Raw genomic sequence first — 114580 nt, forward strand, 5'->3', positions numbered from 1 at the left:
GCGACTTTCTCACGGTTGTCCTCAGCCATGCCCTCGGCGGCCTCGATCAAATCCAGCCCGGCATCGACCCACAATAGGGCACCCTTGGCAAAGAACGGCTCAAGCTCCTTCCAGGAAATTTCCGCGGTTTCACCAAGCAGCTTGGCATAGAGGGTGCTAGGTTCTTGCGTCATGGGAGTTCACCTGAAGAAAAAATCGGCGCAATCATACCGTCGAGCTCCAGGCAGAAAAACCCAGTTGCAAATGAGGCACCGAACGAAAGTGTCAGGAAAGCCAAGGATTGCCCGAAACTCTGGCATCACCCCCGCCGCAATTCTGTCTTTTTCTTTCATTTAAGCGACATACCCGGGTTTTGCCCCCAGCAGCCAGCTTTTCAAGCGATCAACCGGCGCTCTACACTGTACCGGTACAGTTGCCAGGCCGCTGCCGGGGGATATCCGAGATATCTGATCCGGTTCTGCAGCTCACAAGGCCGCTAGAACTATAAAAAATACAACAGTAAGAGTGGAGCACTATGAATAAGGCTACTAAGCAGATTTCCAAACTGTTTGCCGCTATGGTCCTGGCCGGGGTTGCCAGCCATTCGTTCGCAGCTGACACCATCAAGATCGGTATTGCCGGCCCTAAAACCGGCCCTGTGACCCAATACGGCGACATGCAGTTCATGGGTGCCAAGCAGGCCATCGCCGACATCAACGCCAAGGGCGGCGTAGATGGCAAAATGCTCGAAGCCAAAGAATACGACGACGCTTGCGATCCAAAACAAGCCGTGGCCGTAGCCAACAAAGTGGTCAACGACGGCGTCAAGTTCGTGGTTGGTCACCTTTGCTCCAGCTCCACTCAGCCAGCATCCGACATCTACGAAGACGAAGGCGTGATCATGATCACCCCGGCTGCCACCAGCCCGGAAATCACGTCCCGTGGCTACAAGCTGGTCTTCCGCACCATCGGCCTGGACAGCGCCCAGGGCCCAGCCGCCGGCAACTACATCGCCGACCACGTGAAGCCGAAAGTCGTAGCCGTTATCCACGACAAGCAGCAGTACGGTGAAGGCATCGCTACCGCCGTCAAGCAGACCCTCGAGAAGAAAGGCGTGAAAGTTGCCCTCTTCGAAGGCATCAACGCTGGCGACAAAGACTTCGGTTCGCTGATTCAGAAGCTCAAGCAAGCCAACGTCGACTTCGTCTACTACGGCGGCTACCACCCTGAGCTGGGCCTGATCCTGCGCCAGGCCAAGGAAAAAGGCGTGAACGCCAAGTTCATGGGCCCTGAAGGCGTCGGCAACGACTCCATCTCGCAAATCGCCCAGGGCGCTTCCGAAGGCCTGCTGGTCACCCTGCCGAAGTCTTTCGACACCGATCCTGCCAACAAGGCAATCGTTGAAGAGTTCACCAAGAACAAGCAGGACCCAACCGGTCCGTTCGTGTTCCCGGCCTACTCGGCAGTTGAAGTGATCGCCGGCGGTATCACTGCCGCGAAGAGCGAAGACACCGCCAAGGTGGCAGCGGCCATCCACGCCGGTACCTTCAAGACCCCGACCGGCGACCTGAGCTTCGACGCCAAGGGCGACCTGAAGGACTTCAAGTTCGTGGTCTACGAATGGCACTTCGGCAAACCAAAAACCGAAGTTTCCCCTCAGTAAGCCAGGCGTTACTGGTCAACAAGCCCACTGTGCAAGCAGTGGGCTTTGTTTTACGAGGTTTATGGGCCTGTCACCCGCGATCCGGGCGCTGGCTCACCTGAAAATCTTAAAACCGTCACCAGCGGTTCGCTGGCAAACGCTTTGTGCAACCTGATCACAGAACAGGGCACCGAGCCGGAAATTGACTCCACCAGTGAAATGCGTATCGGGTTTTTAGGAGCGCTGTAATGCCTGAGATCTATCATTTTTTCCAAACGCTGGTTAACGGCATGACCGTTGGCAGCACCTATGCCTTGATAGCCATTGGCTACACAATGGTTTACGGCATCATTGGAATGATTAACTTCGCCCATGGCGAGGTGTACATGATTGGTTCCTACGTGGCCTTCATCGCCCTTGCCGGGCTGGCCATGCTGGGTATCCATTCCCTGCCGCTGTTGATGACCGCTGCGTTCCTGGCGTCCATCGTCGTAACCAGTGCCTACGGCTACAGTATCGAACGCGTTGCGTACCGCCCCTTGCGTGGCAGCAACCGCTTGATCCCGCTGATCTCTGCGATCGGCATGTCGATTTTCCTGCAGAACACCGTATTGCTGTCCCAGGATTCCAAGGACAAATCCATTCCCAACCTGATCCCGGGGAGCTTCTCCTTCGGCCCAGGTGGCGCACAAGAAGTGCTGATTTCCTACATGCAGGTCCTGGTCTTCGTCGTCACCCTGGTGGCGATGCTTGGCCTGACCCTGTTCATCTCTCGCTCCCGTCTGGGGCGCGCCTGCCGGGCCTGCGCCGAAGACATCAAGATGGCCAACCTGTTGGGCATCAACACCAACAACATCATCGCCCTGACCTTCGTCATCGGTGCCGCACTGGCGGCTGTCGCTGCCGTGTTGCTGAGCATGCAGTATGGCGTGATCAACCCGAACGCCGGTTTCCTGGTGGGCCTCAAGGCCTTCACTGCGGCGGTATTGGGCGGCATCGGCAGCATTCCGGGCGCGATGCTCGGCGGGCTGGTGCTGGGGGTGGCTGAAGCTTTTGGCGCCGATGTGTTCGGCGACCAGTACAAGGACGTGGTGGCATTCGGTCTATTGGTTCTGGTGCTGTTGTTCCGGCCGACCGGCATTCTGGGCCGTCCGGAGGTTGAGAAAGTATGAGCAGATATCTTAAATCGGCGTTTTTCAGCGCCTTGCTGGTGTGGGCCGTGGCCTTTCCGGTACTCGGGCTCAAGCTGAGCATTGTCGGGATCAACCTCGAAGTGCATGGCACCGGTCCCGTGACATTGACCATCATTGCCCTGTGCTCGGTGCTGATGTTCCTGCGCGTGCTGTTTACCCAGCAGGTCGGGGCACTCCTCAAGTCCAACCGTGGCCCGCTGGTATCGCCCAAGGTCAGCCAGTTCCTGACCCTGCCGCGCACGCAGCGCTACATCATCATCGGCCTGATCGTGGCCGCGTTGATCTGGCCGTTCTTCGGTTCCCGGGGTGCGGTGGATATCGCGACGCTGATCCTGATCTACGTGTTGCTGGGCCTGGGCCTGAACATCGTGGTGGGTCTGGCCGGCTTGCTCGACCTGGGCTATGTGGGATTCTACGCGGTGGGTGCCTACACCTACGCGCTGCTCTCGCATTACCTGGGCTGGGGCTTCTGGATCTGCCTGCCACTGGCCGGCATGGCGGCGGCCACATTTGGCTTCCTGCTGGGCTTCCCGGTACTGCGCTTGCGCGGTGACTATCTGGCGATCGTGACCCTGGGCTTCGGTGAAATCATCCGTCTGTTCCTGCGTAACCTCACCGATATCACCGGCGGCCCCAACGGCATCAGCAGCATCCCCAAGCCGACGTTCTTCGGGCTGTCGTTCGACCGCACCGCGGCCGAAGGCGTGCAGACCTTCCATGAGTACTTCGGGATCGACTACAACCCGGTGAGCAAAGTGGTGTTTCTGTACCTGGTGGCGTTGTTGCTGGCACTGGCGGCACTGTTCGTGATCAACCGTTTGCTGCGCATGCCGATCGGCCGTGCGTGGGAAGCGCTGCGCGAAGATGAAATCGCCTGCCGGGCGTTAGGCATGAACCCGACCGTCATCAAACTTTCGGCATTCACCCTCGGGGCAACCTTCGCCGGTTTCGCTGGCAGCTTCTTCGCCGCTCGCCAGGGCCTGGTGACACCGGAGTCGTTCACCTTCATCGAGTCGGCGATCATCCTCGCCATCGTGGTACTGGGTGGCATGGGCTCGCAGCTGGGCGTGATCCTCGCGGCCATCGTGATGATCCTGCTGCCGGAAATGATGCGTGAGTTCAGCGAATACCGCATGTTGATGTTCGGCGCCATGATGGTGCTGATGATGATCTGGCGCCCTCAAGGTCTGCTGCCCATGCAACGTCCACACATGGAGCTGCGCAAATGAGCCGCGAGATCCTGAAAGTCGAAAACTTGAGCATGCGCTTCGGCGGTTTGCTCGCGGTCAACGGCGTGGCCCTGACCGTCAAGGAAAAACAGGTTGTAGCCCTGATCGGCCCCAACGGCGCCGGCAAGACCACGGTGTTCAACTGCCTGACCGGTTTCTACAAGCCGAGCGGCGGCAGCATCCTGCTGGACGGCCAGGCAATCCAAGGCCTGGCCGGTCATGAGATTGCCCGCAAGGGCGTGGTGCGGACCTTCCAGAACGTGCGGCTGTTCAAGGACATGACGGCGGTCGAGAATCTCTTGATCGCCCAGCACCGTCACCTGAACACCAACTTCTTTGCCGGCCTGTTCAAGACCCCGTCGTTCCGCAAGAGCGAGCGCGAGGCCATGGAATATGCAGCGTACTGGCTGGACAAGGTCAACCTCACCGAGTTTGCCAACCGTCCCGCCGGCACCCTCGCCTACGGTCAGCAACGTCGCCTGGAAATCGCCCGTTGCATGATGACCCGTCCGCGGATCCTCATGCTCGACGAACCGGCCGCCGGCCTGAACCCCAAGGAAACCGAAGACCTCAAGGCGCTGATCAGCGTGCTGCGTGAGGAAAACAACGCCACGGTGCTGTTGATCGAACACGACATGAAACTGGTCATGAGCATCTCCGACCATATCGTGGTGATCAACCAGGGCACGCCACTGGCCGACGGTACGCCGGAGCAGATCCGTGACAACCCGGCCGTGATCAAAGCCTATTTGGGGGAAGCGTAAAATGCTGCAATTCGAAAACGTTTCCACTTTCTACGGCAAGATCCAGGCACTGCACAACGTCAACGTCGAAGTGCGCCAGGGCGAGATCGTCACCCTGATCGGGGCCAACGGTGCCGGTAAATCCACGCTGCTGATGACCTTGTGCGGTTCGCCCCAGGCCCACAGCGGCAGCATCCGCTACATGGGTGAGGAACTGGTGGGCCAGGCTTCCTCGGAGATCATGCGCAAGAGCATTGCTGTGGTTCCGGAAGGCCGCCGGGTATTTGCCCGCCTGACCGTGGAAGAGAACCTCGCCATGGGCGGGTTCTTTACCGACAAGGGCGATTACCAGGAGCAGATGGACAAGGTGCTGCACCTGTTCCCGCGACTCAAGGAACGCTTCAGCCAGCGCGGCGGCACCATGTCCGGCGGCGAACAGCAAATGCTCGCCATCGGCCGCGCGTTGATGAGCAAGCCCAAGTTGTTGCTCCTGGACGAACCGTCCCTGGGCCTGGCACCGATCATCATCCAGCAGATCTTCGACATCATCGAACAACTGCGCAAGGACGGTGTGACGGTGTTCCTGGTGGAGCAGAACGCCAACCAGGCACTGAAGATCGCCGACCGTGCCTATGTGCTGGAAAACGGCCGCGTGGTGATGCAGGGCAGCGGCGAACAACTGCTGACCGATCCGAAAGTGCGTGAGGCTTATTTGGGCGGTTGATGCCCATCTGGTCAATGTATAAGCGGGCTTTTGTGGGAGCGGGCTTGCTCGCGAAGGCGGTGGATCAGCCAACTTATTGGGCGGCTGAACCACTGCCTTCGCGAGCAAGCCCGCTCCCACATTTGTTTGGTGTGAACCACAGACGTTGGCGAAACCTGAAATTATTTTCCACAGGTTTGTAACGAATCCCTTCCCCCTATCTCTAGTGGTGTAAGCAGGCAACTATGCTTGCCAACCCAACCCACTGCTGGAGATACACCATGACTACCAAAACCCGCTCGCTGTCCGCCGCCACCCTCGTCCTGGCCCTGGGTTCGGCCCTGAGCCTGTCCGCCCTGACCACCACCGCCCACGCCGCCGATGACATGCAGAAATGCTTCGGTGTGGCCGAAGCCGGCAAGAACGATTGCGCTGCAGGCGCCGGCACTTCCTGCGCGGGCACCTCGAAGGTCAAGGATCAGGCCAACGCCTGGAAACTGGTCCCGGCCGGCACCTGCCTGAAAACCCCAAGCGCCACCTCGCCAACCGGCTTCGGCCAGGAAGCCGCCTTCACTGCCAAGTCCTGAATCCCTGCGCAGCCTGAGCACTGACGATGACGCTCTCACTCACTCCTACCATCTCCCAGGCTCAGGCACCCGGCCTCCCTTATCGGGCCGGGCTGGGGCTCAAGAACGAGCACTTCAGCGAAGTGCTCGAGACTTCCCCCGACATCGGTTTTTTTGAAGTCCACGCCGAAAACTACATGGTGGCCGGCGGGCCTTTCCATCACTACCTGGGCTTGATCCGCGAACAGTACCCGCTGTCGCTGCACGGTGTGGGCCTGTCCATCGGCGGCGAAGGTCCGCTGAACGACGAGCACCTGGCGCGCTTGGCCACGCTGATCGAACGCTATCAACCCCACTCCTTTTCCGAACACCTGGCCTGGTCCAGCCACGGCCCGGTGTTTCTCAATGATCTGCTGCCGCTGGCGTATGACGATGAAACCCTGAAGCGGGTGTGCGAACACATCGACCAGGTACAAACCCGCCTGCAGCGGCCCATGCTGCTGGAGAACCCGTCGACCTATCTGCAATTCCAGTGCTCCACTCTGGAGGAGACCGACTTCATCAGCGAAGCGATCCGCCGCACCGGCTGCGGGCTGCTGCTGGACGTCAACAATGTGTATGTGTCGTGCATCAACCATCAGCAAGACCCGCTGAAGTACATCGAGTCCTTGCCGTTACACGCCGTGGGCGAGATTCATCTGGCAGGGTTTGCAGAAGACACCGATAGCCTCGGCGACCGTTTGCTGATTGACGATCACGGCGCCCCCATCGACAACGCGGTATGGCAGCTTTACCAGCACGTGCTCACCCGCACCGGGCCGGTCGCCACGCTAATCGAACGCGACAACCAGGTGCCGGCGTTCAGCGTGCTGCACGCTGAAGCGCGCCAAGCCGACCGGTTTCTGCTGGAGGCGCACGCATGAGCCGCCAGGACGTGTTTACCCGCGCCTTGCTGTCCCCCGAGGAAAGCTGCCCCGAAGGTTTGTTCAGCCGCAACGGCGCCGATCCGGCCAGTCGTTTTGCGGTGTACCGCAACAATGTCCACAGCTCACTGATCAACGCCCTGGCCGCCGGCTACCCGGTCACTCTGCAACTGGTGGGCGATGAGTTTTTTCGGGCGATGGCCGGTGTGTATGTCCAGGATTTCCCACCGACCAGTCCACTGATCAATGAGTACGGCGGCGACCTGGCTGACTTTATCCAGGGCTTCGCCCCCGCCGCCAGCGTGCCTTACCTGGCTGACGTGGCGCGCCTGGAGCGATTGCGGGTCAGGGCCTACCACGCGGCAGACGCACAGCCGCTGGATCAACAGGAGGTCATCGCCACCCTGCAACAACACTCGGACCTGGGCGAACTGCGCCTGCAACTGCATCCATCCCTGGCCACCCTGAACTCGGCCTACGCCGTGGTGGCGTTATGGGCTGCGCACCAGACAGGCGAATCCCTCGCCACCCTCGACCCCTTCCACGCCCAAAGCGCGCTGGTGCTGCGCAACGGCCTGCACGTGCAGGTATTTCACATCGACAGCGGCGCAGCGACGTTTATCAACAGCCTGAACAACGGTTGGCCATTGGAAATGGCCGTGGCCTACGCCCTCGATGCGGCCGCCGAATTTGATCTGCACTCATGCCTGGCCCTGCTGATCGGCCACGGCGCCATCACCCACTTGCACACAGAACCCAAGGTATCGCCATGAACACCACCGCTCCCGGGCTGATCCAACGGATCATCCAGCTCTTCGAGAAAATCCCCTACAGCCTGATCGCCTTCGTCGCACGCTTCTCTATCGCCGCGGTGTTCTGGAAATCCGGACAGACCAAGGTCGAAGGCCTCGCCGTGGACCTGATCGGCGGTACGTTCCAACTGGGCTGGCCGCACTTGGCGCCGTCCACCCTGCCGCTGTTTCGCAGCGAATACCATGTGCCGCTGTTGTCAGCGGAAGTGGCGGCGCATATGGCCGCGTTCGCCGAGCATTTTTTCCCGGTGCTGATCCTGGTGGGGTTTGCCACGCGGTTCTCGGCGCTGGCGCTGCTGGGCATGACCCTGACCATCCAGCTGTTCGTCTACCCGGACGCCTACCCGACCCACGGCACCTGGATCGCACTGTTGTTGCTGTTGATGGCCAAGGGGCCGGGCTGCTTCTCCATTGATCACCTGATTGCCCGGCGCTACCGCTAGAGGCGATCCAGGGCCTCGCCGCTGCGCTTGAACCAGCCCACCAGATAATCTGCGAGTACCTGAGTGCGGCGCGGCAGGCCACCCTGGTAGGGATGGACCAGGTACATAGGCATGCTGCGGGTCTGATAATCCCGCAGGAGCCAGCGCAAGCGCCCGTCAGCCAATTCCGTGTGCAACACATAAGAGGGCAGACGCGCGATGCCCGCCCCCACCAGCGCCGCCTTCTTCAACAAGTTGTAATGGTTGGAGGCAAAGGTCCCGGATACGCGAACCCGCAGCAGCTCATGCTGTTGGTGATACAGCCACTCTTCACGGCCGCTGTAGTGGCTGTTCAGCAAGCAGTTGTGGCCCACCAGTTCCGCCGGTGTCAGCGGCTCGCCGTGCTGTTCCAGATAAGCTGGGCTGGCGCAGGTCATCTCGTGCCAGGCCAGCAACGGCTTGGCCACCAATCGCTCGTCGTTGGCGACTTCCGAGCGTACCGCCAGGTCAAAACCGTCCCGCGCCAGGTCTCGATACTGGTTATTGAGTTCCAGTTCGATCTGCACCTGTGGGTACTCCCGGGAAAACTCCAGCAGCAAACCATCGAAGAAGGTTTCACCCAAGGAAACCGGAACCGTCATACGCACCGGGCCGACCAGGTCGTCCTTGAGCCTGGCCAGTGCCTGACGTGCCCGTTCCACCTGAACCACCAACGCCTGGGCCTGCGGCAACAGTGCCGCCCCCGCTGCCGTCAGGCTCAAACGGCGGGTGGTTCGATGCAACAACACCACCGAAAACTGCGCTTCCAGCTGGCTGATGCGCTTGGACAGTTGCCCCTTGCTGCAGCCCAACTGCTGGGCCGCCAAGGTAAAACTGCCCGCTTCGATCAACACCGCAAACGCCGCCAGGTCATCCATTTCGCTCATGGATTGTTTCCATTTGAAAACCAAAGGTTGCCTATTAGTGCACTTATCCGCGCAAAAAATCACTCTAGACTGAAACCTCACCTACACATCTGGAGGAAGGCACGATGAAAATCCTGTTGATTGGCGCAAGCGGCACCGTGGGTTCGGCGGTCAAGGCAGAACTGTCCCAACGGCATGAAGTGATCAGCATCGGTCGCAAGAGTGGCGAGTTCCAGGTCGACATCAGCGACAGCGCCTCGATCCGCAAACTGTTCGAACAAACCGGCAAGTTCGACGCACTGATCTGCGCCGCCGGCAGCGTCAACTTCGTGCCCCTGGGGGACATGAGCGCCAGCGATTTCGACCTGGGCCTGCAAGACAAGCTGATGGGCCAGGTGAACCTGCTGCTGATTGGCCGCGAGTTCGCCAATGACGGCGCGTCGTTCACCTTCACCAGCGGCATTCTCAACCGCGATCCGATTCGCACCGGAGCTTCGGCTGCCCTGGTCAACGGCGCGCTGGATGCATTCGTGAAAGCCGCCGCGATCGAACTGCCCCGCGGCCTGCGCATCAACTCGGTCAGCCCGACCGTGCTGCTGGAAGCCATGGGCAGCTATGCGCCGTACTTCCGTGGCTACAAACCGGCTCCGGGTGCAGATGTGGCGTTGGCCTACGCGAAAAGCGTGGAAGGCTTGCAGACGGGGCAGACGTTTATCGTCGGTTGATTCAACCTGTGTCCCGGGCTTGTGATGCATCGCCAGCCTGCGTAACGTGGCGGCACTTATCAGGAGACCCGATAATGCGTGCTGCCCGTACCCTAGCTCTGTTTGCCCTGTTGCCCCTGTTCACCGCCTGCCAGATGTTCGAGAACGAGCCGGCCAAGCCCTCTCTCGCCGGGTTGACCCGCATGCAGGGCGAGCTGACGGCGCAGGGTGACAAACTGCTGTTCCAGCCCTGCAACGACAAACGCAACTACGTGGTCAACGACACCGGCGGCACCAGCATCCTGCAGGAGGCCGCCTCCCTGGCCGGCCAGCAAGGCGCACTGTTTGCCGACCTGCGTGGCAAGTTCTCCGGCGTCGCCAGCGGCACCCAGGGCACCGTGGACCTGCAACAGGTGTACCGCGTCGAACGCTCGACCTCGGCCTGCGATGATCCGGATTTCAAGCGCATGATCCTGCGGGCCAACGGCCACAAGCCGGCCTGGGCGATGAACGTGACCGCCAAGGGCATGGTGCTGGAGCGTGAAGGCCAGCCGCCATTGGCCGTGCCGTATGTGGAAGAACAATCGGGCGACGGACGATTCAACCTGATGACCGAAGCCAATAACCAGCACATCGAACTCTGGGTGGCCCCGCAACGCTGTGTCGACAGCGTCAGTGGCAGCCTGCAGCACATGGCCGCCGAGCTTCGGGTCAACGGCCAGGTGCAGCGCGGTTGCGCGTCGTTCGGCGGCTCGCGGGACGACTGATTGTCCGCTGCGCTGTTTTAACATGACGGGAAACCGCTGTTGGGGCTTATAATCGCCGGTTTGCAAAACAGCCGGCCTCTTTGCCCGCCGCCTACCGGATTCCTGTCATGTTACGAATCACCGAACTCAAGCTGCCCATCGACCATCCCGAAGAAGACCTGCGGCCTGCCATTGTGCAGCGCCTGGGCATCGCCAGTGATGACCTGCTCGATTTCACCCTGTTCAAACGCAGCTACGACGCCCGCAAGAAATCGTCGGAGCTGTGCTTCATCTACACCATCGACCTGGAAGTCAAAGGCGAGGCGGCCCTGCTGCTCAAGTTCGCCGACGACCGCAACGTCAACCCGGCACCGGACATCAGCTACAAGGTCGTGGGCCATGCGCCGGAAGGCCTGACCGAGCGGCCGATCGTCGTCGGTTTTGGCCCGTGCGGGATCTTCGCCGGGCTGCTGCTGGCGCAGATGGGCTTCAAGCCGATCATCCTCGAACGCGGCCGCGAAGTGCGCCAGCGCACCAAGGACACCTGGGGCCTGTGGCGCAAAAACGTGCTGAACCCCGAATCCAACGTGCAGTTTGGTGAAGGCGGTGCCGGGACCTTCTCCGACGGCAAGCTCTACAGCCAGATCAAGGACCCGAAATTCCACGGCCGCAAGGTCCTGCACGAGTTCGTCAAGGCCGGTGCGCCGGACGAAATCCTCTACGTCAGCAAGCCGCACATCGGTACCTTCCGCCTGACCGGCGTGGTGGAAAACATGCGCCAGCAGATCATCGCCCTGGGTGGTGAAGTGCGCTTCGAGCAACGGGTGACCGACGTGCTGATCGAAGACGGCCAGTTGAATGGCGTGGTGGTGGATGGCGGCGAGCAGATCCTGTCGAAACACGTGATCCTGGCCCTCGGCCACAGCGCCCGTGACACCTTCCGCATGCTGCATGGCCGTGGCGTGTACATGGAAGCCAAGCCGTTCTCGGTGGGTTTCCGGATCGAACACCCGCAATCGCTGATCGACGCCGCGCGCCTGGGCAAGTACGCCGGGCACCCGAAACTCGGCGCTGCTGATTACAAGCTCGTGCACCATGCCAAGAACGGCCGTTCGGTGTACAGCTTCTGCATGTGCCCGGGCGGCACCGTGGTCGCGGCGACATCAGAGCCGAACCGCGTAGTCACCAACGGCATGAGCCAATACTCGCGCAACGAGCGCAACGCCAACTCCGGGATCGTGGTGGGCATCACCCCGGAAGTGGATTACCCGGGCGGCCCGCTGGCCGGGATCGAGTTGCAGGAGCGCCTCGAATCCCACGCGTTCATCCTCGGCGGCAGCAACTACGAAGCACCGGCGCAACTGGTGGGTGATTTCATTGCGGGCAAGCCGTCCACCGCCATCGGCACCGTAGAACCGTCCTACAAACCCGGCGTGGCCTGGGGTGACCTGGCCCTGGCGTTGCCGGACTTTGCCATCGAAGCCATCCGCGAAGCACTGCCGGCGTTCGAGAAGCAGATCAAGGGTTATTCGCTGCACGACGCGGTGCTGACCGGGATCGAGACCCGCACTTCATCGCCGCTGCGCATTACCCGTAACGAGTCGATGCAGAGCCTGAACGTGAAAGGCCTGTTCCCGGCGGGCGAAGGTGCCGGCTATGCCGGTGGGATTTTGTCGGCGGGTGTCGACGGGATTCGGATTGCCGAGGCGTTGGCGCGGGATATGTTGGGTATCGAGGCTTAACCACTGCCCTGAAAACGCAGCAGATCACATGTGGGAGCGGGCTTGCTCGCGAATGCGGTGGATCAGTCAAATGATGTATTGGCTGACACATCGCACTCGCGAGCAAGCCCGCTCCCACATTGGTAATGCGGTGTTTCAGACATTCGCGCGCAGCACGCTCTCAGGCAGCGCCTCTCCCCGCTCAACACTCGCCGCAACGGCCGCAATCAAACCCTCCAACTCATACCCCTGCCCTGCCAGCCAGGCCTGATCGTAATAGGTCGTGGCATAGCGCTCACCACCGTCACACAAGATCGCCACAATCGAGCCCGACTCCCCCGCCGCTTTCATCTGCTGCGCCGCGATCAACGCGCCGATCAGGTTGGTGCCGCTGGAGCCCCCCACTCGCCGTCCCAAGCGCTGCGCCAGGTAATGCATGGCCGCCAGTGACAGTGCATCCGGCACCTTGACCATCGCATCAATCACCTTAGGCAAGAACGACGCCTCAACCCGAGGCCGGCCAATACCTTCAATGCGTGAACCACACTCCAAACGCAGGCTCGCATCGCCGCTCAGGTAGTAATCGAAAAACACCGAACGCTCCGCGTCCGCGCACAACACCCGCGTGCAGTGCTGGCGATAACGCACATAACGCCCCAACGTCGCCGTCGTGCCACCCGTGCCGGGGCTGGAAATCAGCCAACTCGGCTCCGGATAACGCTCGAAGCGCAGTTGCTGGAAGATCGATTCGGCAATGTTGTTGTTCGCCCGCCAGTCGGTAGCGCGTTCGGCGTAGGTGAACTGGTCCATGAAGTGACCGCCGCTTTCCTGGGCCAGTCGCTCGGACTCGGCGTAGATCTGCGTCGGATCCTGTACCAGATGGCTCTTGCCACCATAGAACGCGATCTGCGCAATCTTTTCCTGGGAGGTGGTAGCCGGCATTACCGCAATGAACGGCAAGCCCAGCAGCCGTGCGAAGTACGCTTCGGAAATCGCCGTGGAACCGCTGGAGGCTTCGATCACCGGTGCACCGGGCTTGAGCCAGCCGTTGCACAACGCATAAAGGAACAACGAACGCGCCAACCGATGTTTCAGGCTGCCGGTGGGATGGCTGGACTCATCCTTGAAATACAACTCGATAACCGGCAAACCCGGCAACGGCAAGGGGATCAGGTGGGTGTCGGCACTGCGCTGGAAGTCCGCTTCAATAATACGAATGGCTTCGCGGGCCCATTGGCGGTTGTCGCTCATGATCGGTTTCTCTAAGGATTTCAGACTAGATCTTAGGATGTTTCCTACACTCCACACAGATACAGTCATGACTCAATTGGACACACAATTTCAGGTGTTTGGAACCCGAGTGATGAGACCGATCACTTATAACAAATAAGAATATAACTTTTGTTTTAACAACTAACCGTACGGGTTAGGGTACCCACCTATTGAACTTTGATTGGAGAGCATCCCTTGCCTCTGCGTAGCACTTTCACCCGTTTCTTCCAGCTGGAAGCCGCCAGCGGTCTGCTCCTGATCGCTGCCGCCGCCCTGGCACTAATCATCAACAACTCACCGCTGTCGCACCTTTACGCGAGTTTTCTCGACGTCCCGGTGGTCGCACAAATCGGCGCGCTGAAAATCGCCAAGCCGGCGCTGCTGTGGATCAACGATGGCCTGATGGCCCTGTTCTTCCTGCTGATCGGCCTTGAAGTAAAACGCGAGTTGCTCGACGGCCAACTCTCCAAGCCTTCGCAAGTGGTGCTGCCCGGCGCAGCAGCCATCGGCGGCATGGTCGTGCCGGCGCTGATCTACTGGGCGCTGAACAAGGACAACCCGGCAGCCCTCGGCGGCTGGGCGATTCCCATGGCCACCGACATTGCCTTCGCCCTCGGCGTATTGGCCTTGCTGGGCAAGCGCGTGCCGGTGTCGCTGAAGTTGTTCCTGATGACCCTGGCCATCATCGACGACCTTGGCGCAATCATTGTCATCGCCATCTTCTACTCCACCGACCTGTCCGGGGCCTCATTGGCCGGCGCAGCAGCGTGCCTGATCGCGTTGATTGCGATGAACCGGCTCGGTGTCGTCAAGCTGGGGCCCTACATGATTGTCGGGCTGATCCTGTGGGTCTGCGTGCTCAAGAGTGGCGTGCACGCGACCCTGGCAGGCGTGACATTGGCGTTCTGTATCCCGTTGCGCACCAAAAACGCCGAACCTTCACCACTGCTGACCCTGGAACATGCACTGCATCCCTGGGTGGCCTACGCGATCCTGCCGCTGTTTGCCTTTGCCAACGCAGGGGTTTCACTGACCGGCGTCAACTTGGAAAGCTTCACCCACCACGTGCCGATGGGCATCGCGGCCGGCCTGCTGCTGGGCAAGACCGTTGGCGTACTGGGTTTCACCTGGGTCATGGTAAAAACCGGCCTCGCCGCACTGCCCGCCGGCGCCAATTGGGGCCAGGTGTTGGGCGTGGCGATCCTGTGCGGCATCGGCTTCACCATGAGCCTGTTTGTCGGTTCCCTGGCGTTTGTGCCAGGCAGCAGTGAATACGCAGGAATGGACCGGATGGGCATCCTGACCGGATCGATATTGGCGGCGCTGATCGGGTATGCAGTGACGGCGATGGCCAGTCGCAAGCAGGCGCTCGTTCAATCCTGACCATCACGAACAATCGTTCGCCCAACAAAAAACCCCAACCGGTCACCCGGTTGGGGTTTTTCTTTTCCTGCAGCCTTACCCTTAACGAGTAACGCGGCTGGTGCCGTTCACGGTCATGATGCGAACGCGGTCGCCGATGCGGAAGACTTCGTTCGGGTCAACGGCCTGGACGTAGGCGCGCATGCTGCCGTCGTCTTCACGAACAGTGACTTCGACGCCTTGAGTACGGGTCAGGCCTTCTTCAGCGGCCGAACCGAGCAAGCCACCGGCAACGGCACCGATAACGCCTGTGACGATACTGCCACGGCCGCCGCCGATAGCGCTGCCGCCAACGCCGCCAACCACTGCGCCAGCAACGCCGCCGATTGGGGTCTTGGTGCCTTCGATTTTCACCGGACGCAGGGATTCAATGGTGCCCATGCGAACAGTCTGTACACGACGAGCTTCGTCACGGGAGTACGAGTCGCCGGTCAGACTCGAGGCGCAGCCACCCAGCAGCAGCGACAGGGTGGTAAAGCAGGCAACTAGTAAAACGGACTTACGCATAGCATCAACTCCAAAGGACAGGTATCCATTAAACCGCTGTGGCTTGCTGCCTGTCACGGCATGCCCGGCAGAAAATTGTTTTCATTCAGCCTTAGTACAGAGAGCCTGTGCCGAAAAACTCGACGAACGGTAGCAATCCCACCTCCTCAGGATCTTCATGGACGCTTTCACATTGTAGCCAACGGCTGCATAACGCAGCGCAGCGCTACCCATCCAAGGCCTCTGACTAGAGACTTCGGCGCGCAGCGCTGCATTCAGGCGAGGTGACGAAAGGTGGGACTCAGGGCGCCAGCCGCTCACGGGCCCAGTCGGCACCCTGCAAGCGGTAGTTCAGGCGGTCGTGCAAACGACTCGCGCGGCCTTGCCAGAACTCGATGCGCTCCGGCAGCAGGCGATAACCGCCCCAGTGTTCGGGGCAGTCTGGCTGGGTATCACTGAAGCGTTGTTCGGTGGCCTTGAGCAGGTCCTGCAACTCTTCGCGATCCCTGATTACCCGGCTTTGCGGTGAAGCCCAGGCACCCAGGCGGCTGCCCAGAGGGCGGACCTGGAAGTAAGCGTCCGACTCCTCGGGCGTGACCTTGACCACCCGACCTTCGATGCGCACTTGGCGCTCGAGGGTCGGCCAGAAGAAGGTCATGGCCGCAAACGGCCGCGCCGCGAGCTGTTCACCCTTGGCGCTCTGATAATTGGTGAAGAAGGTAAAGCCCTGGCTGTCCAGGCCCTTGAGCAGCAGGATCCGGCAATGTGGGCGACCCTCCTGGTCGACCGTTGCCAGAGTCATGGCATTAGCCTCAACCGGTGGCTGCTCGGTTTTAACCGCATCCGCAAACCATTGGTGGAACAAGGCAAACGGTTCGTCCGGGGCCTGGGCCTCGCTCAAACCGTCCCGTGTGTAGTCACGGCGCATATCGGCCAGTGCCTGGGTCATGCGGCTTTATCCTTCTTGCTCAAATAATCAGTTTTTTGCCTGGTCGTTGGTAGCGGCTGGCGTGGCGGCCTTGGCCGGTGCTGGCTTTTTAGCAGCTGGCTTGGCTGGGGCCTTTTTGGCCGCTGGCTTGGCAGCCGCTTTCTTGGCGACGGTTTTTTTCGCCGGAGCGGCAGCTTTTTTGACCGGAGCAGCGGCTGGAGCAGGAACGTCCTGCACAGCAACCATTTCAGCCTTCGGCGGGTTGGCCGAGTTGTACTTGCTCAGCAAGGCCAGCATGGTGGTGCGCTGGGTGAACAGGATTTCCATGCGACGGTTCAAGGCACGGCCCTGAGTGCTGTCGTTGGCCGCACGCGGCATCAGGTCGCCCATGCCACGCAGCATCAGGCGGTCCTGCTTCAGGCCGCTGAGGCTGAAGATAGAAGCGATGGACTGCGCGCGCTCTTTGGTCAGGGCCTGGCTTACTGGCTCGGCACCCGAGGCATCGACGTGGCCCAGGACCAGTACGGCGGTCTTCGGATCGCCTTCAACAGCCTTGGCAACACGGGTGAATGGACCCAGGGTCACCGGCAGCAACATCGCCGGGCGTTTCGGGTTGTAGGAGCCGTCAACCGGGGCAATCACGACCAATACGTTGTCGCGACGTTCCAGTTGCAGGTTGCTGTCCTTGATCGCGAGGCGCAGGCGCGGCTCGTAGTCGTCCAGCCAGGCCTGGGTGATTTTTGGATCAGGCATTGGAATGTTGGCAACGTCGACCTTGGCCAATGGCTTTGGCTTGCTTTCGAACGGCCACCACCATTTGGTATCGGTATCTGTCTTGGCAACGGCAGGTGCGGCAGCCGGTGCAGCGGCGGGGGCGCCGGATGCAGGCGTTGCAGCCTTGAGGTCAGCTTTCAGGTCGGCCTTGGCGTCGTCGGCTTTCGACGAGAACGGCCACCAACTGGAGCCGGTATCTGCCTTGGCAACCGGTGCCGGCGCCTGGGCAGGTGCTGCAGCGGCGGGCGCTACCGGCGCAGGCGCCTTGGCAGCGACGGCCGGCTTGGCATCCGGTTTGGTGTCGGCTTGGCTCACTGCATCCTTGGTAGCAGCCTTATCAGAGCCAAATGACCACCAATGCCCACCTTCGGCATCATTTTGTGGGGTTTGTGCACAGCCAGTAATAGTGAGGCATAGCGCCAGTGCCAAGGACTTGTTCGATAACATGAGATATCCACAAAATGAGAAAAAACCAAGGGCCTGAATGACCCGTTAAACAGACGCTTTTGGAACATTAAAGTTACAACATTTTGCCTAGCGTCTTTTTGTATGTGCCTTTGTAACAAAAAAACGCAAGACAGCAAGCTATTTACAGACAACCGGCCAATATTCTTGCCAACTTTTGCGCCCGCGGGTCCATAAGTACATAAGGCCCCAATGTATTGGTCACAAAACCAAAGGCTACATCATGTTCCGGATCGGCAAACCCCACCGAGCCCCCTGCCCCCGGATGCCCAAAGGCCCGTGGGCCAAGGCCGAACGTGGCATTTGGTACTTGCGGTTGATCCAACATGCAACCCAACCCGAACCGGGTTTGTGTCAATAAGGTTTTATCCGGGCCGATACTGTGTTCACGGGTCAACTCTTCAAGCATGTCGGCTTCCAGCAAACTACCGTCGAGCAGCCCACTATAAAAACCCGCCAGACTTCGTGCATTACCGTGACCATTTGCCGCTGGCTGCTGCATGCGCCGCCATTCGGGTTTATTAGTGCTGGTCAGAATAGACGGCGGATTGGTAAATGCACGGGTAGTCATCGCCATCGGCTCGCGCATCGTTACTTGAAGTAAACGCTGTGCCGCCTCATCGCCTAAATTGCCCTTGCCTCGAGCTATATGGGCAACTCGATGGAATTCTTCGTCTGCCAGGCCTACATGAAAGTCCAGGCCCAATGGCCGCGCAACCCGGGCCACGATGGACTCACCCGGCCCACGACCGTCGGCGCGACGCAGCAGCTCGCCCACCAGCCAGCCGTAGGTAATCGCCGCATAGCCATGGCCTTCTCCGAGCTTCCACCAAGGCGCTTCGGCGGCGAGGGCGTCGACCATCATTTGCCAGTCGTACAGCGCTTCGGCAGGCAGCGTTTCACGCAGCGCCGGTAGCCCGGCCTGGTGGCAGAGCAGGTGGCGCAGGGTGATGGCTTCTTTGCCGGCTGCAGCAAATTCCGGCCAGTACTTGGCGACCGGCGCATCAAGCTGCAGCTTGCCTTCGGCCACCAGTTGGAGAGCCGTGACGGCCGTAAAGGTCTTGGTGCAGGAGAACAGGTTGGCGATGGTGTCGCTGTGCCAGGCCTCGGCACCGTCCTTGTCGGCGGTACCGGCCCACAGGTCGACGACGGTTTCGCCGCCAATCTGAATGCACAACGCGGCGCCACGCTCCTGAGGGTCGTCGAACAGCGCGGCGAAGGCTTCACGCACCGCTTCGAATTGAAGCTCGTAATGACCCTGAATCTGCACCTAAGCCCCCTCGGAAAAGTACTACAAAAAGTGGCCGACATTGTTCCAGCCATTGAGTGATTTGTGAACCCGCACTCGTCGATCCGGCACCATCAATGACCCTTGCCGGAATGCCCACCGGAATGCCCTGCGCCCGGCCCGGCAGCGTTGCCGTCACGCCCCGGTTTACCGCCTTCGCCGATGTGGACCGCAGCGGCCGCCTTGGCCTTTTCGGCCTCCTTGCCCAACTGGTCGACCGCTGCCAGGTTACTTTTACGCACGCTGTCGACAAAGCCCTGGAACGGCACATCGGTGATGCCCACCAGGCCGAAGTGGCCGTTTTCGCCATCCAGCAGACGACCGGTGACCGGTTGGTCCAGATACTGGAACCAGTGCACGCCAACAATCGACGGCTCGGCCATGGCCTGCTTGAGGAAGTTGGCGTAGGCAACCCCACGCTCCTCTTCCCGGGCCAACTGCGTCACGCCGCCCCAGAACGGGCCACGGTCCGCCGAACCGAAGTTGAACTCGGTGATCAGCACCGGCTTGTCCAACGCCCGCAGGGCCGCGAAGTCGTAACCATCCTGTGGCTTGAGGGTGTACATGTTGAAACTCAGCACGTCGCAATACTGGGCGCAGGACGCCACCGATTCCGGGGTGCTGACGGCGTAACGGCCACCCAGCAACAGCTGGTTGGGCGCGTGCCATTTCAGCGCATCGGAGATGGTTTTGAAGTAGGCATCGGCAAAGGTTTTCTGGAAGTACTTGAAGTCCGCTTCGATTTCCGGGTGCTCGGGGTTCGGCATAGGCGGCACGAAGCCCGGGTCTTCCATCAACTCCCAAGCCGGCAGTTCGATGCCCCAGGCCTTGGACAGGCCGTCCTGGTTGCGGTACTTGTCACGCAATTGCTTGAGAAACGCGCGCTTGGCCGGCACGTCGGTGGTCATGCGCAAGGTGCCGTAGGCCAAGGCGTAGCGGGATTTAGCATCATCACCGGGACCGGCCCAGGCCAGTTCGTTGTCGGCAAAGAAGCCGATCAGCCACGGGTCGTCACGGTGGTCACGGGCGGCAATCGCCACCGCACGCTCGGTGGCCATGGCGAACCGCGGGTCGAACGGGTCGGGCATGCCGCCCCACCAATCGGTACCGGTGCTGATGCTCGCGTAATCGCCGACGATCGACAGTGGCAAGGTGTAAGGCACACGGTCGGCGGTCGCCAGCTGCGGCGCACTCCAGTTGCCGACGGTGTTGAAACCCCAGGCTTGCAGGCGGTCGAGGGTATGGCTGACCCAGCGTTTCTGGTCGAAACCTTCAGGAGGACAGGGTGCCGGCGGCACGCACGGCTGGCCATAGGTACGTTGCAGGTTGGCGCCATAGAAGTCATACCAGCGGCCAACATTGAAGCTGCGCCCCTGATCCGCACCATTGCCGCTGCGGCTGTCGCCGCTTCCATAGTATTTGTCGAAAGGCTCGCCAGCCTTGGGCAGCGCGGCAAACATCCATTCGCGGCCTGCGACGTAGGTCTGGCTGTTGTCCGGGGCGACGGTGTTGACGCCCAGGGAGTAGAACGGATGGCCTTCCGGTGTCACCAGGTACCAGCGCCCGTCGCGCTTCTCGGTGCGGAAGAAGCCACTGGCGTCAAAGGCCGGGCCCTTGTTCCAGCCGCCGTACTTGTCCAGGGACGCCTTGTCACGCTCGGCCAGCCAGCCCTTGAGCTGTTGCCGCTCCTTGACCGCTGCGGCCCGCAACTGGTCGTCATTGCTGACTTTTTCCGGCCACTTAGCGCGGGTGGACTGCCCATAGGCATCCACCAGGTCGCTGTAGGTGGCCTTGAGTACCGGCTCGATATCCTGCACGCCAAAGCGCTCCAGCAGGATGCTTTGGGCGACGTTCGGTTTGATCATCGACAGTGTCACCGTCACGATCTGGCTACGGTCGATCTCCCCTTCGCTGCTGGCCAGCAACACGCGCTGGCCATCGACGGTGATCGGCATCGGCGGACCGGCCTTCATGCCCTGGCTCAGCGGCGAGTTGGCTTGCAACGGAATCAACAGCGTTTGCGCCGGGCCGGCTGGCAGGTCGATACGGCTGAACAGGGTCCGGCCGTCATTGCTCTGCACCTTGACGTACAGGGTCAGCGCCCAGTCCATCGCGCTTTGGATACGCAGGCTCATCGCACCGGATTGCGACCAATCCCAGGCACCAGTCTGCGGGCTGAGCACAAGGCTTGGTTCGGCCGCCGGGTTGAAGGTAATACGGCGCAGCACTTCGCCTTCAGGGGTTTGTTCGGCGTTGTATTGCGGCAGGCTGGCGTCCTGGGTCGCCACCTTGACCACATCGGCGGGCCGTACAAAGTTGAACAGGGTTTGTTGCCCGGCAGGCGCAGCCAGCAATGGCGCGGCAAACAACAAGGCAAAAACAGCGGGCAGCGTGCGAATCATGTGAACAAGGTTCTCCCAAACGGCCGGTGACTGGCCTGATGACGTGAAGCGATGGTGAGATAGACCACGAAGTGGGCGAATTCGCCCACGGGGTCTTAAGAAATTTCCCGCCGAAACGGCGGCAAAGCATTCAGGATAGCTTTCCCGTAGCGCTGGGTAACCAGACGCCGGTCAAGCAAGGTGATGGTGCCGCGGTCTTCTTCGGTACGCAGCAGGCGCCCGCAGGCCTGGACCAGCTTCAAGGAGGCGTCCGGCACCGAGATTTCCATGAACGGATTTCCGCCTCGGGCCTCGATCCATTCGGCCAACGCGGCCTCCACCGGATCATCCGGCACCGAGAACGGAATCTTCGCGATTACCACGTGCTCGCAGTAGGCGCCGGGCAAATCCACACCCTCAGCGAAACTCGCCAGGCCGAACAGGACGCTGGAATCACCGCCATCTACCCGCGCCTTATGCTTGTTCAGGGTTTCCTGTTTCGACAGATTGCCCTGGATAAACACCTGCTTGCGCCAGTCACGGTCGAGGCCGTCGAACACGTCCTGCATCTGTTTGCGGGACGAGAACAACACCAGTGTGCCCCGGGAACCCTCGACCAACGACGGCAGGTCACGAATGATCGCCGCCGTGTGGGCCGGCGCATCCCGTGGGTCGGCCTTGAGGTCCGGTACCCGCAGCACACCGGCGTCGGCGTGATGGAACGGGCTTGGCACCACGGCGGTGACCGCCTTTTTCGGCAGCCCGGCGCGCATGCGGAAGCGGTCGAAGGTGCCCAGGGCCGTCAACGTGGCCGAGGTGACCAAGGCACCGTAGGCCACGTTCCACAGGTTGCGTCGGAGCATTTCCGCCGCCAGGATCGGGCTGGCGTTGACCTCGATATCAAACAGCGCGCCGCTTTCCGACAAGGTCAGCCAACGGGCCATGGGCGGGTTGTCTTCCGGGTCTTCGACGGTAAAGGCGGTCCACAACTCCCAGTTGCCCTGGGAGCGGGACAGCAGGCTGCCAAACAGCGGGTACCATTCTTCGGCCTGGTTGCTGGCGATGCCGATGTTGACCTCGCCGTCCATGCCTTCCTTGAGCAAATCGGTGAGACGGGTGAACAAGTCGGTCAGGCGTGAAAAGCCCTTCTTCAGCTCGACACCCATTTCCCGCATGTGCTCGGGGATCAGCCCGCCAACGAAACGATGGCGCGGCCGTTCGCGGCCTTCCACGTCTTCGCCGGGCTTGAAGTCTGCCACCTGCTCACAGGCGCTGAACATGAATTGCTGCTGGGTCTTGATCTCCCGCGCCAGCTCTGGAACCTGCTCGATCAACTTGCCCAGGTCGCCTGGCAGCGGGTGCTGGGCGAGCAACTTAGTGAGGTTCTTGGCGGTGGTTTCCAGCCAGTCGGCGGTGGAGCGCAGGCGCGTGTAGTGGGCGAAGTGGCCGATGGCCTTGTCGGGCAGGTGATGGCCTTCGTCGAACACGTAGAGCGTGTCACGCGGATCTGGCAGCACGGCACCGCCGCCCAGGGCCAGGTCCGCAAGGACCATGTCATGGTTGGTGACAATAACGTCGACCTTGCCCATGCCTTCCCTGGCCTTGTAGAAGGCGCACTGGCCGAAGTTGGGGCAATGACGGTTGGTGCACTGGCTGTGATCGGTGGTCAAGCGGGCCCAGTCGGCGTCTTCCAGGGCATTGGGCCAGCTGTCGCGGTCGCCGTCCCATTTATTGCCGGCGAGTTTCTCGATCATGCTGGTAAACAGCTTCTGACTGACCTCATCGACTTCGATCTTGAAGCCTTCTTCTTCGAACAGCGAGGCTGTAGCGGTTTGCGCGTGGCCTTCCTGCAACAGCACGTCGAGCTTGGACAGGCACATATAGCGCCCACGGCCCTTGGCCAGGGCGAAGGTAAAGTTCAGGCCGCTGTTACGCATCAGGTCGGGCAGGTCTTTGTAGACAATCTGCTCCTGCAGGGCGACGGTAGCGGTGGCAATCACCAGGCGCTTGCCGGCGGCCTTGGCGGTGGGGATCGCCGCCAGGCTGTAGGCCACGGTTTTACCGGTACCGGTGCCGGCCTCGACGGCCACCACGGCGGGGTCGCCACTGCGCCGACCTTCGTCGTCGGTGTCGATATCCCCGAGGACCTTGGCGACTTCGGCGATCATCAGGCGCTGGCCGTACCGCGGTTTCAAGCTCTTGGCTTCGAGAAAACGCGAGTAGGCGCCCTGGATCGTGGTTTTGAGTTCAGTGCTGATCATGGATAGTCGGGCGCAAAAAACGCTGGATAAATTTTCAGTGGTTCGGATCGGCCGCTATCATACCCCGCTAATTAATCCCGCGCAGAACGGAGTACCCCAATGACCGTCTTTAGCTTCGCTTACACCCTGCATGTACTGGCCGCCCTGATCTGGGTCGGCGGTATGTTTTTCGCCTGGATGATCCTGCGCCCCGCCGCCATGGCCGCGCTGGACGGGCCTGCACGACTGAAACTCTGGATGAATGTGTTTCAACGTTTTTTTGTGTGGGTGTGGGTCGCGGTGCTGGTCTTGCCGATCAGCGGTGTCGGCCTGCTGCAACTGCGCTTCAACGGGTTTGAGACCGCGCCGCGTTATGTGCAGGTCATGATGGGGTTGTATGTGGTGATGACCGCGCTGTTTATCCGGATTCAGGCGCTGAAGTTACCGGAGCTGCGCACGGCGGTGGCGGCTGAGGATTGGCCGGCCGGGGCTGCGGCGTTGGGGCAGATTCGTAAACTGGTGGGGATTAACTTGATTGTGGGGTTGGTGCTGGTGGCGATTGCTTCGGCACGGCCGATGTTCTGAGGCGCCCCATATCCTGTGGGGAGGGGCTGCTGTGGCGGGGGGCTTGCTGTGGCGAGGGAGCTTGCTCCCGCTGGGCTGCGTAGCGGCCCCAAGAAAAAGCGGGAGCGCTGTGCACTCCAGCGGGAGCAAGCTCCCTCGCCACAAGGTAAAGCGTTAAAGCCTCTGAATGGTCACAGCACCCGCAGGCCCCGCTGGCCCCGGCTGCCCTTCCAACCCGGCCCGGCCTTTCTCGCCGCCATCCGCGCGGTACACCAGGCAACCCTTGGACTGCCCGCCTTTACCTGGCTTGCCCGCCGTGCCCGCCAAACCACCGGCACCGCCGTCCACCCAGACTTTGATCTTCTCGCCCGGGAAGTCCTGCGGCAGCTCCACACGAACCTGCGCGCCCGCCGCGCCCGGCAGCCCGTCGCCGCCGTTATCGCCATTCGAACCGCGCCCGGCCGAGCCCCAGGTGCAGCCCGGGTCTTCGCCGTTGGCACCGTCCAGCCCAGCATAACCCTGGGCGCCCGCACCGCCGCGGGCATCCACCGACAGCTCATCGGCCGTCAGCGAGTTAATCCGCAAGGTCAAGTCACGCCCAGCCTTGGCCGGACGTTCATGGGTACCGGGGGCACCCCGCGAGGTGATCTGGCTGCCATGTTCCAGCTGCGCCTGGCGCACCTGCAGTTGCAGGGGGGTGCTGCCGGGCACGATGGCGATGCGTGCGTCGCGGCCCAGGTGCAGCTCATCCACCGTCACCTGGGTGATATTGGCAGGGATCAGCAAAGTGCCGTAATCCGCCACGTCCAGTCGCTCCAGTTGCAAAACGCCGCTGCTGTTGGGCAGGCGCATCAGCGAGTTGGTCTCGACGCTGACACTCTGGGCCAGGGCAATGGGGCTGACCAACAGGGCCAACAGAAAAACCTTACGCATGATTGGCCTCCTTGTTTACATCATTAGTCGGTATCGGCTTCGAAAAGCTCTGCACATGGAACATACCCACCAGCAGGATCTGCAAGCGGTCACGCCAGGGATGGGCACGGGTTTTCACACTGCCGTTGAACAACAGCAGCTCCAGAATATGGGTCAGCAACAACAGGCTGCCGGCCAGGTTGACCAACAGGTGGAACGGGTTGATCAGCGGTGTGAACAGATTGACCACCACCACGACCCAAAACAGCAACGTCAAACACTTCCCCAGCCCCCAAAACACCTTCATCCCGCACGCTCCCCTTGCACATTATTCTTTGGGCGCACAGTAACGACTTCTACAGGCGTTGTACCAGTGAAGGATTGAAAAATTGATGAAGGGGCCCCCGTGGATTCCACAGGGGCCTTGAGGCGGGGTCAGCGGTTGATCTGGATTTCCACACGGCGGTTTAGCGCACGACCGTCAGCGGTTTTGTTATCCGCCACCGGATGGCTTTCGCCGGCGCCGGTCACGGAGACGAAACTGCTGCGCGGGACGCCGGAACTGACCAGGTAGTCGGTTACCGAATGAGCACGTCGTTCCGAGAGTTTCTGGTTGTAGGCGTCTTTACCGACGCTGTCGGTATGCCCGCTGACGCGCAGTTGCGCACTCGGGGCCTCTTTTTTCAGGCGGGTGGCAATGACGTCGAGTTTGGTTTTGTCGGCCGCCGTCAGCTTCGCGGAGTCGAACTCGAAGTGCACATCACGAATCACGATGGTTTCTTCCTTGACCACCACCACTTCCTCTTGAACCACCGCTACCGGCACCGGAGGGCAGCCATTGGCGTCGACCTGCACGCCTTTTGGCGTGCCAGGGCACTTGTCGCGGCTGTCCGGTACGCCGTCGCCGTCTTCATCACCATCGCCATGCACCCAGCAATAGGCGCCTGCCATGCCGCCGATCAGCAACGCGCCGTAGCCTGCATAGGAAGAGCTTTGGGTTGCGCCAATGGCCGCGCCGGTCACGCCGCCGACCGCGGCGCAGGTGGGCCAGTCGGTTTTTTGCAAGCCTGCGCAACCTGTCAATACTCCGGTTAGCAGAACCAAGGGTAGAGCTGTCCGCATGATGCTCATCTGACTTTCTCCTGAGGGGATCGGCGGGGGCCGACGGGTGGAGTAAAGACGGCTCTTTTCATCTGCGCCAGCGTGTCACACCCCAGTATTCATTGGGTCGAGCGGTTTATTCTCGCCGCCCGCTCTAGGCCCGCACGCTCAGGCAAGCTAGTCTCTACGGTCCTGATGTGAGGATCTTCGATGACTGCCGGTATTTCTTCCCGTACACCCCAGCAAGCGCTCGCTGCGCTGCTTGATCTTCACGCGCCCAAACGCCTGCTGTTATTGGGCGCCAGCCAGTTCCCGGCGCTGGATGCCTTTAAGGAAGCGCACCCGGATACCGTGGTGTCCTTCGCCGAGCCCGGCCCCTTGCCCGCCGACCTCGCGGCCCAGCGTTTTGACCTGGCGCTGGTGGTCGACTGCCTGGAACACCTGTCAAAACCTGCGGGCCTGACCTTGCTGGGGGGCATTCGCAACCTCAATGCCAGCCGCATTGCAGTGCTGGTGGACCTGGCCGCCTGCCACTGGAAAGACACCGACTTCTTCTCCCTGGCCCTGCAAGCCAGCGAACGCTTTCAGCGCGACGCTCAGGTTTTGACGCTGTTTACCTATGATCTGCTTGACTATAAACAGGTGCCGGATTGGCTGAACGCCCGCTTCTGGGCCAACCCGCAAAACTTTGGAAAGTATTGGTGGTAACCCGATGAGTACATCCATTTGCCCCTGCGGCAGTGGCAACCTGCTGGATGCCTGCTGCGGCCATTATCACGCCGGCCACCCGGCACCCTGCGCCGAAGCGTTGATGCGTTCACGCTACAGCGCCTATGTGCTGGGCCTGGTGGACTACCTGGTGGCGACCACCCTGCCCGCGCAACAAGCCGGGTTGGACACAGATGCCATCGGCGCCTGGAGCGCACAAAGCACCTGGCTGGGCCTTTCAGTGGAAAGCTCCGAGGTGTTCGGCGGCCAGCCGGAACACGCCTTCGTGACCTTTACCGCACGCTGGCACGACAGCACTGGCGAACACAGTCACCGGGAACGCTCATCTTTCGTACAGAACAATGAGCACTGGTACTTTATCGACCCGACAGTGGACGTGAAGGCTGGGCGCAATGACGCCTGCGTATGTGGCAGCGGGCAGAAATTCAAGAAGTGCTGTTCCGGCTACCTCTGACATTCATTGATACCCGGCAGGCTCGCGCTTGCTATGCTGACTCTTCAAAGGGGGTAATGGCATGGTTTCTAAGGCGCGGGTATTCAGGACTTACAGCCTTCTACTGGCATTGACGCTAGGCCTCTCTGGCTGTGCATCGTGGTTCGCCGACGACGCGCCCGCCCCCGAGGTGCGGCTGGTCAAGGTCGATCCCGTGCGGGTCAAGTTGCTGGAGCAGAAGTTCAAGCTGTATTTCCGTGTGGATAACCGCGACGACAACGATCTGACCGTACGCGGCCTGGTGTACAAGGTCAGCCTGGGTCCCCTGCTGCTGACCGAAGGTGAGTCCAACGAATGGCTGACCGTACCGCCCCACAGCCACGCCTTCTTCCGGGTATCTGTGCGCACCAACCTGTGGCCACAAATCCGCGATGTGGTCGACATGCTGAAAAATCCGCGCGAGCCCGTGCCCTATCGCCTTGAAGGCGAGTTGAAAACCGGTTTATTTATCGGGAACGACGTGCAGGTGATGCGCAATGGCGAGATAATCCCCGGCGATTCTATTCCGGAGCGACATCGATGACTCAGCAACCCCATGTCCATGGTCCTGACTGCAACCACGATCACGATCACCATGATCACGACCACGACCACGGCCATGTCCACGGCCCGAACTGCGGCCACGCTCACCAGGAGCCGGTGCGCAACACCTTGAAGGACGTGGGTCGTAACGATCCTTGCCCGTGCGGCAGCGAGAAGAAATTCAAGAAGTGCCACGGGGCTTGAGTTAAGAAACCCGATTCTCGAAACACTGCACATCCAACTGTGGGAGCGGGCTTGCTCGCGAAAGCGCATTGTCAGTCAACCTCTCTGTTACTGATACACCGCTTTCGCGAGCAAGCCCGCTCCCACATTTAGCCTGCATTTCAAGGCCAGGATTTGCGTTGAAACTGCAACACCACCTCCAATCCCCCACCTTCCCGATTGCTCAAGCTCAAACGCCCGTCATGGGCACTGGCGATCGTATGCGCGATGCTCAGCCCCAGCCCATACCCGCCGGTTTCCACATTGCGTGAGCCTTCCACCCGGTAAAACGGCTCCATCACCTGTTCCAGTTGTTCCCGGGGAATCCCAGGCCCACGGTCGCGGATCACAATCTTCAAGCTGTCTGCCTTGTCCTCAACCCGCACCACTACTTCGCAGCCATAACGCACCGCATTCTCCAGCAGGTTTTGCACGCAACGCTTAAGGCTTCGGGCATATCCAGGCAGCGGCTGTTTGGCCCGCCCTTCTATCGCGACCGTCTCACCCACATCCTGAAGATCGGCCTGCAAGCTTTGCAGCAAGGCGTTGATGTCGATGTTCTGGCGCTTCTCGTTGATTTCGCCGCTGCTGACAAAATCCAGGGTGCTGGAAACCATGTGCTCCATTTCTTCGAGGTCGCTGCGAAAACGCTCCTTGGTGCGGTTGTCGTCGAGCATTTCCGTACGCAACCGAAGGCGTGTGATGGGTGAACGCAGGTCGTGGGAAATCGCCGCAAGGAACCGCGTGCGTTCGGCGATGTTGGCGATCAGCCGCTGTTGCATGGCGTTAAACGCCTGAGCGGCGCGGCGTACTTCGGTGGGACCGTCGACCGCCAATGGTGGCCGTTGGATATCCCGGCCCAACGCCTCGGCAGCCTTGGCCAGGGCATTGAGCGGGCGAATGGCCAGGCGAACCGCCACCAGGGCAATGATCACCAGCACCAATACCCGCAGCAGGTAAATGCGCATCACGTAGTCAAACAACAGGTCCATGGGCGAGGTGCTGGTCCAGCCCTGCTCCTCGGTGGCCTGTACCTGCAGCCAACGCCCGTCCGGCAAACGCAGGTCAATCAGGAATTGCCCCACCACAGGCTTGGAGCTGAGCAGAGTCGACAGCCCGGCATGCTGGCCCTCGGCATCCAGCAACTTGAGACTCAACAGATGCAGGTTTTGGGTGTAGCCGGTTTTCTCCGAGAGCACTTTATTCAGCAAGCGCTCGGTGGCCTGGTCGCTGTCGCTGATGCGGCTTGTCACCTCACTGGCCTGGTCACTCAGAGTCAGGCGAAAGCCCGGCGTATCGAGCAGTTTGATCAGTCCATCAGCCTGCGCCGGATTGCTGTGCACCAGCCGCACCACGTCCGCCAGCCGCGTGGCGATCAGCCGGCTGGGGATTTCCAGCACCTGGCCGTGGCGCATGTCGTACCAGATGCTGCTGGTCAGGGCCTGGGCCGCGAGCATGCCACTGACCAGGATCAATACCAGCCGGCCAAACAACGAACGCGGCAGCAGTTTCACGATTGCAGCGCCACGTCGTCGGCGGTGAGCATGTAGCCCTCGTTGCGCACGGTCTTGATCAACCCGGCCGGCAGTTGCGAGCGCAGGCGGCTGACGCACACGTCGATCGAGCGGTCGAACGGCGTGCTGTCCTTGTCGAATACATGGTTGAGCAAAAAGTCGCGGCTCAACGGCCGGTTGGGATGCTGCAGCAATAGGCGCAGCACCCGGTAATCGGAGTTGCCGAGGCTGACCACCACCCCCTCCGGTGAAAGCAATTGCCGCGCCCGAGTGTCCAATTGCCAGCCGGCGAAGCTGATGCTCGGCGCTTCATCCAGCCGTGCCCGGTCCGGAAAGCTCTGCACCCGGCGCAGCACCACCTTGATCCGCACCAGCAACTCCCGTGGGTCGAACGGCTTGGGCAGATAATCGTCGGCGCCGATTTCCAGGCCGACAATCCGGTCGATCAACGTGCCCTTGGCGGTGAGCATGATCACCGGCGTGTTGGAGCTGACCCGCAATTCGCGGCACAGGCTCAGGCCGTCTTCGCCCGGCAGCATCACGTCGAGCACGATCAGATCGATGACATTCAGCGCCAGGCGGCGGCGCATTTCCTTGCCATCGCCGGCGGTGGACACCTGGAAACCGGCGTCACTCAGGTAGTCGCACAGCAACTGGCGGATTTGCGGGTCGTCATCAACGATCAACAGGTGGTCTTGCTTGGCCATGGCGCAACTCGTCCGAAACTCAAAAGGCAGGAGATAGCCGAAACGTCAGCCAGGCGTACGCGCAAATGTAATGGAATGTTGTGGAAAGCGGTAATCGCGCATCCCCATTACAAAGCCACGGCGTGGCGGCCGGTATCGGTCTTTAGACTACCGAATCTAAATGAGATTAATTGTAATTTAACTCAAGAACAGCCTTCACCTGGAGTTCTCCCCATGCTGAAACCCCGCAGCTTCCTCAAGCTGGGCGCGCTGTTTGTCGTGCTGATCCTTGGCCACGCCGAAACCGCCGCCGCCCATGAAGTCACCGACGTGCTGGGCCGCAAGGTCGACGTGCCGGACCACGTGCAGCGCGTGGTGCTCGGCGAAGGCCGCTTGATTTCGGCCTTTGCGTTGCTGGACAAAGACGCGCCGTTCCAACGGATTGTCGGCTGGCAGAATGATTTGAAGCTGCTGGACGCCCACACCTATAACGCCTACGTGGCGAAATTTCCGACGGTAAAAGACATTCCGCTGATTGGTCAGGCGTCGGAGCAAAGCGTCAGCGCCGAGGAAATCCTCTCGCTGAAACCGGACCTCGCAGTGTTCAGTATTTCCGGCCACGGCCCGACCGAACACAGCCCGGTGGCGGATGTGTTGGCCAAGGCAGGCATCGCGGTGTTGTTCGTCGACTTCCGTATCAACCCGGTGCAAGGCACCCACGCCAGCATGACCGCCCTGGGCCAGGCCCTTGGCCGGGAAACCCAGGCCAAGGCGTTCCTCGACTTTTATGACCAGCACATCAAGGTGATCACCGACGCCGTCGCCACCTTGCCGGCCGGCCCGCGCCCCAGCGTGTTCCTGGAATTGCTCGCCGGCGCCTGGCAGGCACCGGGGCACACCACCGGCAAGAGCGGCATGGGTGAAGTGATCAAGCTGGTGGGCGGCCGTAACATCGCCGCCGACGTGGTGCCGGGGGCGCTGGGGGACATCAGTGTCGAGTACGCGCTGAAGGCTGACCCGGATGTGTATGTGGCCACCGGCAATCACAAGCCTGGGTTGATTCTGGGTGCTGGCGTGAGCGAAGAAGATGCGCGTGGCGCGTTTGACGCGGTGCTGGCCCGGCCGGAATTTGTGAACCTTCGGGCAATTCGTGAGGGTAATTCCCACGGCTTGTGGCATGACTTCTACAACTCGCCGTACAACCTGCTGGCGATTGAAGCGCTGGCCAAGTGGGTGCATCCGGCGTTGTTCGCGAAGCTGGATCCGAAGGCGACCATGGAAGCGATGAACCAGCAGTTCCTCGGCATGCCATTGCAGGGTGCCTACTGGATTGATGGCAGGGCCAAGTAACTAAGGCTCACAACCCATTCCCTGCCTGGACACGGTTCCTGTGGGAGCTGGCTTGCCTGCGATGGCGATGGTGAATCCAACACCGCTATCGCAGGCAAGCCAGCTCCCACACTGACCGAGTACCTGCAGGGATTTTCGTCGTTTTCAAGGCTGCGAATCCAATGACCACTCAAACCCTCGACCTCGCCACCGCCAGCCAAGGCTACCGCCACCTGCTGGCCCGTCGCTGCTGGCTGCTCGCCCTGCTGGGTGGCGCGCTGATGTGCGCGATCCTCGTGGACCTGGCCAGCGGCCCGTCGGGCATGGGCCTTGGCGCTCTGCTCGATGGCTTGTTGCACCCGGCCCACCTGAGCGCCACCGACCAGGTGATTATCTGGAACGTGCGCCTGCCCTACGCCTTGATGGCGGTATTGGTCGGTTGCGCGCTGTCGCTGGCGGGCGCCGAGATGCAGGCGATCTTGAACAACCCGTTGGCCAGTCCGTTCACCCTGGGCGTTTCCTCGGCAGCGGCGTTGGGCGCGTCCCTGGTGATTGTGTTTCCGGTGACAACGCTGTGGGTGTCGGCCAATACGGCGATTTCCATTTCGGCATTTGTGTTTGCCGCCGCCTCGGTCTTTTTGCTGCAAGCCATGTCACGCCTGCGGGGTGCCGGGGTGGAAAGCCTGGTGCTTTTCGGGATCGCCCTGGTGTTCAGTTGCAACGCGGTCGTCGCCCTGTTGCAACTGGTCGCCACCGAGGACGTGCTGCAACAACTGGTGTTCTGGACCCTGGGCAGCGTGACCCGGGCCAACTGGGACAAGCTCGGCATCCTCGCGTTTGTGGTCGCGGTGGTCATGCCCTTTTCCTTTGCTGCCGCGCCACGCCTGACCTTGTTGCGCATGGGCGAAGACCGCGCGCAAAGCTTCGGTGTCGACGTGAAACGCCTGCGGTTTTTCTCGTTGTTGCGCATCAGCCTGCTGTCGGCCACCGCCGTGGCCTTTGTGGGAACCATCGGATTTATCGGCCTGGTGGGTCCGCATATCGCGCGGATTCTGGTGGGTGAAGACCAGCGCTTCCTGCTGCCGGCCAGCGCGCTTGTCGGCGCTTTGCTGTTGTCGCTGTCCTCCATCGCCAGCAAGTTGATCATGCCCGGGGTGATCGTGCCGGTGGGCATCGTCACCGCACTGGTGGGCGTGCCGATTTTCGTGTTGCTGGTGTTCAAGCGCGGGAGGCAGTTATGAGTAAGGGATTGTCGATTCAGAACGCCCACGTCAGTTATGGACGGCGCCAGATTGTGCATGACCTGAGCTTGCCGACCCTGGCCCACGGCAGCCTGACCGCGTTGATCGGGCCAAACGGTGCGGGCAAGTCAACGTTGCTGCGGGCGGTGGCCGGGCTGGAAAAGATGCAGGGCGTTGTCAGACTGGGTGACCTGGACCTGACGAAAATGTCCGTCGGTGAGCGTGCCCGACGCGTGACCTACATGCCGCAGAACCTGCCACCGGGGTTGAGCCTGAGCGTGATGGAAAGCGTGATCGCGGCGTTGCGGGTGGCGAACGTCGAGGGCATTCCGCTTTCAAGTGACGTGTGCATGCGCGAGGCCTTTGGTGCGTTGCAAAGGATTGGCATCGCTCACCTGGCGGATCAGCTATTGGGCACGTTATCCGGCGGACAGCGGCAACTGGTCAGCCTGGCGCAGCTGATTGCGCGCCGGCCACAGGTGATGCTGCTGGATGAGCCCACCAGTGCGCTGGATTTGAACTACCAGTTGAAAGTCATGGACTGCGTGCGCGGCCTGGTGCGGGAGCACAACCTGATCGCCGTGGTGGTGCTGCACGACATCAACCTCGCGGCACGTTATGCCGATCATATCGCTGTGCTGCGACAAGGTCGGTTGCATGCCTGTGGCACGGCGGATGAAGTGCTGGATACGGCGTTGTTTGCCGAAGTCTATGGCGTGCAGGTCCGTATCGAACGGTGCTCGCAGCAGACGTTGCAGGTGTTGGTGGATGGAGCGGTGGCTTAAGCCAGCACCTGTCTTGAGAAAATCACCGTGGCGTATTCGCCGTGGAGGTTGCCCAACGACATGGCATGCACCCGCTCTGCCGAGTGCATCTGCCCAAAGAAGTCCGCCTTGTCGAAGGTGTAGCAGGCATCTTCGATAACCCAGGTCTCAAACCCCAGGTTGCCGGCACTGCGGGCCGTGGCCTCCACCGAGTTATGGGTGGCCACGCCCACCAGCACCACTTGCCGGATCCCGGCGTCACGCAAACTCGCTTCCAGCCCCGTTCCACAAAACGCGTCCGGCACTCGCTTCTGGATCAGTTGCTCACCCGCCTGGGGCACAAACGCCTCCTGAAACTCCACCCCCGACTGCTCCGGCCAGAACACCGACTCCGGCGAGTGGGACAAATGCTGCACGTGAATCACCGGCCAGCCTTCGCGCCGCCAATGCCCCAGCAATGCCAGCATGCGCGCCTCGGCGTGCGGATTATTGCGCCGCCCCAGCTTGGGATGATGAATGCCTTTTTGCTGGTCAATCACAATCAACGCTGCGCCCGCACGGATTTCCATATCGATAGACCCAAATGTTTCATTGAATTTTCGTCACCCTAACATTACCTATACCTACAGGCATTCGCTCAAGCGTCACCACCCCTGGAGAGCTTCATGATCGACCTGTATTACTGGACCACCCCCAACGGTCACAAAGTGTCGTTGTTCCTGGAAGAAGCCGGTCTGCCTTACGAGGTGCACCCGATCAACATCGGCCAGGGCGAGCAGTTCAAGCCCGACTTCCTGAAAATCGCCCCCAATAATCGCATTCCGGCCATCGTCGATCAGAACCCGACCGACGGTGGCGCGCCGATTTCCCTGTTCGAATCCGGCGCAATCCTGCTGTACCTCGCGGAAAAAACCGGCAAGTTCATTCCCCAGGATCTGCGCGGTCGTCAGGAAGCGCTGCAATGGCTGTTCTGGCAGATGGGCGGCCTGGGCCCGATGGCCGGGCAGAATCACCACTTCAGCCAGTTCGCCCCGGAGAAGATTCCCTACGCAATCAAACGCTATGTGGATGAGACCGCCCGTCTGTATGGCGTGCTGGACCGGCGCCTGGCCGACCGCACGTTCGTGGCCGGCGATGAGTACAGCATTGCCGACATGGCGATCTACCCGTGGATCGTTTCCCACAAGTGGCAGAGCCAAAAGCTGGAAGACTTCCCACATGTAGAACGCTGGTTCAACCACATCAAGCAACGCCCGGCGACGGTGCGTGCTTATGAGCTGGTGCAGAAGGTCAATCCGCCAAAATCCTGAAGGTAAGCCGAATCAAAAATGTGGGAGCGGGCTTGCTCGCTCCCACACTGATTTGTGCCCGACTAGAAACCTTACGCAAATCCTGAAATAAGCATCGCCTCCCGCTTGCGTCGTTTCGCCGCGCTCACTAACGTAGCGCCTTTACTGACGCTACCCCCCGCAGGAGCTTTGCCATGGCCTCGCCAGCCCTCTCACATTTTCTTCCCCGGTTCGGCGTTGCCGCGGCCATTGCCAGTGCCTTGGGCCTGGCCGGTTGCCAGTTACAAAGCACCCAGGACACCCTGCCTCCGGTTTCCGGCGTGCAGCCCATCAAGGGCCTGGCGCAGAATGTTTCCGTGCGCCGCAACAGCCAGGGCATCCCGCTGATTGAAAGCAGCACCTTCCACGATGCGCTGTTCACCCTGGGCTACGTGCACGCCAGCGACCGCATCACCCAGATGGTCACCTTGCGCCTGCTGGCCCAGGGCCGCCTGGCTGAGATGTCGGGGCCTGAAGTGCTGGATGTCGACCGTTTCATGCGCGCGGTCAACCTGCGCAAAAGCGCCGGCGAGCTGTACAACGCCTCGTCGCCGCGCCTCAAGCGCTTCTTTGAAGTGTATGCGCGCGGGGTCAACGCCTACCTGTTCCGCTACCGCGACAAGCTGCCGCCAGACCTGGCCCAGAGCGGCTACAAGCCTGAATACTGGAAGCCGGAAGATTCGGCGCTGCTGTTCTGCCTGCTGAATTTCAGCGAGTCGACCAACCTGCAGGAAGAGTTGTCCTCATTGGTGCTGGCGCAGAAAGTCGGCGCCGACAAACTCGCCTGGCTGACCCCAAGCTACCCGGATGAACCGTTGCCAGTGGCCGAGTCCGACAAGCTCAAGGGCATCAACCTGAGCCAGATCCCGGGCCTCGCCGCGTTGACTAGCCTCAGCGAGCACCTCGGCACCTTGAACACCCTGGGCACTTCCAGCTCCAGCAACTGGGCGATCGGCCCGCAGCGCAGCCGCAGCAACAAGAGCCTGCTGGCCAATGACCTGTCGACCTCGATGCAGGCCCCGTCGCTGTGGAACTACGTGCAGATCCGTTCGCCGAAATACCAGGCCGCCGGCGTTTCGATTGCTGGCCTGCCAACCCTGCTTTCCGGCTTCAACGGCAAGGTGGCGTGGAGCATGAGCCAGGTCTCGGGCGACACCCAGGACGTATTCCTGGAGAAGGTCAAGCGCCAGGGCAACGCGCTGTACTACGAAAACAACGGCAAATGGCTGCCGGCCATCGTGCGTAACGAAACCTACTTCGCCAAGGGCCAGCGGCCGATTCGCGAAGCGGTGTACGAAACCCGCCACGGGCCACTGCTCAACAGTGCCCAATCGCTGAACAGCGGCTACGGCCTGGCCTTGCAGACCGCCGATTTCAAGGACGACAAGAGCCTGGACGCGTTCTTCGACCTGTCCCGTGCGCAAACCGCCGGTAAAGCCTCTGATGCCACCCGGGAAATTCGCGCGATTGCCTTGAACATGGTCTTCGCCGACGCCAGCAGCATCGGTTGGCAAGTGACCGGGCGCTTCCCGAACCGCCGTGAAGGCGAAGGCCTGGTGCCATCGCCGGGCTGGGACGGGCGTTTCGACTGGGATGGCTACGCCGACGCGATGCTGCACCCATACGATCAGGACCCGGCCCAAGGCTGGATCGGCACCGCCAACCAGCGCACCATTCCGCGCGGCTACGGCATGCAGTTGTCCAACTCGTGGGCGGCGCCGGAGCGCGCCGAACGTATCGCGCAGTTGGCCGGCAGCGGCAAGCATGACAGCCGCAGCATGATCGCCATGCAGTACGACCAGACCACCACGTTCGCCGCCAAGCTCAAGAGCATGTTCCAGGCGCCGGGCATGGCCCAGCCGCTGAAACAGGCGATCGACGCATTGCCAGCGGCCGAACAGGCCAAGGCGCGGGAAGCCCTGGGTCGCCTCATGGCCTTCGATGGCAGGCTGGCCTCCACCTCCGCCGACGCGGCGATTTATGAGTTGTTCCTGCAGGAAAGCGCCAAGCAGATTTTCCTCGACGAACTCGGTCCGGAAAACAGCGCCACCTGGAAAGCCTTTATCGGCAACGCCAACCTGTCGTACTCAGCGGTGGCCGACCACCTGCTGGGGCGCGAAGACAGCCCGTTCTGGAATGACACCCGCACTGGGCAGAAAACCGACAAGCCGGCGATCCTCGCCCGCAGCCTGGCCGCCGCGATCACCGCCGGCGATAGCGCACTGGGCGCCGATCACAAGGCCTGGCAGTGGGGCAAATTGCACAGCTACACCTGGAAGAACAGCAGCGGCAAGACCCTTCGCGGGCCACTGGCGGCGGGCGGCGATCACAACACGCTGAACAGCGCACCGTATAGCTGGGGCCAGAGTTTCGACACGACCCAGGTGCCGGCACTGCGGATGATTGTCGACTTCGGCCAGGTGGAACCGATGATGGGCCAGAGCGGCATCGGCCAATCCGGCAACCCGGCCAGCCCGAACTATGCCAATGGCATCGACCCATGGTTGAAAGCGCAATACCTGAGCTTCCCGATGCAGCCGCAGAACTTTGACGGGGTGTATGGGAAGACCCGGTTGACGTTGGTGCCGGGTAAATAACCCGGTTTCCCTGACGCAACCGGATCAAAATGTGGGAGCGGGCTTGCTCGCGAAAGCGGCGGATCAGTCACCAGATCTTTTGACTGACACACCGCATTCGCGAGCAAGCCCGCTCCCACATTTGATTGCATGCATTCCGATAGAACTTCTCCACCCGCCCCCGCCTCATAATTAACAAGCCCACTTCCACGGCACGCCCATGGACCTTGTTATCGCCCGGCCCGAAGGCCTCTACTGCCCCGCCGGGGATTTCTACATCGACCCCTGGCGCCCGGTGGAACGCTCCGTCATTACCCATGCCCACGGCGACCACGCCCGCAACGGCAATCAACACTATCTGGCCGCCGCTCCCGGCGAAGGCATCCTGCGCTCGCGCCTGGGCCAGGACATCAACCTGCAAACCCTGGCCTACGGCGAAACCCTGCGCCACCACGGCGTCAACGTGAGTTTCCATCCCGCCGGCCATGTCCTCGGTTCGGCCCAGGTGCGCCTGGAATACCAGGGTGAAGTCTGGGTCGCCTCCGGTGACTATAAAGTCGAGCCCGACGGCACCTGCGCACCGTTCGAACCCGTGCGTTGCCATACCTTTATTACCGAATCGACCTTCGGCCTGCCGATCTACCGCTGGCAGCCCCAGGCGCAGATTTTTGCCGGGATCAACGACTGGTGGCAGGCGAATATCGCGGCCGGCAAGGCCAGCGTGCTGTTCTGTTATTCCTTCGGCAAGGCTCAGCGGATTCTCCACGGCATTGACGCCAGCATCGGCCCGATCCTCAGCCACGGCGCGGTCGAACCCCTGAACCGGGTGTACCGCGAAGCGGGCATCTATATCCCCGAAACCCTCTACGCCGGCGACTTCAAAAAGACCGACCCTTTGTTGCGCCAGGCCTTGATCATCGCCCCGCCCTCGGCCGGCGGCAGCACCTGGATACGCCGCTTCGGCGACTACAGCGACGCCTTCGCCAGCGGGTGGATGCGCCTGCGCGGCACTCGGCGGCGGCGCGGGGTGGATCGCGGCTTTGTGCTCTCGGACCACGCCGATTGGCCCGGGCTGTTGTGGGCCATCGAGCAAACCGGCGCCGAGCGGGTGATGGTCACCCACGGTTCTGTGGGCGTCTTGGTCCGGCACCTGCGGGAAAAGGGCCTCGACGCGCAAGGATTCACCACCGAATACGGCGATGACGAAGAGGAAGCCGCGTCATGAAAGCCTTCGCCGAGCTGTACGCCAACCTCGACGCAACCACTTCCAGCAATGCCAAGCTCGCCGCCTTGCAGGCCTATTTCCTGCAGGCGCCTGCGGAAGATGCTGCATGGGCGGTGTACTTTCTATCCGGCGGGCGGCCCCGGCAACTGGTGCCCACGCGGTTGCTGCGGGACATGGCCACAGAAGCCGCCGGCATTGAGCCGTGGTTGTTCGAAGAGAGTTATCAGTCGGTAGGCGACCTGGCAGAAACCATTTCCCTGCTGTTACCGGAATCGCCCCACACCTCGGACGACGGCTTGGCGGTGTGGCTGGAAGAAAAACTCCTGCCCCTGCGTGGCCTGCCGCCAGAAGAATTGGCCGAGCGCCTGCCCGCCCTGTGGACCCAACTGGATCAACCGAGCCTGATGCTGTGCATCAAGCTGATCACCGGCAGTTTCCGGGTGGGCGTGTCGAAGTTGCTCGTCACCCGCGCCCTTGCGGCCATGGCCGGTCTCGACAGCAAACGCGTGGCCCAGCGCCTGGTGGGTTATACCGACCTGTCCAACCGTCCGACCGCCGAAGGCTATTCGAAACTGATCGCTGCCGAATCGTCCGACGAGCATGCGCAACGTGGCGGGCAGCCTTATCCGTTTTTTCTCGCCCATGGCCTGGCCCAACCCGTGGAGCAATTCGAGGCCCTGCTCGGCTCTCCCGCGGACTGGCAAGTGGAATGGAAGTGGGACGGCATCCGCGCACAGTTAGTCAAGCGCGAAGGCCGACTGTGGATCTGGTCCCGGGGCGAAGAACTGGTCACCGAGCGCTTTCCGGAACTTCATGAGCTGGAAAACAGCCTGCCGGATGGCACGGTGATCGACGGCGAAATCGTGGTGTGGAAGGGCGCGGTGCAACCCTTCGCCCTGCTGCAACAGCGCATCGGCCGCAAAACCCTGAGCAAGAAGATCCTCGAAGACGCCCCCGTCGCAATGCTGGCCTACGACCTGCTGGAACACCACGGCGACGATTGGCGCAACCACACCCAGGCCGAGCGTCGGGCACAACTGGAACAGGTGATCAGCGACTGCGGCCAACCCACGTTGCGGGCATCGCCGTTGCTGACCGGCGACAGCTGGCAGGCCTTGGCGGAGCAACGTGAAGCTTCCCGCAGCCTGGGTGTGGAAGGGATGATGCTCAAGGCCCGGGATGGCCTCTACGGCGTGGGCCGCACCAAGGACATGGGCGTGTGGTGGAAGTGGAAAGTCGACCCGTTCAGTGTCGATGCCGTGCTGATCTATGCCCAGCGCGGCCATGGCCGGCGCGCCAGCCTGTACAGCGACTACACCTTCGCCGTATGGGACGGACCGCCCGGCAGCGAACGCACGCTGGTGCCGTTCGCCAAGGCGTATTCGGGGCTGACCGATGAAGAAATGCGCAAGGTCGACGCCATCGTGCGCAAGACCACCGTGGAGAAGTTCGGCCCGGTCAGCAGCGTCACGCCGAGCATGGTGTTTGAACTGGGTTTTGAAGGGATTGCCCTGTCCAAGCGGCATAAGAGCGGAATTGCCGTGCGTTTTCCGCGGATGTTGCGCTGGCGCCAGGATAAATCCGTCGAGGAAGCCGACAACCTGGCGACCCTGCAGGATTTACTGGCCTGACACATCTCTCACGAACGCCACCGATCAATGTGGGAGCGGGCTTGCTCGCGAAGGCGGTGGATCAGTCACCAGATGTATTGACTGACCCACCGCCTTCGCGAGCAAGCCCGCTCCCACATTTGAAAACCTCACACGCCCCAAAATAATGCATAGATTTATCAGTGCCCATTTTCGGGCATTTCCTACCCACACAACTCCTTAATCTCACCTTTTAAAACGACCATTCGGAACTATGGTGCAGAAATTGCTACTTGAGTCCGGTCTGATACCGTTCAGTAACAGTCCTAACCGCGCCACAAGCGCTTATCTTGGTTTCCAGGGATTACATAATGAAAAAAGCATTGCTGACCCTTTCTGCACTGGCTCTGTGCATGGCCGCCGGTTCCGCGCTGGCCAAGGAATACAAGGAATTGCGTTTTGGTGTCGATCCGTCCTACGCGCCGTTTGAGTCAAAAGCCGCCGATGGCAGCCTGGTGGGCTTCGATATCGACCTGGGCAATGCCATCTGTGCCGAGCTGAAGGTCAAGTGCAAGTGGGTCGAAAGTGATTTCGACGGCATGATTCCAGGCCTCAACGCCAACAAGTTTGATGGCGTGATTTCCTCGATGACCGTGACCGAAGCCCGTGAAAAGGCGATCGACTTCTCCAACGAGCTGTTCTCCGGCCCGACTTCCCTGGTGTTCAAAAAGGGCGCGAACTACTCCACGCCTGAGTCGCTCAAGGGCAAAAGTGTTGGCTACGAGCAAGGCACCATCCAGGAAGCCTACGCCAAGGCCGTACTGGACAAGGCCGGTGTGACCACCAAGGCCTACGCCAACCAGGACCAGGTGTACGCCGACCTGACATCCGGTCGCCTGGACGCTTCCGTACAAGACATGCTGCAAGCCGAACTGGGCTTTTTGAAGTCGCCAGCCGGTGCTGACTACGAAGTCAGCAAGGCCATCGACGATCCACTGCTGCCGTCCAAAACTGCGGTCGGTATCAAAAAAGGTAACAAAGACCTCAAGGCCTTGTTGGATAAAGGTATCAAAGCGTTACACGATGATGGCACCTACGCCACCATCCAGAAGAAACACTTTGGCGATCTGAACCTGTACAGCGGCAAATAATGCCTGGGGCGCCCTTCCTCTGGAGGGGCGCTTTTTTATCGCCATAGGTCCTGATTTATGTTCGAAGATCTTTTGCAAACCCTGGGGCTCAGTGCCTTTAGCTTGAAGGGTTTCGGCCCGCTGTTGCTGCAAGGCACCTGGATGACCGTCAAGTTGTCAGTGTTTTCCCTGGCCGTCAGCGTGCTGCTGGGCTTGCTCGGCGCCACTGCCAAACTGTCCAGCCTGCCGTTCCTGCGGATTCCCGCACAGATCTACACCACCTTGATTCGCGGCGTGCCCGACCTGGTGCTGATGCTCCTGATTTTCTACAGCCTGCAAATCTGGCTGACCGGCTTTACCGACTTTATGGAATGGGACTACATCGAGATCGACCCATTCAGCGCCGGGGTGATCACCCTGGGCTTTATCTACGGTGCGTATTTCACCGAGACCTTTCGCGGCGCGATCCTCGCCGTGCCCCGTGGCCAATTGGAGGCTGCCACGGCCTACGGGCTCACGCGCGGGCAGCGGTTTCGCTTCGTGACCTTCCCGCAGATGATGCGCTTCGCCCTGCCGGGCATCGGCAATAACTGGATGGTGATGCTCAAGGCCACGGCACTGGTGTCGATCATCGGCCTGGCCGACCTGGTCAAGGCCGCTCAGGATGCGGGCAAGAGCACCTATCAGTTGTTCTATTTCCTGGTGATCGCCGCGTTTATCTACCTGTTGATCACCAGCGCGTCCAACTTCGTCCTGCGCCGCCTCGAACGGCGCTACTCCGCAGGCTCCCGGGAGGCAGTGCGATGATCGAACTGATCCAGCAATACTGGCGCCCCTTCCTTTATAGCGACGGCCAGCACATCACCGGCCTGGCCATGACCATGTGGCTGCTCAGCGCCTCGATCTTCATCGGCTTCCTGGTCTCGATCCCACTGTCCATTGCCCGGGTGTCGCGCAACCGCTGGGTACGCTGGCCGGTGCAGTTCTACACCTACCTGTTTCGCGGCACGCCGCTGTATATCCAGCTGCTGATTTGCTACACCGGGATCTACAGCATCGCGGCGGTTCGCGCGCAGCCGGTACTGGATGCGTTCTTTCGCGATGCGATGAACTGCACCATCCTCGCCTTCGCCCTCAACACCTGCGCCTACACCACGGAGATTTTTGCCGGAGCGATCCGCAGCATGGCCCACGGCGAAGTCGAAGCGGCGAAAGCCTATGGCCTGAGCGGCTGGAAGCTGTATGCCTACGTGATCATGCCGTCGGCCCTGCGCCGCTCGCTGCCGTACTACAGTAATGAAGTGATCCTGATGCTGCACTCGACGACGGTGGCCTTCACCGCGACGATCCCGGATATCCTGAAAGTCGCCCGGGACGCCAACTCGGCCACCTACATGACCTTTCAATCATTCGGTATCGCTGCGCTGATCTACCTGACCGTGACCTTTGCCCTGGTCGGTCTGTTTCGTCTGGCGGAGCGTCGCTGGCTGGCCTTTCTCGGCCCCAGCCACTAAGGAGCCTTCATGCGTCATCAGATTCATCCACTCGTGGCGCCGGTGCCAGGCACGGCGCGGCAGATCCACAGCTTCCACTTCGGACCCGAACACGCGCAAGGCAAGATCTACATCCAGTCGTCGCTGCACGCTGACGAGTTGCCGGGCATGTTGGTGGCCTGGCATCTCAAGGCGCGTCTGGCACAACTGAACGCGGCTGGCCGCCTGCGCAGCGAGATCGTACTGGTGCCCATCGCCAACCCCACCGGCCTGGAACAGGTGTTGATGGACATCCCCCTGGGCCGCTATGAGCTGGAAAGCGGGCAGAATTTCAATCGCCTGTTTGTCGACCTGAGCGACGAAGTCGGCAATCAGGTCGAAGAACTGCTGGGGGATGATCCACAGCACAACGTCGAACTGATTCGCGACGCACTCACCATGGCGCTTGCGGCGCAGACACCCGCCACGCAGCTGGAATCCCAGCGCCTGGTGCTGCAACGCCTGGCGTGCGATGCCGACATGGTGCTGGATCTGCACTGCGACTTCGAAGCCGTGGCGCACCTGTACACCACCCCCGAAGCGTGGCCCCGGGTAGAGCCGTTGGCGCGCTATATCGGTTCGGAGGCCAGCCTGTTGGCTACCGACTCCGGAGGGCAGTCGTTCGATGAATGCTTCACCCTGGTCTGGTGGCAACTGCAGCAACGGTTTGGCGAGCGCTTCCCGATCCCGATGGGCAGCTTTTCCGTGACCGTCGAACTGCGCGGCCAGGGCGACGTCAACCACGGCCTGGCCAGCCTCGACTGCCAGGCGATCATCGATTACCTGATTCACTTCGGCGCGATCAGCGGCGACCCTGCACCTTTGCCGGACTTGCCCTACCCCGCCACACCGCTGGCGGGCGTTGAACCGGTGGCTACACCGGTGGGTGGCTTGCTGGTATTCAGTGTGCTGCCCGGCGAATACCTGGAAGCCGGGCAACTGATCGCCGAAATCATCGACCCCATTTCTGACCGCGTAACGCCGGTGCATTGCCGCCATGCCGGGCTGCTTTACGCTCGTTCGCTGCGACGCATGGCCACTGCCGGGATGGTCATTGCCCATGTCGCCGGCACTGAAGCCTATCGCAGCGGCTATCTACTTTCGCCTTGAGGATGCACGCCCCATGTACAAATTGACCGTTGAAGGCCTGCATAAAAGCTATGGCGACAATGAGGTGCTCAGAGGTGTCTCGCTCAAGGCCAAGACCGGTGATGTGATCAGTTTGATCGGCGCCAGTGGCTCGGGTAAAAGCACCTTTTTGCGCTGCATCAACTTTCTTGAACAGCCCAATGACGGCGCCATGACCCTGGATGGGCAGCAGATTCGGATGGTCAGCGACCGCCATGGGATGCGCGTGGCGGATGATGCGGAGTTGCAGCGCCTGCGTACGCGGTTGGCGATGGTGTTTCAGCATTTCAACCTGTGGAGCCATATGAGTGTGCTGGAGAACATCACCATGGCGCCGCGCCGGGTGCTGGGTTGCAGCAAGAAAGACGCCGAGGACCGGGCTCGCCGGTATCTGGACAAGGTTGGGCTGCCGGCGCGGGTGGCGGATCAATATCCGGCGTTTTTGTCGGGTGGCCAGCAGCAACGGGTGGCGATTGCCCGGGCGTTGGCGATGGAGCCGGAGGTGATGCTGTTTGATGAGCCGACTTCGGCGTTGGATCCGGAGTTGGTGGGTGAGGTGTTGAAGGTGATCCAGGGGTTGGCTGAGGAAGGCCGGACGATGATCATGGTGACCCATGAGATGAGCTTTGCCCGCAAGGTGTCGAGCCAGGTGCTGTTTTTGCACAAGGGGTTGGTAGAGGAACAGGGGGCGCCGGAGGATGTGCTGGGTAATCCGAAGAGCGAGCGGTTGCAGCAGTTTTTGAGTGGGAATTTGAAGTAGCCGGTCGGGGTGGGGTGGGGTGGGGTGTATATCCGTTATTTAGGTAACGGCCACTTATGGTTCCGCTCTTACAGCGGGTCACTTTTGGCAAACGCCCCAAAAGTAACCAAAAGGTCTTTGCCCCACCACTCGGTGCCTCGCCTAGGCTCGGCATGCCCGCACTCCGGCCCGGTTCCGCGGGCCGCCGCGACGGGCCATCCATGGCCCGACGCGGCTAAACCGGCGTCCTGCCGATTTACCCGCTCCACCGTGCCTACTTGCGGCCATCGTGGTTAACGGGCCCGCAGATCAAAATCAAAAGCAAGAGCACAGCGGCCTACCGGCCGGCTTGAGTGTTAAAAGCAGGGGCAAGATCCAGAGCGAAAACCGATCTGCTTTTCTGTGGGAGCGGGCTTGCTCGCGAAAAACCTGAGAGCGCCGCGTTGAATCAGGATGCCCACGTCATCGTTAACGACCTTCGCGAGCAAGCCCGCTCCCACATTTTTTGGACCGTGCCCGCTTTAGCTTTTGATTTTGCTCTTCAACACTCAAGCCGGCCGGGAGGCCGCTGTGCTCTTGCTGTTGATCTTGATCTTGATCTTAGGCGCCCCGTTAAACCACGCTGGCCGAACGCAGGCTTTGGAGCGTGGGTAACCCGGCAGGACGCCGGGTTAGCCGCGCTGGGCCAAGGATGGCCCATCGCGGCGGCCCACGGTCCAAAGCCGGAGTGAGGGCACTCCGAGCCTAGGCGAGGAGCCGAGTGGTGGGGCAAGAGCGTTTTGCTTACTTTTACGCTCTTCAAAAGTGAGCCGCTGTAAGAGCGGAACCATAAGTGGCCGTTACCTAAATAACGGATATACACCCGAAAACCCAGCAATCGCAGTTAAACCTTTCCCCCACCCCACAGGTCTCTGAATTACACCCCCAGAGCCCAAAGCATGGCCAAATCCCGCAATTTCGCCAAAGATTGGTTCACCGCCAAAAACTGGAACCCATTCGCCTTCCAGAAACAGGTATGGAAGGCCGTGAAGGAAGGCCAATCAGGACTGCTCCACGCCAGCACCGGCGCCGGCAAAACCTACGCCCTGTGGTTCGCCGCCCTCAACCGCTTCGCCATCACCAAAGACACTCTCCGCAAACGCAAGGCCCCAGCCGAACCGCTGACAGTCCTGTGGATCACCCCAATGCGCGCCCTGGCCGCCGACACCGCCCGCGCCCTTGAAGCCCCGCTGGAATCCCTGAACATCCCCTGGACCATCGGCCTGCGCACCGGCGACACCAGCAGCAGCGAGCGCGCCCGCCAGAGCCGCCGCCTGCCCACCACCCTGATCACCACCCCGGAAAGCCTCACGCTGATGCTGGCTCGCGCCGACAGCCAGACCAGCCTGTCACACCTGCGCATGGTGGTAGTGGACGAATGGCACGAACTGATCGGCAACAAACGCGGCGTGCAACTGCAACTGGCCCTCGCCCGCCTGCGGCAATGGCATCCAGAGCTGATTGTGTGGGGCATTTCCGCGACCCTGGGTAATCAGGCCCACGCACTGGAGGTGTTGATCCCACAAGGCGGCGGGATCAACGTCCAAGGCCAAACCCCCAAACAGTTGCAAGTGGACACCCTGTTGCCACCGGTTATCGAGCGCTTTCCATGGGCCGGCCATATCGGTCTGAAAATGCTCCCGCAGGTGGTGGCCGAAGTCGATGCCAGCAGCAGTTGCCTGGTGTTTACCAACACGCGAGCGCAATCGGAAATCTGGTACCAGGCCCTGCTCGACGCTCGCCCCGAATGGGCCGGAGTGATTGCCCTGCACCACGGTTCGCTGTCCAGGGAAACCCGGGACTGGGTGGAGCGAGCCCTGAAGGAGGGGCAACTGAAGGCCGTGGTGTGTACGTCGAGCCTGGACCTGGGGGTGGATTTCCTGCCGGTGGAACGGGTGCTGCAGATTGGCTCGGCCAAGGGCGTGGCGCGGCTGATGCAGCGCGCCGGGCGCTCCGGTCATGCGCCGGGCAGGCCGTCGCGGGTCACGCTGGTGCCTACCCACAGCCTGGAGCTGGTGGAGGCCGCCGCCGCGCAGGACGCTATCGCTGAACGACGTATCGAAGCCCGCCAGTCGCCCCACAAGCCTTTGGATGTGCTGGTGCAACATCTGGTGAGCATGGCGCTGGGCGGCGGTTTTGTGCCGGATGAGCTGCTGGCGGAGGTGCGTACCGCATGGGCCTATCGTGACTTGAGCGAAGCAGATTGGACATGGGCCCTGGGTTTCGTGCGCCATGGCGGGCTGTCGCTGACGGCCTACCCGGATTATCGGCGGGTCGAACCGGACGAACACGGCATCTGGCGCGTCCCCGACGCACGACTGGCGCGGCGCCATCGCATGAGCGTGGGCACCATCGTCAGCGACGCCAGCATCCAGCTGAAATTCTGGAGCAAAGGCGGCGGTGGCAAGACCCTGGGCAGTGTCGAGGAAGGCTTTATTGCACGGCTGAAGCCGGGAGATGGTTTCTTGTTCGCCGGGCGCTTGCTGGAGTTGGTGCGAGTAGAAAACATGACCGCATACGTGCGGCGCAGTACCGCGAAAAAGGCTGCCGTGCCGCGCTGGAACGGCGGGCGCATGCCGCTTTCCAACGAGCTGGCCCAGGCAGTGGTCGAGCGCTTTGATGCGGCCGCCCACGGGCAATTCCTCGGCCCGGAGATGCAGGCGGTGCAATCGTTGCTGGACACCCAGTTGCGCTGGTCCGGGCTGCCAACCCGCGAGCATTTGCTGGCCGAGGCCCTCAAGTCCCGGGAAGGCTGGCATCTGTTCCTGTATCCGTTCGCCGGGCGCCAGGTGCATCTGGGGCTGGCGAGCCTGCTGGCCTGGCGCGTCAGTCGGCAGCAGGCGGTGACGTTCTCGATTGCGGTCAATGACTACGGGCTGGAACTGCTGAGCGCGACCGAGGTGGACTGGCCTGAGTTACTGAGCGGGGAGTTGCTGAGTGCGGATGATCTGCTGGATGACGTGGTAGCGAGCCTGAATGCCGGTGAGCTGGCCCTGCGGCGCTTTCGCGAGATTGCGCGGATCGCCGGGCTGGTGTTTGCCGGCTACCCCGGTGCGCCGAAAAGTACGCGCCAGGTTCAGGCGTCCAGCGGTTTGTTCTTTGAAGTGTTCAAGCAATATGACCCGCAGAACCTGTTGCTGACCCAGGCCGGAGAAGAAGTCCTGCGGGAAGAGCTGGATATTCGTCGGCTGGAAGAGACGTTGCGCCACTTGTCGGGGTTGAAATTGGACCTGCATCGGATAAAACGGCCTACGCCGCTGGCGTTCCCTTTACTGGTGGAACGTTTTCGGGAGAGCCTGAGCTCGGAAAAACTATCGGAGCGGATTGCGCGGATGGTCAAGGATCTGGAAAAAGTCGCCGATAACGGGAAACCCTGATGCCCGCTCATTACCCGATACACCTGGCGGAAGAAGCGCTGTGGTTGCTGGCGGACAAGGCTGTGTATTGGCCCGCGAGAAAGTGCCTGCTGATCGCCGACGCGCATTTTGGCAAGGCGTCGGCCTATCGCAGCCTGGGCCAGCCAGTGCCCCGGGGCACGACGACAGACAACCTGCAGCGCCTGGACCGGCTGTTGGCGGCTTTCCCTGGCGCGCAGGTGATCTTTCTCGGCGACTTTCTCCACGGGCCCGGCTCTCACGCCAGCGGCACCCTGAACGCCCTGAGAGCCTGGCGTGAGCGTCATGCAGGCGTGGGGCTCACGCTGATTCGCGGCAACCACGACAAACGCGCTGGCGACCCGCCTGGTGATCTGAACATTGAGGTGGTGACCGAACCCCTGCTGATGGGCCCGTTTGCGTTGCAGCACGAGCCCGACGCCCACGCCAGCCACCATGTGCTGGCCGGGCACGTGCACCCGGTATATCGCCTGCGGGGCAAGGGCCGGCAAAGTTTGCGCCTGCCATGCTTCCTGCTCGGCAACCAGGTCAGCCTGTTGCCGGCGTTTGGCGCATTTACCGGGGGTTATTCAGTGACGCAGCAGGAAGAAGGCAGCCGGATCTTCGTGATCGGGGACCATGAAGTATGGCCAGTGCGCTGAGCAACTGACCATTGGCGACACGTCCAGGAAATCAAGCCACAGGGGCGGGAGGCGGTTCGTCAGGGAGCGTGGGTTCGCCAGGCTCTTCAGGCTGGTTGGGCCAGGGATCATCCGGGCCGGGCTGGCCGGGAATGCCGCCTGCGGCGGGATCGGCCATCAAGGACCAGGCCATCACACCAATCTGATTGGGTTCAAGCCGGGCGAGTTCGGCGCTGATTCGCGGATCGAGCTTCATAGGGGACTCCTCAAGCGTGGCCCGGCGCGTTGTGCACGCGTCGGGGCAGTACACCCAATAGAGTGCATGCCCGCTGACAAATTCCCTTAGCCTGTAAGACGATTCGATCAGGTGCGTGGGAGAGTAACGCCGCGCTGGCCCTGATACTTGCCGCCACGGTCCTTGTAGGACACTTCGCACTCTTCGTCGGATTCGAAGAACAGCATCTGTGCCACGCCTTCGTTGGCGTAGATTTTTGCGGGCAACGTGGTGGTGTTGGAGAACTCCAGGGTGACGTGCCCTTCCCATTCAGGCTCCAGCGGCGTCACGTTGACGATGATGCCGCAGCGCGCGTAGGTGCTCTTGCCCAGGCAGATGGTCAGGACGTTGCGCGGGATACGGAAGAATTCGACGGTGCGCGCCAGGGCGAAGGAGTTTGGCGGGATGATGCAGACGTCGCTCTTGACGTCGACGAAGCTTTTTTCGTCGAAGTTTTTCGGATCGACGGTTGCCGAGTTGATGTTGGTGAACACCTTGAACTCATCGGCACAGCGTACATCGTAGCCGTAGCTGGAAACCCCGAACGAAATCAGCCGCTCAGCGCCTTCGCCGCGCATCTGGCGCTCCACGAACGGCTCGATCATGCCGTGCTCTTGCGCCATGCGGCGAATCCACTTGTCCGATTTGATGCTCATGGCGGGTGTCCTGAATAGCGAGGTGAAAAAATTCTGTTGGGCATCTTACCGGGGCTGGCCCCGTGGTTCAAAGGGGCGGCTGTTTTTCTTGGTGCGGCGCAGCCCCTGCTGGGCGGGACGCACCTTCAATGGCGGGGTATTGGTGCGGTATCAGGCTGCCGCCAGTCACGAAAATAGAGAAACCTTCGGAAATACCATTGGCACGTTCCGGAAAAAGGGTTAAGGTGGCGCCACTGTGCTGCTTGTGTCACTGAGAATCTCTACACGATATGTTGAATTTCGATCCAACCATCTCCAAGAATTTTTCCTGCTCTTTGCACTCAGTCTCGGCCAGGGCTTTTCCTGAGTCGCAGTTAACTTTGTCCAAGGAGATACACCATGTCTAATCGCCAAACTGGTACCGTTAAGTGGTTCAACGATGAAAAAGGCTTCGGCTTCATCACTCCACAATCCGGTGACGACTTGTTCGTTCACTTCAAAGCTATCCAATCCGACGGCTTCAAAAGCCTGAAAGAAGGCCAACAGGTTTCTTTCATCGCTACCCGCGGTCAGAAAGGCATGCAAGCTGAAGAAGTTCAAGTTATCTAACTTGTACTGATTTAGTCGAAAAGCCCCGCCCTCAAAAGCGGGGCTTTTTTGTGCCCGCTCGTTACTACGCTCTGCGCGGAAATGCCTCTTGTGACGCTCTGCGTCACGCCTTGGGACGCGGAGCGTCCTGGGCTGCGTTCCCACGCAGAGCGTGGGAACGAGCAATCACACGATGTAATTCCATGCACAAAAAAATGTGGGAGCCCGCCTATGTGGGAGCCGGGCTTGCCCGGCTCCCACATAGGCGGGCTCCCACATTTCGTCCTGCGTCGTTTACTGGAACAACGACTCACTCGACAAGCCATTCTTCTCCAGGATCTCGCGCAAGCGCTTGAGGCCCTCTACCTGGATCTGCCGCACCCGCTCACGGGTCAAGCCAATCTCCAGGCCAACATCCTCCAGGGTGCTGCTTTCGTGGCCGCGCAGCCCGAAGCGGCGAATCACCACCTCACGCTGTTTGTCCGTCAGCTCCGAAAGCCACTGGTCGATGCTTTGCGACAAATCATCGTCCTGCAGCAACTCACAAGGGTCCGTAGGACGATCATCAGTCAGGGTGTCCAGCAGGGTTTTATCCGAATCCGGACCCAGCGAGACATCGACTGAAGACACCCGCTCATTGAGACCGAGCATGCGCTTGACCTCTCCCACCGGTTTTTCCAGCAGGTTGGCGATTTCTTCAGGCGAAGGTTCATGATCGAGTTTTTGTGTCAGCTCACGCGCCGCCCGCAGGTAGACGTTGAGCTCCTTGACCACATGGATCGGCAACCGGATCGTGCGGGTCTGGTTCATGATCGCCCGTTCGATGGTCTGACGAATCCACCAGGTGGCATAGGTTGAAAAGCGGAAACCCCGCTCAGGATCAAACTTTTCCACAGCCCGGATCAGGCCGAGATTGCCCTCCTCGATCAAGTCCAACAGGGACAGCCCACGATTGACGTAGCGTCGGGCGATTTTCACCACCAGCCGCAGGTTGCTTTCAATCATGCGCTTGCGCCCGGCCGGATCGCCTTTTTGCGACAAGCGCGCAAAAAAGACTTCTTCTTCGGGAGTGAGCAGAGGGGAAAAGCCGATTTCATTGAGGTACAGCTGGGTCGCATCGAGCGCCCGCGTGTAGTCAATGTATTTGTGTTGCTTTAACGCAGCGGAGTTCTTGGATTTGGTGCGAACTGAAGGTACAGCAGGTCCCTCATTCGACATCGAATCCGTATCGATGACAGTCTCCATAAGGAGAACCTCATCGCCGATGTCAAACTCCGGCGCTTCTTTACTGAGAGCCATTGTTTTATAGTCCTTTGGTGAGTTCGACCTCAAGCTCAAGCGACGCCTTTATCCTTGGCAGCGCTGGAGCCTGTTCCTTCTACGTGAGGGAACAGGCTGTGCAACATATCAACGACGGGGAAGGAATTGCAGCGGATCAACAGGTTTCCCTTGGCGGCGAATCTCAAAGTGCAGTTTCACCCGGTCTGTACCAGTTGACCCCATTTCGGCAATTGTCTGTCCGACTTTGACCTGCTGCCCCTCCCGAACCAACAGCCTGCGGTTATGACCGTAGGCACTGACGTAGGTATCGCTGTGTTTGATGATGACCAGCTCGCCGTAGCCCCGTAAACCACTCCCGGCGTACACCACTGTCCCATCAGACGCAGCTAAAACAGGCTGTCCCAAATCTCCGGCGATATCAATGCCTTTATTCAAACTACCGTTTGAAGAGAATTTTCCAATAAGAATGCCATTTGAGGGCCATCCCCAACCGGTAGGAGCAGGCCCTGCAGGCGGCATCGGCGCAGGTGCTGGTTTGCTCGCAACGCTAGGCGCGGCGCTGCCTGCAGGCCGGGTGATGATTGTGGTTTTGCTCGAAGACGACGGCGAAGAAGCCGTGTTTGTGACGACGGCGGTCGGTGTTGAACCGGTACGGCCATCGAAACGAATGGTCTGACCTGGATGTATCGTATATGGCACAGGAATGTTGTTACGGGCGGCCAGCGCCTTGTAATCCCACCCATAACGGAAGGCAATCGAGAACATCGTATCGCCCTTGCGCACGACATATTGCCCGGTGGTAACCGTAGGCTTTTGCGGCACCGCATTATTGCGGTCGACCACCCGGGCACCACCGGATGGCGTGCTTGAGCAAGCCGCCAGCAAGGAACTCAAGACAAGGCCAATCACCAGTCGCTGAAAGCTTGTTTGACTCATACGCTGTGCAATGACCGTGAGACTCACCCGCCGCTCCCTTTGTGGTGGCTGACTATGAACGCCTGTATCAGGCTTGAAATATGACGCAAGTATAACTGGCCATTGGGTTTTTACTGGAAACACGATTCTAAAGAAATTTTCATCATGTTTAATTCCCACGGCGGATCATGTTGACTCAATAGACCCCGCTGTAAGACACATACCCAGCAATAGAATTCAGTACGCAGGAATAATTGATCAGGCCAGCGGACCGTTAAGCAGCGGGACAAAACGCACCGCCCCGAGCACATGCCGGGAAAAGCCTTCTTCCTCGCGAATGATCAACATTAATTGTTGCACTTCGCCGGAGCCCACCGGGATCACCAGGCGGCCGCCGGGAGCCAGCTGATCGAGCAAGGCCTGGGGCACGTCGGTGGCCACGGCGGTGACGATAATGCCGTTATACGGCGCCAGCGCCGGCCAGCCTTCCCAACCGTCGCCCCAACGAAACACCACGTTGCGCAGGTTCAGCTCCACCAGGCGCTCCTTGGCCCGGTCCTGCAACACCTTGATGCGCTCGACCGAAAACACCCGCTCAACCAGTTGCGACAACACGGCCGTCTGGTAGCCGGAGCCGGTGCCGATTTCCAGCACCTTGTCCAGGGGGCCCGCCGCCAGCAACAGCTCACTCATCCGCGCCACCATATAAGGCTGGGAAATGGTCTGGTTGTGGCCGATGGGCAGCGCGGTGTCTTCATAGGCACGATGCGCCAGGGCTTCATCGACAAACAGATGTCGCGGGGTACGCCGGATGACTTCCAGCACCTGGGCGTTGGACAGCCCTTCTTCATACAGGCGCTGGATCAATCGCTCGCGGGTGCGCTGGGAAGTCATCCCAATGCCCCGTCGCAACAGGTCGTCTTGTTCGCGCGCCATCAGAGCACTCCCTCCAGCCAGCCATCGAGGCTACTGAAGGCATCACTGAAGGTGCGATCAAGTTGCAACGGAGTAATCGAAATATAACCTTGCATCACCGCATGAAAGTCCGTGCCTTCGCCGCCGTCTTCGGCATCGCCGGCAGCGGCAATCCAGTAACCTTCCTTGCCACGCGGGTCCACCACCTTCAGCGGTGCCGCGGCGCGGGAGCGATGGCCAAGGCGGGTCAGCTTGAAGCCGCGAATATGCTCAAGAGGCAGGTTCGGAAAATTGACGTTCAGCACCGTACGCGGCGGCAAATCCAGGGTGTGATGGGCTTCCACCAGCTTGCGGGCGAAGTAGGCCGCCGTCTCCAGGTTGTCCAACTGACGCGACGCCAGCGAAAACGCGAACGAGGTCCGGCCCAGGAAACGCCCTTCAAGGGCCGCCGCCACCGTACCGGAATACAGCACGTCGTCGCCGAGGTTGGCGCCCAGGTTAATCCCGGAAACCACCAGGTCCGGCTCGCGGTCCAGCAGGCTGTTGATCGCCAGGTGCACGCAATCGGTCGGCGTGCCATTCACGCTGATAAAGCCGTTGGGCAACGTCTGTATGTGCAACGGACGGTCGAGCGTCAGCGAGCTGCTGGCGCCGCTTTTGTCCTGGTCCGGGGCAACCACCACGCACTCGGCATAATCCGCCAGCGCAGCATGAAGCGCGGCAAGGCCGGGTGCGGTGACCCCGTCGTCGTTAGATATCAGAATACGCATGGGCTGTCCGTCTGCCCCACCGGCACCAGATCTACAAGCTCGCGCACCAAGACAGTGGCGAAGCATCCGGCCGGCAGGACGAATTCCAATTGCAGAATGTCAGGTTCGGGATAATGCCACGTCAACCCGCCAATGGGCAGTCGAAGAATGCGACGTTCCTGGCTCATGCCGGCATTCACCAGCCAATCCCGCAGGTCGGCTTCACCCTCGGCGATCGCCTGTTCCAGAGCGAAAGTTGCCCCCGACGCCGGCGAATCACCTTCGCCCCACTGTGGGCCGGTGGGATGCAAGTCGAGAATCGCCAGGCGCGGGTCGCTGCATTCAGCCTCCCCCGCCGGAAAAAAACTGCGACTGTCGGTAAACGCCAGCAGATCGCCGACCTGGGCGCGCTGCCAGGAACCGTCGGCCACCCGTGCCGCCAGCACTTTATTGAACAGGAAGCTGCGGGCCGTGGAGAGCAGGCGCGAACGCACGTTGCGCTGCTCCGGCAAGGCCTTGCGCGCGGCCCAGTCGCGGGCATCGACGACGTTGCCGCCGTTATGGCCGAAACGCTGGGCGCCGAAATAGTTGGGAATGCCTTGCTTGGCGATCAGTTGCAGGCGTGCGTCGATGGCCGCGGCATCACCGGCAAACTGGGTCAGGCGCAAGGTAAAGCCATTGGCCGAATGCGCGCCGCGCTGCAGCTTGCGCTTGTGACGAGCGATCTTGAGGATCTTCAGGGTCTCGTTTTCCGCACCGCTGAGGTCCGGATCAGCCTTGCCCGGCAACTGCACGCTGAACCATTGGCGGGTCAACGCCTGGCGGTCCTTGAGCCCGGCGTAGCTGACGGTGCGCAACGGCACACCCGCCGCCTTGGCAATCCGCCGCGCCGCTTCTTCGGTATTCAGGCCGCGCTTTTCCACCCACAACCACAGGTGTTCACCCTCGCCGGTCAGCGGGATATCCAGCACTTCATCCACTTGGAAGTCTTCAGCGGTAGCCTTCAGAACAGCGCTGCCCAAGGCTTCGCCATAGGCACGCGGGCCCAGCAGTTGCAGATCATTCATGCGCGCAGCAACAAGGCAACGGAGTGCACGGCAATGCCCTCTTCGCGACCGGTAAACCCGAGCTTTTCGGTGGTGGTGGCCTTTACGTTCACTTGATCCAACTCAACTTGAAGATCCGCGGCAATCAGCGCGCGCATCGATTCGATATGCGGGGCCATCTTGGGCGCCTGGGCGACGATGGTGTTGTCGACGTTGCCGACCTTCCAGCCCTTGGCATGGATCAAGCCGACCACGTGACGCAACAGCACACGGCTGTCCGCACCCTTGAAGGTGGGGTCGGTGTCCGGAAAGTGCTTGCCGATGTCACCCAACGCGGCGGCGCCGAGCAAGGCATCGCTCAAGGCATGCAGCACCACGTCGCCGTCGGAATGAGCCAGCAACCCGTGGTGGTGCGCGATCCGCACGCCGCCCAGGGTGATGAAATCGCCTTCGGCGAAACGGTGCACATCATAGCCATGGCCAATACGCATAAAAAAACGCCCCGATTTAATTCAGGGCGTGATTCTACCTACTTTTGCCTCACATTAACCGAGCAAAGCGCTCGCGTGATGGCGTAAATGGTCTTCGATAAAGCTGGCAATAAAGAAGTAGCTGTGGTCATAGCCAGGTTGCAGGCGCAGCTCCAGCGGATGGTTCGCCGCCCTGGCTGCTTGCTGCAAGGCCTCAGGCTTGAGCTGCACCGCAAGAAAATCGTCGCGATCGCCCTGATCCACCAGCAGTGGCAGCTTTTCCGAGGCTTCGCTGATCAATACGCAGGCATCCCATTCGCGCCACTTCGAGCGCTCTTCCCCGAGGTAGCGGGAGAACGCCTTCTGGCCCCACGGGCAATCCATCGGATTGTTGATCGGCGAGAACGCCGACACCGACTGATAACGCCCCGGATTGCGCAAGGCACACACCAGTGCGCCGTGGCCGCCCATGGAGTGGCCGCTGATCCCGCGTTTGGCCGACGCCGGGAAATGCGCCTCGACCAATGCCGGCAATTCCTGCACCACGTAGTCATGCATCCGATAGTGCTGGGCCCAGGGTTCCTGGGTGGCGTTCAGGTAGAAGCCGGCGCCCAGGCCAAAGTCCCAGGCGTTGTCCGGATCACCCGGCACACCGGGACCGCGGGGGCTGGTGTCCGGCGCAACAATGATCAACCCCAGTTCGGCCGCCATGCGCTGGGCGCCGGCCTTCTGCATGAAGTTCTCATCGGTGCAGGTCAGCCCCGACAGCCAGTACAGCACCGGCAATTTGCCGCCCTGCTCCGCTTGCGGCGGCAGGTACACGGCGAAGGTCATGTCGCAACCCAGCACATCGGAATGGTGCTTGTAGCGTTTATGCCAGCCGCCGAAGCTTTTCTGGCACGACAGGTTTTCCAGACTCATGGCCGACCTCAGAAGTGAATGACGGTGCGGATGCTCTTGCCTTCATGCATCAGGTCAAACGCCTTGTTGATATCTTCCAGGCCCATGGTGTGGGTGATGAAGGTATCCAGCGGGATTTCGCCGGTCTGGGCCATCTCCACGTAGCTTGGCAATTCGCTGCGCCCCCGCACGCCACCAAACGCCGAACCGCGCCAGACGCGACCGGTCACCAGTTGGAACGGACGGGTAGCAATTTCCTGGCCCGCGCCGGCCACGCCGATGATCACCGACTCGCCCCAGCCTTTGTGGCAGCACTCAAGGGCCGCACGCATCAGTTGGACATTGCCGATGCACTCGAAGGAAAAGTCGACGCCGCCATCGGTCAAATCGACAATCACGTCCTGGATCGGGCGATCGTAGTCTTTCGGGTTGATGCAGTCGGTGGCGCCCAGTTGCTTGGCGATTTCGAACTTGGCCGGGTTGATGTCGATGGCAATGATGCGACCGGCCTTGGCTTTCACCGCACCGATCACTGCCGACAGGCCGATACCACCCAGGCCGAAGATGGCCACGGTGTCGCCCGGCTTGACCTTGGCGGTGTTGATCACTGCACCGATACCGGTGGTGACGCCACAGCCCAACAGGCAGACCTTTTCCAGTGGCGCCTCTTTAGGAATCTTCGCTACGGAGATTTCCGGCAGCACGGTGTATTCGGAGAAGGTCGAAGTCCCCATGTAGTGGAAAATCGGCTGGCCCTTGTAGGAAAAGCGCGAGGTGCCATCTGGCATCAGGCCCTTGCCCTGGGTGGCGCGAATCGCCTGGCAGAGGTTGGTCTTGCCCGAGAGGCAGAATTTGCACTTGCCGCATTCCGGGGTGTACAGCGGAATCACGTGGTCGCCTACCGCCACCGAGGTTACGCCTTCGCCGATGGCTTCCACCACGGCGCCGCCTTCGTGGCCGAGGATCGACGGAAAGATACCTTCCGGGTCCGCGCCCGACAGGGTGTAGGCATCGGTATGGCACACACCGGACGCTACCACCCGCAGCAGCACCTCGCCGGCCTTGGGCATGGCCACATCCACTTCAACGATCTCGAGGGGTTTCTTGGCTTCGAAGGCTACGGCCGCGCGGGACTTGATCATCCGGTTTCTCCATCGGGTTAAAAACGTAAGGCCGGCAGTGTAAAACATGCCCATCTGATTAATAATCCAGACAAAAGCAAAACATTATTGCCACACAGGGATAATCAGCATGCTAGAAAACCGCTGGGAAGGCATCGACGAGTTCGTCGCCGTGGCCGAATGCAGCCAATTCACTGCCGCCGCCGAGCGCCTGGGCGTGTCGTCGTCCCATATCAGCCGCCAGGTAGCGCGGCTGGAAGAGCGGCTGCAAACGCGCTTGCTGTATCGCAGTACGCGCAAGGTGACGCTGACGGAAGCCGGCCAGACCTTCCTGCAACATTGCCAGCGCTTGCAGGACGGTCGCGAAGAGGCCTTGCGCGCCGTAGGCGACCTGGCCAGCGAGCCTAAAGGGATGTTACGCATGACCTGCGCAGTGGCTTACGGCGAGCGCTTTATCGTGCCGCTGGTGACGCGGTTCATGGCGCTTTACCCGCAATTGCGGGTGGACGTGGAATTGACCAACCGCCAACTGGACCTGGTGCACGAAGGCCTGGACCTGGCGATTCGCCTCGGGCGCCTGGCGGATTCGCGCATGGTTGCCAGCCGCCTTGCGCCACGGCGTATGTATTTATGCGCGTCACCGTCCTACCTGGCCAGGTACGGCCGGCCACATAGCTTGTCGGAATTAAGTCGGCATAACTGCCTGATCGGCAGCTCGGATATTTGGCAACTGGCCCAGGACGGGCGCGAGTTTTCGCAGCGAGTTCAGGGAAACTGGCGCTGCAACAGTGGGCAAGCGGTGCTCGATGCCGCACTGCAAGGGGTCGGCCTTTGCCAATTGCCGGACTATTACGTGCTGGAGCATTTGCACAGCGGCGCACTGGTGTCGTTACTCGAAGCCCATCAACCGCCCAACACCGCGGTTTGGGCGCTGTACCCGCAACAACGCCACCTATCGCCCAAAGTGCGAAAGCTGGTGGATTTTCTCAAGGAGGGCCTGGGTAACCATCCCGTCTACCTGAGATAGACGGCCACGGCCCGGCGGACTGACCGTCAGGAAGGCTGGAAAGCCCGGCGCTGGCGCAGCCATTCAAGGTCCTCCGGGCGGGTGACCTTGAGGTTGTCGCTGCGGCCTTCGATCAGGCGTGGCGCGTGCCCGGCCCATTCCATGGCCGAGGCTTCGTCGGTGATAACCACGTCCGAGACCAGGCTGTCGGCCAACGCCCGATGCAGCGCGCCAAGGCGGAACATCTGCGGGGTGTAGGCCTGCCAGATCGGCGTGCGATCGACCGTTTCCAGTACGCGCCCATGCTTGTCGGCACGCTTGAGGGTGTCCCGTGCCGGCACGGCCAGCAGCCCACCCACGGTGTCGTCGGCCAGTTCAAACAGCAACTTGTCCAGGTCATCGCGGCTGAGGTTCGGTCGGGCGGCATCATGCACCAGCACCCAATCGTCATCGCTGGCGCCCTGGCTGTGCAGGTAAAGCAAGGCATTGAGGACAGAGCCCGAGCGCTCGTCGCCGCCATCCACCCGCGTAATGCGGGGGTCGGTGGCGCAAGCCAGGTTCGGCCAATAAGGGTCGTCGACAGCAAGACTGACCACCAGCCCCTTGAGGCCCGGATGATCGAGGAAACAGCCAAGGCTGTGTTCGAGAATAGTGCGCCCGCCCAGTTGCAAGTACTGCTTGGGACGGTCCGCGGCCATACGGGCACCCACGCCCGCGGCAGGAATCACGGCCCAGAAGGCCGGTGACGAAAGGCTCATTGGGCCAACTGGTAGAGGGTCTCGCCCTCCTTGACCATGCCCAACTCATGGCGAGCCCGTTCTTCAACGGTCTCCATGCCTTTTTTCAGTTCAAGCACTTCGGCATCGAGCACGCGATTGCGCTCCAGCAACACCTCGTTTTCGGCGTGCTGTGCGGCAATTTGCTGGGTCAGTTCGGTGACCTGCGCCAAGCTGCCATTCCCCACCCATAGGCGGTACTGCAGGCCAGCCAGCAGCAAGAGCAAGACGAGGAACAACCAATTGGGACTGCGCATCGAATATCGGGTATCCAGTGAAAAAAGACAGCCATGCAAAACTTTTGAAGCAACTGATAGCACGAAGCCTGGAATAACCAGGCTTGTGCTTGATAGCCAAGAGATTAGCGCCGAAATTCACACTGTCGTGATTTTTCCGACGTAATCCGCTGACCTTTTACCATTTAACAATCAGCCGCGAAACTCGCTGCGACCGTTGTACTTGGCTTTGCCGCCCAGTTGCTCTTCGATACGCAGCAATTGGTTGTACTTGGAAACGCGGTCGGAACGGCACAGGGAACCGGTCTTGATCTGCCCTGCCGAAGTGCCCACAGCCAGGTCGGCAATGGTCGAATCTTCGGTTTCGCCGGAGCGGTGGGAGATCACGGCGGTGTAGCCCGCAGCCTTGGCCATCTGGATGGCTTCCAGGGTTTCGGTCAGGGTGCCGATCTGGTTGAACTTGATCAGGATCGAGTTGGCGATCTTCTTGTCGATGCCTTCTTTCAGGATCTTGGTGTTGGTCACGAACAGGTCGTCGCCTACCAGCTGGATCTTCTCGCCGATCTTGTCGGTCAGCACTTTCCAGCCAGCCCAGTCGGACTCGTCCAGGCCGTCTTCGATCGAGATGATCGGGTAGCGCTCGGTCAGGCCCTTGAGGTAATCAGCAAAACCTTCGGAGGTGAACACGTGGCCTTCACCGGACAGGTTGTACTTGCCGTCTTCGTAGAATTCACTGGCCGCGCAGTCCAGGGCCAGGGTCACGTCAGTGCCCAGCTTGTAGCCAGCGTTGGCCACGGCTTCGGAGATCACTTTCAGTGCATCTTCGTTGGACGCCAGGTTCGGTGCGAAACCACCTTCGTCACCCACGGCAGTGCTCAGGCCACGGGCCTTCAATACAGCCTTGAGGTGGTGGAAAATCTCGGTGCCCATGCGCAGGCCTTCGGAGAAGGTCTTGGCGCCAACCGGCTGCACCATGAATTCCTGGATGTCGACGTTGTTATCCGCGTGCTCGCCACCGTTGATGATGTTCATCATCGGAACCGGCATCGAGTAAACACCCGGGGTGCCGTTCAGGTTGGCGATGTGGGCGTACAGCGGCAGGTCCTGATCCTGTGCAGCAGCCTTGGCGGCAGCCAGGGACACGGCCAGGATGGCGTTGGCGCCGAGGCTGCCTTTGTTTTCAGTACCGTCGAGCTTGATCATCGCGTGATCGAGGGCTTTCTGGTCCAGCGGATCCTTGCCCAGCAGCAGGTCGCGGATGGGGCCATTGATGTTGGCAACTGCCTTGAGTACGCCCTTGCCCAGGTAACGGCTCTTGTCGCCATCACGCAGTTCCAGTGCTTCGCGGGAACCTGTGGAAGCACCGGACGGCGCGCAGGCGCTACCGATGATGCCGTTATCGAGAAGCACGTCGGCTTCGACGGTAGGGTTGCCACGGGAGTCGAGAACTTCACGACCTTTGATGTCGACGATTTTTGCCATTGTTGTAAACACTCCAAAGTTGACGAAAACGACGCAGCTGAAGGAAATCTTTTGACCGACCGCAAGGGTGGAACAACGGGCAGGCTTGCAGGCGACAAGGCTCAGGCCCGGGGGCCTGAGCGTAAAGCGAGGGAAAGTCTACCGGAGAAATGGCGCTTACGCGGTCTCTACCGTCGGAAAACTCTTGACCAGGTCGTCCAACTGCTTCAACTGGGCCAGGAATGGCTCCAGCTTGTCCAGGCGCAGGGCGCATGGGCCGTCGCACTTGGCGTTGTCCGGGTCAGGGTGAGCTTCCAGGAACAGGCCTGCCAGGGACTGGCTGATGCCGGCCTTGGCCAGGTCCAATACCTGGGCACGGCGCCCGCCAGCGGAATCAGCGCGACCACCGGGCATTTGCAGCGCGTGGGTCACGTCGAAGAACACCGGGTATTCGAACTGCTTCATGATGCCGAAACCGAGCATGTCCACTACGAGGTTGTTGTAGCCGAAGCTTGAACCGCGCTCGCAGAGGATCAACTGGTCGTTACCCGCTTCCACGCACTTGTTCAGGATGTGTTTCATTTCCTGGGGTGCGAGGAACTGGGCTTTCTTGATGTTGATCACCGCGCCGGTCTTGGCCATGGCGACGACAAGGTCGGTCTGGCGCGACAGGAAGGCCGGCAGCTGGATGATGTCGCACACCTCGGCGACCACGGCAGCCTGTTCAGGCTCGTGGACGTCGGTGATGATCGGCACGCCGAAGGCTTGCTTGATGTCCTGGAAGATCCGCAGGCCTTCTTCAAGGCCCGGGCCGCGATAGGAGGTCACGGACGAACGGTTGGCCTTGTCGAAACTGGCCTTGAACACGTAAGGGATACCGAGTTTCTCGGTCACCTTCACGTACTCTTCACAGACCTGCATCGCCATGTCGCGGCTTTCCAGCACGTTCATGCCGCCGAACAGCACCATGGGCTTGTCGTTGGCAATCTCGATGTCGCCTACGCGAATGATCTTCTGGGCCATCAGGTTTACGCCTTCTTCTGATGTTGCGTCAGTGCTGCTTTAACGAAGCCGCTGAACAACGGGTGGCCGTCGCGCGGGGTCGATGTGAACTCCGGGTGGAACTGGCAAGCCACGAACCATGGATGATCCGGTGCTTCAACCACTTCAACCAGTGCGCCATCACCGGAACGACCGGAGATTTTCAGGCCGGCTTCCATGATTTTCGGCAGCAGGTTGTTGTTCACTTCGTAGCGGTGACGGTGACGCTCGACGATCACGTCCTTGCCGTAGCAATCGTGAACCAGCGAACCCGGCTCCAGCAGGCAATCCTGCGCGCCAAGGCGCATGGTGCCGCCCAGGTCGGACGCTTCGGTACGGGTTTCGACGGCGCCGGTGGCATCTTCCCACTCGGTGATCAGGCCCACGACCGGGTGACCACTGGTGCGATCGAACTCGGTGGAGTTGGCGTCTTTCCAGCCCATTACGTTACGAGCGAACTCGATGACCGCCACTTGCATGCCCAGGCAGATACCCAGGTAAGGCACCTTGTTCTCACGAGCGTACTGGACGGCAGTGATCTTGCCTTCCACGCCACGCAGACCGAAGCCGCCCGGAACCAGGATGGCGTCAACGCCTTCCAGCAACGCAGTGCCCTGGTTCTCGATGTCTTCGGAGTCGATGTAGCGCAGGTTGACCTTGGTACGGTTGCTGATGCCCGCATGGCTCATCGCTTCGATCAGCGACTTGTAAGCGTCCAGCAGCTCCATGTACTTGCCGACCATGGCGATGGTGACTTCATGCTCAGGGTTGAGCTTGGCATCGACCACGGCTTCCCACTCGGACAGATCGGCGCCGCCACACTGCAGGCCGAAACGCTCGACGACAAAATCATCCAGGCCCTGGGAATGCAGGATGCCCGGGATCTTGTAGATGGTGTCGGCGTCTTCCAGGGCGATCACCGCACGTTCTTCAACGTTTGTGAACTGGGCGATCTTGCGACGGGACGCGATGTCGATCGCGTGATCGGAGCGGCAGACCAGCACGTCCGGCTGCAGGCCGATGGAACGCAGTTCCTTGACCGAGTGCTGGGTAGGCTTGGTTTTGGTTTCGCCTGCGGTGGCGATGTAGGGCACCAGTGTCAGGTGCATCAGCATCGCGCGCTTGGCGCCGACTTCGAAACGCAACTGGCGGATGGCTTCGAGGAACGGTTGGGACTCGATGTCACCTACGGTGCCACCGATCTCGACCATCGCCACGTCGGCATCGCCTGCACCCTTGATGATGCGGCGCTTGATTTCGTCGGTGATGTGCGGGATCACCTGGATGGTTGCACCCAGGTAGTCACCACGGCGCTCCTTGCGCAGCACGTGCTCGTAGACACGGCCGGTGGTGAAGTTGTTGTTCTGGGTCATGGTCGTGCGGATGAACCGCTCGTAGTGGCCCAGGTCCAGGTCGGTCTCGGCGCCGTCGTGAGTGACGAACACTTCACCGTGCTGGAACGGGCTCATGGTGCCCGGGTCAACGTTGATGTACGGGTCCAGCTTGAGCATGGTGACCTTAAGTCCCCGCGCCTCCAGGATGGCCGCCAATGAAGCGGAGGCAATGCCTTTCCCCAATGAAGAAACAACACCGCCCGTGACGAATATGTAGCGCGTCATGAAAAACCCTAGAAGTCTGCGTTAAAGCGGTCCGAGCCGCCGGGGAAAGCGAAGGAAGGCCGAAGCCCCCGATCACCTGCATTAATCACAGTGCACCTTTCAAAAAAACCGCCGCGTTGTGACAGACCAGCAATGAAACACCGGTACGTTGATCGCTACACATTTTTTGGAATCGCCCAGCAAAGACTGCTTGGTAATCGGCAACTGCTGCGATTCAGGCGAATCCACAGAAGTTGTATCAAGAAGGGAGCGTAGTCTACCGGAAAGGCTCTATCAGCTCAAACCTTGATCGCAGGTTGGTGGCATCCAATGTAATTGCCAGTCGGTACCGCCACCTGCCGCAAGCCCCGGCAGGCTGGCCACAGCCAGCAATTGTTGGCCCTGATACAGCAGCGGCAATCTGCCACGGATGAAGCCTGGCACGGCACTTTCGTTAAGCAACCGCTTCAGGTCACGCCGGCCCCGGCCTGGCAATTCCATGATTTCGCCGCCTTGACGATAACGGACGCTCAAGGGACCTTCGGGTGCGCTGCCGCTGAAGTGCAGTTGGCCGTTACCGGGTAACTGTAGTGGGTTTTGCGGCTGTGACCAGCTCACCGATGCGTCAGAAAAATCCGACCAGCTGGCGGGTAACCACCAGATAAGCCCACCGCAACGGTGCAATTGACCGTCAGCCAGACACCACAGCGGCTGTGCGTCTTCCTTGGCATCGCGCAGGTTCGCCCAGCCGGCCCAGTGCTCGCTGTCGGGCAAGCGTGTCAGCGGTGTCAGCCAGTGCATGAGTGCGTTGCGCTGGCGGGCCTCGGAGAGCGCGGCAAGCGGTTCAAGGGTCAGCGAGGGCAATACGAGCCAGGGAAACGCCGAGGGCTGGCTGGCGGTCAGCAGGTCCATTTGTGCCAGTTCGTCGAGCAAGCCTTGGGCCTCGCTCAAATGTTCGGCGCTGCGGGCCATGGTGCTGACGGCTTGGGGCCAACGTTCGGTCAGGCGCGGGAAAACCTGGTGGCGCAGGTAGTTGCGGGAGAAACGCGGGTCGGCGTTGGAGGGGTCTTCGATCCAGGTCAATTGATGCTCGCGGGCGTAGGCTTCAAGCTCGGCGCGAGACACATCCAGCAAGGGCCGCACCAGGTAGCCACCCGCCAATGGACGCTGCACAGGCATCGCCGCCAGTCCACGTACGCCGGCCCCACGCAACAAGCGAAACAGCAAGGTTTCAGCCTGATCGTCGCGGTGCTGGCCCGTAATCAGCAACTCCCCTGCCCCGATGACCTCGGCAAACGCCTGATACCGCGCTTCACGGGCCGCGCGCTCCAGGCTTGCGCCTTGTTGCACTTGCACGCGGATCACCCGCAGAGGCACGCCCAAGGCGTCGCACACGGACTGGCAATGGGCCGGCCACGCATCAGCCGCAGCTTGCAGCCCATGATGAACATGGATAGCGCTGAGTGGCGGAAGCTTGTCGATTTTGGCCAGCGTGGCCAGGAGGTGCAGCAGGACGGTGGAGTCGAGGCCGCCGGAGAAGGCGATATGCCAGGCCGGGGCGTTGCGCCAGGGGGCGAGGATTTGCAGGAGCTTGGCGGTCAAGTTGGGCTTCATAGCAAAGTACGCCATCAAACTGGAATGCGGTAACCAGCATACACAAGGCAAATGTGGGAGCGGGCTTGCTCGCGAATGCAGTGTGTCAGTCGCCAACTATATTGACTGAATCACCGCCTTCGCGAGCAAGCCCGCCCCCACATTCAGTAACGCGTCGGCTTAGAGACCGTAGCTCATCAGTCGCTCGTAACGACGGGCCAGCAGCGCCTCGTTGTCGAACTTCTTGAGCATCGCCAGTTGCGAGCTGAGTTCAGCACGAATGGTCGCGGCAGCGGCAGCCGGGTCACGGTGGGCGCCGCCCAATGGCTCGGCGATCACTTTGTCCACGATACCCAGGCCTTTCAGGCGATCTGCGGTGATGCCCATGGCTTCAGCGGCATCCGGCGCTTTCTCGGCGGTTTTCCACAGGATCGAGGCGCAACCTTCCGGCGAGATCACCGCGTAGGTCGAATATTGCAGCATGTTCAGTTGGTCGCAGACGCCAATGGCCAGCGCACCGCCGGAACCGCCTTCGCCGATCACGGTAGCGATGATCGGGGTCTTCAGGCGAGCCATCACCCGCAGGTTCCAGGCAATCGCTTCGCTCTGGTTGCGCTCTTCAGCGTCGATACCCGGGTAGGCGCCCGGGGTGTCGATGAAGGTCAGGATCGGCATCTTGAAGCGCTCGGCCATTTCCATCAGGCGGCAAGCCTTGCGGTAGCCTTCAGGACGCGGCATGCCGAAGTTGCGACGGACTTTCTCGCGCACTTCACGGCCTTTCTGGTGACCGATCACCATCACTGGCTGGTCGTCCAGGCGAGCGATACCGCCCACGATGGCGGCGTCGTCGGAGAAGTGACGGTCGCCGTGCAGTTCATCGAACTCGGTGAAGATGTGCTCGATGTAGTCCAGGGTGTACGGACGGCGCGGGTGGCGGGCCAGGCGCGCGATCTGCCAGCTGGTCAGCTTGCCGAAGATGTCTTCGGTAAGCGTGCTGCTCTTGTCTTGCAGGCGAGCGATTTCATCGCCGATATTCAGCGAATTGTCATTGCCGACCAGGCGCAGCTCTTCGATCTTGGCTTGCAGGTCAGCGATCGGCTGTTCGAAATCAAGAAAATTCGGGTTCATAAGCGTCCGTCTTGGGTCGACGGCCAAGGGGTGCCTGGCCAGCCGGTTGTCTATTCGCGCCCTACCTTAAGGGAGAGGCGCGGTTAGGTCGAGATTAAATGTTCGGTCGAGATCAGGCGTTCTTTGTACGGCCTGACCGTCAACGGTATTGGAGGAAGACGTTGTCACGCCCGAACTGGTCACGCAATGCTTGAATCAAGCCATCAGCGGGATCAATTCGCCACGTCTCACCAAACTGCAACATCGCCTTGGCATCGTCGCGGGTGTACTCCATGGTCACCGGGCAGGCGCCACGGTGGCGTTTAAGCAAGTCACCCAACCAGCGTAGCTGATCGCCTTTGAGCGCATCGGTCTTGACCTTCAAGCGCAGGCTTTCGGCCAGGTTGGTGCGAGCATCTTCCATGCTCATCACGCGCTTGATCCGCAGGCGCAGGCCGCCGGAGAAGTCGTCGTTGCTGACCTCCCCTTCCACCACCACCATCGCGTCGGTCTGCAACAGCGACTGGGCGGAGTGGAATGCATCGGCAAACAGCGACGCTTCGATCCGGCCCGAGCGGTCGTCGAGGGTAATGAACCCCATCTTGTCGCCCTTTTTATTCTTCATCACCCGCAGCGCGATGATCATGCCCGCGACGGTCTGGGTATCCCGCGCCGGCTTCAGGTCGATGATGCGCTGGCGGGCGAAACGCCGGATTTCACCTTCGTATTCGTCAATCGGGTGACCGGTGAGGTACAGGCCCAAGGTGTCCTTCTCGCCCTTGAGGCGCTCCTTGAGGGTCAGGTCCTTGGCCTTGCGATGGTTGGCGTAGACGTCAGCGTCGTCTTCGACGAACAGCCCGCCAAACAGGTCGGCGTGGCCGCTGTCGTGGGTGCGCGCGGTCTGTTCGGCGGCCTTGATCGCTTCTTCCATGGCGGTCAGCAATACCGCGCGATTGCGGTCGATGTTGGCCTGGTAAGCCTTTGGCTCATCATGGAAGTACGGACCCAGACGATCCAGGGCACCGCTTCGGATCAAGCCATCCAGGGTACGTTTGTTGATGCGCTTGAGGTCGACCCGGGCGCAGAAGTCGAACAGGTCCTTGAACGGCCCGTCCTGACGCGCTTCGGTAATCGCCTCCACCGGGCCTTCGCCCACGCCCTTGATCGCACCGAGGCCATAAATGATGCGGCCTTCGTCGTTGACCGTGAACTTGAACTCGGAGGTGTTCACGTCCGGCGCGTCGAGGCGCAGCTTCATGGTCCGCACTTCTTCGATCAAGGTCACGACCTTGTCGGTGTTGTGCATATCCGCAGACAGTACCGCGGCCATGAACGGCGCCGGGTAGTGAGCCTTCAGCCAGGCCGTCTGGTACGACACCAGGCCGTAGGCGGCGGAGTGGGATTTGTTGAAGCCGTAACCGGCGAATTTCTCTACCAGGTCGAAGATGTTACCGGCCAGGTCGGCGTCGATGTTGTTGGTGGCGCAGCCCTCAATGAAGCCACCGCGCTGCTTGGCCATCTCCTCGGGCTTTTTCTTACCCATGGCTCGACGCAGCATATCCGCGCCGCCGAGGGTATAGCCAGCCATGACCTGAGCAATCTGCATCACCTGTTCTTGATACAGGATGATGCCGTAGGTCGGTGCCAGTACTGGCTTGAGGCCTTCGTACTGGTAGTCGGAGTGCGGGTAAGCCAGCTCGGCACGTCCGTGCTTACGGTTGATGAAGTCATCCACCATGCCTGATTGCAGCGGGCCCGGACGGAACAGGGCCACCAGCGCGATCAAGTCTTCCAGGCAGTCGGGCTTGAGCTTTTTGATCAGCTCTTTCATGCCGCGGGATTCAAGCTGGAACACGGCCGTGGTTTCAGCCTTTTGCAGCAGGCTGTAGGTCGGTTTGTCGTCCAGCGGGATAAACGCGATATCCAGCGGTGGCTCGTTGACCTTGGCGCGGTCGCGGTTGATGGTCTTCAGCGCCCAGTCGATGATCGTCAGGGTCCGCAGGCCGAGGAAGTCGAACTTCACCAGGCCGGCCGCCTCCACGTCATCCTTGTCGAACTGGGTTACCAGGCCGTCGCCTTCTTCGTCGCAATAGATCGGCGAAAAGTCAGTCAGCTTGGTAGGCGCGATAACCACACCACCGGCGTGTTTACCGACGTTACGCACCACGCCTTCGAGCTTGCGCGCCATGTCCCAGATTTCGGCCGCCTCTTCATCGACCTTGATGAAGTCCCGCAGGATTTCTTCCTGCTCGTAGGCTTTTTCCAGGGTCATGCCGACTTCGAATGGAATCATCTTCGACAGTCGGTCAGCCAGGCCGTAGGACTTGCCCTGCACCCGGGCCACGTCGCGGATTACCGCTTTCGCCGCCATGGAACCGAAGGTGATGATCTGGCTTACGGCGTTGCGGCCGTATTTCTCGGCCACGTATTCAATAACCCGGTCGCGACCATCCATGCAGAAGTCGACGTCGAAGTCGGGCATCGATACCCGTTCCGGGTTAAGGAAACGTTCGAACAGCAGGTCATATTCCAGCGGGTCGAGGTCAGTGATCTTCTGCACATAGGCCACCAGCGACCCGGCACCCGATCCACGGCCTGGGCCCACCGGCACGCCGTTGCTTTTGGCCCACTGGATAAAGTCCATTACGATCAGGAAGTAACCGGGGAACCCCATCTGGATAATGATATCCAGCTCGAAATTCAGCCGGTCGACGTAGACCTGGCGCTTGGCTTCATAATCTTCAGTGGTGTCCTTGGGCAGCAGGACACTCAGGCGTTCCTCCAAACCGTCGAACGAGACCTTGCGGAAATACTCGTCGATGGTCATGCCATCAGGAATCGGGAAGTTGGGCAGGAAGTGCTTGCCCAGCTTCACTTCAATATTGCAGCGCTTGGCAATTTCGACGGAGTTTTCCAGGGCCTCGGGCAGGTCACTGAACAGCTCGGCCATTTCATCGGCGCTTTTGAGGTACTGCTCTTCGCTGTAGTTTTTCGAGCGACGCGGATCGTCCAGCGCCCGGCCTTCGCCGATGCATACGCGGGTTTCGTGGGCCTCGAAGTCTTCCTTCTTGATAAAGCGCACATCGTTGGTCGCCACCAGCGGCGCGCCAAGCTTTTCAGCCAGGGCTACGGCGGCGTGCAACTGCTCTTCATCGTTGGGGCGGTTGGTGCGCTGGATTTCCAGATAGAAACGGTTGGGGAACACCGCCATCCACTCACGGGCGAGTACTTCTGCCTCGTGAGGATTGCCGCCCAACAGCGCAATACCAATCTCACCTTCTTTGGCCGCCGAGAGCATGATCAGCCCTTCGCTGGCCTCGGCCACCCATTCGCGCTCGATGATGATCGAGCCGTTGCGCTGGCCATCGATGAAGCCACGGGAAATCAGTTCGGTGAGGTTGCGATAACCCACGCCGTTCATCGCCAACAGGCTGATGCGGCTCAATGGGTTATCCGGGTCTTTGTTCGACAGCCACAGGTCGGCGCCGCAGATCGGCTTGATGCCGGCGCCCATGGCGGCCTTGTAGAACTTGACCAGGGAGCACATGTTGTTCTGGTCAGTCACCGCCACGGCAGGCATGTTCATGCCCACCAGGGTTTTGACCAGGGGTTTGATCCGTACCAGGCCGTCGACCAGGGAGTATTCAGTGTGCAGGCGCAGGTGAACGAATGAAGCCGGCATAGTGATCCTGTCTAAAAACGTGGAGACAACAAGGCCCGGATTGTACCGGGCCTTGAGCAAAACATCAGCCTCGCGACTAAACCTCGATGAGACTCTCCCGCGCTTCGTAAGCCTGGCGAACCGGGGCGAACGAGCGGCGGTGGATCGGGGTCGGGCCCAGCCGCGCCAAAGCTTCCAGATGAACGGGCGTTGGATAACCTTTGTGCCCGCCGATGCCGTAGCCCGGGTAGATCAATTCAAAAGCCGCCATCTCACGGTCACGGCTGACCTTGGCCAGGATCGATGCAGCGGCAATCGCCGGCACCTTGCTATCACCCTTGACCACCGCTTCAGCCGGCATCGTCAGCTTCGGGCAGCGGTTGCCGTCAATCATCGCCATTTTGGGCGTGATGTGCAGGCCTTCAATAGCGCGCTGCATGGCCAGCATGGTGGCGTGCAGGATGTTCAGTTCGTCGATTTCTTCAACCTCAGCCCGAGCGATGTGCCAGCTCAGGGCTTTCTCACAGATCTCGTCGTAGAGTTTTTCTCGACGGGCTTCGGTGAGCTTCTTCGAATCGTTCAGGCCGAGGATCGGGCGGTTCGGGTCGAGAATCACTGCGGCGGTGACGACTGCGCCACACAGCGGGCCGCGACCGACTTCGTCAACACCGGCTACCAGATCAAGGGCATCGGCGACCAGGCTGAAATCCAGGCCCATTTGCGTCTTCATAGGGTTTCCTGTTTATGGCCGATCAAGGTCAGCACAGCATCTGCCGCCTGGTTCGACGCATCACGACGCAAGGTGCGGTGGATTTCGTCGAAACCACGGGTCTGCTCTTCGCCGCCATCGATCAACGGAAGCATGGTTTGCGCCAACGCCTCAGGCGTCGCTTCGTCCTGCAACAACTCGGGCACCAACAGACGCTGGGCCAGCAAATTGGGCAGGGAGATGTAGGGGCTTTTGACCATACGCTTGAGAATCCAGTAGGTCAGCGGCGCCAGGCGATAGGCCACGACCATCGGCCGTTTGTAGAGCAAGGCTTCCAGGGTCGCAGTGCCGGACGCGATCAGCACCGCATCGCAGGCAGCCAGGGCCAGGTGCGAGCCGCCGTCGAGCAGGGTCAACGGCAAGTTGCGCCCCACCAGCAATTCTTCAATTTGTGCACGGCGCTGAGGACTGGCGCATGGCAATACGAAGCGCACACCCGGCTTAAGCGCCTGCAGACGTTCGGCAGCATCAAAAAACAGCGCGCCGAGACGACCGACTTCGCCACCACGGCTACCCGGCATCAGCGCCACCAACGGCCCGTCAGCCAAGCCCAGTTCGGCACGCGCCGCACCACGATCCGCCTGAAGCGGGATAGTGTCGGCCAGGGTGTGGCCGACAAACCGCACCGGCACGCCCTTCTCTTCGTAGAACCGGGCCTCGAACGGCAGCAGGGTCAGCATCAGGTCGCAGCCTTCGCGAATCTTCAGCACGCGCTTTTGCCGCCACGCCCACACGGACGGGCTGACGTAATGCACGGTCTTGATCCCGGCCTGACGCAACTTGAGTTCGATATTGAGGGTGAAGTCCGGAGCGTCGATTCCGATAAAGACGTCGGGCTTTTCTTCGATCAGGGTCTGGATCAGCTTTTTGCGCCGAGCCAGCAGCTCACGCAACCGACCCAACACTTCCACCAGGCCCATGACCGACAAGCGCTCCATGGGAAAGTAGGACGTGAGGCCTTCAGCCTGCATCAGTGGACCGCCGACACCGATGAATTCAACCGCAGGATGCTGGAGCTTGAGGGCCCGCATCAGGCCTGCACCGAGAATATCGCCGGAAGCTTCTCCGGCCACCAACGCTATACGCAGCTTGGCCATGATCAGCGGGTGATGCCGCGAGTCGACGACTGGATCGAATCACGGAATATCGCGACTTCCGGAAACAATGCGGCGGGCTCCGTCAGTTCGATCAACGCCTGGTCAACCGTCAACCCCTGGCGGTAAACCACCTTGTAGGCGCGGCGCAGGGCGTGGATGGCGTCTTCGCTGAAGCCCCGACGGCGCATGCCTTCGAAGTTCATGCTGCGGGCTTCGGCCGGGTTGCCGAATACCGTGACGAATGCCGGAACATCCTTGCCAATGGCGGTACCCATGCCGGAAAAGCTGTGGGCGCCGATATGGCAGTACTGATGCACCAGGGTGAAGCCGGACAGAATCGCCCAATCGTCAACGTGCACGTGGCCGGCCAACGCGGTGTTGTTGACCAGGATGCAGTGGTTGCCGATGACGCTGTCATGGCCGATGTGCGCGTAGGCCATCACCAGATTGTGATCACCCAGGGTGGTCTCGGCGCGGTCCTGAACGGTACCGCGGTGAATGGTCACGCCTTCACGGATGATGTTGTGATCACCGATTACCAGACGCGTTTCTTCACCCTTGTACTTCATGTCCGGGGTGTCTTCGCCTATCGATGAGAACTGATAGATGCGGTTGTGTTTGCCAATGCGCGTCGGGCCTTTGAGGATCACATGCGGCCCGATGACTGTTCCCTCGCCGATTTCCACACCTGCGCCGACGATCGACCAAGGGCCGACCTCAACGTCGGCGGCCAGTACGGCCGTCGGATCGATGATTGCGCGAGGGTCAATCAAACTCATAGTTTGCGTTCCGCACAGATGATTTCAGCCGAGCACACCGGCTTGCCGTCGACCGACGCCTGGCATTCGAACTTCCAGATCTGGCGCTTGCAGCTGATGAACTTGGCTTCCAGGATCAACTGGTCACCCGGGGTAACCGGGTTGCGGAAGCGCAGTTTGTCGGAGCCCACGAAATAGTAGAGCGTGCCATCGGCAGGCTTCAGGTCGAGCATTTTGAAACCAAGGATACCGGCAGCCTGGGCCATCGCTTCGATGATCAATACGCCTGGCATGATGGGATGCGCAGGGAAGTGACCGTTGAAGAACGGTTCGTTGATGCTGACATTCTTGTAGGCACGAATGCGCTTTTCCTCAACATTGAGGTCCACTACACGGTCCACCAGCAGGAACGGGTAACGGTGAGGCAGGTATTCGCGAATCTCGTTGATGTCCATCATTTCGGGGGGAAGCCTGTAATAAAGATTGGGAGCGTGCGGACTAAGGCACGCCCCTCTAGCAAATCAAGGAGGCAGTCTAGCGGCTGTGCACACTTGATATGGAAATGGTATCAGCCATCTGATGAAGCATTACCGCCAGGGGTCACGTCCCCAACACGCTTTTCCAGATGTTTCAGGCGCCGAGCGATATCGTCGAGCTGCCTCAGACGCGCCGCGCTCTTGCGCCATTCGGCCGCAGGCTGCATGGCCGTACCGGATGAATAGGACCCAGGTTCGGTAATCGAATGGGTCACCATGGTCATGCCGGTGATGAATACGTTGTCGCACACTTCGATATGGCCCACCAGGCCAACACCGCCGGCGAGCATGCAATGCTTGCCGATCTTGGTGCTGCCGGAGATCCCCACGCAGGCGGCCATAGCGGTGTGATCGCCAATCTGCACGTTGTGGGCGATCTGAATCTGGTTATCCAGTTTCACGCCGTTACCAATGACGGTATCGGCCAATGCCCCGCGGTCAACAGCGGTGTTGACGCCAATTTCAACGTCATCGCCGATCAACACACCGCCCACTTGGGCAATCTTGTGCCAGACACCCTTCGAGTTAGCAAAGCCGAAGCCCTCGCCGCCGATCACGGCACCTGACTGAATCACCACACGCTCACCAATACGCACGTCGTGGTACAGGGTCACACGCGGGGCCAGCCAGCCACCGGCACCAATCTCGCTGCGGGCGCCGATAAAACACTGAGCACCCACCGTTACGCCCGGTCCGATACGGGCGCCGCTTTCGATCACCACAAAAGCACCGATGCTCGCGGCAGGATCAACCTGCGCGTCATCCGCGATCACCGCCGAAGGATGGATACCGGCGGCTGCCTTGGGTTTTGGATCGAACAGGTGCGATGCCCGGGCATACGCCAGGTACGGATCGGCAACAACCAGCGCATCCCCGGCAAACCCTTCGGCATCAGCAGCCTTCAGCAACACGGCCGCGGCGTGGCTGTCGCCCAGGTATTTACGGTATTGAGGATTTGCCAGGAAGCTCAACTGAGCTGGGCCAGCCTCCTGCAAGGTGGCTAGCCCAGTGATTTCCTTCTCCGGAGAGCCACGCAAGGTGGCCCCCAGGAACTCGGCCAATTGACCGAGCTTGATAGTCGCAGTCATGGCTTACTTCAGCTGATTCATGCGCTCGATCACCTGACGGGTGATGTCGTACTGAGGTTTAACGTCGATGACTGCACCGCGTTCGAATACCAGATCAAAGGCACCTTTCTTGATGACTTCTTCCACAGCGCTGTCGAGTTTCGGCTTGAGCTGCTTGAGCATTTCGCGGTCAGCAACAGCCTTGGCTTCGTTCAGTTCCTTGGACTGGAACTGGTAGTCACGGGCCTTTTGCTTGAATTCAAGCTCCAGACGCTCGCGCTCGCCTTGCTGCATCTTGTCGCCACCGGCTACCAGACGATCCTGGATGCCCTTGGCGCTGCTTTCCAGCGTCTTCAGCTTGGTCAGCTGAGGACCGAATTTCTTCTCGGCATCCACGGCGTATTTCTTGGCCGCATCGGATTCCAGCAGGGCCATCTGATAGTTCAGAACAGCAATCTTCATTTCGGCAAAGGCCGGGGTCGCTACCAGGACAGTCGCCAGGAGAACCAATTGAGTCAACTTACGCACGATGCACTCCTACAGAATCCGTTGTCATTATCTTGGGTCAGACGCTTAGAACGTCTGGCCGAGGGAGAATTGGAAAATCTGGGTTTCAGCGTTATCCGGTTTCTTGACCGGCATGGCCAGAGCAAAGCTCAACGGGCCAAGAGCGGTAACCCAAGTCACACCGACACCGACAGAGCTTGCCAGGTTGCTGAAGCTCACATCGTTACACTGGGTGTTGGACTTCGAGCCATTCGGGTTGGTGACCTGTTCACACTTGGAGTCGAACACGTTACCCACATCCCAGAAAACAGAAGTACGCAGGGAACGTTGATCCTTGACGAATGGCAGCGGGAACAATATTTCCGCACCACCTTGAATCAGCACGTTACCACCGAACGGCAGCGCGCTGGTGTCAGTATCGGCAATAGTACCCTGGTTACCGGTCACGTCCGCGCCACGGCTTGGAGTACCACGAGGCCCCAATGTGCTGTCCTTGAAACCACGTACCGAGTTGAAACCACCCGCATAGTAGTTCTCATAGAACGGCAAGCCGCTGGTCGAACCATAACCGTCGCCATAACCCAACTCGGTGTGCAGGCGCATGGTGTAGTTTTCGCTCAATGGCTGGAACAACTGGCCACGGTAGTCGAGTTTAAAGAACGACAGGTCGCTGCCCGGCGTGGTGGCTTCCAGAGTCAAGCTCTGGGAATGGCCACGGGTTGCCAGGACACCTTTGTTCAGAGTCGATTCCGACCAGCCGGCCGAAGCCTTGAAGTTCAGGAACTGGTCGCCTTCTTTGCGCACGAAGTTGAAGATCTCATCCACGGTGTACACACCGGTCTTGATCTTGTCCTGTTGCGCGGTCAGGCCGAAGGTCAGACGCGAGGTCTCACTGATCGGGTAACCAATGTTGGCACCCACACCGAAGCTGTCGATGGCATAGCTTGCAACGTCGACGTCGAGGTCTTTGTAGTCGGTGGTGCGGTAGAAGGCGTTGTAGCCCAGGCTCACACCGTCAGCAGTCCAGTAGGGGTCGACATAACCGAAGTTATAGCGGCTCTGGTATTCGCTTCGGGTCAGGCCGATGGAAACCTTGTTACCGGTACCGAGGAAGTTGTTCTGGGTGATCGAACCACCGAGGATCAGACCGGCACTCTGGGCGAAACCGACGCTGGCGGTAATCGAACCGGAGGCTTGCTCTTCTACGGCGTAGTTCACGTCAACCTGGTCATCCACGCCCGGTACAGCCGGGGTTTCAACGTTGACTTCCTTAAAGAAGCCCAGGCGCTCGAGGCGAACCTTGGACTGGTCGATCAGGTAAGTCGACGCCCAGCCACCTTCCATCTGACGCATTTCGCGACGCAGCACTTCGTCAGCCGACTTGGTGTTGCCACGGAAGTTGATGCGGTTCACGTAGGCACGCTTGCCCGGGTCTACAACGAAGGTGATGTCTACGGTATGGTCTTCGTCGTGCGGGGTCGGTACGCCGTTGACGTTGGCGAAGGTATAGCCTTCGTTACCCAGACGACGGGTGATCAGTTCGGACGTGGTGGTCATCAGCTTGCGCGAGAACACCTGGTCTTTCTGCACCAGCAACAGGGACTTGACCTGGTCTTCAGGCACTTTCAAGTCACCGCTGAGCTTGACGTCACGAACCTTGTACTTCTCGCCTTCGTTGACGTTGACGGTGATATAGACGTGCTTCTTGTCCGGGGTGATGGACACCTGGGTCGAAGCGATATCCATGTTGATATAGCCACGGTCCAGGTAGTAGGAACGCAGGCGCTCCAGGTCACCGGACAGTTTTTCGCGGGCGTACTTGTCATCGTTCTTGAAGAACGACAGCCAGTTGGTGGTCTTGAGCTCGAACAGGTCGATCAGGTCATCATCGGAGAACTTGGTGTTACCCACCACGTTGATGTGCTGGATCGCCGCCACGGTGCCTTCGTTGATGTTGACCTTCAGGCCGACGCGGTTACGCGGCTGCGGTACCACTTCGGTCTCGACGGTTGCCGAGTAACGGCCCTGGGCAACGTACTGGCGTTGCAGCTCGTTACGCACGCCTTCGAGGGTGGCACGCTGGAAGATCTCGCCTTCGGCAAGGCCCGATTGCTTGAGGCCTTTCATCAGGTCTTCAGTGGAGATCGCCTTGTTGCCTTCGATCTCGATACTGGCGACAGAAGGCCGCTCGACGACGGTGATGACGAGGACGTTACCTTCGCGACCCAGTTGGATATCTTGAAAGAACCCGGTTTTGAACAGCGCACGAGTGGATTCCACCAGGCGACGGTCATCAGCCTGTTCCCCGACGTTCAACGGCAAGGCACCAAAGACGCTACCCGCGGAAACCCGCTGGAGGCCGTTGACGCGAATATCGGAGATGGTGAAGGACTCGGCGTGAACTTCGGCGATCATCAATACGGTGAGAACCGCAGTTAGCAGCAGACGTTTCATGAAGTCCTTTCTTATTCCAACTGGCAATAAACAAACTGCCGCAAAATGCGGCAGATTCGCAATTCAGCGAAGCGTTACAGTCGTCCCAGATCGTTGACCAGAGCTAACAACATCACCCCGACCACCAAACTGATACCGATCTGTATCCCCCAACCCTGCACCCGATCCGACAAGGGGCGACCACGCGCCCACTCGACCAGATAAAACAACAGATGCCCCCCATCCAATACTGGAATGGGCAACAAATTCAGAACCCCAAGGCTAATACTCAGATAAGCCAGGAAATTCAGGAAATCTACAACGCCCGACTGGGCAGAAGCGCCCGCCACTTTAGCAATGGTTATCGGTCCACTCAAGTTTTTTACCGAGAGCTCGCCGAACAACATTTTCTTGAGGGAATCTAGGGTCAGCACACTCATGGTCCAGGTGCGTCTCGCCCCCTCGCCAATGGCCGCCAACGGCCCGTAGCTGACCTCTCGCACCATCGAGGGTGGCCACTCGACACCTTTCACCCCGGCGCCCAGGTAACCCCCGGCGGCCTTGGCTTCCCCGCGAACCGCCAGGGTCACAGGGACGTCGATTTGAGCACCATCGCGCTCAACTTTCAGCACAATTTTGGTATCTGGACGCACACGCACCAGATCGACCACCTGCTGCCAGTCATTCAGTGCCTGGCCATCGAGGGCCAACAGGCGATCGCCGGTTTTCAGACCTGCGGCCTGGGCCGGCCCCTTCGGATCCAGCTCTGCCAGCACCGGCGGCAACGCCGGGCGCCATGGACGGATGCCCAGGGATTTGATCGGATCAGGCTCATCGGAGCCTTTCAGCCAGTGGTCCAGGGTCAGCTCGCGCGGCGTTTCAGTGGTGGAGTCCTGCTCGCGTACCACCAACTTCACGATGCCGCTTTCACCCAGGCGACGCACCAACTGCAAATTGACCGCCCCCCAGCCGGTAGTGGGTTCGCCATCAACTGCAACAATTTCTTGCCCGGCGGTCAGGCCAGCCTTAGCCGCCATGCTGTCTGCCTCGACCGCACCAATGACCGGACGCACCTGCTGGCTACCCAGCATCGCCAGGACCCAGAAAAACACCATCGCCAACAGGAAGTTGGCGATCGGGCCTGCCGCGACGATGGCAATGCGCTGACGAACGGTCTTGCGATTGAAGGATTGGTCCAACTGATCAGCCGGCACTTCACCTTCGCGCTCATCGAGCATCTTGACGTAGCCGCCCAACGGGATGGCCGCAATCACAAACTCGGTGCCACGACGGTCGTGCCAGCGCAGCAACGGCATGCCGAAGCCTACGGAGAAGCGCAGCACCTTGACGCCGCAACGACGCGCGACCCAGAAATGGCCGAACTCGTGGAAGGTGACCAGCACACCCAGAGCAACCAGGGTGCCGACAATCATGTAGAGCGCACTCATCTAATTTCTCCGCCTTTCAATCCAGTGCCTGAAGGCTCAAACACGCCTAAAGACTAACGCGCATTGCGGTTCAACCACTGCTCAGCCAAGGCCCGGGCCTTTGCATCCGCTTCGAACACCGCGCCCAGATCATTCACGGCGACGACGGGTTCAAGGTTTAAAACGTCCTCGATCATACTCGCGATCTGCGGAAAGCGGATGCGCCGGTCCAGAAACGCCGCCACCGCCACTTCATTGGCCGCATTCAGCATCGCCGGGGCGCTGTTACCTGCCTCGGCAGCTTGCCGCGCAAGACGCAGGCAAGGGAAGCGTTGCTCGTCGGGCGCTTCGAAGTCCAGACGGGCAATGGCAAACAGATCCAACGGCGCAACACCCGAATCAATCCGCTCCGGCCACGCCAGGGCATTGGCAATCGGCGTGCGCATGTCCGGATTGCCCAACTGGGCCAATACCGAGCCATCCACGTAATCAACCAGGGAATGAATCACACTTTGCGGGTGGATCACCACCTCGACCTGATCCGGCCGGGCATCGAACAGCCAGCAGGCCTCGATCAGCTCCAGGCCCTTGTTCATCATGCTCGCCGAGTCCACCGAGATCTTGCGCCCCATGGACCAGTTCGGATGAGCACATGCCTGGTCGGGAGAAACATGCTCCAGATCGGCCAACGGTGTCTGCCGGAAAGGACCGCCAGAAGCTGTCAGCAGAATCCGGCGTACACCGACCTGGCTCAGCCCACGGGCAAAATCACCGGGCATGCATTGGAAAATCGCGTTGTGTTCGCTGTCCAGCGGCAGCAGCACGGCGCCGCTCTTGCGCACCGCCTGCATAAAGAGCGCACCGGACATCACCAGCGCTTCTTTATTGGCCAGCAGAATCTTCTTGCCTGCATCAACGGCGGCCAGGGTCGGACGCAAGCCGGCAGCGCCGACAATCGCCGCGACGACGGTGTCGACATCAGGGTCAGCCGAAACCTGGCACAACCCCTCCTCCCCCACCAACACCTGAGTCGCCAGGCCCGCAGCGCGCAGATCATCCTGCAAACCACGTGCAACTGCCGCTTCGGGCACCACTGCGTATTGCGGTGCGTGCCGTATACACAGTGCCAGCAGTTCGCTCAGGCGACTGAAGCCGGTCAATGCGAATACTTGATAACGCTCGGGATGACGGGCAATCACATCCAGGGTGCTTAGCCCCACCGAGCCGGTAGCGCCCAGCACGGTCACCTGTTGCAGGCGGCTCACGAGGCAGCCATCCACAGCAGTACGGCAAAGATCGGGATCGCGGCGGTCAGGCTGTCGATACGGTCCAGAACACCACCGTGACCCGGCAGCAGGTTACTGCTGTCCTTGATCCCGGCCTGGCGCTTGAACATGCTTTCAGTCAGGTCACCGACCACCGAGATGAACACGACCACGGCCGCCCCCACCAGGGACAGGAGCATTTCCTTGACGGTCCAGCCACGCACCACACCGACCACCAGAGTAATCACCAGGGTCAGCGCCAGGCCGCCATACACGCCTTCCCAGCTTTTACCCGGGCTGACAGCCGGCGCCAGCTTGCGCTTGCCGAAGGCACGACCAGAGAAGTAGGCGCCGATATCAGCCCCCCACACCAACACCATCACCGCCATGATCAGCCAGTTACCCAACTGCATCTGCTTGATGTAGACCAGACCCTGCCAGGCAGGCAGCAAAATCAAAAGACCGATCACCAGTTTGCAGGCGACACTGGACCAGTGGCCGCTGGTGCCCGGATACGTCAGCACCAGATAGGTCGCCAACGCCCACCACAACACCGCCGCACCCAGTACCCAGGGTGCCAAGTCCGGCAGGATGTACATCAGGAACATCAACAGCGCCACGACAGCGGCGTACACCACGCGCGGCAACTGCGCGGCGAAACCCGCCAGGCGCGCCCATTCCCAGGCACCCAGCGTCACCACCAGGCCAATGAACAGTGCGAAGTTTGCACCTTCAAGCAGGAAAAACCCGCACAGGGCAATAGGCAGCAGGATCAGCGCCGTGATGATTCGTTGTTTAAGCATTAAACCCGGGCTCCAGCTTCGATCTGCTCGCTCGTTTTACCGAAGCGACGCTGACGGGAAGCGAAATCGGCCAGCGCATTGCGCATGGCATCGTGTTTGAAGTCCGGCCAGAACAGGTCGGAGAAGTACAGTTCGGTATAGGCCAACTGCCACAACAGGAAGTTGCTGATGCGATGGTCGCCACCGGTACGAATACACAGGTCGGGCAATGGCAGGTCGCCGGTCACCAGACAGGTTTGTAACAGCTCGGGCGTGATGTCTTCCGGGCGCAGATGGCCGGCCTGCACTTCCCGCGCCAGGCGCTGCGCTGCCTGGGCAATATCCCACTGGCCGCCGTAGTTGGCTGCGATCTGCAGCACAAAACGGTTGCTGCCGGCAGTGATCGCCTCAGCTTCGCGCATGGCCGCTTGCAGTTCCGGATGGAACCGCGAACGGTCGCCGATGATGCGCAGGCTGATGTTGTTCTCGTTCAGGCGCTTGGCTTCACGACGCAATGCCTTGAAGAACAGGTCCATCAAGGCACTGACCTCCTCGGCCGGGCGCTGCCAGTTTTCACTGGAGAACGCGAACAGGGTCAACACCTCGACCTTGGCCTCGGCACACACCTCGATCACGGCACGCACAGCATCGACACCCGCTTTATGCCCGGCAACGCCTGGCATAAAGCGCTTCTTCGCCCAGCGATTATTCCCGTCCATGATGATCGCGACATGGCGCGGCACCACGGAGGGCACAGTCTGCTTGGTCTTTTCCATGAAGGCGTCCTGACCCCTTATACGGCCATCAGGTCCTTTTCTTTATCTTCCGTGGCCTTGGTGATCTGGGCCTCGGCATCTTTAGTCAGCTTATCGATATCGGCGACGGCACGACGCTCTTCGTCTTCGCTGATTTCCTTGTCCTTGACCAGCTTCTTCAGGTCACCCAAGGCATCACGACGAATGTTGCGCACGGCAACGCGCGCATCTTCTGCGGCGCTACGTGCCTGCTTGGTGAAGCCCTTGCGGGTTTCTTCGGTCAGGGCAGGCATGGAGATCAGCAGCAATTCGCCCAGGTTGGTCGGATTGAGGTTCAGGCCGGCGCTCTGGATCGCCTTGTCGACGGCGCCAAGCATGTTGCGCTCAAAAGCCACGACCTGCAGGGTGCGCGAATCTTTAACAGTGATGTTGGCCACTTGGGTGATGGAGGTATCAGCGCCGTAGTACGGCACCATCACGCTGCCCAGAATGCTTGGGTGGGCCTTGCCGGTACGAATCTGACCAAATGCATGGTTCAGAGACTCCAGGGATTTGTGCATGCGCTCTTGAGCGTCTTTCTTGATTTCGTTGATCATTGTTCGATTTCCTCGATCAGAGTCCCTTCCGCGCCGCCATGTACGATGTTCAGCAGGGCACCGGGCTTGTTCATGTTAAATACGCGCAGCGGCATCTTGTGGTCGCGGCACAAGCAAATAGCCGTCAGGTCCATCACACCCAGCTTGCGATCCAGTACTTCATCATAAGTCAGATGATCGAACTTCTCGGCATGCGGGTCTTTGAATGGGTCTGCAGTGTAAACACCGTCAACCTTGGTGGCCTTGAGCACCACGTCCGCGTTGATCTCGATACCACGCAGGCAGGCTGCCGAATCGGTGGTAAAGAACGGGTTGCCAGTACCGGCAGCAAAAATCACTACCTCCTTGGCATCCAGGTGGCGCATGGCTTTGCGACGATCATAGTGATCCGTTACGCCAACCATGGAAATAGCCGACATTACGATAGCGGTGATATTGGCGCGCTCGAGGGCGTCACGCATCGCCAGGGCGTTCATCACAGTGGCCAGCATGCCCATGTGGTCGCCTGTCACCCGATCCATGCCGGCAGCGCTCAGCGCCGCACCGCGGAACAGGTTGCCGCCGCCGATCACCAGACCGACCTGAACACCGATACCGACCAACTGGCCGACTTCCAGCGCCATGCGATCGAGTACCTTGGGATCGATCCCAAACTCTTCCGAGCCCATCAGGGCCTCGCCGCTAAGCTTGAGTAGAATGCGTTTATAGCGAGCCTGATGACCACTGCCCTGCTGAGCCATTGCGAATCTCTCCTGCGGCGTATTTTTTGAAAATTCTTGGCAAGCCGTTTACGGCCTGCGTTCACTCTAGCTTGACGCTGTCACAGCGCCATCGGAACACGGCTTTGTAAGCCAGTTCCAAAGGGAAACCAATAAAATTGATCACCCCATTTGAAAAGAGGCTGCGCGCGTAAGCGGGCAGCCTCTTTTGGGCGACAGTTAAAAACCGTCTTACTTCTTGGTGGCAGCCAGCTGGGCAGCAACTTCTTCAGCGAAGTTGTCGACCGGCTTCTCGATGCCGTCGCCTACTTTGTAGTAGGTGAAGGAAACGATTTCAGCACCGGCTTTCTTGGCCAGTTCGCCAACCTTGATTTCAGGGTTCTTGACGAACGCCTGCTCAACCAGGGAAGCCTCAGCCAGGAACTTGCTGATGCGGCCTTTAACCATGTTTTCAACGATGTTTTCAGGCTTGCCTTTGATTTTTTCTTCGTTCAGCTGCAGGAACACGGCTTTCTCGCGTTCGATGGCTTCAGCAGAAACTTCCGATGGCAGCAGGAATTCAGGGTTGCTGGCCGCTACGTGCATAGCGATGTCTTTGGCCAGTTCAACGTTGCCGCCTTTCAGGGCAACCACAACACCGATCTTGTTGCCGTGCAGGTAAGCACCCACAACATCGCCTTCAACGCGGGTCAGACGACGAATGTTAACGTTCTCGCCTACTTTACCCACCAGAACCAGACGATCAGCTTCTTGAGCTTCGATCAGCGGAGCGGCGTCGGTCAGTTTGTCAGCGAACGCTTTTTCAACGCTGGCAGCGACGAAGTTTTTGAAGTCGTCTTGCAGGGCCAGGAAGTCGGTCTGCGAGTTAACTTCCAGGATAACGGCGGATTTGCCGTCTTCCTTGATTGCGATAGCGCCTTCAGCAGCGACGTTGCCTGCTTTCTTGGCAGCCTTGATGGCGCCCGAAGCACGCATGTCATCAATGGCTTTTTCGATGTCGCCGCCGGCCTTGGTCAAGGCCTTTTTGCAATCCATCATGCCTTCGCCGGTACGCTCACGCAGTTCTTTAACCAACGCTGCAGTAATCTCTGCCATTTTCAAAATCCTCTTGGATAGGTTTTCAACCATTCCACCCGATTGAACGGGCGATCAATTCTTCCCGAACCACCCTTGTAGGCCGCTGCACGTTACAGATGTTGTAGCTGCGCTGCCGACAAATGGTTTTCGAGGTGGCAAAAAGGGGGCCAAGCCCCCTTTTTGCTTACTGAGTCAACGCCAAGGCGTCAGTTACTCAGCTGCTGCTACCGGAGCTTCTTCAACGAACTGCTCGGTGCCGCCAGCAACGTGGTTGCGACCACGGATTACAGCGTCAGCCATCGAACCCATGTACAGCTGGATAGCGCGGATTGCGTCATCGTTGCCTGGGATGATGTAGTCAACGCCTTCCGGGCTGCTGTTGGTATCGACTACGCCGATAACCGGGATACCCAGCTTGTTAGCTTCGGTGATCGCGATGCGCTCGTGATCAACGTCGATAACGAACAGTGCGTCAGGCAGACCGCCCATGTCCTTGATACCACCCAGGGAACGATCGAGCTTTTCCAGGTCGCGAGTGCGCATCAGCGCCTCTTTCTTGGTCAGCTTGGCGAAAGTACCGTCTTCGGCTTGCACTTCAAGGTCACGCAGACGCTTGATGGAAGCACGGATGGTTTTGAAGTTGGTCAGCATGCCGCCCAACCAGCGGTGATCGACGTACGGCGAACCGCAACGTGCTGCTTCTTCAGCAACGATCTTGCCAGCGGAACGCTTGGTGCCGACGAACAGAATCTTGTTTTTGCCCTGTGCCAGGCGCTCTACGAAAGTCAGAGCTTCGTTGAACATTGGCAGGGTTTTTTCAAGGTTGATGATGTGGATCTTGTTACGCGCGCCGAAAATGTACTTACCCATTTTCGGGTTCCAGTAACGGGTCTGGTGACCGAAGTGCACACCGGCCTTCAGCATATCGCGCATGTTGACTTGGGACATGATAGTTCCTTAATAAGTCGGGTTTGGCCTCCACGTATCCCAATGACCAACCAGTGGCATTCGCCTCCGGCACCCAGGTCATCGTGTCGACACGTGTGTGGATTTAAGCTTTGCGGGGTATCCCCGGAAAGCGGCGCATTTTATACCACAGAGCTTGCAAAAACGAAACCCGCAATCACATTTGCCGTCAGTCGCTTTTGCCTAAGCCTTTGAATAGAGCCAGAATGCCCCCAACCTTATAGACAGAAGCGATCGCCAGACGCTCATGGTTTCACCCCTGCGTCTGCTAGAATCGCGTTTTTTGGGCTTGTGTGAATTCTGCAACCTTTTGTCGCACACCCGTAAACCGTATTGATTTCAGCGCGTCGCGCTAGAGAGAGCCTGTATGACCGTCACCCTCAAAACCGCCGAAGATATCGCTGGCATGCGTGTTGCCGGCAAGCTGGCTGCCGACGTGCTGGAAATGATTGCTGAACACGTCAAGCCCGGCGTCACCACCGAAGCGCTGGACCGCATTTGCCACGACTATATCGTTGACGTGCAAAAAGCCATCCCTGCCCCACTGAACTACAAGGGCTTCCCCAAGTCGATCTGCACCTCGATCAACCACGTGGTGTGCCACGGGATTCCCGGCGACAAGCCGTTGAAAGACGGTGACACCCTGAACATCGACGTCACCGTGATCAAGGACGGCTACCACGGCGACACCAGCCGCATGTTCCACGTCGGCAACGTGCCGGTCTGGGCCGAGCGCCTGTCGCAAGTCACCCAGGAATGCATGTACAAGGCCATCGAGATCGTCAAGCCTGGCTGCCGCCTGGGCGACATCGGTGAAGTCATCCAGAAGCACGCTGAAAAGAACGGCTTCTCGGTGGTGCGCGAATTCTGCGGCCACGGCATCGGCAAGGTATTCCACGAAGAGCCACAGATCCTGCACTACGGCCGCGCCGGCACCGGCATGGAGCTGAAGGCAGGCATGACCTTCACCATCGAACCGATGATCAACCAGGGCAAGGCCGACACCAAGGTGCTTGGCGACGGCTGGACCGCCATCACCAAGGACCGCAAGCTCTCGGCCCAGTGGGAACACACCCTGCTGGTCACCGACACCGGCTACGAGATCTTCACGCTGCGGGCCGACGACACGATTCCCCGCGTTTCGGCGTAATGTTTGCACCGGTTTTCTAATTAGCAACGCTGTGACCCATAGATAGAAAGGAAAACCGATCGATGCCCCAGGTGGATCCCGAACTCTTCGACCGCGGCCAGTTCCAGGCGGAACTGGCGCTGAAGGCCAGCCCCATCGCCGCCTTCAAGAAGGCCATTCGTCAGGCCCGCGAGGTGCTCGACGCGCGCTTTCGTACGGGCCGGGATATCCGACGGCTGATCGAGGACCGCGCCTGGTTCGTCGACAACATCCTGCAAAAGGCCTGGGAACAGTTCAGCTGGAGTGAAGACGCCGATATCGCCCTGGTGGCGGTCGGCGGCTACGGCCGTGGTGAACTGCACCCCTACTCCGATATCGACCTGCTGATTTTGCTGGACAGCGCCGATCACGAAATTTTCCGCGACTCCATCGAGCGTTTTCTGACGTTGCTGTGGGACATCGGCCTGGAAGTCGGCCAAAGCGTGCGCTCGGTGGACGAATGCGCCCAGGAAGCCCGCGCCGACCTGACGGTGATCACCAACCTGATGGAAAGCCGCACCATCGCCGGCCCCGAGCGCCTGCGCCAGCGCATGCTGGAAGTCACCAGTACCGCGCACATGTGGCCGAGCAAGGACTTCTTCCTGGCCAAACGCGCCGAGCAGAAGGCCCGGCACCACAAGTACAACGACACCGAATACAACCTGGAACCCAACGTCAAAGGCTCACCGGGCGGGCTGCGGGATATCCAGACGATTTTGTGGGTCGCCCGCCGTCAATACGGCACCCTGAACCTGCGCGCCCTGGCCGGGGAAGGCTTCCTGGTTGAGAGCGAAAACGCCTTGCTGGCCTCCTCCCAGGAATTCCTGTGGAAAGTGCGCTACGCGTTGCACATGCTGGCCGGTCGCTCCGAAGACCGCCTGCTGTTCGACCACCAGCGCTCCATTGCGACCCTGCTGGGGTTTGAAGGCGAAGACGCGAAGACCAGCATCGAAAGCTTCATGCAGCAGTACTACCGGGTGGTAATGAGCATTGCCCAGCTCAGCGACCTGATCATCCAGCACTTCGAAGAAGTGATCCTGGCTCCGGAAGACGAAGCACCGCCGCAGCCGATCAACTCGCGCTTCCAGTTGCACGATGGCTACATCGAGGCGCGCAACGACAACGTGTTCAAACGCACGCCGTTCGCCATGCTGGAAATCTTCGTGTTGATGGCCCAACAGCCGGAAATCAAGGGCGTGCGCGCCGACACCATTCGCTTGCTGCGGGAAAACCGTCACCTGATCGACGACGATTTCCGTAACGACATCCGCAACACCAGCCTGTTTATCGAGCTGTTCAAGTGCAAGATCGGCATCCACCGCAACCTGCGGCGCATGAATCGCTACGGGATCCTGGGGCGCTACCTGCCGGAGTTCGGCTTTATCGTCGGGCAGATGCAGCACGACCTGTTCCACATCTATACGGTGGACGCCCACACCCTGAACCTGATCAAGCACCTGCGTAAGTTGCAGTACACCCAGGTATCAGAGAAATTCCCGCTGGCCAGTAAGCTCATGGCGCGCCTGCCCAAGCCGGAATTGATCTACCTCGCCGGCCTGTACCACGACATCGGCAAGGGCCGCCACGGTGACCACTCGGAAATTGGCGCGGTGGACGCCGAGGCGTTCTGCCAGCGCCATCAGTTGCCACTGTGGGACAGCCGGCTGATTGTGTGGCTGGTGCAAAACCACCTGGTGATGTCCACCACCGCCCAGCGCAAGGACTTGTCCGACCCGCAGGTGATCCATGATTTCGCCCAGGCCGTCGGCGACGAAACCCGTCTCGACTACCTGTACGTGCTCACCGTGTCCGACATCAACGCCACCAACCCGACGCTATGGAATTCCTGGCGCGCCAGCCTGTTGCGCCAGCTCTACACCGAGACCAAGCGCGCGCTGCGTCGCGGCCTGGAGAACCCGGTGGACCGTGAAGAGCAGATCCGGCGCACCCAAAGCGCGGCCCTGGATATTCTGGTGCGTGGCGGCAACGACCCGGACGACGTCGAGCAACTCTGGTCGCAACTGGGGGACGACTACTTCCTGCGCCACACCGCCGGCGACGTGGCCTGGCACAGCGACGCGATCCTGCAGCAGCCGGCCGATGGCGGGCCGCTGGTGCTGATCAAGGAAACCACCCAGCGCGAGTTCGAAGGCGGTACGCAGATCTTCATCTACGCACCCGACCAGCACGACTTCTTCGCCGTGACCGTGGCCGCGATGGACCAGCTCAACTTGAACATTCACGACGCCCGGGTCATCACCTCCAGCAGCCAGTTCACCCTCGACACCTACATCGTGCTCGACACGGAAGGCGAGTCCATCGGCGACAACCCGGAGCGAGTGAAAAAGATCCGCAAAGGCCTCACCGACGCGCTGCGCAACCCTGACGACTACCCGACCATCATCCAGCGCCGGGTACCGCGCCAGCTCAAGCACTTTGCGTTTGCCCCCGAGGTGACCATTCACAACGATGCCCAACGCCCGGTGACGGTGCTGGAACTCAGCGCGCCGGACCGGCCTGGCCTGTTGGCGCGGATCGGCACGATCTTCCTGGAGTTCGACCTGTCGTTGCAGAACGCCAAGATTGCGACCCTGGGCGAACGGGTGGAAGACGTGTTCTTCATTACCGATGCCGACAACCAGCCGCTTTCCGACCCTGAACTGTGCCAACGCTTGCAGGAAGCCATCGTCCAGCAGTTGAGCGTCAATCAGGAGACCGGCGTCGAGATGTCACGCTTGAGCATCTGACCGACCGACCATTTTCAGCTTCCAATGAATTGAACGAGATTTATCGATGAACAATGCCCTGAACCAGTTGCAGCCCTACCCGTTCGAGAAATTGCGCGTCCTGCTGGGCAGCGTCACGCCGAACCCGGACAAGCGTCCGATCGCCCTGTCCATCGGCGAGCCGAAGCATAAATCTCCGCAGTTCGTCGCCGACGCGCTGGCCAACAACCTGGACCAGATGGCGGTGTACCCCACCACCCTGGGCATTCCCGCCCTGCGAGAAGCCATCGGCGCCTGGTGCGAACGCCGTTTCAGCGTGCCCAAGGGCTGGTTGGACCCGGCGCGCAACATCCTGCCGGTGAACGGCACCCGTGAAGCGCTGTTCGCCTTCACCCAGACCGTGGTCAACCGTGGTGACGACGCGCTGGTGGTCAGCCCGAACCCGTTCTACCAGATCTACGAAGGCGCTGCGTTCCTCGCCGGGGCCAAGCCGCACTACCTGCCGTGCCTGGATGAAAACGGCTTCAACCCGGATTTCGACGCCGTATCACCGGACATCTGGAAACGCTGCCAGATCCTGTTCCTGTGCTCGCCAGGCAACCCGACCGGCGCATTGATCCCCGTCGACACCCTGAAAAAGCTGATCGCCCTGGCCGACGAATACGACTTCGTAATCGCCGCCGACGAGTGCTACAGCGAGTTGTACTTCGACGAACAAACCCCGCCGCCGGGCCTGCTCAGCGCCTGCGTCGAACTGGGTCGCCAGGACTTCAAGCGCTGCGTGGTGTTCCACAGCCTGTCCAAACGCTCCAACCTGCCGGGCCTGCGTTCGGGTTTCGTGGCCGGCGATGCGCAGATTCTCAAGGGTTTCCTGCTGTACCGCACTTACCACGGCTGCGCGATGCCGGTGCAAACCCAACTGGCGAGTATCGCCGCCTGGCAGGACGAAGCCCACGTGCAGGCCAACCGCGACCTGTACCGGGAGAAGTTCGATGCCGTACTGGCGATCCTGAAGCCGGTGCTGGACGTGCAAAACCCCGACGGTGGCTTCTACCTGTGGCCGAACGTGAAGGGCGACGATGCCGCGTTCTGCCGTGATTTGTTCGTGGAAGAACACGTGACCGTGGTACCGGGCTCGTACCTGTCGCGGGAAGTGGACGGGGTCAACCCGGGCGCCGGGCGTGTGCGCCTGGCACTGGTTGCGCCGTTGGCAGAGTGTGTGGAAGCGGCCGAGCGGATTCGCTCATTTATCATCCGCAACCGCTGAGCTGAGTGCTGCCCGCCCCGGGGCGGGCAGCACCTATTGAAAATGTAGAAACACAAGGCCAGGAACACCCGCCGCCTCGGCACCACTCAGGGAGACCCTCAACCTGCGTGGAAAAAATCATGCTCAACCCCACCCCCAATGGTACCCTGCCCCTCACTTTTCCGTACAGCGACACCTCCCCCTCCCACGACGAGGCACAGACCTCCAGCCCGATCAGGGCCACGCGCAACGTGCTGGACACTACCAAACTGTGGCCCAACGGCTCGACCCTCAAGATCGCGCTGTACGATGCCAACGAAGCCGATACCAGTTTGATCAAGGATGCGATCAACAAATGGCAGCCCTACGTCAATCTCAAGTTTGAGTTTTTGTCCGGCGGTGAGGGTGATATCCGAATTCGCCTTTCCCACCGTGTAAATGGCGGGTTCACGGTGCCAGGAACCGATGCAAAAAATATCCCGCTCGGGCAACCCACCATGGTCGTGCAGTCGGATACCCAATCTGCGCGGTTCCCCTTTGTGGTCACCCATGAGTTCGGGCATGCGCTGGGGGCATTGCATGCGCACCAGCATCCCGACGCAGACATCCCTTATGACCCGGAAAAAACCTACCGCTACGTCGCCGATCACTGGGGCTGGACGGAGGAAGACTTGCTCAACAACCTATACCCGCTTCCTCCTGAGGACCAGAACCGATACCTGCCGTACGACAGACGCTCAGTGATGCACTACCGGATTCGCCCCGAGTGGACGACCGATGGCGTTGACCGCCCGGAAAACTGGAAAATCAGCAGAGGCGATATCAGACAAATGCGCAAAGCCTACCCCAAGACGCGCCAGATGCCTTCGCCAGCCAATGCCACACAGGGGACACTGAATTTTTTACGAGACATCCTGGGTGTTCCGACGCTGATCCGCCCGGGCGCTTAAGGGCTATGCAGGTGAATGAGGGATGCCCCCGCCGTCATCTATTTCATTTTGCCCAGATTGGCTTCGCTCATATCCAGATCCGCCAGTATTTCGCGCAGTACATCGTCACCAATTGCGTGATGCCGACTCAGGCTGTAAAGCTCAAGGCGCTGCGCCCTCAACGCCTTGAGCCGCAGCTTGCGTTCCAGTTGGTCCATCTGCTACGCCAGCAACTGGGCTTCAGCCGAGTCGTTGAGCACCTCCAACTGATGCCGATACTCCGACATCAGCCTTGCCTTCAGCTCGGTAGCCAGTGCAGCCTGGGCGGCGTCCTGGGTTTCAGTTTCCACGGGATCTTCCGCTTCCAGCGCATGGATCGCCGCCACAGCGGTCTTTTTCCAGGCCTCGCGCACTTCATTGTGACGCTTGTCGTCCGGGCTCTTTTCGATCCCCCGCAGCAGAAGCGGCAAGGCGATACAGGCAACAGCCAGTGAATGAAGTAACCGGCACCGACTACAGTGAACAGCACCAGGCCCACCGCCAGCGTCAGGATCGGCCCGCGCAGGCGCCATAATTCACGCTTGGGAGGTACCGGGCTCGTACCTGTCGCGGGAAGTGGACGGGGTCAACCCGGGCGCCGGGCGTGCACGCCTGGCAATGGTTGCGCCGCTGGCGGAGTGTGTGGGAGCGGCCGAGCGGATTCGCGCATTCATTCAGCGACGGAAATAGTCGCTTTCAATATGACGGGGGAGCCAGGGTGAATCATGAGCTCTCCCGCAAACTCCCTCCCCTTCCCCCAGAAAAAGCCTGCACCTGACCACGCAGAATACCGCCCAATATTTCCAGTTGGCTGCCTTCCCCTCCCAAGATACGCCTCACTCATAGCCGCCCCCTTAATCTTATCTAATCGCGCAACCACCGCCTTCTCGAAACTAAATTTCCACTCGCCACGCTGCCTGACAGGCGCTATCAATATATTTCCTGCAACATCGTCACGAAACTAAAAGTTGCCGTCCTCCCACACAGAAACGCACACAACCCTACGCAAAATTAACCTTAACTCACAAAAAATATCCAATTAAGGCAGGAGATTTTATAAACCTTAGTTCCCTCTTCAACAATTGCCAGGCCCCCCTTTATTGAGAATTCACAACCCATGAATACGCTCAACAGTAGTTACTCCCCTGCCAGTATTCACATCGCGAACTCGGCGACTATTCCAACCGATGAAGAGGCGCAGGTGCGGCCTACTCCTCGCACTCGATCCAAACGCGGCATCGGAGCGACCCATCGAAGATGGCCACAAAACTCAACCGTCACCATAGGCTTTCAGGAAGTAAAAAAAGAGCAAGAAGATCTTATAAAAGCTGCGTTCAGTAAAATCTCACCACACGTCAATCTGAAATTTAAATTTGTCGCAGGCCCTGATGCAGAAATCCGTGTAGGCCCTAACACCGTAAAGGGTCAAAATGGCTCTTCGTGGGTGGGGATTCAAGCAAAAACGGCTCCTGCTACTGAACCCACCCTGTCAATAGACTTCGATCGACCTGCGGAAAAAGTAATTGCCACAGCCCTACATGAAGGTATGCACGCAATTGGAGTATTACACGAGCACCAACATCCCGACCGCACGATAGAATTTGATGAAAAAGAACTCGACAAGACTTTCAAAGACGCTGCTGCCCCCAAAAAACTTGCAAAAGAAACAGTATTGGACACGATAAAACGGCAAAAAAACGGCCCCACTTTCACGCCTTACGATCAAAAGTCGATCATGCATTATGAATTCACTTCGAAGGAGTTGAATGGTGGCGCCGCCGTCCTTAAAAGCAATGAGCTCTCTGACGGCGATATCGCATTATTACGGTTGATGTACCCTCCACGGCCTCTTCCCTCTATTGATGACAGCATCAAAAAACTACAAGCCACCGTGGCAACAACCAAGCTTTGGCCAGACCTTTCAACGGTAACCGTATCGCTGCTCGGCATGAATGACGAACAGAAGAAACTGGTGATACACAATATCGAAAAACTACAACCTTACGTAAATACATCTATTAAATTCACTGACAACGCCGATGGTGATATCCGAATTTCGCTTACCGATGGCGGCAAGTCCTGGTCGGAGATCGGAACAGACGCCAAAAATAAAGCGCCTTCGGACCCCACCATGGGCATTCACTGGGACGCCAATAAAAAGAAAACCGCCCGCGACATCAAACATATGTTCGCTAAAGCCTTGGGGTTTACCAATATTACCCTTCCTAAAAAATCTGGCTGAATCCCCCCTCACGATGATCGAAATGTGAAATTGCGTATTCGAGAATGGGTGCAACGTCCAGATGACGGGGAAGCAATGCACTACCCGGTTTTCCCCAAGATAGCCTCGCTCATATCCAGATCCGCCAACACCTCCCGTAGCACGTCATCACCAATCTGGTGGTGACGGCTCAGGCTATACAGCTCCAGACGCTGCGCCCGCAGGGCCTTGAGGCGCAACTTGCGCTCCAGTTGGTCCATCTGAAACGCCAGCGCCTGGGCTTCGGCCGAATCATTGAACACCTCCAATTGATGACGATACTCCGACATCAACCGCGCTTTGAGCTCGGTGGCCAAGGCTGCCTGGGCGGCATGCAGAGGTGCAGCTTCAGCAGGCTCTTCGGTTTCGAGTGCATGAATAGCTGCCACGGCGGTCTTCTTCCAAGCCTCGCGCACTTCATTGTGACGCTTGTCGTCCGGGCTCTTTTCGATCCCCCGCAGCAGAAGCGGCAAGGCGATACAGGCAGCAACCAGTGACAGCAGGATTACCCCGGCGGCAATAAAAATCAGCAGGTCACGCTCCGGAAACGCCTCACCGGGCGCCAGCAGCAATGGCACCGACATCACACCCGCCAGGGTCACCGCCCCACGTACCCCGCCCACGGTCAACAGCCAGCAGGAACGAGCGGTAGGCACCAGCGTCAGCTCACTTTTCCCACGCAGGCGCCGCAGTAACCCCGACAGGCGCCAGATGCTCTGCACCCAGATAAACCGCAACACCACCAGCACCAGGAAAATCGCGATCACGTCCAGGCAGCGATACAACAAGGTCGGCCACAACGTCGGCTCGTGACTGACCACCGCCTTGATGATGTCCGGCAATTGCAGGCCCAGCAGCAGGAAGATCAAGCCGTTAAACGCAAACTCCAGCAGCGACCAGACACTGCGGTTGAGTAACCGGGTGCTGGTCTGGCGCGGCAGCAGGTCGAGCCAGCTTTGCATCATCCCCGCAGCCACCGCCGACAAGATGCCCGAGGCGCCAAGGCGTTCGGCCAGCACGTAGGCAGCAAACGGCAGCAGCAACATGAACACCACATGCGTCGCCGGGTCATCCCAGCCTCGGGCGATCATCCAGGACCGCAAGCGGCCCACCAGCCAGCTCAAGGCCACGCCAATGGCCAGGCCACCGACGGCCACCAGCACAAACGTCAGGCTGGCATTCGCCAGGGAAAATACCCCGGTCACCGCCGCCACCAGGGCGAACTTGAAGGTCACCAGGCCCGAGGCGTCATTCATCAGCGCCTCGCCCTGAAGCATATGCATCAAAGGCGTCGGCAAACGATTCTGGGAAATGGCCGACACCGCCACGGCATCCGTCGGCGACAACACCGCCGCCAGGGCGAAGGCCACCGGCAGTGGGATACTCGGCAACAGCCAGTGAATGAAGTAACCGGCACCGACTACAGTGAACAGCACCAGGCCCACCGCCAGCGTCAGGATCGGCCCGCGCAGGCGCCACAATTCACGCTTGGGCATACGCCAGCCATCGGAGAACAGCAGCGGCGGCAGAAACAGGAAAAGAAACAACTCAGGGTCAAGGGCCACGTGCAGCCCGAGGGTCGGCCAGGCCAGCAAGGCGCCGGCGGCAATCTGCACCAGAGGCAACGGCAGTGGGATGATGCGCCCGACCAGGCGCGAAACGCTGACCAGCATTAGCAGGATAAGTACGGTGTAGGCGGTTTGCATAACGCGGGATTCCCAGACAATCAACTTGCAACAACACACATCAGGCAACAACTCGCCGTTGAAGTGCCATATTAGCCGCCTATGCTGCGCGATGGCCTTTGCACAAAAGTCGCACGCGAGCAAAACGTAAGTGTGACGAGCGGCGCCGAAAGCCGCTGGTCATGGCATAATCCTAGACCTTTCATCTGCGTCAGCCCAAAGGGGGGCAATTCCTTGACCGCTTCAAGCAAAACGTTGCACCTTTTCGGCATCAAAGCCTGCGACACCATGAAAAAGGCGCGCACCTGGCTCGATGAGCACGCTATCCAGTATGAGTTTCATGACTACAAAACGGCCGGTATCGACCGCGAACACTTGACCCAATGGTGCAATGAGCACGGTTGGCAGGTGGTTTTGAACCGTGCGGGCACCACCTTTCGCAAACTCGAAGACGAACGCAAAGCCGATCTCGACCAAGCGAAAGCCATTGAATTGATGCTCGCGCAACCCTCGATGATCAAGCGTCCCGTGCTTGATCTCGGTGACAAAACCCTGATTGGCTTCAAGCCAGATAGTTATTCGGCGGCCCTCAAGTAGGCCAGCCCACTCCATTTTTGTAGAGGTAACAGCATGTCCAATTCCCTGTTCAGCCTGGGCTTCGGCGTCGGCACTCAGAACCGCCAAGGTGCTTGGCTGGAAGTGTTTTACGCACAACCGCTGCTCAATCCATCGGCTGAAATCATCGCTGCCATCACCCCGATCCTCGGTTACACCGAAGGCAACCAGGCGATCACTTTCACCGTCACCCAGGCCCTGCAACTGGCTGACGCGCTCAAAGGCGTCGACGCTGCCCAAGCCGCCCTGTTGAGCCGCCTGGCTGAAAGCCATACACCGCTGGTCGCCACCCTGCTGGCCGAAGACGCCGCGCTGACTTCCACGCCTGAGGCCTACCTCAAGCTGCACCTGCTGTCCCATCGCCTGGTCAAGCCCCACGGCCTGAACCTGGCCGGTGTGTTCCCGCAGTTGCCGAACGTGGCCTGGACCAGCCAGGGCGCAATCGACATCGCCGAGCTGGCCGAGCGTCAGCTGGAAGCGCGCCTGCGTGGCGAGCTGCTGGAAGTGTTCTCGGTGGACAAGTTCCCGAAAATGACCGACTACGTGGTGCCGAGCGGCGTGCGTATCGCTGATGCCGCGCGCATCCGCCTGGGTGCCTACGTGGGCGAAGGCACCACCGTGATGCACGAAGGTTTCGTCAACTTCAACGCCGGCACCGAAGGCCCGGGCATGATCGAAGGCCGTGTGTCGGCTGGCGTATTCGTCGGCAAGGGTTCGGACCTGGGCGGCGGCTGCTCCACCATGGGCACCCTGTCGGGCGGCGGCAACATCGTGATCAAGGTCGGCGAAGGCTGCCTGATCGGCGCCAACGCCGGTATCGGTATCCCGTTGGGCGACCGCAACACCGTTGAGTCGGGCCTGTACGTTACCGCCGGCACCAAGGTTGCACTGTTGGATGAAGCAAACCAGCTGGTCAAAGTGGTCAAGGCCCGTGAACTGGCCGGCCAACCGGACCTGCTGTTCCGCCGCAACTCCGAGACCGGTGCCGTGGAGTGCAAAACCCACAAATCGGCCATCGAACTGAACGCAGCGCTGCACGCTCACAACTAAGCAGCGACTCGATGCCACTAACGGCCTGCCTCTTCCGGATGCGGGCCGTTTATACGAGTCTTGATCACCATGCTTGTGCCCTCTCCCTGGCGCGCCGATTTTCCGGCCATCGCCACCCTGCAACGGCAAGACCAGACCTACCTGGACAACGCCGCCACCACGCAAAAACCTCAAGCCTTGCTGGACGCCATCAGCCATTACTACGCCAATGGCGCAGCCAATGTGCACCGTGCCCAGCATTTGCCGGGCGCCCATGCGACCCAGGCCTTCGAGGACAGTCGCAACAAGGTGGCGCAGTGGCTGAACGTCGGTGACAACGGGCAAATCATCTTCACCCACGGCGCGACGTCAGCGCTGAACCTCCTGGCTTATGGCCTTGAGCACCTATTCAACCCGGGCGACGAGATTGTCATCAGCGCCCTGGAGCACCACGCCAACCTGCTGCCGTGGCAGCAACTGGCCAAACGTCGAGAGCTGGCGCTGGTGGTCTTGCCGCTCGCTGAAGACGGCTTGATCGACCTGCAAGCCGCCGCCCAACTGATCGGCCCGCGCACCCGCCTGCTGGCGGTGAGCCAACTGTCCAACGTGCTCGGTGCCTGGCAGCCGTTGCCGCAATTGCTGGCGCTGGCCAAGGCCCACGACGCACTGACGGTGGTCGATGGCGCCCAGGGCATCGTCCATGGTCGCCACGACATGCAGGCCCTGGGCTGCGACTTCTACGTGTTTTCCAGCCACAAGCTCTACGGCCCGGATGGCGTCGGCGTGCTTTACGGTCGCACCGAAGCCCTGCATCACCTGCGCCATTGGCAGTTTGGCGGCGAGATGGTGCAGCAGGCTGACTACCAAAGTGCCAGCTTTCGCCCCGCGCCCCTTGGCTTCGAAGCCGGAACACCGCCGATCGCCAGCGTGATCGGCCTGGGCGCAACCCTGGATTACCTGAGTTCCCTGGACCAGCAGGCAGTGACGGCCCACGAAGCCGCCCTGCACGACTACCTGCTGCGTGGCCTGCAAGCCCGCAACGGCGTGCGCCTGCTGGGTTCGCCGCAAGTAGCCCTGGCCAGTTTTGTAGTGGAAGGCGTGCACAACGCCGACCTTGCCCACTTGCTGACTGAACAAGGGATTGCCGTACGCGCGGGCCATCATTGTGCGATGCCATTGCTCAAGCAGATGGGATTGTCGGGGGCGATTCGGGTGTCGCTGGCGCTGTACAACGACTCCGACGACCTGGAGCGTTTTTTTGAAGCGCTGGATCAAGCCCTGGATATGTTGCGATGAGTTTGCCGCCGGAGGCCGTTATCGCGCTGGAAGCATTCCAGGCGGTCGGCAGTTGGGAGCAACGGGCCCGCCTGCTGATGCAATGGGGCGAACGTCTTCCCGCCTTGCCGGATGAAGACAAGGTCGACGCCAACCTGGTGCAGGGCTGTGAAAGCCTGGTGTGGCTGGTGGGGCGCTTGCAGGATGACCACTGGCAGTTTGCCGCCAGCAGCGATGCACGGCTGATACGCGGGCTGGTTGCGCTGTTGCTGGCACGGGTCAACGGCTTGTCTGCCGCCGAACTGCACGCCGTCGACTTGCCCGGCTGGTTTGAACAACTGGGCCTGTCGCGGCAGTTATCGCCGTCGCGCAGCAATGGATTGAACGCGGTGTTGCAGCGGATGCGGCAGCTGAGCCTCCCACATTTTGATCTTCATTCCAGACTGAGATCTAAGGGGCCTTGACCCTGTCAGCAGGCCGGCGCACCCCGGCCACTATCTTGTCTACCGCCTTGGTCGCCGCCACCATGCCGAAGCTCGCGGTAACCATCATCACCGCGCCAAACCCACCAGCGCAGTCCAGTTTCACCCCATCCCCGACAAAACTCTTCTGCAAACAGATGCTGCCGTCCGGCTTCGGATAACGCAGCTGTTCGGTGGAAAACACGCAGGGCACGCTGTAATGGCGGGTCACGGTACGGGAGAAGCCATAGTCGCGGCGCAGGGTGGAGCGCACTTTCGACGCCAGCGGGTCATTGAACGTGCGGTTCAAATCACACACCTGAATCAGCGTCGGATCAATCTGCCCGCCCGCGCCACCAGTGGTGATGATCTGGATCTTGCGCCGCTTGCACCAGGCGATCAGCGCGGCCTTGGCGTTCACACTGTCGATGCAGTCGATCACGCAATCGATATTGGGCGTGATGTACTCGGCCATGGTCTCGCGGGTGACGAAATCCGCCACCGCGTGCACGGTGCAGTCCGGGTTGATGCCCTTCAGGCGCTCGGCCATGACCTCGACCTTGGCCTTGCCCACCGTGCTGTCCAGCGCATGCAACTGGCGGTTGCTGTTGCTGACGCACACATCATCCAGGTCAAACAGCGAAATCTCGCCCACCCCACAACGGGCGATGGCTTCCGCCGCCCACGAGCCCACACCGCCCACACCGACGATGGCCACGTGGGCCGCCTTCAAGCGTTCCAGCCCTTCAATGCCATACAAGCGGGCGACGCCGGCAAACCGTGGATCTTCTGCACTCATGACCATTACCCCAAAAACCGGCGCGCATTATAGGGCGTTGCCGCGACAAGTTCGACGCATCCAGCTACAAGTAAAGAACTTAGATGAACTTTCGCTGCCCAATGTCCGGTTTTTCTCGGCTTGCTGTACGGTCAGTGAAAGGCCGGTGTAGGATGCGCGCCGTTCGGCGCAGGCCGACACCTCTTTTCGTTCCACACCTTTTGGAACCCGAAATAGCCATGTCATCGCGTAAATTTGGACTCAACCTGGTGGTAGTGCTGGCAATTGCCGCGCTGTTCACCGGCTTCTGGGCGCTGATCAACCGCCCGGTCACTGCCCCTAACTGGCCTGAACAGATCTCCGGTTTTTCCTACTCGCCGTTCCAGCAAGGCCAGTTCCCACAGAAAGACCAGTATCCGACTGACGATCAAATGCGTCAGGACCTTGCGATCATGAGCAAGATGACGGACAACATCCGTACCTACTCGGTCGACGGCACCCTGGGGGATATCCCCAAGCTGGCGGAAGAGTTCGGTCTGCGGGTGACCCTGGGAATCTGGATCAGCCCGGACCTCGAGCGCAACGAGCGCGAGATCCAGCGTGCCATCGAAATCGCCAACACCTCCCGCAGCGTCGTTCGGGTGGTGGTAGGTAACGAAGCCCTGTTCCGTGAAGAAATCACACCGGAAGCGCTGATCGTGCTGCTGGACCGGGTGCGCGCCGCCGTGAAAGTACCGGTGACGACTTCCGAGCAATGGCACATCTGGGAAAAGAACCCGCAACTGGCCAAGCACGTCGACCTGATCGCCGCGCACATCCTGCCGTTCTGGGAGTTCATCCCGATGGACAAGGCCGGCCAGTACGTACTCGACCGCGCCCGGGACCTGAAGAAATTGTTCCCGAAAAAGCCGCTGCTGCTGTCGGAGGTTGGCTGGCCGAGTAACGGCCGCATGCGTGGTGGCAATGAAACGTCCCCGGCCGACCAGGCGATTTACCTGCGCACACTGGTGAACAAGCTCAATCGCCAGGGCTACAACTACTTCGTGATCGAGGCTTTCGACCAACCGTGGAAAGTCAGCGATGAAGGCTCGGCGGGCGCCTACTGGGGCGTGTTCAACGCCGCGCGCCAGCAGAAATTCAATTTCGATGGCCCGGTGGTCGCGATTCCACAATGGCGAGTGCTGGCGATCGGCTCGGTGGTGCTTGCGCTGCTGTCCCTGACCCTGCTGATGATCGACGGCTCGGCCCTGCGCCAGCGAGGCCGGACCTTCCTGACCTTCATCGCGTTCCTGTGCGGTTCGGTGCTGGTGTGGATCGGTTACGACTACAGCCAGCAATACAGCACCTGGTTCAGCGTTACCGTGGGCATCCTCCTGGCCCTCGGCGCCCTGGGCGTATTCATTGTGCTGCTGACCGAAGCCCACGAACTGGCAGAAGCGGTCTGGACTCACAAACGCCGGCGTGAATTCCTGCCGGTTGAAGGGGATTCGGACTACCGCCCGAAAGTCTCGATCCACGTGCCGTGCTACAACGAGCCGCCGGAGATGGTCAAACAGACCCTCGACGCCCTGGCCGCCCTCGACTATCCGGACTACGAAGTCCTGATCATCGACAACAACACCAAGGACCCGGCCGTGTGGGAGCCGGTGCGCGACTACTGTGAAACCCTGGGCCCGCGCTTCAAGTTCTTCCACGTCTCGCCCCTGGCCGGTTTCAAGGGCGGCGCGCTGAACTACCTGATCCCGCATACCGCCAAGGATGCCGAAGTGATCGCGGTGATCGACTCCGATTACTGCGTGTCGCCGAACTGGCTCAAGCACATGGTGCCGCACTTCGCCGACCCGAAAATCGCTGTGGTGCAGTCGCCACAGGATTATCGCGACCAGAACGAAAGCACCTTCAAGAAGCTCTGCTACGCGGAATACAAAGGCTTCTTCCACATCGGCATGGTCACCCGCAACGACCGCGACGCGATCATCCAGCACGGCACCATGACTATGACCCGTCGCTCGGTGCTTGAAGAACTGGGCTGGGCCGACTGGTGCATCTGTGAAGATGCCGAGTTGGGCCTGCGGGTATTCGAGAAAGGCCTGTCGGCGGCGTACTACCACGACAGCTACGGCAAGGGCCTGATGCCCGATACCTTTATCGACTTCAAGAAACAGCGTTTCCGCTGGGCCTACGGGGCGATCCAGATCATCAAGCGTCACACCGCGAGCCTCTTGCGCGGCAAGGACACCGAGCTGACCCGTGGCCAGCGCTACCACTTCCTCGCGGGCTGGTTGCCGTGGGTGGCCGACGGCATGAACATCTTCTTCACCGTGGGCGCCCTGTTGTGGTCGGCCGCGATGATTATCGTGCCGACGCGGGTTGACCCGCCGCTGCTGATTTTCGCGATTCCGCCATTGGCGCTGTTCGTGTTCAAGGTCGGCAAGATCATCTTCCTCTACCGTCGTGCGGTGGGTGTGAACCTGAAAGATGCGTTCTGCGCGGCATTGGCCGGGTTGGCGTTGTCCCACACCATCGCCAAGGCCGTGCTGTACGGCTTCTTCACCACCAGCATTCCGTTCTTTCGTACACCGAAGAACGCCGATAACCACGGTTTCTGGGTCGCGATTTCCGAAGCCCGGGAAGAGATGTTCATCATGATGCTGTTGTGGGGCGCGGCACTGGGGATTTACCTGGTGCAGGGCCTGCCGAGCAATGACATGCGCTTCTGGGTGGTGATGTTGCTGGTGCAGTCGCTGCCGTATGTGGCGGCGCTGATCATGGCGTTCCTGTCGTCGCTGCCGAAACCGGCACCGAAGCAAGAGCCTGTGGCCGCCGCTTAAAATCCTGCGCAATGCACTAAACGGCGGCCTCTGGCCGCCGTTTTGCTATAAGATAACGGCCATTTTGTGAGACTTGGCCCAGGCCATTGCTTTGTGTGGGAGCGGGCTTGCTCGCGAATGCGCCGGGTCAGTTCATACGTTGTTGACTGACACTCCGTATTCGCGAGCAAGCCCGCTCCCACACGAGCCTCCTCCCACATAAGCCTTGCGCCCTGACATGCTTCTGGAGTTTTTACATGACGGCCCACGCCGACCTTTCGCCGACCCTCCAACTCGCTATCGACCTGATCCGTCGCCCGTCGGTGACGCCGATCGATGCCGATTGCCAGAAGCTGATGATGCAGCGCCTGGGCGACGCCGGTTTTGCGCTTGAGCCGATGCGCATCGAGGATGTGGATAACTTCTGGGCCACCCACGGCAAACACGAGGGCCCGGTATTGTGCTTCGCCGGCCACACCGACGTGGTGCCGACCGGTCCGGTCAAGGCCTGGCAGAACGACCCTTTCGACGCGCTGATCGACGAAAACGGCATGCTCTGTGGCCGTGGCGCCGCCGACATGAAAGGCAGCCTGGCCGCGATGCTGGTCGCTTCCGAGCGCTTCGTGACCGACTACCCGGACCACAAGGGTTCGGTGGCTTTCCTGATCACCAGTGACGAAGAAGGCCCGGCGCACCACGGCACCAAGGCTGTGATCGAACGCCTGGCAGCCCGCAAGGAGCGCCTGGACTGGTGCATCGTCGGCGAACCGTCGAGCACCACCCTGGTGGGCGACGTGGTCAAGAACGGCCGTCGCGGCTCCCTCGGCGCCACCCTGGCCGTGCGCGGCGTGCAAGGCCACGTAGCCTACCCGCACCTGGCGAAGAACCCGATCCACCTGGCCGCTCCGGCCCTGGCCGAACTGGCCGCCGAGCATTGGGACGACGGCAACACCTTCTTCCCGCCCACCAGCTTCCAGATTTCCAACCTCAATTCCGGCACCGGCGCCACCAACGTGATCCCGGGTGACCTGACGGCGGTGTTCAACTTCCGCTTCTCCACCGAGTCCACCGTCGAATGCCTGCAGCAGCGGGTCGCGGCGATTCTCGACAAGCATGGCCTGGACTGGCATGTGGAGTGGGCGCTGTCGGGCCTGCCGTTCCTCACCGAACCAGGCGCGTTGCTCGATGCCGTCTCCGCCAGCATCAAGGCCGTCACCGGCCGCGAGACCAAGGCGTCCACCAGCGGCGGCACTTCCGACGGGCGCTTCATTGCGACCCTCGGCACTCAGGTTGTAGAGCTGGGCCCGGTCAACGCGACCATCCATCAGGTCAACGAGCGCATTCTCGCCAGCGATCTCGATGTGCTGACCGAAATCTACTACCAGACCCTGATCAAGTTGCTCGCCTGATGCTCGCTTGCCCCATTTGCAGCGCACCGCTCCATGAAGTGGACAATGGCGTGGCCTGCCCGGTCGGGCACCGTTTCGACCGCGCGCGCCAGGGTTACCTGAACCTGTTGCCGGTGCAGCACAAGAACAGTCGGGACCCGGGCGACAACCTGGCAATGGTGGAAGCGCGCCGCGACTTCCTCAACGCCGGGCACTACGCCCCGGTGGCCAGGCGCCTGGCCGAACTGGCCGCAGAACGCAAACCCCAGCGCTGGCTGGATATCGGCTGTGGCGAGGGTTACTACACCGCGCAAATCGCCGACACCCTGCTGCGCGCCGACGGCTACGCGCTGGATATTTCCAAGGAAGCGGTCAAGCGTGCCTGCAAGCGCAACCCCACGGTGACCTGGTTGATCGCCAGCATGGCCCGGGTGCCGTTGGCCGATGCCAGTTGCCAGTTCCTGGCCAGCGTGTTCAGCCCGCTGGACTGGCTGGAGGCCAAGCGCCTGCTCAGCCCGGGCGGTGGCTTGATGAAAGTCGGCCCCACCAGCGGCCACCTGATGGAACTGCGTGAGCGTTTGTACGACGAAGTGCGCGAGTACACCGATGACAAGCACCTGGCGCTGGTACCGGACGGCATGAGCCTGCAACACAGTGAAACCCTGGAGTTCAAGCTCAGTCTGGCCGATCCCAAGGACCGCGCCAATCTGCTGGCGATGACACCCCACGGCTGGCGCGCCAATGCCGAGCGCCGCGCCCAGGTGATCGAGGCGGCCGAACCGCTGCTGGTCACTGTGTCGATGCGCTACGACTATTTCGTGCTTCAATAACCCATTATTTGCAGGCCTCTCGGGGCCTGCGCTGAATCCGCGAATGGATTTTCAGAATCCCGCAATGAGGAACATCCATGCGCCAACCCGATATCGAGATTTACCTCAAGGACGCCGACGTCGACCACAAGGCCATCGCCGCCTGGCTGGGCGCTGCCCTGGGCCCGTGCACCGATTGGGTCCAGCGTGGCCAGACCTACAAGTGCACAGCCGGCAGCGTGCCGGTCACCTGGCTGCCGAAAGCCGTAGGCAAATGGAACAGCCTGTACCTGGAAAGCGACCAGACCCCGTGGGAAGACGACATCGCCTGCGCCCGTGCGGCCTTTGCTGCACTGAACGTCGAAGTGCGTTGCGCGCCAGGCAGCTGGGTTGAGGAAGAAGGTGAAGAAAGCGCGGATACCTGGATTCGTATCAGCGAAGACGGTGAAGAGCAGATCACCTGGAAAACGGCCTGAGGGATCGTTCCCACGCTCTGCGTGGGAATGCAGCCTGTGACGCTCCGCGTCACGATTAAAAGCAGACGCGGAGCGTCCAAAGAAGCATTCCCACGCAGAGCGTGGGAACGATCACGCAAAGGTTACAGGCCCACCACATCCTCAGCCTGCAAGCCCTTCTCGCCTGTCACCACGGCGTACTCCACCTGCTGGCCTTCAGACAATGAGCGATGCCCTTCACCGCGAATGGCGCGATAGTGCACAAACACATCCTTGCCATCTTCCCGCTGTATAAAGCCGTAACCCTTGGCGTCATTGAACCACTTCACATTGCCGGTTTCGCGCGTTGCCATCTGTTTTGCTCCCACATGCTTTTTATAAGTACGTTTATTGTTGAGTCGTCGCAGTTGAACTGCCGAGTATAAGACAGGCTCAAAAAGCTTCAACTCAAGATTACTTCGCCGCTTTTTTGCCGATTTTCGGTGAATACGGCACACTATCGGCCCGAGCATCTGCTCGGTTTTTCCCACTCAAAGCAGAAGCCGTATGACCCGCTCTCCCTTTCGCCGTCTGGTATTTGGCACCTTGCGTCGGCTGTTGTACCTCTGGGTTCGCTCAGAGACGATCAACCAGTCGTCCCTTACCCTCAACCTCGACCGCAGTCGTCCGGTGTTTTACGTCCTGCAATCCCCGTCCCTCACCGAATTGGCGGTGGTTGATACCGAATGTACCAAGGCCGGCCTGCCGCGCCCGGTGCTGCCGGTATCGGTCGGCCCATTGATGGAACCGGCGGCCTTCTTCTACCTGACGCCCGACCCCGACTGGCTCGGCCGCCAGGACAAGCGTGGCGCACCGCCCACCCTGACCCGCCTGGTGGACGTACTCACCGAACACGCCGAAGAGAATGCACAGATCATTCCAGTCAGCGTGTTCTGGGGCCAGTCGCCCGACAGCGAGTCCAGCCCGTGGAAGCTGCTGTTCGCCGACAGCTGGGCCGTCACCGGCCGCCTGCGCCGGCTGCTGAGCATCCTGATCCTGGGCCGCAAGACCCGGGTGCAATTCTCCGCGCCTATCAATCTGCGTGAATTGATCGAGCACAATAAAGGCCACGAACGCACCGTGCGCATGGCCCAACGCATCCTGCGGGTGCACTTTCGCAACCTGAAAACCGCCGTGATCGGCCCCGACCTGTCCCACCGGCGCAACCTGGTGAAAGGCCTGGTCAACATGCCGCTGGTGCGCCAGGCGATCCTCGATGAAGCCGAGCGCGAGAAAATCACCCCCGAAAAAGCCAAGGCCCAGGCCCTGCGCTACGGCAACGAAATTGCCTCGGACTACACCTACACCGCCATCCGCTTCCTGGAAGTGGTGCTGAGCTGGTTCTGGAACAAGATCTACGACGGCATCAAGGTCAACAACATCGAGGGCGTGCAAAAGGTCGCCCAGGGTTACGAGGTGATCTATGTGCCGTGCCATCGCAGCCATATCGACTACCTGCTGCTGTCGTACCTGCTGTTCAAGAATGGCCTGACCCCGCCGCACATTGCCGCCGGGATCAACCTGAACATGCCGGTGATCGGCAGCCTGTTGCGCCGTGGCGGGGCGTTTTTCATGCGCCGTACTTTCAAGGGCAACCCGCTGTACACCTCGGTGTTCAACGAATACCTGCACACCTTGTTCACCAAGGGTTTCCCGGTGGAGTACTTCGTCGAAGGTGGACGTTCGCGCACCGGGCGCATGCTGCAACCGAAGACCGGGATGCTGGCGATCACTCTGCGCAGCTTCCTGCGCTCCTCGCGCATGCCCATCGTGTTTGTTCCGGTTTACATCGGCTATGAGCGAGTGCTGGAAGGCCGGACTTACCTCGGCGAACTGCGCGGCGCGAGCAAGAAGAAAGAGTCGATTTTCGATATTTTCAAAGTGGTCGGCGCCCTCAAGCAGCGCTTTGGCCAGGTCGCAGTCAACTTTGGTGAACCGATCAAGCTGGCCGAATTCCTCGACAGCGAGCAGCCCGACTGGCGCGCCCAGGAGCTGGGCCCGAACTACAAGCCGGCGTGGCTCAACGAAACCACCAACCGCCTCGGCGAGCGGGTGGCGCAACACCTGAACGAAGCAGCGGCGATCAATCCGGTGAATCTGGTGGCGTTGGCGCTGCTGTCCACCACCCGCCTGGCCCTGGACGAACAGGCCATGGCGCGCCAGCTTGATCTGTACCTGGCACTGCTGCGCAAGGTGCCCTACTCGCCCCACACCACCTTGCCCGAAGGTGACGGCCTGGCGCTGATCAAACACGTCAAGGACATGGACCTGCTGTCGGAACAGAGCGATGCGCTGGGCAAGATCCTCTACCTGGACGAGCAAAACGCCGTCCTGATGACCTACTACCGCAACAACGTGCTGCACATCTTCGCCCTGCCGGCGCTGCTGGCGAGTTTCTTCCAGAGCAGCTCGCGCATGAGCCGCGAACAGATCCTGCGCTACACCCGCGCGCTCTACCCGTACCTGCAATCGGAGTTGTTTATCCGTTGGTCCCTGGACGAGCTGGACGCGGTGGTCGACCAATGGCTGGACGCCTTCGTCGAACAAGGCCTGCTGCGCTTCGAGAATGAGGTGTACCTGCGCCCGGCCCCAAGTTCGCGCCACTTTGTACTGCTGACGCTGCTGTCCAAGAGCATCGCCCAGACCCTGCAACGCTTCTACATGGCCATCTCGCTGCTGCTCAACAGCGGCCAGAACAGCATCAGCGCCGAAGAGCTGGAAGACCTGTGCACCGTCATGGCCCAGCGCCTGTCGATCCTCCATGGACTGAATGCCCCGGAGTTCTTCGACAAGAGCCTTTTCCGACATTTCATCCAGACGTTGCTGGAGCAGGATGTGCTGCGCCGCGACGAGGCCGGCAAGCTGAGCTATCACCCACTGCTGGGCGAGCTGGCCGAAGGCGCGGCCAAGCGCGTATTGCCGGCAGAGATTCGCCTGTCAATTCGCCAGGTGGCCCTGCATCGCAGCGAAGACGCGGCAGACAAGCCCGTCGTCCCCGAAGAAACACACTAGAGTGACCGAGGCGCCAGGGTGTTTCTGGCGCCGCTGACAAGGAGCTGTACCATGAAAAAAATCATCCTCCTGGGCCTCACCGCCCTGCTGGGAGCCTGCCAGACCATGAGCCCCGCCCCCAAAGCCAGCCTCGACGGCGAAGTGTTCTACCTGCAACGCATCGCCCTGCCGCCCGCCGCCACCTTGAGTGTGACCCTGCAAGACGTGTCCTTGATGGACGCCCCGGCGGTGACCCTGGCCGAGCAGAAAGGCCCGGTGAAAGGCCAGGTGCCGCTACCCTTCCACCTGAGCTACGACCCGGCCCAGGTCAAGCCTGGCCACAGTTACTCGGTCAGCGCTCGCATCGAACTGGATGGCAAGCTACTGTTTATCACCACCGAACGGCACTCTGTGCAGTTGAATGGCCAGGATCCACAACCGCTGCGCGTACGCGTGGATGCGGTTGCACACTGATTAAAAATTCGAACATAAGGAAGCGTCCATGCTCCGTAACTCCCTTCGCCTAACGGCCCTGTGCGCCGGCCTGCTGCTTGGTGCCAACGCCATGGCCTTGTCCCTTGGCAGTCTGTCCCAGGGCGACGCCACCGGCGGCCTCAAGGATGCACTGACCCAAGGCGCGCAGATTGCCGTGAAACAACTGGGCGTGCCCGGCGGTTTCAGCAATAACCCCGAAGTGAAGATCGGCCTGCCGGGCAAGTTGGGCAAAGTCGCCGACAAACTGAAAATGTTCGGCATGGGTGATCAGGTCAACCAACTGGAAGCCAGCATGAACAAGGCGGCAGAGTCTGCCGTGACCCAGGCTCAGCCGATCCTGGTAAATGCGGTGAAAAACATGAGCGTGACCGACGCCAAGGGCATCCTCACCGGCGGCCAGGACTCGGCCACCCAGTACCTGAACAAAAGCAGCCGTGACGAGATCCGGGCCAAGTTCCTGCCCATCGTCAAGGCGGCCACCGACAAGGTTGGCGTTGCCCAGCAGTACAACGCCCTCGCGGGCAAGGCGGCCACCTTCGGCGCGATTGATGCCAAGAGTGCCAACGTCGAAAGCTACGTGACCGAACAGGCGCTGGACGGGCTGTTCAAGATGATTGCGCAGCAGGAAGAGACCATTCGCAAGAACCCGGCAGCCGCGGCTACCAGTTTGGCAAAGAAGGTGTTTGGCAGCTTGTAAGCCAACAGAATCGCCCCCTCTGCCCGGGGGGCGATCCCTTTCTCTGTTGCTATGCGTAGCGAACGAGGGATAACGACCCCATCGCAACCAGTCCAAAGTTAACTTTTCCTGTCTGGTAGTCCGAATTCGTTGAACAGGATTTTGGCGGGCATTCGGGCTGTGACGGCTTTGCCTTGCACGGTTTTGGCTTCGAGCACTCAGGCTCTGGCGCCGGTTTTGGAGGGCGGGCAATCATTCGTATGATAGAACAAATACACATAGGGCAATCCTTCAATCCATTTAGACGTCTTCACTTACCGGCTCCGGCAACCACCAGAACCGGTAGATCAAAAGTACCTGCAATCAGGTAGTCCCTAAGTGGAAGAAACGTCCGAAAACGTTCCCTGCCCGGCCTTGGAATATGAAGGCTGCCCGTCTTACGCCACGTCCTTCTTGATCCTGAACCAGGCCGCGTACAACGCAGGCAGGAACAACAGTGTCAACGCCGTCGCCACAATCAAACCGCCCATGATCGCCACGGCCATCGGCCCGAAGAACACGCTGCGAGACAGCGGGATCATCGCCAATACGGCCGCCAGCGCCGTCAGCACAATCGGCCGGAAGCGTCGCACCGTCGCCTCGATAATCGCCTGCCAGGGTGCCAGTCCCGCCTTGATATCCTGTTCGATCTGGTCCACCAGGATCACCGAGTTGCGCATGATCATCCCCGACAGCGCGATGGTCCCCAGCATCGCCACGAACCCAAAGGGTTGGCGGAACACCAGCAGGAACAGCGTCACCCCGATCAAGCCCAACGGAGCGGTGAGAAACACCATCGCCGTGCGCGAGAAGCTGCGCAGTTGCAGCATCAGCAAGGTCAACACCACCACGATAAACAGCGGCACACCGGCCTTGACCGAGTTCTGCCCACGGGCGGAATCCTCGACCGTGCCGCCGACTTCCAACAGGTAACCGTCCGGCAGTTCAGCGCGCACGCCGTCCAGCGTCGGCAGGATCTGCTGGACCAGGGTCGCCGGTTGTTCCTTGCCGTAGATATCCGCGCGGATGGTCACCGTCGGCAGGCGATTGCGGTGCCAGATGATGCCTTCTTCAAAACCGTATTCCAGGGTCGCGATCTGCGACAGCGCCACACTCTTGCCGTTGTCGGTCGGCACCGCCAGGCTTGGCAGCAGCGACAGTTCAGTACGTTCGTGAACGGTGCCGCGCAACAGGATTTCGATCAACTCGTTGTCCTCGCGGTACTGGCTGACGCTGGAACCGGTGAGGGAACTCTGGAGGAATTTCGACAGGTTGGCGGTGCTCACACCGAGGGCGCGGGCGCGGTCCTGGTCAACGTTGAGGTAGACGATCTTGCTCGGCTCCTCCCAGTCCAGGTGCACGTTGACCACGTGGGTATTTTCGCGAACCTTGGCCGCCACTTTCCGCGCCAGGGCCCGGACTTCTTCGATGTGCTCGCCCGTTACCCGGAACTGCACGGGGTAGCCAACCGGCGGGCCGTTTTCAAGCCGCGTAACCCGCGAACGCAGGTCCGGGAACTGTTCGTTGAGGGTCTCGATCAGCCAGGTGCGCAAGCTTTCGCGCTCCTCGATGGTCTTGGCCAACACCACAAACTGGGCGAAGCTGGCGGCCGGCAGTTGCTGGTCCAGCGGCAGGTAGAAACGTGGCGAGCCCGTCCCCACATAGGCCACGTAGTTCTCAATGCCGGCATGTTCCTTGAGCAGGGCCTCCAGGCGTTTAACCTGGTCAGCCGTGTTGCTCAATGACGCACCTTCCGCCAGTTTCAGGTCGACCATCAGCTCCAGTCGCCCGGAAGCCGGGAAGAACTGCTGGGGCACAAAGCGGAACAGCGCCACCGAGCCGATAAACAGCAGCAAGGTCAGGACGATCACCGTCTTGCGCCGGCGCACGCACCATTCCACCAGGCGCCTTACGCGCTGATAGAACGGCGTGCCGTAGGGATCCGGACCGTCGGTGCCATGCTTGGCCGCATGAATCTTCGCCAGGTCCGGCAGGAGCTTTTCCCCCAGGTACGGCACGAATACGACTGCCGCGACCCACGAGGCCAGCAGTGCGATGGTCACCACCTGGAAGATCGAGCGGGTGTATTCACCGGTGCTCGATTGCGCCGTGGCAATCGGCAGGAAACCCGCCGCCGTAATCAGCGTACCGGTGAGCATCGGGAAGGCGGTGCTGGTCCAGGCGAAACTGGCGGCCTTGAGGCGGTCGTACCCCTGTTCCATTTTGATCGCCATCATTTCCACGGCGATGATCGCGTCGTCCACCAGCAAGCCCAGCGCAAGCACCAGTGCGCCGAGAGAGATTTTGTGCAAGCCGATGCCGAGGTAATACATGGTGGCGAAAGTCATGGCCAGCACCAGCGGAATCGCCAGGGCGACCACCATGCCGGTACGCACACCGAGGGAGAAGAAGCTCACCAACAACACAATCGCCAGCGCTTCCGCCAGTACCTGGACGAATTCGCCGACACTGGTTTTTACCGCTGCCGGCTGGTCCGACACCTTGCGCAGTTCCATGCCCGCAGGAAGGTTCTTCTGCAAGCGTGCGAATTCGCTTTCCAGCGCCTTGCCCAGTACCAGGATGTCACCACCATCGCGCATGGCCACGGCCAGGCCGATGGCATCGGCGCCCATGTAGCGCATGCGCGGCGCAGGTGGATCGTTGAAGCCGCGATGAATCTCGGCCACGTCGCCGATACGGAACGTGCGATCGCCGACACGGATCGGGAAGTCGCGAATCTCTTTAACGGTCTTGAAGTTGCCGGAAACCCTTAACTGCACGCGCTCGCTCGGGGTTTCAAAGAAGCCGGCGGTCGACACGGCGTTCTGCTCTTGCAGCGCCTGTTGAACGGCGGCCAGCGGCAAGCCGAGGGTGGCGAGCTTGAGGTTGGACAGTTCGATCCAGATCTTCTCGTCCTGCAAACCCAGGAGCTCGACCTTGCCGACATCCGGCACCCGTTGCAGCTGAATCTGGATGCGGTCGGCGTAGTCCTTGAGCACGGCATAGTCGAAGCCGTCGCCGGTCAGGGCGTAGATATTGCCGAAAGTGGTGCCGAATTCATCGTTGAAAAACGGGCCCTGGATATCCGGTGGCAAGGTCTGGCGAATATCGCTGATCTTCTTGCGCACTTGGTACCAGAGGTCCGGGATCTGCGCAGAGTGCATCGAGTCCCGGGCCATGAAGGTGACCTGGGATTCGCCGGGCCGGGAGAAGGAAACGATGCGCTCGTAGTCGCCGGTCTCCATCAGTTTCTTTTCAATACGCTCCGTGACCTGGCGCGAGACTTCCTGGGCCGTGGCGCCTGGCCAGTTGGTCTTTATCACCATGGCCTTGAAGGTAAACGGCGGGTCTTCGCTTTGCCCCAGTTTGGTGTAGGACAAGGTGCCGACCACTGCCAGCAGGATCATCAGGAACAGGACGATCTGGCGATTACGCAACGCCCATTCGGAAAGATTGAAACCCATCGGGGACTACTCCTTGGCCGCCAGACTTACCACTCGGTTGGAGCGATCCACCGGGCGCACTTGCTGGCCCTCATGGAGTACATGCACACCGGCAGCGATCACCCAGTCGGTAGGGTTCAGGCCTTCCAGCACCGGCACGGTCTTCTCGCCAAAAGCGCCGATGCGCACCGGTGTGCGCTTGAGGGTGTTGTCGGGCTGTACCACCCAGACGTAGGACGCCCCGTTCTCCGCGCTGAGGGCAGACAGCGGAACCGCCAGGGGAATCACGCCGTCAGCCTGGATGAATACGCGAGCGCTCTGCCCCAGTTCCGCAGGCACCTTGCCGCCGGTAAACGCGACACGGGCGGCGAAGGTTCGCGACTTTGGATCAGCGGCGGGCGACAGTTCGCGGATGCGACCGTTGAAGCGCTGGTCGGGCTGGGTCCACAGCTCCACGGACACTGGCAGGCCGATCTTGAAGCGCCCGAAGCTTTGCTCCGGCAGGCTGATCAGCACCTCCCGCTCGCCATCGGTGGCCAGGGTGAATACGGTCTGGCCGGCCGACACCACCTGGCCGACTTCCACTGCACGCTTGGCGACCACGCCATCCTGGGGCGCCCGTAGCACGGCGTAACCGGCCTGGTTATTGGCCACGTCGAATTCGGCCTTGATCTGCTTGAGGCGAGCTTCACCTGAACGGTAGAGGTTTTCGGAATTGTCGTACTGGGAACGGCTGACCATCTGACGGTCCATAAGGGTCTTGTAGCGGTCACGCTCGGCGCGCACCAGGCTCAGGTTCGCCTCGGCGGCGGCGACCTGGGCGCGGGTGGCTTCGAGTTGCAGGCGTACGTCCTGAGGATCGAGCTCTGCCAGGGGCTGGTTGGCCTTGACCCGCTCGCCCTCCTCCACCAGTCGTCGGCTGACTTTGCCGCCAATGCGAAAGGCCAGGTCGGGTTCATAACGGGCACGCACCTCGCCCGGATAGCTGTCGGAAGCCTGCGCGGAAGGCTCTGGCTGAACCACCATGGCCGGGCGGACAGTGGTTTGCGCGGCTTCTTCATGGCCACAGGCAGCCAACAGGAATAACAAGCTGGCGGGCAACGCGAGTGGCAGGAAATAGCTGCGCATGCTGAAGGACCTTTCGCTAATGGTGCTAGGAATAATTATACTGGCCAGTATGTTATTAATACCAAACTCACCAGTCCAGTAATAAAGTGAAAATGTCCGACAATCCTGTAAACACCAATAGCCCCGGGCGTCCCAAGGACATGGCAAAACGCCAGGCGATTCTTGATGCGGCGAAAATCCTGTTTTTGAGTAATGGGTATGCCAGTACCAGCATGGATGCGGTGGCGGTGGAGGCCGGGGTGTCGAAGCTGACGGTGTACAGCCACTTCACCGACAAGGAGACGCTGTTCTCGGCGGCGGTGGTCGCCAAGTGCGAAGAGCAGTTGCCGGTGATGTATTTCGAATTGCCCGAAGGTATGCCGGTGGAGAAGGTGCTGCTTACTATCGCGCGTGGGTTTCATGTGCTGATCAACAGCGAGGAGTCGGTGAATTTGCATCGGTTGATGATGACTTCGGGGAGTCAGGATCCGAAGTTGTCGCAGATCTTTTTCGAAGCTGGGCCGATGCGTATGTTGCAGGGGATGGAGCGGCTGCTCTGTAAGATCGACCAGAGTGGCGCATTGCGTATTGCCAAGCCGTTCACCGCGGCGGAGCATTTTTTTTGTTTGCTCAAGGGGACGGCGAATTTTTGTCTGCTGTATGGGTGCGGGGGGCAACTGAGCGCAGAGGCGGCCGAAGAGCATGTGCAGGAGGTTGTGGGGTTGTTTATGCGGGCTTATCGGGCTTTTTGAACTGAGTACATATCCGTTATTTAGGTAACGGCCACTTAGGGTTCCGCTCTTACAGCGGCTCACTTTTGAACAGCGCAAAAGTAAGCAAAACGCTCTTGCCCCACCACTCGGCTCCTCGCCTAGGCTCGGAGTGCCCTCACTCCGGCTTTGGACCGTGGGCCGCCGCGATGGGCCATCCTTGGCCCAGCGCGGCTAACCCGGCGTCCTGCCGGGTTACCCACGCTCCAAAGCCTGCGTTCGGCCAGCGTGGTTTAACGGGGCGCCTAAGATCAAGATCAAGATCAACAGCAAAAGCACAGCGGCCTACCGGCCGGCT

At 60.4% G+C, this 114580-nt stretch carries 105 protein-coding genes and 2 pseudogenes (1 of these 107 running past the window's edge); 53 read left to right on the forward strand and 54 right to left on the reverse strand.

From position 1 onward, the window contains the following. On the reverse strand, positions 1 to 173 hold the 5' portion of the coding sequence (locus D109_RS0125375) for a DUF2288 domain-containing protein (RefSeq protein ID WP_017479356.1). It extends 130 nt beyond the left edge of the window; the window shows 173 of its 303 coding nt (coding positions 1-173); the start codon lies at positions 171 to 173; its stop codon lies beyond the left edge, outside the window. A gap of 341 nt (positions 174 to 514) precedes the next feature. On the opposite strand from D109_RS0125375, the gene D109_RS0125380 reads away from it, so the two are divergent. The 10 genes from D109_RS0125380 to D109_RS0125425 all read left to right on the forward strand — a co-directional run bounded on the left by D109_RS0125380 (position 515) and on the right by D109_RS0125425 (position 8233). After that, positions 515 to 1642, forward strand: coding sequence for a branched-chain amino acid ABC transporter substrate-binding protein (locus D109_RS0125380; protein WP_017479357.1), 1128 nt, complete (start codon positions 515 to 517; stop codon positions 1640 to 1642). A 45-nt stretch (positions 1643 to 1687) separates the two neighbouring features. Continuing rightward, positions 1688 to 1870 (forward strand): hypothetical protein, encoded by a 183-nt coding sequence (locus tag D109_RS1000000134315; protein ID WP_003211657.1) that lies wholly within the window; start codon positions 1688 to 1690, stop codon positions 1868 to 1870. Further along, complete coding sequence (gene livH, locus D109_RS0125390; protein ID WP_017479358.1) at positions 1870 to 2793, forward strand: high-affinity branched-chain amino acid ABC transporter permease LivH; 924 nt, start codon at positions 1870 to 1872, stop codon at positions 2791 to 2793. The genes D109_RS1000000134315 and livH overlap by 1 nt, the downstream gene beginning before the upstream one ends. Beyond that, a complete protein-coding gene (locus tag D109_RS0125395; RefSeq protein WP_017479359.1) occupies positions 2790 to 4043 on the forward strand; it encodes a high-affinity branched-chain amino acid ABC transporter permease LivM in 1254 nt (417 codons plus the stop codon). The genes livH and D109_RS0125395 overlap by 4 nt, the downstream gene beginning before the upstream one ends. Further along, complete coding sequence (livG, locus tag D109_RS0125400; RefSeq protein WP_017479360.1) at positions 4040 to 4807, forward strand: high-affinity branched-chain amino acid ABC transporter ATP-binding protein LivG; 768 nt, start codon at positions 4040 to 4042, stop codon at positions 4805 to 4807. Before D109_RS0125395 ends, livG begins: the two co-directional genes overlap by 4 nt. A gap of 1 nt (position 4808) precedes the next feature. Beyond that, the gene (locus D109_RS0125405) at positions 4809 to 5510 is read left to right on the forward strand and encodes an ABC transporter ATP-binding protein (RefSeq protein WP_017479361.1); all 702 of its coding nucleotides are present in this window, start codon (positions 4809 to 4811) and stop codon (positions 5508 to 5510) included. A 260-nt stretch (positions 5511 to 5770) separates the two neighbouring features. Next, a complete protein-coding gene (locus tag D109_RS0125410) occupies positions 5771 to 6076 on the forward strand; it encodes a DUF2282 domain-containing protein (protein WP_017479362.1) in 306 nt (101 codons plus the stop codon). Between the two features lie 26 nt (positions 6077 to 6102). Beyond that, positions 6103 to 6978, forward strand: a complete 876-nt coding sequence (locus D109_RS0125415) for a DUF692 domain-containing protein (protein ID WP_017479363.1) — start codon at positions 6103 to 6105, stop codon at positions 6976 to 6978. Then, entirely contained in the window at positions 6975 to 7751 is a 777-nt protein-coding gene (locus tag D109_RS0125420; protein WP_017479364.1) for a DUF2063 domain-containing protein, read from the forward strand. The genes D109_RS0125415 and D109_RS0125420 overlap by 4 nt, the downstream gene beginning before the upstream one ends. Beyond that, entirely contained in the window at positions 7748 to 8233 is a 486-nt protein-coding gene (locus D109_RS0125425; protein ID WP_017479365.1) for a DoxX family protein, read from the forward strand. Before D109_RS0125420 ends, D109_RS0125425 begins: the two co-directional genes overlap by 4 nt. Here D109_RS0125425 and D109_RS0125430 read toward each other — a convergent pair. Next, positions 8230 to 9138 (reverse strand): LysR family transcriptional regulator, encoded by a 909-nt coding sequence (locus tag D109_RS0125430; protein ID WP_017479366.1) that lies wholly within the window; start codon positions 9136 to 9138, stop codon positions 8230 to 8232. The two genes, D109_RS0125425 and D109_RS0125430, sit on opposite strands and share 4 nt — an antisense overlap. Before the next feature lie 104 nt (positions 9139 to 9242). Here D109_RS0125430 and D109_RS0125435 point away from each other — a divergent pair, with 104 nt between their 5' ends. The 3 genes from D109_RS0125435 (at position 9243) to D109_RS0125445 (ending at position 12309) form a co-directional block, all read left to right on the forward strand. After that, a complete protein-coding gene (locus tag D109_RS0125435; protein ID WP_017479367.1) occupies positions 9243 to 9842 on the forward strand; it encodes a short chain dehydrogenase in 600 nt (199 codons plus the stop codon). 74 nt (positions 9843 to 9916) lie between these two features. Beyond that, positions 9917 to 10588: a COG3650 family protein gene (locus tag D109_RS0125440; protein ID WP_017479368.1), complete on the forward strand. Its 672-nt coding sequence runs from the start codon at positions 9917 to 9919 to the stop codon at positions 10586 to 10588. 107 nt (positions 10589 to 10695) lie between these two features. Beyond that, positions 10696 to 12309, forward strand: coding sequence for an NAD(P)/FAD-dependent oxidoreductase (locus D109_RS0125445; RefSeq protein WP_017479369.1), 1614 nt, complete (start codon positions 10696 to 10698; stop codon positions 12307 to 12309). 135 nt (positions 12310 to 12444) lie between these two features. On the opposite strand, the gene D109_RS0125450 is transcribed toward D109_RS0125445, so the two are convergent. Beyond that, positions 12445 to 13542, reverse strand: a complete 1098-nt coding sequence (locus D109_RS0125450) for a PLP-dependent cysteine synthase family protein (RefSeq protein WP_177325540.1) — start codon at positions 13540 to 13542, stop codon at positions 12445 to 12447. A 213-nt stretch (positions 13543 to 13755) separates the two neighbouring features. Here D109_RS0125450 and nhaA point away from each other — a divergent pair, with 213 nt between their 5' ends. Continuing rightward, on the forward strand, positions 13756 to 14943 hold the full coding sequence (gene nhaA, locus D109_RS0125455) for a Na+/H+ antiporter NhaA (protein WP_017479371.1): 1188 nt from the start codon (positions 13756 to 13758) through the stop codon (positions 14941 to 14943). 81 nt (positions 14944 to 15024) lie between these two features. Here nhaA and D109_RS0125460 read toward each other — a convergent pair whose 3' ends face one another. From D109_RS0125460 to dinG, 6 genes are all read right to left on the reverse strand, one after another. After that, on the reverse strand, positions 15025 to 15489 hold the full coding sequence (locus tag D109_RS0125460; protein WP_010176704.1) for a glycine zipper 2TM domain-containing protein: 465 nt from the start codon (positions 15487 to 15489) through the stop codon (positions 15025 to 15027). A gap of 280 nt (positions 15490 to 15769) precedes the next feature. Further along, positions 15770 to 16417 carry a pyridoxamine 5'-phosphate oxidase gene (gene pdxH / locus D109_RS0125465; protein WP_017479372.1) on the reverse strand — a complete coding sequence of 216 codons (648 nt, stop codon included), beginning with the start codon at positions 16415 to 16417 and terminating at the stop codon, positions 15770 to 15772. Positions 16418 to 16444: 27 nt separating this feature from the next. Continuing rightward, on the reverse strand, positions 16445 to 17617 hold the full coding sequence (locus tag D109_RS0125470; protein WP_026078212.1) for an OmpA family protein: 1173 nt from the start codon (positions 17615 to 17617) through the stop codon (positions 16445 to 16447). 142 nt (positions 17618 to 17759) lie between these two features. Further along, positions 17760 to 18905, reverse strand: a complete 1146-nt coding sequence (locus tag D109_RS0125475) for an EstA family serine hydrolase (RefSeq protein WP_017479374.1) — start codon at positions 18903 to 18905, stop codon at positions 17760 to 17762. Between the two features lie 92 nt (positions 18906 to 18997). Further along, positions 18998 to 21325 carry a beta-galactosidase gene (locus D109_RS0125480; protein ID WP_017479375.1) on the reverse strand — a complete coding sequence of 776 codons (2328 nt, stop codon included), beginning with the start codon at positions 21323 to 21325 and terminating at the stop codon, positions 18998 to 19000. 95 nt (positions 21326 to 21420) lie between these two features. Beyond that, positions 21421 to 23565, reverse strand: a complete 2145-nt coding sequence (dinG, locus tag D109_RS0125485; protein ID WP_008432096.1) for an ATP-dependent DNA helicase DinG — start codon at positions 23563 to 23565, stop codon at positions 21421 to 21423. A 99-nt stretch (positions 23566 to 23664) separates the two neighbouring features. Here dinG and D109_RS0125490 point away from each other — a divergent pair, with 99 nt between their 5' ends. Further along, complete coding sequence (locus D109_RS0125490) at positions 23665 to 24129, forward strand: CopD family protein (RefSeq protein ID WP_017479376.1); 465 nt, start codon at positions 23665 to 23667, stop codon at positions 24127 to 24129. 153 nt (positions 24130 to 24282) lie between these two features. Here the strand turns inward: D109_RS0125490 and D109_RS0125495 are convergent, their stop codons facing one another. The 3 genes from D109_RS0125495 to D109_RS0125505 all read right to left on the reverse strand — a co-directional run bounded on the left by D109_RS0125495 (position 24283) and on the right by D109_RS0125505 (position 26151). After that, on the reverse strand, positions 24283 to 25041 hold the full coding sequence (locus D109_RS0125495) for a hypothetical protein (RefSeq protein WP_017479377.1): 759 nt from the start codon (positions 25039 to 25041) through the stop codon (positions 24283 to 24285). Beyond that, on the reverse strand, positions 25034 to 25327 hold the full coding sequence (locus tag D109_RS0125500) for a DUF1145 domain-containing protein (protein WP_017479378.1): 294 nt from the start codon (positions 25325 to 25327) through the stop codon (positions 25034 to 25036). Before D109_RS0125500 ends, D109_RS0125495 begins: the two co-directional genes overlap by 8 nt. 128 nt (positions 25328 to 25455) lie before the next feature. Beyond that, complete coding sequence (locus tag D109_RS0125505) at positions 25456 to 26151, reverse strand: OmpA family protein (RefSeq protein ID WP_026078213.1); 696 nt, start codon at positions 26149 to 26151, stop codon at positions 25456 to 25458. 180 nt (positions 26152 to 26331) lie between these two features. Here D109_RS0125505 and D109_RS0125510 point away from each other — a divergent pair, with 180 nt between their 5' ends. The 4 genes from D109_RS0125510 (at position 26332) to D109_RS1000000133200 (ending at position 28069) form a co-directional block, all read left to right on the forward strand. Beyond that, positions 26332 to 26829, forward strand: a complete 498-nt coding sequence (locus D109_RS0125510) for a DUF6231 family protein (RefSeq protein WP_017479380.1) — start codon at positions 26332 to 26334, stop codon at positions 26827 to 26829. Positions 26830 to 26833: 4 nt separating this feature from the next. Continuing rightward, entirely contained in the window at positions 26834 to 27304 is a 471-nt protein-coding gene (locus tag D109_RS0125515; protein ID WP_017479381.1) for a YchJ family protein, read from the forward strand. Between the two features lie 61 nt (positions 27305 to 27365). Beyond that, positions 27366 to 27866, forward strand: a complete 501-nt coding sequence (locus D109_RS0125520) for an LEA type 2 family protein (protein ID WP_026078214.1) — start codon at positions 27366 to 27368, stop codon at positions 27864 to 27866. Continuing rightward, positions 27863 to 28069 (forward strand): SEC-C metal-binding domain-containing protein, encoded by a 207-nt coding sequence (locus D109_RS1000000133200; RefSeq protein WP_026078215.1) that lies wholly within the window; start codon positions 27863 to 27865, stop codon positions 28067 to 28069. The genes D109_RS0125520 and D109_RS1000000133200 overlap by 4 nt, the downstream gene beginning before the upstream one ends. A 140-nt stretch (positions 28070 to 28209) precedes the next feature. On the opposite strand, the gene D109_RS0125530 is transcribed toward D109_RS1000000133200, so the two are convergent. Together D109_RS0125530 and D109_RS0125535 are read right to left on the reverse strand one after the other, a co-directional pair. Next, positions 28210 to 29601, reverse strand: a complete 1392-nt coding sequence (locus D109_RS0125530) for an ATP-binding protein (protein WP_017479383.1) — start codon at positions 29599 to 29601, stop codon at positions 28210 to 28212. Further along, positions 29598 to 30308, reverse strand: a complete 711-nt coding sequence (locus D109_RS0125535; RefSeq protein ID WP_017479384.1) for a response regulator — start codon at positions 30306 to 30308, stop codon at positions 29598 to 29600. The genes D109_RS0125530 and D109_RS0125535 overlap by 4 nt, the downstream gene beginning before the upstream one ends. Before the next feature lie 213 nt (positions 30309 to 30521). On the opposite strand from D109_RS0125535, the gene D109_RS0125540 reads away from it, so the two are divergent. The 3 genes from D109_RS0125540 (at position 30522) to D109_RS0125550 (ending at position 33642) form a co-directional block, all read left to right on the forward strand. Further along, a complete protein-coding gene (locus D109_RS0125540; RefSeq protein WP_017479385.1) occupies positions 30522 to 31637 on the forward strand; it encodes an ABC transporter substrate-binding protein in 1116 nt (371 codons plus the stop codon). 161 nt (positions 31638 to 31798) lie between these two features. Next, positions 31799 to 32857 (forward strand): iron ABC transporter permease, encoded by a 1059-nt coding sequence (locus tag D109_RS0125545; protein WP_017479386.1) that lies wholly within the window; start codon positions 31799 to 31801, stop codon positions 32855 to 32857. Continuing rightward, entirely contained in the window at positions 32854 to 33642 is a 789-nt protein-coding gene (locus tag D109_RS0125550; protein ID WP_017479387.1) for an ABC transporter ATP-binding protein, read from the forward strand. Before D109_RS0125545 ends, D109_RS0125550 begins: the two co-directional genes overlap by 4 nt. Here D109_RS0125550 and D109_RS0125555 read toward each other — a convergent pair. Beyond that, positions 33639 to 34190 (reverse strand): cysteine hydrolase family protein, encoded by a 552-nt coding sequence (locus tag D109_RS0125555; protein ID WP_017479388.1) that lies wholly within the window; start codon positions 34188 to 34190, stop codon positions 33639 to 33641. The two genes, D109_RS0125550 and D109_RS0125555, sit on opposite strands and share 4 nt — an antisense overlap. A 96-nt stretch (positions 34191 to 34286) precedes the next feature. Here D109_RS0125555 and D109_RS0125560 point away from each other — a divergent pair, with 96 nt between their 5' ends. From D109_RS0125560 to pdeM, 11 genes are all read left to right on the forward strand, one after another. Next, positions 34287 to 34931, forward strand: a complete 645-nt coding sequence (locus D109_RS0125560) for a glutathione binding-like protein (protein WP_017479389.1) — start codon at positions 34287 to 34289, stop codon at positions 34929 to 34931. 173 nt (positions 34932 to 35104) lie between these two features. After that, positions 35105 to 37546, forward strand: a complete 2442-nt coding sequence (locus D109_RS0125565) for a penicillin acylase family protein (RefSeq protein WP_017479390.1) — start codon at positions 35105 to 35107, stop codon at positions 37544 to 37546. Positions 37547 to 37745: 199 nt separating this feature from the next. Then, complete coding sequence (locus D109_RS0125570) at positions 37746 to 38750, forward strand: ligase-associated DNA damage response exonuclease (protein WP_017479391.1); 1005 nt, start codon at positions 37746 to 37748, stop codon at positions 38748 to 38750. After that, complete coding sequence (locus D109_RS0125575) at positions 38747 to 40381, forward strand: ATP-dependent DNA ligase (RefSeq protein ID WP_017479392.1); 1635 nt, start codon at positions 38747 to 38749, stop codon at positions 40379 to 40381. Before D109_RS0125570 ends, D109_RS0125575 begins: the two co-directional genes overlap by 4 nt. A gap of 329 nt (positions 40382 to 40710) precedes the next feature. Then, positions 40711 to 41490 (forward strand): transporter substrate-binding domain-containing protein, encoded by a 780-nt coding sequence (locus tag D109_RS0125580; protein WP_003213667.1) that lies wholly within the window; start codon positions 40711 to 40713, stop codon positions 41488 to 41490. 57 nt (positions 41491 to 41547) lie between these two features. Continuing rightward, positions 41548 to 42276 (forward strand): ABC transporter permease, encoded by a 729-nt coding sequence (locus tag D109_RS0125585; RefSeq protein WP_017479393.1) that lies wholly within the window; start codon positions 41548 to 41550, stop codon positions 42274 to 42276. Further along, complete coding sequence (locus D109_RS0125590; RefSeq protein ID WP_003209532.1) at positions 42273 to 42983, forward strand: ABC transporter permease; 711 nt, start codon at positions 42273 to 42275, stop codon at positions 42981 to 42983. Before D109_RS0125585 ends, D109_RS0125590 begins: the two co-directional genes overlap by 4 nt. A 9-nt stretch (positions 42984 to 42992) precedes the next feature. Continuing rightward, positions 42993 to 44111 (forward strand): succinylglutamate desuccinylase/aspartoacylase family protein, encoded by a 1119-nt coding sequence (locus tag D109_RS0125595; protein WP_017479394.1) that lies wholly within the window; start codon positions 42993 to 42995, stop codon positions 44109 to 44111. Positions 44112 to 44124: 13 nt separating this feature from the next. After that, positions 44125 to 44889 (forward strand): ABC transporter ATP-binding protein, encoded by a 765-nt coding sequence (locus D109_RS0125600; RefSeq protein WP_017479395.1) that lies wholly within the window; start codon positions 44125 to 44127, stop codon positions 44887 to 44889. Positions 44890 to 45806: 917 nt separating this feature from the next. Continuing rightward, positions 45807 to 48284 (forward strand): ligase-associated DNA damage response DEXH box helicase, encoded by a 2478-nt coding sequence (locus tag D109_RS0125605; protein ID WP_017479396.1) that lies wholly within the window; start codon positions 45807 to 45809, stop codon positions 48282 to 48284. Continuing rightward, positions 48284 to 48943, forward strand: a complete 660-nt coding sequence (gene pdeM, locus D109_RS0125610) for a ligase-associated DNA damage response endonuclease PdeM (protein ID WP_017479397.1) — start codon at positions 48284 to 48286, stop codon at positions 48941 to 48943. The genes D109_RS0125605 and pdeM overlap by 1 nt, the downstream gene beginning before the upstream one ends. 31 nt (positions 48944 to 48974) lie before the next feature. Here the strand turns inward: pdeM and D109_RS0125615 are convergent, their stop codons facing one another. Together D109_RS0125615 and dcd are read right to left on the reverse strand one after the other, a co-directional pair. Continuing rightward, positions 48975 to 49178 (reverse strand): hypothetical protein, encoded by a 204-nt coding sequence (locus tag D109_RS0125615; protein WP_003219272.1) that lies wholly within the window; start codon positions 49176 to 49178, stop codon positions 48975 to 48977. Between the two features lie 107 nt (positions 49179 to 49285). Continuing rightward, positions 49286 to 49852 (reverse strand): dCTP deaminase, encoded by a 567-nt coding sequence (gene dcd, locus D109_RS0125620; protein ID WP_003219273.1) that lies wholly within the window; start codon positions 49850 to 49852, stop codon positions 49286 to 49288. Between the two features lie 378 nt (positions 49853 to 50230). Between dcd and D109_RS0125625 the strand changes: the two genes are divergently transcribed. Then, positions 50231 to 50440, forward strand: coding sequence for a cold-shock protein (locus D109_RS0125625; RefSeq protein ID WP_002554837.1), 210 nt, complete (start codon positions 50231 to 50233; stop codon positions 50438 to 50440). Positions 50441 to 50713: 273 nt separating this feature from the next. On the opposite strand, the gene rpoS is transcribed toward D109_RS0125625, so the two are convergent. The 8 genes from rpoS to D109_RS0125665 all read right to left on the reverse strand — a co-directional run bounded on the left by rpoS (position 50714) and on the right by D109_RS0125665 (position 57837). Further along, complete coding sequence (gene rpoS / locus D109_RS0125630) at positions 50714 to 51718, reverse strand: RNA polymerase sigma factor RpoS (protein ID WP_017479398.1); 1005 nt, start codon at positions 51716 to 51718, stop codon at positions 50714 to 50716. A 108-nt stretch (positions 51719 to 51826) separates the two neighbouring features. After that, entirely contained in the window at positions 51827 to 52663 is an 837-nt protein-coding gene (locus D109_RS0125635; protein ID WP_026078216.1) for a peptidoglycan DD-metalloendopeptidase family protein, read from the reverse strand. Between the two features lie 210 nt (positions 52664 to 52873). Next, positions 52874 to 53509: a protein-L-isoaspartate(D-aspartate) O-methyltransferase gene (locus tag D109_RS0125640; RefSeq protein WP_010176736.1), complete on the reverse strand. Its 636-nt coding sequence runs from the start codon at positions 53507 to 53509 to the stop codon at positions 52874 to 52876. A 41-nt stretch (positions 53510 to 53550) separates the two neighbouring features. Then, a complete protein-coding gene (gene surE, locus D109_RS0125645; RefSeq protein ID WP_017479399.1) occupies positions 53551 to 54300 on the reverse strand; it encodes a 5'/3'-nucleotidase SurE in 750 nt (249 codons plus the stop codon). Further along, positions 54288 to 55346, reverse strand: coding sequence for a tRNA pseudouridine(13) synthase TruD (gene truD / locus D109_RS0125650; RefSeq protein ID WP_017479400.1), 1059 nt, complete (start codon positions 55344 to 55346; stop codon positions 54288 to 54290). The genes surE and truD overlap by 13 nt, the downstream gene beginning before the upstream one ends. Continuing rightward, complete coding sequence (gene ispF, locus D109_RS0125655) at positions 55343 to 55816, reverse strand: 2-C-methyl-D-erythritol 2,4-cyclodiphosphate synthase (RefSeq protein ID WP_010176739.1); 474 nt, start codon at positions 55814 to 55816, stop codon at positions 55343 to 55345. Before ispF ends, truD begins: the two co-directional genes overlap by 4 nt. A 54-nt stretch (positions 55817 to 55870) precedes the next feature. Further along, positions 55871 to 56716, reverse strand: a complete 846-nt coding sequence (fghA, locus tag D109_RS0125660) for an S-formylglutathione hydrolase (protein WP_017479401.1) — start codon at positions 56714 to 56716, stop codon at positions 55871 to 55873. A gap of 8 nt (positions 56717 to 56724) precedes the next feature. After that, on the reverse strand, positions 56725 to 57837 hold the full coding sequence (locus D109_RS0125665; RefSeq protein WP_010176741.1) for an S-(hydroxymethyl)glutathione dehydrogenase/class III alcohol dehydrogenase: 1113 nt from the start codon (positions 57835 to 57837) through the stop codon (positions 56725 to 56727). Positions 57838 to 57946: 109 nt separating this feature from the next. On the opposite strand from D109_RS0125665, the gene D109_RS0125670 reads away from it, so the two are divergent. Next, positions 57947 to 58843: a LysR substrate-binding domain-containing protein gene (locus tag D109_RS0125670; RefSeq protein ID WP_003219287.1), complete on the forward strand. Its 897-nt coding sequence runs from the start codon at positions 57947 to 57949 to the stop codon at positions 58841 to 58843. A gap of 26 nt (positions 58844 to 58869) precedes the next feature. On the opposite strand, the gene ispD is transcribed toward D109_RS0125670, so the two are convergent. From ispD to rpsB, 23 genes are all read right to left on the reverse strand, one after another. After that, positions 58870 to 59580, reverse strand: a complete 711-nt coding sequence (gene ispD / locus D109_RS0125675; RefSeq protein ID WP_017479402.1) for a 2-C-methyl-D-erythritol 4-phosphate cytidylyltransferase — start codon at positions 59578 to 59580, stop codon at positions 58870 to 58872. Then, a complete protein-coding gene (ftsB, locus tag D109_RS0125680; RefSeq protein ID WP_003219292.1) occupies positions 59577 to 59855 on the reverse strand; it encodes a cell division protein FtsB in 279 nt (92 codons plus the stop codon). The genes ispD and ftsB overlap by 4 nt, the downstream gene beginning before the upstream one ends. Positions 59856 to 60026: 171 nt before the next feature. Then, positions 60027 to 61316 carry a phosphopyruvate hydratase gene (gene eno, locus D109_RS0125685; RefSeq protein ID WP_003219294.1) on the reverse strand — a complete coding sequence of 430 codons (1290 nt, stop codon included), beginning with the start codon at positions 61314 to 61316 and terminating at the stop codon, positions 60027 to 60029. A gap of 156 nt (positions 61317 to 61472) precedes the next feature. Then, positions 61473 to 62318, reverse strand: coding sequence for a 3-deoxy-8-phosphooctulonate synthase (gene kdsA, locus D109_RS0125690; RefSeq protein ID WP_017479403.1), 846 nt, complete (start codon positions 62316 to 62318; stop codon positions 61473 to 61475). A gap of 5 nt (positions 62319 to 62323) precedes the next feature. After that, the gene (locus D109_RS0125695; protein ID WP_003219298.1) at positions 62324 to 63955 is read right to left on the reverse strand and encodes a CTP synthase; all 1632 of its coding nucleotides are present in this window, start codon (positions 63953 to 63955) and stop codon (positions 62324 to 62326) included. 273 nt (positions 63956 to 64228) lie between these two features. Next, positions 64229 to 65548, reverse strand: a complete 1320-nt coding sequence (gene tilS, locus D109_RS0125700; protein ID WP_017479405.1) for a tRNA lysidine(34) synthetase TilS — start codon at positions 65546 to 65548, stop codon at positions 64229 to 64231. Between the two features lie 159 nt (positions 65549 to 65707). Then, the gene (locus tag D109_RS0125705; protein ID WP_010176746.1) at positions 65708 to 66655 is read right to left on the reverse strand and encodes an acetyl-CoA carboxylase carboxyltransferase subunit alpha; all 948 of its coding nucleotides are present in this window, start codon (positions 66653 to 66655) and stop codon (positions 65708 to 65710) included. 139 nt (positions 66656 to 66794) lie between these two features. Further along, positions 66795 to 70316: a DNA polymerase III subunit alpha gene (dnaE, locus tag D109_RS0125710; RefSeq protein ID WP_017479406.1), complete on the reverse strand. Its 3522-nt coding sequence runs from the start codon at positions 70314 to 70316 to the stop codon at positions 66795 to 66797. Between the two features lie 76 nt (positions 70317 to 70392). Beyond that, on the reverse strand, positions 70393 to 71025 hold the full coding sequence (gene rnhB / locus D109_RS0125715) for a ribonuclease HII (RefSeq protein WP_017479407.1): 633 nt from the start codon (positions 71023 to 71025) through the stop codon (positions 70393 to 70395). After that, positions 71022 to 72161, reverse strand: coding sequence for a lipid-A-disaccharide synthase (gene lpxB, locus D109_RS0125720; protein ID WP_017479408.1), 1140 nt, complete (start codon positions 72159 to 72161; stop codon positions 71022 to 71024). The genes rnhB and lpxB overlap by 4 nt, the downstream gene beginning before the upstream one ends. A 2-nt stretch (positions 72162 to 72163) precedes the next feature. Continuing rightward, the gene (lpxA, locus tag D109_RS0125725; protein ID WP_003219308.1) at positions 72164 to 72940 is read right to left on the reverse strand and encodes an acyl-ACP--UDP-N-acetylglucosamine O-acyltransferase; all 777 of its coding nucleotides are present in this window, start codon (positions 72938 to 72940) and stop codon (positions 72164 to 72166) included. Next, entirely contained in the window at positions 72937 to 73377 is a 441-nt protein-coding gene (gene fabZ / locus D109_RS0125730) for a 3-hydroxyacyl-ACP dehydratase FabZ (protein WP_003172281.1), read from the reverse strand. Before fabZ ends, lpxA begins: the two co-directional genes overlap by 4 nt. A gap of 110 nt (positions 73378 to 73487) precedes the next feature. After that, the gene (lpxD, locus tag D109_RS0125735) at positions 73488 to 74543 is read right to left on the reverse strand and encodes a UDP-3-O-(3-hydroxymyristoyl)glucosamine N-acyltransferase (protein WP_017479409.1); all 1056 of its coding nucleotides are present in this window, start codon (positions 74541 to 74543) and stop codon (positions 73488 to 73490) included. Positions 74544 to 74546: 3 nt separating this feature from the next. Then, complete coding sequence (locus D109_RS0125740; RefSeq protein WP_003219314.1) at positions 74547 to 75050, reverse strand: OmpH family outer membrane protein; 504 nt, start codon at positions 75048 to 75050, stop codon at positions 74547 to 74549. Positions 75051 to 75095: 45 nt separating this feature from the next. After that, complete coding sequence (gene bamA, locus D109_RS0125745; protein WP_017479410.1) at positions 75096 to 77483, reverse strand: outer membrane protein assembly factor BamA; 2388 nt, start codon at positions 77481 to 77483, stop codon at positions 75096 to 75098. A 74-nt stretch (positions 77484 to 77557) separates the two neighbouring features. After that, positions 77558 to 78910, reverse strand: a complete 1353-nt coding sequence (gene rseP, locus D109_RS0125750) for a sigma E protease regulator RseP (protein ID WP_017479411.1) — start codon at positions 78908 to 78910, stop codon at positions 77558 to 77560. A gap of 53 nt (positions 78911 to 78963) precedes the next feature. After that, positions 78964 to 80154: a 1-deoxy-D-xylulose-5-phosphate reductoisomerase gene (gene ispC, locus D109_RS0125755; protein WP_017479412.1), complete on the reverse strand. Its 1191-nt coding sequence runs from the start codon at positions 80152 to 80154 to the stop codon at positions 78964 to 78966. Then, positions 80151 to 80957 carry a phosphatidate cytidylyltransferase gene (locus D109_RS0125760; RefSeq protein ID WP_017479413.1) on the reverse strand — a complete coding sequence of 269 codons (807 nt, stop codon included), beginning with the start codon at positions 80955 to 80957 and terminating at the stop codon, positions 80151 to 80153. Before D109_RS0125760 ends, ispC begins: the two co-directional genes overlap by 4 nt. After that, positions 80957 to 81712 carry a polyprenyl diphosphate synthase gene (uppS, locus tag D109_RS0125765; protein WP_003219323.1) on the reverse strand — a complete coding sequence of 252 codons (756 nt, stop codon included), beginning with the start codon at positions 81710 to 81712 and terminating at the stop codon, positions 80957 to 80959. The genes D109_RS0125760 and uppS overlap by 1 nt, the downstream gene beginning before the upstream one ends. A gap of 17 nt (positions 81713 to 81729) precedes the next feature. Next, positions 81730 to 82287: a ribosome recycling factor gene (frr, locus tag D109_RS0125770; protein ID WP_017479414.1), complete on the reverse strand. Its 558-nt coding sequence runs from the start codon at positions 82285 to 82287 to the stop codon at positions 81730 to 81732. After that, a complete protein-coding gene (pyrH, locus tag D109_RS0125775; RefSeq protein ID WP_003219327.1) occupies positions 82284 to 83027 on the reverse strand; it encodes a UMP kinase in 744 nt (247 codons plus the stop codon). Before pyrH ends, frr begins: the two co-directional genes overlap by 4 nt. A gap of 210 nt (positions 83028 to 83237) precedes the next feature. Then, the gene (tsf, locus tag D109_RS0125780; RefSeq protein ID WP_008432237.1) at positions 83238 to 84101 is read right to left on the reverse strand and encodes a translation elongation factor Ts; all 864 of its coding nucleotides are present in this window, start codon (positions 84099 to 84101) and stop codon (positions 83238 to 83240) included. A gap of 192 nt (positions 84102 to 84293) precedes the next feature. Further along, complete coding sequence (rpsB, locus tag D109_RS0125785; protein ID WP_003219330.1) at positions 84294 to 85031, reverse strand: 30S ribosomal protein S2; 738 nt, start codon at positions 85029 to 85031, stop codon at positions 84294 to 84296. Positions 85032 to 85416: 385 nt separating this feature from the next. On the opposite strand from rpsB, the gene map reads away from it, so the two are divergent. The 4 genes from map to D109_RS01000000132140 all read left to right on the forward strand — a co-directional run bounded on the left by map (position 85417) and on the right by D109_RS01000000132140 (position 91139). After that, entirely contained in the window at positions 85417 to 86199 is a 783-nt protein-coding gene (gene map, locus D109_RS0125790) for a type I methionyl aminopeptidase (RefSeq protein ID WP_003189156.1), read from the forward strand. Between the two features lie 62 nt (positions 86200 to 86261). Further along, positions 86262 to 88964, forward strand: a complete 2703-nt coding sequence (locus D109_RS0125795; RefSeq protein ID WP_017479415.1) for a [protein-PII] uridylyltransferase — start codon at positions 86262 to 86264, stop codon at positions 88962 to 88964. A gap of 46 nt (positions 88965 to 89010) precedes the next feature. Continuing rightward, on the forward strand, positions 89011 to 90210 hold the full coding sequence (gene dapC, locus D109_RS0125800; protein WP_017479416.1) for a succinyldiaminopimelate transaminase: 1200 nt from the start codon (positions 89011 to 89013) through the stop codon (positions 90208 to 90210). A 119-nt stretch (positions 90211 to 90329) separates the two neighbouring features. Further along, positions 90330 to 91139 (forward strand): M12 family metallopeptidase, encoded by an 810-nt coding sequence (locus D109_RS01000000132140; RefSeq protein ID WP_017479417.1) that lies wholly within the window; start codon positions 90330 to 90332, stop codon positions 91137 to 91139. A gap of 38 nt (positions 91140 to 91177) precedes the next feature. Here the strand turns inward: D109_RS01000000132140 and D109_RS1000000133220 are convergent. Next, positions 91178 to 91621: pseudogene (locus D109_RS1000000133220) on the reverse strand (Na+/H+ antiporter); the annotation flags it as partial. A gap of 73 nt (positions 91622 to 91694) precedes the next feature. Here D109_RS1000000133220 and D109_RS1000000134320 point away from each other — a divergent pair. Both D109_RS1000000134320 and D109_RS1000000133225 read left to right on the forward strand, forming a co-directional pair. Further along, positions 91695 to 91847 (forward strand): annotated as a pseudogene (locus D109_RS1000000134320) (succinyldiaminopimelate transaminase); the annotation flags it as partial. Between the two features lie 427 nt (positions 91848 to 92274). Further along, positions 92275 to 93399: a M12 family metallopeptidase gene (locus D109_RS1000000133225; RefSeq protein ID WP_081585390.1), complete on the forward strand. Its 1125-nt coding sequence runs from the start codon at positions 92275 to 92277 to the stop codon at positions 93397 to 93399. An 80-nt stretch (positions 93400 to 93479) separates the two neighbouring features. Here D109_RS1000000133225 and D109_RS0125830 read toward each other — a convergent pair whose 3' ends face one another. Beyond that, entirely contained in the window at positions 93480 to 95123 is a 1644-nt protein-coding gene (locus D109_RS0125830) for a Na+/H+ antiporter (RefSeq protein WP_017479422.1), read from the reverse strand. Between the two features lie 213 nt (positions 95124 to 95336). Here D109_RS0125830 and D109_RS0125835 point away from each other — a divergent pair, with 213 nt between their 5' ends. The 4 genes from D109_RS0125835 to D109_RS0125850 all read left to right on the forward strand — a co-directional run bounded on the left by D109_RS0125835 (position 95337) and on the right by D109_RS0125850 (position 98485). After that, a complete protein-coding gene (locus tag D109_RS0125835; protein WP_003219341.1) occupies positions 95337 to 95699 on the forward strand; it encodes an ArsC family reductase in 363 nt (120 codons plus the stop codon). 33 nt (positions 95700 to 95732) lie between these two features. Then, entirely contained in the window at positions 95733 to 96767 is a 1035-nt protein-coding gene (dapD, locus tag D109_RS0125840) for a 2,3,4,5-tetrahydropyridine-2,6-dicarboxylate N-succinyltransferase (protein WP_017479423.1), read from the forward strand. Positions 96768 to 96836: 69 nt separating this feature from the next. Then, complete coding sequence (locus D109_RS0125845; RefSeq protein ID WP_017479424.1) at positions 96837 to 98042, forward strand: aminotransferase class V-fold PLP-dependent enzyme; 1206 nt, start codon at positions 96837 to 96839, stop codon at positions 98040 to 98042. Then, a complete protein-coding gene (locus D109_RS0125850; protein WP_017479425.1) occupies positions 98039 to 98485 on the forward strand; it encodes a SufE family protein in 447 nt (148 codons plus the stop codon). The genes D109_RS0125845 and D109_RS0125850 overlap by 4 nt, the downstream gene beginning before the upstream one ends. Here the strand turns inward: D109_RS0125850 and tcdA are convergent. Beyond that, positions 98472 to 99281 (reverse strand): tRNA cyclic N6-threonylcarbamoyladenosine(37) synthase TcdA, encoded by an 810-nt coding sequence (tcdA, locus tag D109_RS0125855; protein WP_026078217.1) that lies wholly within the window; start codon positions 99279 to 99281, stop codon positions 98472 to 98474. The genes D109_RS0125850 and tcdA overlap by 14 nt on opposite strands. 218 nt (positions 99282 to 99499) lie before the next feature. Between tcdA and D109_RS0125860 the strand changes: the two genes are divergently transcribed. The 4 genes from D109_RS0125860 to D109_RS0125875 all read left to right on the forward strand — a co-directional run bounded on the left by D109_RS0125860 (position 99500) and on the right by D109_RS0125875 (position 104743). Beyond that, positions 99500 to 102091, forward strand: coding sequence for a glycosyltransferase (locus tag D109_RS0125860; protein ID WP_017479427.1), 2592 nt, complete (start codon positions 99500 to 99502; stop codon positions 102089 to 102091). A 236-nt stretch (positions 102092 to 102327) separates the two neighbouring features. Beyond that, entirely contained in the window at positions 102328 to 103479 is a 1152-nt protein-coding gene (dapE, locus tag D109_RS0125865) for a succinyl-diaminopimelate desuccinylase (RefSeq protein ID WP_017479428.1), read from the forward strand. After that, positions 103479 to 104288, forward strand: a complete 810-nt coding sequence (locus tag D109_RS0125870; RefSeq protein WP_026078218.1) for a putative RNA methyltransferase — start codon at positions 103479 to 103481, stop codon at positions 104286 to 104288. Before dapE ends, D109_RS0125870 begins: the two co-directional genes overlap by 1 nt. A 77-nt stretch (positions 104289 to 104365) precedes the next feature. Continuing rightward, positions 104366 to 104743 (forward strand): hypothetical protein, encoded by a 378-nt coding sequence (locus D109_RS0125875; RefSeq protein ID WP_010176770.1) that lies wholly within the window; start codon positions 104366 to 104368, stop codon positions 104741 to 104743. A 122-nt stretch (positions 104744 to 104865) separates the two neighbouring features. On the opposite strand, the gene D109_RS0125880 is transcribed toward D109_RS0125875, so the two are convergent. After that, on the reverse strand, positions 104866 to 105075 hold the full coding sequence (locus D109_RS0125880; protein WP_017479430.1) for a cold-shock protein: 210 nt from the start codon (positions 105073 to 105075) through the stop codon (positions 104866 to 104868). A gap of 193 nt (positions 105076 to 105268) precedes the next feature. Here D109_RS0125880 and plsB point away from each other — a divergent pair, with 193 nt between their 5' ends. Genes plsB through D109_RS0125895 form a run of 3 tightly spaced genes read left to right on the forward strand, consistent with a single transcriptional unit; the run spans position 105269 to position 108944 of the window. After that, complete coding sequence (gene plsB, locus D109_RS0125885) at positions 105269 to 107773, forward strand: glycerol-3-phosphate 1-O-acyltransferase PlsB (protein ID WP_017479431.1); 2505 nt, start codon at positions 105269 to 105271, stop codon at positions 107771 to 107773. 51 nt (positions 107774 to 107824) lie between these two features. Then, entirely contained in the window at positions 107825 to 108226 is a 402-nt protein-coding gene (locus tag D109_RS0125890; protein ID WP_017479432.1) for a YbaY family lipoprotein, read from the forward strand. A gap of 28 nt (positions 108227 to 108254) precedes the next feature. Beyond that, complete coding sequence (locus D109_RS0125895) at positions 108255 to 108944, forward strand: DUF4197 domain-containing protein (RefSeq protein ID WP_017479433.1); 690 nt, start codon at positions 108255 to 108257, stop codon at positions 108942 to 108944. A gap of 416 nt (positions 108945 to 109360) precedes the next feature. On the opposite strand, the gene D109_RS0125900 is transcribed toward D109_RS0125895, so the two are convergent. Further along, positions 109361 to 112426, reverse strand: coding sequence for an efflux RND transporter permease subunit (locus tag D109_RS0125900; RefSeq protein WP_017479434.1), 3066 nt, complete (start codon positions 112424 to 112426; stop codon positions 109361 to 109363). A gap of 6 nt (positions 112427 to 112432) precedes the next feature. Beyond that, complete coding sequence (locus D109_RS0125905) at positions 112433 to 113533, reverse strand: efflux RND transporter periplasmic adaptor subunit (RefSeq protein ID WP_017479435.1); 1101 nt, start codon at positions 113531 to 113533, stop codon at positions 112433 to 112435. A gap of 92 nt (positions 113534 to 113625) precedes the next feature. Between D109_RS0125905 and D109_RS0125910 the strand changes: the two genes are divergently transcribed. Next, positions 113626 to 114264 carry a TetR/AcrR family transcriptional regulator gene (locus D109_RS0125910; protein WP_017479436.1) on the forward strand — a complete coding sequence of 213 codons (639 nt, stop codon included), beginning with the start codon at positions 113626 to 113628 and terminating at the stop codon, positions 114262 to 114264. Positions 114265 to 114580: the final 316 nt, after the last annotated feature.

This window comes from Pseudomonas sp. PAMC 26793 (assembly GCF_000313235.1).
Classification (GTDB): Bacteria; Pseudomonadota; Gammaproteobacteria; order Pseudomonadales; family Pseudomonadaceae; genus Aquipseudomonas; species Aquipseudomonas yamanorum.

What these genes read in the sequence shown, in the direction of transcription:
- dcd (WP_003219273.1), bottom strand. Translation starts at nt 49,852, where the DNA reads ATGAGCATCAAATCGGACAAGTGGATTCGCCGCATGGCGCAAGAGCAC.
- D109_RS0125415 (WP_017479363.1), top strand. Translation starts at nt 6,103, where the DNA reads ATGACGCTCTCACTCACTCCTACCATCTCCCAGGCTCAGGCACCCGGC.
- livH (WP_017479358.1), top strand. Translation starts at nt 1,870, where the DNA reads ATGCCTGAGATCTATCATTTTTTCCAAACGCTGGTTAACGGCATGACC.
- D109_RS0125540 (WP_017479385.1), top strand. Translation starts at nt 30,522, where the DNA reads ATGCTGAAACCCCGCAGCTTCCTCAAGCTGGGCGCGCTGTTTGTCGTG.
- D109_RS0125845 (WP_017479424.1), top strand. Translation starts at nt 96,837, where the DNA reads ATGCTTGTGCCCTCTCCCTGGCGCGCCGATTTTCCGGCCATCGCCACC.
- D109_RS0125535 (WP_017479384.1), bottom strand. Translation starts at nt 30,308, where the DNA reads ATGGCCAAGCAAGACCACCTGTTGATCGTTGATGACGACCCGCAAATC.
- D109_RS0125520 (WP_026078214.1), top strand. Translation starts at nt 27,366, where the DNA reads ATGGTTTCTAAGGCGCGGGTATTCAGGACTTACAGCCTTCTACTGGCA.
- tilS (WP_017479405.1), bottom strand. Translation starts at nt 65,548, where the DNA reads ATGAAGCCCAACTTGACCGCCAAGCTCCTGCAAATCCTCGCCCCCTGG.
- D109_RS0125605 (WP_017479396.1), top strand. Translation starts at nt 45,807, where the DNA reads ATGGCCAAATCCCGCAATTTCGCCAAAGATTGGTTCACCGCCAAAAAC.
- fghA (WP_017479401.1), bottom strand. Translation starts at nt 56,716, where the DNA reads ATGAGTCTGGAAAACCTGTCGTGCCAGAAAAGCTTCGGCGGCTGGCAT.
- D109_RS1000000133225 (WP_081585390.1), top strand. Translation starts at nt 92,275, where the DNA reads ATGAATACGCTCAACAGTAGTTACTCCCCTGCCAGTATTCACATCGCG.
- uppS (WP_003219323.1), bottom strand. Translation starts at nt 81,712, where the DNA reads ATGGAAAAGACCAAGCAGACTGTGCCCTCCGTGGTGCCGCGCCATGTC.
- D109_RS0125560 (WP_017479389.1), top strand. Translation starts at nt 34,287, where the DNA reads ATGATCGACCTGTATTACTGGACCACCCCCAACGGTCACAAAGTGTCG.
- D109_RS0125495 (WP_017479377.1), bottom strand. Translation starts at nt 25,041, where the DNA reads ATGCGTAAGGTTTTTCTGTTGGCCCTGTTGGTCAGCCCCATTGCCCTG.
- D109_RS0125695 (WP_003219298.1), bottom strand. Translation starts at nt 63,955, where the DNA reads ATGACGCGCTACATATTCGTCACGGGCGGTGTTGTTTCTTCATTGGGG.
- lpxB (WP_017479408.1), bottom strand. Translation starts at nt 72,161, where the DNA reads ATGGCCAAGCTGCGTATAGCGTTGGTGGCCGGAGAAGCTTCCGGCGAT.
- D109_RS0125480 (WP_017479375.1), bottom strand. Translation starts at nt 21,325, where the DNA reads ATGATTCGCACGCTGCCCGCTGTTTTTGCCTTGTTGTTTGCCGCGCCA.
- D109_RS1000000133200 (WP_026078215.1), top strand. Translation starts at nt 27,863, where the DNA reads ATGACTCAGCAACCCCATGTCCATGGTCCTGACTGCAACCACGATCAC.
- D109_RS0125395 (WP_017479359.1), top strand. Translation starts at nt 2,790, where the DNA reads ATGAGCAGATATCTTAAATCGGCGTTTTTCAGCGCCTTGCTGGTGTGG.
- D109_RS0125420 (WP_017479364.1), top strand. Translation starts at nt 6,975, where the DNA reads ATGAGCCGCCAGGACGTGTTTACCCGCGCCTTGCTGTCCCCCGAGGAA.
- D109_RS0125570 (WP_017479391.1), top strand. Translation starts at nt 37,746, where the DNA reads ATGGACCTTGTTATCGCCCGGCCCGAAGGCCTCTACTGCCCCGCCGGG.
- D109_RS0125615 (WP_003219272.1), bottom strand. Translation starts at nt 49,178, where the DNA reads ATGAAGCTCGATCCGCGAATCAGCGCCGAACTCGCCCGGCTTGAACCC.
- D109_RS0125575 (WP_017479392.1), top strand. Translation starts at nt 38,747, where the DNA reads ATGAAAGCCTTCGCCGAGCTGTACGCCAACCTCGACGCAACCACTTCC.
- D109_RS0125910 (WP_017479436.1), top strand. Translation starts at nt 113,626, where the DNA reads ATGTCCGACAATCCTGTAAACACCAATAGCCCCGGGCGTCCCAAGGAC.
- D109_RS0125490 (WP_017479376.1), top strand. Translation starts at nt 23,665, where the DNA reads ATGACCGTCTTTAGCTTCGCTTACACCCTGCATGTACTGGCCGCCCTG.
- ftsB (WP_003219292.1), bottom strand. Translation starts at nt 59,855, where the DNA reads ATGCGCAGTCCCAATTGGTTGTTCCTCGTCTTGCTCTTGCTGCTGGCT.
- D109_RS0125585 (WP_017479393.1), top strand. Translation starts at nt 41,548, where the DNA reads ATGTTCGAAGATCTTTTGCAAACCCTGGGGCTCAGTGCCTTTAGCTTG.
- fabZ (WP_003172281.1), bottom strand. Translation starts at nt 73,377, where the DNA reads ATGATGGACATCAACGAGATTCGCGAATACCTGCCTCACCGTTACCCG.
- D109_RS0125625 (WP_002554837.1), top strand. Translation starts at nt 50,231, where the DNA reads ATGTCTAATCGCCAAACTGGTACCGTTAAGTGGTTCAACGATGAAAAA.
- D109_RS01000000132140 (WP_017479417.1), top strand. Translation starts at nt 90,330, where the DNA reads ATGCTCAACCCCACCCCCAATGGTACCCTGCCCCTCACTTTTCCGTAC.
- tcdA (WP_026078217.1), bottom strand. Translation starts at nt 99,281, where the DNA reads ATGAGTGCAGAAGATCCACGGTTTGCCGGCGTCGCCCGCTTGTATGGC.
- D109_RS0125875 (WP_010176770.1), top strand. Translation starts at nt 104,366, where the DNA reads ATGCGCCAACCCGATATCGAGATTTACCTCAAGGACGCCGACGTCGAC.
- pyrH (WP_003219327.1), bottom strand. Translation starts at nt 83,027, where the DNA reads ATGGCTCAGCAGGGCAGTGGTCATCAGGCTCGCTATAAACGCATTCTA.
- D109_RS0125795 (WP_017479415.1), top strand. Translation starts at nt 86,262, where the DNA reads ATGCCCCAGGTGGATCCCGAACTCTTCGACCGCGGCCAGTTCCAGGCG.
- D109_RS0125430 (WP_017479366.1), bottom strand. Translation starts at nt 9,138, where the DNA reads ATGAGCGAAATGGATGACCTGGCGGCGTTTGCGGTGTTGATCGAAGCG.
- D109_RS0125565 (WP_017479390.1), top strand. Translation starts at nt 35,105, where the DNA reads ATGGCCTCGCCAGCCCTCTCACATTTTCTTCCCCGGTTCGGCGTTGCC.
- D109_RS0125545 (WP_017479386.1), top strand. Translation starts at nt 31,799, where the DNA reads ATGACCACTCAAACCCTCGACCTCGCCACCGCCAGCCAAGGCTACCGC.
- dapC (WP_017479416.1), top strand. Translation starts at nt 89,011, where the DNA reads ATGAACAATGCCCTGAACCAGTTGCAGCCCTACCCGTTCGAGAAATTG.
- D109_RS0125670 (WP_003219287.1), top strand. Translation starts at nt 57,947, where the DNA reads ATGCTAGAAAACCGCTGGGAAGGCATCGACGAGTTCGTCGCCGTGGCC.
- frr (WP_017479414.1), bottom strand. Translation starts at nt 82,287, where the DNA reads ATGATCAACGAAATCAAGAAAGACGCTCAAGAGCGCATGCACAAATCC.
- D109_RS0125830 (WP_017479422.1), bottom strand. Translation starts at nt 95,123, where the DNA reads ATGCAAACCGCCTACACCGTACTTATCCTGCTAATGCTGGTCAGCGTT.
- D109_RS0125460 (WP_010176704.1), bottom strand. Translation starts at nt 15,489, where the DNA reads ATGCGTAAGTCCGTTTTACTAGTTGCCTGCTTTACCACCCTGTCGCTG.
- D109_RS0125640 (WP_010176736.1), bottom strand. Translation starts at nt 53,509, where the DNA reads ATGACTTCCCAGCGCACCCGCGAGCGATTGATCCAGCGCCTGTATGAA.
- livG (WP_017479360.1), top strand. Translation starts at nt 4,040, where the DNA reads ATGAGCCGCGAGATCCTGAAAGTCGAAAACTTGAGCATGCGCTTCGGC.
- D109_RS0125880 (WP_017479430.1), bottom strand. Translation starts at nt 105,075, where the DNA reads ATGGCAACGCGCGAAACCGGCAATGTGAAGTGGTTCAATGACGCCAAG.
- map (WP_003189156.1), top strand. Translation starts at nt 85,417, where the DNA reads ATGACCGTCACCCTCAAAACCGCCGAAGATATCGCTGGCATGCGTGTT.
- tsf (WP_008432237.1), bottom strand. Translation starts at nt 84,101, where the DNA reads ATGGCAGAGATTACTGCAGCGTTGGTTAAAGAACTGCGTGAGCGTACC.
- D109_RS0125590 (WP_003209532.1), top strand. Translation starts at nt 42,273, where the DNA reads ATGATCGAACTGATCCAGCAATACTGGCGCCCCTTCCTTTATAGCGAC.
- D109_RS0125470 (WP_026078212.1), bottom strand. Translation starts at nt 17,617, where the DNA reads ATGTTATCGAACAAGTCCTTGGCACTGGCGCTATGCCTCACTATTACT.
- rpsB (WP_003219330.1), bottom strand. Translation starts at nt 85,031, where the DNA reads ATGTCCCAAGTCAACATGCGCGATATGCTGAAGGCCGGTGTGCACTTC.
- D109_RS0125870 (WP_026078218.1), top strand. Translation starts at nt 103,479, where the DNA reads ATGCTCGCTTGCCCCATTTGCAGCGCACCGCTCCATGAAGTGGACAAT.
- rseP (WP_017479411.1), bottom strand. Translation starts at nt 78,910, where the DNA reads ATGAGTGCGCTCTACATGATTGTCGGCACCCTGGTTGCTCTGGGTGTG.
- pdxH (WP_017479372.1), bottom strand. Translation starts at nt 16,417, where the DNA reads ATGACCCAGGCACTGGCCGATATGCGCCGTGACTACACACGGGACGGT.
- D109_RS0125440 (WP_017479368.1), top strand. Translation starts at nt 9,917, where the DNA reads ATGCGTGCTGCCCGTACCCTAGCTCTGTTTGCCCTGTTGCCCCTGTTC.
- eno (WP_003219294.1), bottom strand. Translation starts at nt 61,316, where the DNA reads ATGGCAAAAATCGTCGACATCAAAGGTCGTGAAGTTCTCGACTCCCGT.
- truD (WP_017479400.1), bottom strand. Translation starts at nt 55,346, where the DNA reads ATGAATGATCTGCAACTGCTGGGCCCGCGTGCCTATGGCGAAGCCTTG.
- D109_RS0125405 (WP_017479361.1), top strand. Translation starts at nt 4,809, where the DNA reads ATGCTGCAATTCGAAAACGTTTCCACTTTCTACGGCAAGATCCAGGCA.
- D109_RS0125550 (WP_017479387.1), top strand. Translation starts at nt 32,854, where the DNA reads ATGAGTAAGGGATTGTCGATTCAGAACGCCCACGTCAGTTATGGACGG.
- lpxA (WP_003219308.1), bottom strand. Translation starts at nt 72,940, where the DNA reads ATGAGTTTGATTGACCCTCGCGCAATCATCGATCCGACGGCCGTACTG.
- surE (WP_017479399.1), bottom strand. Translation starts at nt 54,300, where the DNA reads ATGCGTATTCTGATATCTAACGACGACGGGGTCACCGCACCCGGCCTT.
- D109_RS0125895 (WP_017479433.1), top strand. Translation starts at nt 108,255, where the DNA reads ATGCTCCGTAACTCCCTTCGCCTAACGGCCCTGTGCGCCGGCCTGCTG.
- dapD (WP_017479423.1), top strand. Translation starts at nt 95,733, where the DNA reads ATGTCCAATTCCCTGTTCAGCCTGGGCTTCGGCGTCGGCACTCAGAAC.
- rnhB (WP_017479407.1), bottom strand. Translation starts at nt 71,025, where the DNA reads ATGAAGACGCAAATGGGCCTGGATTTCAGCCTGGTCGCCGATGCCCTT.
- D109_RS0125890 (WP_017479432.1), top strand. Translation starts at nt 107,825, where the DNA reads ATGAAAAAAATCATCCTCCTGGGCCTCACCGCCCTGCTGGGAGCCTGC.
- dnaE (WP_017479406.1), bottom strand. Translation starts at nt 70,316, where the DNA reads ATGCCGGCTTCATTCGTTCACCTGCGCCTGCACACTGAATACTCCCTG.
- D109_RS0125510 (WP_017479380.1), top strand. Translation starts at nt 26,332, where the DNA reads ATGACTGCCGGTATTTCTTCCCGTACACCCCAGCAAGCGCTCGCTGCG.
- D109_RS0125555 (WP_017479388.1), bottom strand. Translation starts at nt 34,190, where the DNA reads ATGGAAATCCGTGCGGGCGCAGCGTTGATTGTGATTGACCAGCAAAAA.
- D109_RS0125900 (WP_017479434.1), bottom strand. Translation starts at nt 112,426, where the DNA reads ATGGGTTTCAATCTTTCCGAATGGGCGTTGCGTAATCGCCAGATCGTC.
- D109_RS0125500 (WP_017479378.1), bottom strand. Translation starts at nt 25,327, where the DNA reads ATGAAGGTGTTTTGGGGGCTGGGGAAGTGTTTGACGTTGCTGTTTTGG.
- kdsA (WP_017479403.1), bottom strand. Translation starts at nt 62,318, where the DNA reads ATGGCCCAGAAGATCATTCGCGTAGGCGACATCGAGATTGCCAACGAC.
- D109_RS0125505 (WP_026078213.1), bottom strand. Translation starts at nt 26,151, where the DNA reads ATGAGCATCATGCGGACAGCTCTACCCTTGGTTCTGCTAACCGGAGTA.
- dinG (WP_008432096.1), bottom strand. Translation starts at nt 23,565, where the DNA reads ATGATCAGCACTGAACTCAAAACCACGATCCAGGGCGCCTACTCGCGT.
- pdeM (WP_017479397.1), top strand. Translation starts at nt 48,284, where the DNA reads ATGCCCGCTCATTACCCGATACACCTGGCGGAAGAAGCGCTGTGGTTG.
- D109_RS0125425 (WP_017479365.1), top strand. Translation starts at nt 7,748, where the DNA reads ATGAACACCACCGCTCCCGGGCTGATCCAACGGATCATCCAGCTCTTC.
- lpxD (WP_017479409.1), bottom strand. Translation starts at nt 74,543, where the DNA reads ATGACTGCGACTATCAAGCTCGGTCAATTGGCCGAGTTCCTGGGGGCC.
- D109_RS0125380 (WP_017479357.1), top strand. Translation starts at nt 515, where the DNA reads ATGAATAAGGCTACTAAGCAGATTTCCAAACTGTTTGCCGCTATGGTC.
- D109_RS0125435 (WP_017479367.1), top strand. Translation starts at nt 9,243, where the DNA reads ATGAAAATCCTGTTGATTGGCGCAAGCGGCACCGTGGGTTCGGCGGTC.
- D109_RS0125445 (WP_017479369.1), top strand. Translation starts at nt 10,696, where the DNA reads ATGTTACGAATCACCGAACTCAAGCTGCCCATCGACCATCCCGAAGAA.
- D109_RS0125595 (WP_017479394.1), top strand. Translation starts at nt 42,993, where the DNA reads ATGCGTCATCAGATTCATCCACTCGTGGCGCCGGTGCCAGGCACGGCG.
- D109_RS0125705 (WP_010176746.1), bottom strand. Translation starts at nt 66,655, where the DNA reads ATGAACCCGAATTTTCTTGATTTCGAACAGCCGATCGCTGACCTGCAA.
- bamA (WP_017479410.1), bottom strand. Translation starts at nt 77,483, where the DNA reads ATGAAACGTCTGCTGCTAACTGCGGTTCTCACCGTATTGATGATCGCC.
- rpoS (WP_017479398.1), bottom strand. Translation starts at nt 51,718, where the DNA reads ATGGCTCTCAGTAAAGAAGCGCCGGAGTTTGACATCGGCGATGAGGTT.
- D109_RS0125600 (WP_017479395.1), top strand. Translation starts at nt 44,125, where the DNA reads ATGTACAAATTGACCGTTGAAGGCCTGCATAAAAGCTATGGCGACAAT.
- D109_RS0125905 (WP_017479435.1), bottom strand. Translation starts at nt 113,533, where the DNA reads ATGCGCAGCTATTTCCTGCCACTCGCGTTGCCCGCCAGCTTGTTATTC.
- D109_RS0125410 (WP_017479362.1), top strand. Translation starts at nt 5,771, where the DNA reads ATGACTACCAAAACCCGCTCGCTGTCCGCCGCCACCCTCGTCCTGGCC.
- D109_RS0125665 (WP_010176741.1), bottom strand. Translation starts at nt 57,837, where the DNA reads ATGATCAAGTCCCGCGCGGCCGTAGCCTTCGAAGCCAAGAAACCCCTC.
- D109_RS0125860 (WP_017479427.1), top strand. Translation starts at nt 99,500, where the DNA reads ATGTCATCGCGTAAATTTGGACTCAACCTGGTGGTAGTGCTGGCAATT.
- ispF (WP_010176739.1), bottom strand. Translation starts at nt 55,816, where the DNA reads ATGCGTATTGGCCATGGCTATGATGTGCACCGTTTCGCCGAAGGCGAT.
- D109_RS0125580 (WP_003213667.1), top strand. Translation starts at nt 40,711, where the DNA reads ATGAAAAAAGCATTGCTGACCCTTTCTGCACTGGCTCTGTGCATGGCC.
- ispD (WP_017479402.1), bottom strand. Translation starts at nt 59,580, where the DNA reads ATGAGCCTTTCGTCACCGGCCTTCTGGGCCGTGATTCCTGCCGCGGGC.
- D109_RS0125515 (WP_017479381.1), top strand. Translation starts at nt 26,834, where the DNA reads ATGAGTACATCCATTTGCCCCTGCGGCAGTGGCAACCTGCTGGATGCC.
- dapE (WP_017479428.1), top strand. Translation starts at nt 102,328, where the DNA reads ATGACGGCCCACGCCGACCTTTCGCCGACCCTCCAACTCGCTATCGAC.
- plsB (WP_017479431.1), top strand. Translation starts at nt 105,269, where the DNA reads ATGACCCGCTCTCCCTTTCGCCGTCTGGTATTTGGCACCTTGCGTCGG.
- D109_RS0125760 (WP_017479413.1), bottom strand. Translation starts at nt 80,957, where the DNA reads ATGCTTAAACAACGAATCATCACGGCGCTGATCCTGCTGCCTATTGCC.
- D109_RS0125850 (WP_017479425.1), top strand. Translation starts at nt 98,039, where the DNA reads ATGAGTTTGCCGCCGGAGGCCGTTATCGCGCTGGAAGCATTCCAGGCG.